Annotated in this window: 112 protein-coding genes, 2 tRNA genes, 1 other RNA gene and 2 pseudogenes (2 of these 117 cut by a window edge); 8 read left to right on the forward strand and 109 right to left on the reverse strand. The window is 25.7% G+C overall.

Translation table 4 applies throughout. The annotated features are described in order from the left end of the window. Positions 1-9: the beginning of a lysophospholipid acyltransferase family protein gene (locus AACL01_RS01910; protein WP_339022347.1), read on the reverse strand. 918 nt of this gene lie to the left of the window's left edge; 9 of the gene's 927 nt are visible here — the first part of the coding sequence; it begins with the start codon at positions 7-9; the stop codon falls past the left edge of the window. 82 nt (positions 10-91) lie between these two features. Beyond that, positions 92-409, reverse strand: coding sequence for a holo-ACP synthase (locus tag AACL01_RS01915; RefSeq protein ID WP_339022349.1), 318 nt, complete (start codon positions 407-409; stop codon positions 92-94). 66 nt (positions 410-475) lie between these two features. Here AACL01_RS01915 and rnhC point away from each other — a divergent pair, with 66 nt between their 5' ends. Both rnhC and AACL01_RS01925 read left to right on the forward strand, forming a co-directional pair. Further along, entirely contained in the window at positions 476-1,375 is a 900-nt protein-coding gene (gene rnhC / locus AACL01_RS01920) for a ribonuclease HIII (protein WP_339022351.1), read from the forward strand. Between the two features lie 147 nt (positions 1,376-1,522). Further along, the gene (locus AACL01_RS01925) at positions 1,523-1,837 is read left to right on the forward strand and encodes a hypothetical protein (protein WP_339022352.1); all 315 of its coding nucleotides are present in this window, start codon (positions 1,523-1,525) and stop codon (positions 1,835-1,837) included. A gap of 162 nt (positions 1,838-1,999) precedes the next feature. On the opposite strand, the gene AACL01_RS01930 is transcribed toward AACL01_RS01925, so the two are convergent. The 27 genes from AACL01_RS01930 to AACL01_RS02060 form a co-directional block, all read right to left on the reverse strand. After that, on the reverse strand, positions 2,000-2,410 hold the full coding sequence (locus AACL01_RS01930) for a hypothetical protein (protein ID WP_339022353.1): 411 nt from the start codon (positions 2,408-2,410) through the stop codon (positions 2,000-2,002). Positions 2,411-2,572: 162 nt separating this feature from the next. Then, positions 2,573-2,839 carry a hypothetical protein gene (locus tag AACL01_RS01935; RefSeq protein ID WP_339022355.1) on the reverse strand — a complete coding sequence of 89 codons (267 nt, stop codon included), beginning with the start codon at positions 2,837-2,839 and terminating at the stop codon, positions 2,573-2,575. Between the two features lie 72 nt (positions 2,840-2,911). After that, complete coding sequence (locus AACL01_RS01940; RefSeq protein WP_339022357.1) at positions 2,912-3,577, reverse strand: LemA family protein; 666 nt, start codon at positions 3,575-3,577, stop codon at positions 2,912-2,914. Between the two features lie 32 nt (positions 3,578-3,609). Then, the gene (locus AACL01_RS01945; RefSeq protein WP_339022358.1) at positions 3,610-5,412 is read right to left on the reverse strand and encodes an MAG1210 family protein; all 1,803 of its coding nucleotides are present in this window, start codon (positions 5,410-5,412) and stop codon (positions 3,610-3,612) included. A 103-nt stretch (positions 5,413-5,515) separates the two neighbouring features. Then, the gene (locus tag AACL01_RS01950) at positions 5,516-6,400 is read right to left on the reverse strand and encodes an ROK family protein (RefSeq protein WP_339022360.1); all 885 of its coding nucleotides are present in this window, start codon (positions 6,398-6,400) and stop codon (positions 5,516-5,518) included. Beyond that, positions 6,400-7,806, reverse strand: coding sequence for a glycoside hydrolase family 1 protein (locus tag AACL01_RS01955; RefSeq protein ID WP_339022362.1), 1,407 nt, complete (start codon positions 7,804-7,806; stop codon positions 6,400-6,402). Before AACL01_RS01955 ends, AACL01_RS01950 begins: the two co-directional genes overlap by 1 nt. 19 nt (positions 7,807-7,825) lie before the next feature. Next, positions 7,826-8,593, reverse strand: a complete 768-nt coding sequence (locus AACL01_RS01960) for a hypothetical protein (RefSeq protein ID WP_339022363.1) — start codon at positions 8,591-8,593, stop codon at positions 7,826-7,828. Between the two features lie 241 nt (positions 8,594-8,834). After that, positions 8,835-9,164, reverse strand: a complete 330-nt coding sequence (locus AACL01_RS01965) for a PTS sugar transporter subunit IIB (protein ID WP_339022365.1) — start codon at positions 9,162-9,164, stop codon at positions 8,835-8,837. A gap of 195 nt (positions 9,165-9,359) precedes the next feature. Next, positions 9,360-9,965, reverse strand: a complete 606-nt coding sequence (locus AACL01_RS01970) for a hypothetical protein (RefSeq protein WP_339022367.1) — start codon at positions 9,963-9,965, stop codon at positions 9,360-9,362. Between the two features lies 1 nt (position 9,966). Continuing rightward, positions 9,967-11,742 (reverse strand): PTS transporter subunit EIIC, encoded by a 1,776-nt coding sequence (locus AACL01_RS01975; RefSeq protein WP_339022368.1) that lies wholly within the window; start codon positions 11,740-11,742, stop codon positions 9,967-9,969. A 116-nt stretch (positions 11,743-11,858) separates the two neighbouring features. Beyond that, positions 11,859-13,094: a serine hydroxymethyltransferase gene (gene glyA, locus AACL01_RS01980; RefSeq protein ID WP_339022369.1), complete on the reverse strand. Its 1,236-nt coding sequence runs from the start codon at positions 13,092-13,094 to the stop codon at positions 11,859-11,861. Between the two features lie 10 nt (positions 13,095-13,104). Next, positions 13,105-13,602, reverse strand: a complete 498-nt coding sequence (locus AACL01_RS01985) for a dCMP deaminase family protein (RefSeq protein ID WP_339022371.1) — start codon at positions 13,600-13,602, stop codon at positions 13,105-13,107. A gap of 14 nt (positions 13,603-13,616) precedes the next feature. Next, positions 13,617-14,927 (reverse strand): hypothetical protein, encoded by a 1,311-nt coding sequence (locus AACL01_RS01990; protein WP_339022373.1) that lies wholly within the window; start codon positions 14,925-14,927, stop codon positions 13,617-13,619. 71 nt (positions 14,928-14,998) lie between these two features. After that, positions 14,999-15,475, reverse strand: a complete 477-nt coding sequence (locus AACL01_RS01995; protein WP_339022374.1) for an isochorismatase family protein — start codon at positions 15,473-15,475, stop codon at positions 14,999-15,001. After that, a complete protein-coding gene (gene pnuC, locus AACL01_RS02000; RefSeq protein ID WP_339022376.1) occupies positions 15,476-16,390 on the reverse strand; it encodes a nicotinamide riboside transporter PnuC in 915 nt (304 codons plus the stop codon). Beyond that, positions 16,378-17,307 carry an RluA family pseudouridine synthase gene (locus AACL01_RS02005; RefSeq protein ID WP_339022377.1) on the reverse strand — a complete coding sequence of 310 codons (930 nt, stop codon included), beginning with the start codon at positions 17,305-17,307 and terminating at the stop codon, positions 16,378-16,380. Before AACL01_RS02005 ends, pnuC begins: the two co-directional genes overlap by 13 nt. Next, positions 17,291-18,073: a signal peptidase II gene (locus tag AACL01_RS02010; protein WP_339022378.1), complete on the reverse strand. Its 783-nt coding sequence runs from the start codon at positions 18,071-18,073 to the stop codon at positions 17,291-17,293. The genes AACL01_RS02005 and AACL01_RS02010 overlap by 17 nt, the downstream gene beginning before the upstream one ends. Further along, entirely contained in the window at positions 18,066-20,771 is a 2,706-nt protein-coding gene (gene ileS, locus AACL01_RS02015; RefSeq protein ID WP_339022379.1) for an isoleucine--tRNA ligase, read from the reverse strand. Before ileS ends, AACL01_RS02010 begins: the two co-directional genes overlap by 8 nt. After that, positions 20,752-21,129 carry a hypothetical protein gene (locus tag AACL01_RS02020; RefSeq protein ID WP_339022380.1) on the reverse strand — a complete coding sequence of 126 codons (378 nt, stop codon included), beginning with the start codon at positions 21,127-21,129 and terminating at the stop codon, positions 20,752-20,754. Before AACL01_RS02020 ends, ileS begins: the two co-directional genes overlap by 20 nt. Before the next feature lie 433 nt (positions 21,130-21,562). Next, complete coding sequence (locus tag AACL01_RS02025; RefSeq protein ID WP_339022381.1) at positions 21,563-22,198, reverse strand: hypothetical protein; 636 nt, start codon at positions 22,196-22,198, stop codon at positions 21,563-21,565. Beyond that, positions 22,198-24,876 carry a magnesium-translocating P-type ATPase gene (gene mgtA / locus AACL01_RS02030; RefSeq protein ID WP_339022382.1) on the reverse strand — a complete coding sequence of 893 codons (2,679 nt, stop codon included), beginning with the start codon at positions 24,874-24,876 and terminating at the stop codon, positions 22,198-22,200. The genes AACL01_RS02025 and mgtA overlap by 1 nt, the downstream gene beginning before the upstream one ends. Positions 24,877-25,055: 179 nt before the next feature. Then, positions 25,056-27,488, reverse strand: coding sequence for a RelA/SpoT family protein (locus AACL01_RS02035; RefSeq protein ID WP_339022384.1), 2,433 nt, complete (start codon positions 27,486-27,488; stop codon positions 25,056-25,058). A gap of 21 nt (positions 27,489-27,509) precedes the next feature. Further along, on the reverse strand, positions 27,510-28,025 hold the full coding sequence (locus tag AACL01_RS02040) for an adenine phosphoribosyltransferase (protein ID WP_422397973.1): 516 nt from the start codon (positions 28,023-28,025) through the stop codon (positions 27,510-27,512). A gap of 4 nt (positions 28,026-28,029) precedes the next feature. Next, positions 28,030-31,896, reverse strand: coding sequence for a protein translocase SecDF, variant type (locus AACL01_RS02045; RefSeq protein WP_339022386.1), 3,867 nt, complete (start codon positions 31,894-31,896; stop codon positions 28,030-28,032). A gap of 57 nt (positions 31,897-31,953) precedes the next feature. Next, positions 31,954-32,511, reverse strand: a complete 558-nt coding sequence (locus tag AACL01_RS02050; RefSeq protein WP_339022387.1) for a hypothetical protein — start codon at positions 32,509-32,511, stop codon at positions 31,954-31,956. Positions 32,512-32,518: 7 nt separating this feature from the next. Then, positions 32,519-34,054: a cytoskeletal motor fibril protein Fib gene (gene fib, locus AACL01_RS02055; protein WP_339022388.1), complete on the reverse strand. Its 1,536-nt coding sequence runs from the start codon at positions 34,052-34,054 to the stop codon at positions 32,519-32,521. A 95-nt stretch (positions 34,055-34,149) separates the two neighbouring features. After that, positions 34,150-35,523: a DEAD/DEAH box helicase gene (locus AACL01_RS02060; protein WP_339022389.1), complete on the reverse strand. Its 1,374-nt coding sequence runs from the start codon at positions 35,521-35,523 to the stop codon at positions 34,150-34,152. A gap of 146 nt (positions 35,524-35,669) precedes the next feature. On the opposite strand from AACL01_RS02060, the gene AACL01_RS02065 reads away from it, so the two are divergent. After that, positions 35,670-36,560: an MIP/aquaporin family protein gene (locus tag AACL01_RS02065; protein WP_339022390.1), complete on the forward strand. Its 891-nt coding sequence runs from the start codon at positions 35,670-35,672 to the stop codon at positions 36,558-36,560. 38 nt (positions 36,561-36,598) lie between these two features. Here AACL01_RS02065 and AACL01_RS02070 read toward each other — a convergent pair whose 3' ends face one another. Continuing rightward, on the reverse strand, positions 36,599-37,114 hold the full coding sequence (locus tag AACL01_RS02070) for a tRNA (cytidine(34)-2'-O)-methyltransferase (RefSeq protein ID WP_339022392.1): 516 nt from the start codon (positions 37,112-37,114) through the stop codon (positions 36,599-36,601). A gap of 57 nt (positions 37,115-37,171) precedes the next feature. Between AACL01_RS02070 and AACL01_RS02075 the strand changes: the two genes are divergently transcribed. Further along, the gene (locus tag AACL01_RS02075; RefSeq protein ID WP_339022394.1) at positions 37,172-37,966 is read left to right on the forward strand and encodes a hypothetical protein; all 795 of its coding nucleotides are present in this window, start codon (positions 37,172-37,174) and stop codon (positions 37,964-37,966) included. Here the strand turns inward: AACL01_RS02075 and AACL01_RS02080 are convergent. From AACL01_RS02080 to AACL01_RS02260, 37 genes and pseudogenes are all read right to left on the reverse strand, one after another. Further along, entirely contained in the window at positions 37,963-38,697 is a 735-nt protein-coding gene (locus AACL01_RS02080; RefSeq protein ID WP_339022395.1) for a DxFTY motif-containing membrane protein, read from the reverse strand. The two genes, AACL01_RS02075 and AACL01_RS02080, sit on opposite strands and share 4 nt — an antisense overlap. Positions 38,698-38,759: 62 nt before the next feature. Then, a tRNA-Gly gene (locus tag AACL01_RS02085) sits at positions 38,760-38,833 on the reverse strand. Positions 38,834-38,899: 66 nt separating this feature from the next. Further along, on the reverse strand, positions 38,900-39,166 hold the full coding sequence (gene rpsO / locus AACL01_RS02090) for a 30S ribosomal protein S15 (RefSeq protein WP_339022396.1): 267 nt from the start codon (positions 39,164-39,166) through the stop codon (positions 38,900-38,902). Between the two features lie 114 nt (positions 39,167-39,280). Then, a complete protein-coding gene (gene lon, locus AACL01_RS02095) occupies positions 39,281-41,659 on the reverse strand; it encodes an endopeptidase La (protein ID WP_339022397.1) in 2,379 nt (792 codons plus the stop codon). A 113-nt stretch (positions 41,660-41,772) separates the two neighbouring features. Then, positions 41,773-43,068, reverse strand: a complete 1,296-nt coding sequence (gene tig / locus AACL01_RS02100) for a trigger factor (protein WP_339022398.1) — start codon at positions 43,066-43,068, stop codon at positions 41,773-41,775. A 39-nt stretch (positions 43,069-43,107) separates the two neighbouring features. Then, positions 43,108-44,631 (reverse strand): hypothetical protein, encoded by a 1,524-nt coding sequence (locus tag AACL01_RS02105; RefSeq protein WP_339022399.1) that lies wholly within the window; start codon positions 44,629-44,631, stop codon positions 43,108-43,110. A 58-nt stretch (positions 44,632-44,689) separates the two neighbouring features. Then, positions 44,690-44,992 carry a hypothetical protein gene (locus AACL01_RS02110; RefSeq protein WP_339022400.1) on the reverse strand — a complete coding sequence of 101 codons (303 nt, stop codon included), beginning with the start codon at positions 44,990-44,992 and terminating at the stop codon, positions 44,690-44,692. 13 nt (positions 44,993-45,005) lie between these two features. Next, positions 45,006-45,560 (reverse strand): elongation factor P, encoded by a 555-nt coding sequence (efp, locus tag AACL01_RS02115; RefSeq protein ID WP_339022401.1) that lies wholly within the window; start codon positions 45,558-45,560, stop codon positions 45,006-45,008. Positions 45,561-45,585: 25 nt separating this feature from the next. Then, positions 45,586-46,527, reverse strand: coding sequence for a methionyl-tRNA formyltransferase (gene fmt / locus AACL01_RS02120; RefSeq protein ID WP_339022402.1), 942 nt, complete (start codon positions 46,525-46,527; stop codon positions 45,586-45,588). Then, positions 46,520-48,568: a DUF2779 domain-containing protein gene (locus AACL01_RS02125; RefSeq protein WP_339022403.1), complete on the reverse strand. Its 2,049-nt coding sequence runs from the start codon at positions 48,566-48,568 to the stop codon at positions 46,520-46,522. Before AACL01_RS02125 ends, fmt begins: the two co-directional genes overlap by 8 nt. A gap of 32 nt (positions 48,569-48,600) precedes the next feature. Further along, positions 48,601-49,194 (reverse strand): hypothetical protein, encoded by a 594-nt coding sequence (locus AACL01_RS02130; RefSeq protein ID WP_339022405.1) that lies wholly within the window; start codon positions 49,192-49,194, stop codon positions 48,601-48,603. A 40-nt stretch (positions 49,195-49,234) separates the two neighbouring features. Further along, a complete protein-coding gene (gene mnmA, locus AACL01_RS02135) occupies positions 49,235-50,338 on the reverse strand; it encodes a tRNA 2-thiouridine(34) synthase MnmA (protein ID WP_339022407.1) in 1,104 nt (367 codons plus the stop codon). Positions 50,339-50,370: 32 nt separating this feature from the next. Then, positions 50,371-51,501, reverse strand: a complete 1,131-nt coding sequence (locus AACL01_RS02140) for a DnaJ domain-containing protein (RefSeq protein WP_339022409.1) — start codon at positions 51,499-51,501, stop codon at positions 50,371-50,373. A gap of 19 nt (positions 51,502-51,520) precedes the next feature. Further along, a complete protein-coding gene (gene dnaK, locus AACL01_RS02145) occupies positions 51,521-53,320 on the reverse strand; it encodes a molecular chaperone DnaK (protein ID WP_339022410.1) in 1,800 nt (599 codons plus the stop codon). An 11-nt stretch (positions 53,321-53,331) separates the two neighbouring features. Continuing rightward, the gene (locus tag AACL01_RS02150; RefSeq protein ID WP_339022411.1) at positions 53,332-53,952 is read right to left on the reverse strand and encodes a nucleotide exchange factor GrpE; all 621 of its coding nucleotides are present in this window, start codon (positions 53,950-53,952) and stop codon (positions 53,332-53,334) included. A gap of 1 nt (position 53,953) precedes the next feature. After that, positions 53,954-54,982, reverse strand: a complete 1,029-nt coding sequence (hrcA, locus tag AACL01_RS02155; RefSeq protein WP_339022413.1) for a heat-inducible transcriptional repressor HrcA — start codon at positions 54,980-54,982, stop codon at positions 53,954-53,956. A 49-nt stretch (positions 54,983-55,031) separates the two neighbouring features. After that, positions 55,032-57,176, reverse strand: a complete 2,145-nt coding sequence (locus AACL01_RS02160) for an ATP-dependent Clp protease ATP-binding subunit (protein ID WP_339022415.1) — start codon at positions 57,174-57,176, stop codon at positions 55,032-55,034. A 108-nt stretch (positions 57,177-57,284) separates the two neighbouring features. Further along, complete coding sequence (locus tag AACL01_RS02165; RefSeq protein WP_339022416.1) at positions 57,285-58,655, reverse strand: MSC_0882 family membrane protein; 1,371 nt, start codon at positions 58,653-58,655, stop codon at positions 57,285-57,287. A 33-nt stretch (positions 58,656-58,688) separates the two neighbouring features. Further along, positions 58,689-58,940 carry a TIGR04561 family membrane protein gene (locus AACL01_RS02170; RefSeq protein WP_339022417.1) on the reverse strand — a complete coding sequence of 84 codons (252 nt, stop codon included), beginning with the start codon at positions 58,938-58,940 and terminating at the stop codon, positions 58,689-58,691. 114 nt (positions 58,941-59,054) lie between these two features. Beyond that, entirely contained in the window at positions 59,055-59,552 is a 498-nt protein-coding gene (locus AACL01_RS02175) for a hypothetical protein (protein ID WP_339022419.1), read from the reverse strand. A 1-nt stretch (position 59,553) separates the two neighbouring features. Then, on the reverse strand, positions 59,554-60,291 hold the full coding sequence (gene nadE, locus AACL01_RS02180) for an NAD(+) synthase (protein ID WP_339022421.1): 738 nt from the start codon (positions 60,289-60,291) through the stop codon (positions 59,554-59,556). A 19-nt stretch (positions 60,292-60,310) separates the two neighbouring features. Beyond that, the gene (obgE, locus tag AACL01_RS02185) at positions 60,311-61,597 is read right to left on the reverse strand and encodes a GTPase ObgE (protein ID WP_339022423.1); all 1,287 of its coding nucleotides are present in this window, start codon (positions 61,595-61,597) and stop codon (positions 60,311-60,313) included. A gap of 1 nt (position 61,598) precedes the next feature. Then, positions 61,599-62,354, reverse strand: coding sequence for a DUF3196 family protein (locus tag AACL01_RS02190; RefSeq protein ID WP_339022425.1), 756 nt, complete (start codon positions 62,352-62,354; stop codon positions 61,599-61,601). A gap of 673 nt (positions 62,355-63,027) precedes the next feature. Then, positions 63,028-63,369: pseudogene (rplS, locus tag AACL01_RS02195) on the reverse strand (50S ribosomal protein L19); the annotation flags it as partial. Between the two features lies 1 nt (position 63,370). After that, entirely contained in the window at positions 63,371-64,096 is a 726-nt protein-coding gene (gene trmD / locus AACL01_RS02200; protein WP_339022426.1) for a tRNA (guanosine(37)-N1)-methyltransferase TrmD, read from the reverse strand. Next, entirely contained in the window at positions 64,096-64,590 is a 495-nt protein-coding gene (locus tag AACL01_RS02205) for a hypothetical protein (protein ID WP_339022427.1), read from the reverse strand. The genes trmD and AACL01_RS02205 overlap by 1 nt, the downstream gene beginning before the upstream one ends. Positions 64,591-64,595: 5 nt before the next feature. Continuing rightward, complete coding sequence (gene rpsP, locus AACL01_RS02210; RefSeq protein WP_339022428.1) at positions 64,596-65,021, reverse strand: 30S ribosomal protein S16; 426 nt, start codon at positions 65,019-65,021, stop codon at positions 64,596-64,598. Between the two features lie 146 nt (positions 65,022-65,167). Next, a tRNA-Arg gene (locus AACL01_RS02215) sits at positions 65,168-65,244 on the reverse strand. Positions 65,245-65,327: 83 nt separating this feature from the next. Then, positions 65,328-66,926: a hypothetical protein gene (locus AACL01_RS02220; protein WP_339022429.1), complete on the reverse strand. Its 1,599-nt coding sequence runs from the start codon at positions 66,924-66,926 to the stop codon at positions 65,328-65,330. A gap of 81 nt (positions 66,927-67,007) precedes the next feature. Continuing rightward, positions 67,008-67,829, reverse strand: coding sequence for an ABC transporter permease (locus AACL01_RS02225; RefSeq protein ID WP_339022431.1), 822 nt, complete (start codon positions 67,827-67,829; stop codon positions 67,008-67,010). Position 67,830: 1 nt separating this feature from the next. Further along, on the reverse strand, positions 67,831-68,535 hold the full coding sequence (locus AACL01_RS02230) for an ABC transporter ATP-binding protein (protein WP_339022433.1): 705 nt from the start codon (positions 68,533-68,535) through the stop codon (positions 67,831-67,833). A gap of 35 nt (positions 68,536-68,570) precedes the next feature. Then, a complete protein-coding gene (locus AACL01_RS02235) occupies positions 68,571-70,463 on the reverse strand; it encodes an ABC transporter ATP-binding protein (RefSeq protein WP_339022435.1) in 1,893 nt (630 codons plus the stop codon). Continuing rightward, the gene (locus tag AACL01_RS02240) at positions 70,456-70,932 is read right to left on the reverse strand and encodes a hypothetical protein (RefSeq protein ID WP_339022437.1); all 477 of its coding nucleotides are present in this window, start codon (positions 70,930-70,932) and stop codon (positions 70,456-70,458) included. The genes AACL01_RS02235 and AACL01_RS02240 overlap by 8 nt, the downstream gene beginning before the upstream one ends. A gap of 62 nt (positions 70,933-70,994) precedes the next feature. Beyond that, positions 70,995-75,608 (reverse strand): ABC transporter permease, encoded by a 4,614-nt coding sequence (locus tag AACL01_RS02245; RefSeq protein WP_339022439.1) that lies wholly within the window; start codon positions 75,606-75,608, stop codon positions 70,995-70,997. A gap of 9 nt (positions 75,609-75,617) precedes the next feature. Then, a complete protein-coding gene (locus AACL01_RS02250) occupies positions 75,618-77,903 on the reverse strand; it encodes a hypothetical protein (protein WP_339022441.1) in 2,286 nt (761 codons plus the stop codon). Positions 77,904-78,140: 237 nt separating this feature from the next. Further along, on the reverse strand, positions 78,141-78,695 hold the full coding sequence (locus tag AACL01_RS02255; RefSeq protein WP_339022443.1) for a DNA-processing protein DprA: 555 nt from the start codon (positions 78,693-78,695) through the stop codon (positions 78,141-78,143). Continuing rightward, complete coding sequence (locus AACL01_RS02260) at positions 78,695-79,003, reverse strand: single-stranded DNA-binding protein (RefSeq protein WP_339022445.1); 309 nt, start codon at positions 79,001-79,003, stop codon at positions 78,695-78,697. Before AACL01_RS02260 ends, AACL01_RS02255 begins: the two co-directional genes overlap by 1 nt. Before the next feature lie 87 nt (positions 79,004-79,090). Here AACL01_RS02260 and AACL01_RS02265 point away from each other — a divergent pair, with 87 nt between their 5' ends. Continuing rightward, positions 79,091-79,354: a hypothetical protein gene (locus AACL01_RS02265; RefSeq protein ID WP_339022446.1), complete on the forward strand. Its 264-nt coding sequence runs from the start codon at positions 79,091-79,093 to the stop codon at positions 79,352-79,354. Between the two features lie 36 nt (positions 79,355-79,390). Here the strand turns inward: AACL01_RS02265 and AACL01_RS02270 are convergent, their stop codons facing one another. The 4 genes from AACL01_RS02270 to ylqF all read right to left on the reverse strand — a co-directional run bounded on the left by AACL01_RS02270 (position 79,391) and on the right by ylqF (position 83,432). Further along, a complete protein-coding gene (locus AACL01_RS02270) occupies positions 79,391-80,023 on the reverse strand; it encodes a hypothetical protein (protein ID WP_339022447.1) in 633 nt (210 codons plus the stop codon). Between the two features lie 133 nt (positions 80,024-80,156). After that, positions 80,157-81,833, reverse strand: a complete 1,677-nt coding sequence (locus tag AACL01_RS02275) for a phospho-sugar mutase (protein WP_339022449.1) — start codon at positions 81,831-81,833, stop codon at positions 80,157-80,159. Then, on the reverse strand, positions 81,826-82,443 hold the full coding sequence (locus tag AACL01_RS02280) for a ribonuclease HII (RefSeq protein ID WP_339022451.1): 618 nt from the start codon (positions 82,441-82,443) through the stop codon (positions 81,826-81,828). Before AACL01_RS02280 ends, AACL01_RS02275 begins: the two co-directional genes overlap by 8 nt. Beyond that, complete coding sequence (gene ylqF, locus AACL01_RS02285) at positions 82,443-83,432, reverse strand: ribosome biogenesis GTPase YlqF (RefSeq protein ID WP_339022452.1); 990 nt, start codon at positions 83,430-83,432, stop codon at positions 82,443-82,445. The genes AACL01_RS02280 and ylqF overlap by 1 nt, the downstream gene beginning before the upstream one ends. A gap of 98 nt (positions 83,433-83,530) precedes the next feature. Here ylqF and AACL01_RS02290 point away from each other — a divergent pair, with 98 nt between their 5' ends. Then, entirely contained in the window at positions 83,531-83,965 is a 435-nt protein-coding gene (locus AACL01_RS02290; RefSeq protein WP_339022453.1) for a hypothetical protein, read from the forward strand. A gap of 13 nt (positions 83,966-83,978) precedes the next feature. Here AACL01_RS02290 and AACL01_RS02295 read toward each other — a convergent pair whose 3' ends face one another. From AACL01_RS02295 to AACL01_RS02325, 7 genes are all read right to left on the reverse strand, one after another. Beyond that, the gene (locus AACL01_RS02295; protein ID WP_339022455.1) at positions 83,979-84,668 is read right to left on the reverse strand and encodes a type 1 glutamine amidotransferase domain-containing protein; all 690 of its coding nucleotides are present in this window, start codon (positions 84,666-84,668) and stop codon (positions 83,979-83,981) included. Positions 84,669-84,683: 15 nt separating this feature from the next. Continuing rightward, complete coding sequence (ffh, locus tag AACL01_RS02300; protein ID WP_339022456.1) at positions 84,684-86,033, reverse strand: signal recognition particle protein; 1,350 nt, start codon at positions 86,031-86,033, stop codon at positions 84,684-84,686. A 45-nt stretch (positions 86,034-86,078) separates the two neighbouring features. Further along, the gene (locus tag AACL01_RS02305; protein ID WP_339022457.1) at positions 86,079-87,623 is read right to left on the reverse strand and encodes an HD domain-containing protein; all 1,545 of its coding nucleotides are present in this window, start codon (positions 87,621-87,623) and stop codon (positions 86,079-86,081) included. Between the two features lie 69 nt (positions 87,624-87,692). Then, positions 87,693-88,721 carry a recombinase RecA gene (recA, locus tag AACL01_RS02310; protein WP_339022458.1) on the reverse strand — a complete coding sequence of 343 codons (1,029 nt, stop codon included), beginning with the start codon at positions 88,719-88,721 and terminating at the stop codon, positions 87,693-87,695. A gap of 23 nt (positions 88,722-88,744) precedes the next feature. Then, positions 88,745-89,209 (reverse strand): nicotinamide-nucleotide amidohydrolase family protein, encoded by a 465-nt coding sequence (locus AACL01_RS02315; protein WP_339022459.1) that lies wholly within the window; start codon positions 89,207-89,209, stop codon positions 88,745-88,747. Positions 89,210-89,243: 34 nt separating this feature from the next. After that, positions 89,244-89,577, reverse strand: an RNA gene (gene rnpB, locus AACL01_RS02320) — RNase P RNA component class B. Positions 89,578-89,597: 20 nt separating this feature from the next. Further along, positions 89,598-89,939, reverse strand: coding sequence for a DivIVA domain-containing protein (locus AACL01_RS02325; RefSeq protein ID WP_339022460.1), 342 nt, complete (start codon positions 89,937-89,939; stop codon positions 89,598-89,600). An 80-nt stretch (positions 89,940-90,019) separates the two neighbouring features. Between AACL01_RS02325 and AACL01_RS02330 the strand changes: the two genes are divergently transcribed. Continuing rightward, positions 90,020-90,502, forward strand: coding sequence for a Holliday junction resolvase RecU (locus tag AACL01_RS02330; RefSeq protein ID WP_339022461.1), 483 nt, complete (start codon positions 90,020-90,022; stop codon positions 90,500-90,502). Here AACL01_RS02330 and AACL01_RS02335 read toward each other — a convergent pair. The 8 genes from AACL01_RS02335 to AACL01_RS02370 form a co-directional block, all read right to left on the reverse strand. Then, complete coding sequence (locus AACL01_RS02335; RefSeq protein ID WP_339022462.1) at positions 90,491-91,036, reverse strand: DnaD family protein; 546 nt, start codon at positions 91,034-91,036, stop codon at positions 90,491-90,493. The two genes, AACL01_RS02330 and AACL01_RS02335, sit on opposite strands and share 12 nt — an antisense overlap. A 68-nt stretch (positions 91,037-91,104) precedes the next feature. Beyond that, complete coding sequence (locus AACL01_RS02340) at positions 91,105-91,380, reverse strand: HU family DNA-binding protein (protein WP_339022463.1); 276 nt, start codon at positions 91,378-91,380, stop codon at positions 91,105-91,107. Between the two features lie 46 nt (positions 91,381-91,426). Further along, positions 91,427-92,413, reverse strand: a complete 987-nt coding sequence (locus AACL01_RS02345; RefSeq protein ID WP_339022465.1) for an NAD(P)H-dependent glycerol-3-phosphate dehydrogenase — start codon at positions 92,411-92,413, stop codon at positions 91,427-91,429. A 2-nt stretch (positions 92,414-92,415) separates the two neighbouring features. After that, positions 92,416-93,726 carry a ribosome biogenesis GTPase Der gene (der, locus tag AACL01_RS02350; RefSeq protein WP_339022467.1) on the reverse strand — a complete coding sequence of 437 codons (1,311 nt, stop codon included), beginning with the start codon at positions 93,724-93,726 and terminating at the stop codon, positions 92,416-92,418. A gap of 2 nt (positions 93,727-93,728) precedes the next feature. Beyond that, entirely contained in the window at positions 93,729-94,391 is a 663-nt protein-coding gene (gene cmk, locus AACL01_RS02355; RefSeq protein ID WP_339022469.1) for a (d)CMP kinase, read from the reverse strand. Positions 94,392-94,400: 9 nt separating this feature from the next. After that, complete coding sequence (locus AACL01_RS02360) at positions 94,401-95,072, reverse strand: hypothetical protein (RefSeq protein ID WP_339022470.1); 672 nt, start codon at positions 95,070-95,072, stop codon at positions 94,401-94,403. A gap of 57 nt (positions 95,073-95,129) precedes the next feature. Beyond that, complete coding sequence (locus tag AACL01_RS02365; protein WP_339022471.1) at positions 95,130-95,927, reverse strand: hypothetical protein; 798 nt, start codon at positions 95,925-95,927, stop codon at positions 95,130-95,132. Positions 95,928-95,996: 69 nt separating this feature from the next. Continuing rightward, positions 95,997-96,614, reverse strand: a complete 618-nt coding sequence (locus AACL01_RS02370) for a hypothetical protein (protein ID WP_339022472.1) — start codon at positions 96,612-96,614, stop codon at positions 95,997-95,999. Positions 96,615-96,672: 58 nt separating this feature from the next. Here AACL01_RS02370 and AACL01_RS02375 point away from each other — a divergent pair, with 58 nt between their 5' ends. Beyond that, positions 96,673-97,248, forward strand: coding sequence for an inorganic diphosphatase (locus AACL01_RS02375; RefSeq protein ID WP_339022473.1), 576 nt, complete (start codon positions 96,673-96,675; stop codon positions 97,246-97,248). 6 nt (positions 97,249-97,254) lie between these two features. Here AACL01_RS02375 and AACL01_RS02380 read toward each other — a convergent pair whose 3' ends face one another. The 23 genes and pseudogenes from AACL01_RS02380 to rplU all read right to left on the reverse strand — a co-directional run. Next, the gene (locus AACL01_RS02380; RefSeq protein ID WP_339022474.1) at positions 97,255-98,040 is read right to left on the reverse strand and encodes a hypothetical protein; all 786 of its coding nucleotides are present in this window, start codon (positions 98,038-98,040) and stop codon (positions 97,255-97,257) included. Positions 98,041-98,071: 31 nt separating this feature from the next. Then, positions 98,072-98,785 (reverse strand): YebC/PmpR family DNA-binding transcriptional regulator, encoded by a 714-nt coding sequence (locus AACL01_RS02385; RefSeq protein ID WP_339022476.1) that lies wholly within the window; start codon positions 98,783-98,785, stop codon positions 98,072-98,074. Between the two features lie 3 nt (positions 98,786-98,788). Further along, positions 98,789-99,391 carry a deoxynucleoside kinase gene (locus AACL01_RS02390; RefSeq protein ID WP_339022477.1) on the reverse strand — a complete coding sequence of 201 codons (603 nt, stop codon included), beginning with the start codon at positions 99,389-99,391 and terminating at the stop codon, positions 98,789-98,791. Then, entirely contained in the window at positions 99,392-99,997 is a 606-nt protein-coding gene (locus tag AACL01_RS02395) for a deoxynucleoside kinase (RefSeq protein WP_339022478.1), read from the reverse strand. It lies immediately after the preceding gene. Next, positions 99,988-100,749 carry a pseudouridine synthase gene (locus tag AACL01_RS02400; protein ID WP_422397974.1) on the reverse strand — a complete coding sequence of 254 codons (762 nt, stop codon included), beginning with the start codon at positions 100,747-100,749 and terminating at the stop codon, positions 99,988-99,990. The genes AACL01_RS02395 and AACL01_RS02400 overlap by 10 nt, the downstream gene beginning before the upstream one ends. Continuing rightward, on the reverse strand, positions 100,749-101,324 hold the full coding sequence (scpB, locus tag AACL01_RS02405; RefSeq protein WP_339022480.1) for an SMC-Scp complex subunit ScpB: 576 nt from the start codon (positions 101,322-101,324) through the stop codon (positions 100,749-100,751). Before scpB ends, AACL01_RS02400 begins: the two co-directional genes overlap by 1 nt. Before the next feature lie 15 nt (positions 101,325-101,339). Then, a complete protein-coding gene (locus AACL01_RS02410) occupies positions 101,340-102,077 on the reverse strand; it encodes a segregation and condensation protein A (protein ID WP_339022482.1) in 738 nt (245 codons plus the stop codon). A 2-nt stretch (positions 102,078-102,079) separates the two neighbouring features. Then, positions 102,080-102,910: a hypothetical protein gene (locus tag AACL01_RS02415; RefSeq protein ID WP_339022483.1), complete on the reverse strand. Its 831-nt coding sequence runs from the start codon at positions 102,908-102,910 to the stop codon at positions 102,080-102,082. Positions 102,911-102,916: 6 nt separating this feature from the next. Further along, entirely contained in the window at positions 102,917-103,759 is an 843-nt protein-coding gene (locus AACL01_RS02420; protein ID WP_339022485.1) for a hypothetical protein, read from the reverse strand. A gap of 12 nt (positions 103,760-103,771) precedes the next feature. Continuing rightward, positions 103,772-105,466, reverse strand: a complete 1,695-nt coding sequence (locus AACL01_RS02425; RefSeq protein ID WP_339022487.1) for a hypothetical protein — start codon at positions 105,464-105,466, stop codon at positions 103,772-103,774. 10 nt (positions 105,467-105,476) lie between these two features. Next, complete coding sequence (gene argS, locus AACL01_RS02430) at positions 105,477-107,135, reverse strand: arginine--tRNA ligase (protein ID WP_339022488.1); 1,659 nt, start codon at positions 107,133-107,135, stop codon at positions 105,477-105,479. A 76-nt stretch (positions 107,136-107,211) separates the two neighbouring features. After that, complete coding sequence (locus tag AACL01_RS02435) at positions 107,212-108,162, reverse strand: L-lactate dehydrogenase (protein ID WP_339022490.1); 951 nt, start codon at positions 108,160-108,162, stop codon at positions 107,212-107,214. A gap of 24 nt (positions 108,163-108,186) precedes the next feature. Beyond that, positions 108,187-108,738 carry a ribosome recycling factor gene (gene frr, locus AACL01_RS02440; protein WP_339022491.1) on the reverse strand — a complete coding sequence of 184 codons (552 nt, stop codon included), beginning with the start codon at positions 108,736-108,738 and terminating at the stop codon, positions 108,187-108,189. A 13-nt stretch (positions 108,739-108,751) separates the two neighbouring features. Then, complete coding sequence (gene pyrH, locus AACL01_RS02445) at positions 108,752-109,465, reverse strand: UMP kinase (RefSeq protein ID WP_339022493.1); 714 nt, start codon at positions 109,463-109,465, stop codon at positions 108,752-108,754. Between the two features lie 28 nt (positions 109,466-109,493). After that, entirely contained in the window at positions 109,494-110,024 is a 531-nt protein-coding gene (locus tag AACL01_RS02450) for a hypothetical protein (protein ID WP_339022495.1), read from the reverse strand. A gap of 184 nt (positions 110,025-110,208) precedes the next feature. Then, positions 110,209-110,790 carry a hypothetical protein gene (locus tag AACL01_RS02455; RefSeq protein ID WP_339022496.1) on the reverse strand — a complete coding sequence of 194 codons (582 nt, stop codon included), beginning with the start codon at positions 110,788-110,790 and terminating at the stop codon, positions 110,209-110,211. Between the two features lie 3 nt (positions 110,791-110,793). Continuing rightward, positions 110,794-111,675, reverse strand: coding sequence for a translation elongation factor Ts (gene tsf, locus AACL01_RS02460; RefSeq protein WP_339022498.1), 882 nt, complete (start codon positions 111,673-111,675; stop codon positions 110,794-110,796). Between the two features lies 1 nt (position 111,676). Continuing rightward, entirely contained in the window at positions 111,677-112,558 is an 882-nt protein-coding gene (rpsB, locus tag AACL01_RS02465; protein WP_339022499.1) for a 30S ribosomal protein S2, read from the reverse strand. 164 nt (positions 112,559-112,722) lie between these two features. Then, the gene (locus AACL01_RS02470) at positions 112,723-113,205 is read right to left on the reverse strand and encodes a dihydrofolate reductase (protein ID WP_339022500.1); all 483 of its coding nucleotides are present in this window, start codon (positions 113,203-113,205) and stop codon (positions 112,723-112,725) included. A 55-nt stretch (positions 113,206-113,260) separates the two neighbouring features. Further along, entirely contained in the window at positions 113,261-114,127 is an 867-nt protein-coding gene (gene thyA, locus AACL01_RS02475) for a thymidylate synthase (RefSeq protein WP_339022502.1), read from the reverse strand. 252 nt (positions 114,128-114,379) lie between these two features. Continuing rightward, positions 114,380-114,664, reverse strand: a complete 285-nt coding sequence (gene rpmA, locus AACL01_RS02480; RefSeq protein WP_339022503.1) for a 50S ribosomal protein L27 — start codon at positions 114,662-114,664, stop codon at positions 114,380-114,382. Beyond that, a complete protein-coding gene (locus AACL01_RS02485; protein WP_339022504.1) occupies positions 114,664-114,972 on the reverse strand; it encodes a ribosomal-processing cysteine protease Prp in 309 nt (102 codons plus the stop codon). The genes rpmA and AACL01_RS02485 overlap by 1 nt, the downstream gene beginning before the upstream one ends. 312 nt (positions 114,973-115,284) lie before the next feature. Further along, a pseudogene (gene rplU / locus AACL01_RS02490) lies at positions 115,285-115,343 on the reverse strand (50S ribosomal protein L21); its annotated part runs 235 nt beyond the window's last position; the annotation flags it as partial.

Here is a 115,343-nt window from a genome sequence, read left to right on the forward strand (position 1 = left end):
TTTTTCCATGGTTTATTCTCCGGATTAATAAAATTGTTATTTAAAATTTCTAATATTATATAACAAAAAATAGTGATTTTTCAGATGACTCCTATTTTTTTGCAAACGCAACTGCAACTGCATAATCAGTTTCATGAGATATAGAAATCAATATTTCATCATGTCCCAAAATAATTGGTTGACCTTGTTCATTGTATGTAATATTTATGTTAGAAAACTCAATTTTTCCAACCGCCTTAAAAATTGCCTCTTTGCACGCTCATCTGCCAGCAACAAATTGTTTTTTAGATTCTAATGTTGGTTTTTTATCCAACAACAGTAATTCATCTTTATGAAGAATTTTTTTAAGAAATTCTTCATTTAATTTAATTCTGTTTATTTGAACAATGTCTATCCCTACTTTATTCATTTTCTTATTTCTCCTTCATTATTTTAAAATAAAATATATATAATTGATATCATAAAGGAGAAATTTATGGAACTAGTTTATCGTTATAAAAATGTTAGTTCAGATATTATTGAAGCAATATTAGTAAAATATCAAGCCCATTTATCATCAGAACCAACTGAACATATTAAATTTTTTATAAAAATTGAAGATAAAGTAGCTATTTCTATTTTTAAAAATAAAACTGTTTTATTTCAAGGAACTGAAGCACACAAAATTGCTGGTGAATTCTTTGGTGAAGTTAGACTTCCAAAACCAGTTTTAGAACATGAACAAAAAGCTAAGACTTTGATTAACTTTGATGTTATTGGTTGTGATGAAGTTGGGGTTGGCGACTTTTTTGGCCCCCTAGTTACATGTTGTGCTTATATAAGTGAAGATTTTATAAAAGAAAATCAAGATATTTATTCAAGTATTCAAGATTCTAAAAAAATAACTGATGTTGAAATTGTTAATTTATATTCAAAATTAAAAGACCGTATTCAATATAAGGTTTATATTATGGATAATGCTGAATATAACACTTTATATACAAAGTATAGAAATACTCACAAACTTAAAGCAATAGCTCACAATAGAGCCTTAAATGAAGCTATGAATGATATTTCTTGACCAAAAAATAAAGAAGTTGTTATGGATCAATTTGTGAATGAAAAAAAATACTTTGAATACTTGGGCGATCAAGAAAATGTTGTTAAAAATATTTATTTTCAAACTAAAGCTGAAAGTATTTATCCTTCCGTTGCTGCAGCCAGCATCATTGCAAGATATAATTTCTTAACCCAAATTAACAAGTTAAAATCACAATACCAAATTGATTTACCACTAGGAGCATCTAATGATGTTAAAAAGCTTGTGAGAAAATATAAAGAAGAATTTAAAGACGAAACAAAAAACTTTATTAAATTGCATTTTAACGACAATTAATAAAGTTTTTTATTATTATTTTTATTTCTATAAAATCCTTTTTTAAAACTAAAATGTAGTCTTTGATGTCAAACTAATCAAGTATATTCAAATTTTCAATAACTAATTTTTTTTATAGTAATTGAATAGAAAATTATAGATATAAATATGTTAAAAATTGGTAAAAAAGAAAAGATAATTGTTATTATTAATGTTTTTCTTGACTGCTTTGTGTATTTATTTAAATCTTTATACAAATTTATGTTAAAAAACAAACATCTTACAACAGAAAATAAAAATGCAAATCACGGAATAGTTATTGCTAAAACACCATATAAAAAATTGCTTAAAATACCGTTGTTTATTCCATTTGTAAATAAAACATATAAAAAGCATAAAAACACAATAACAATATGAATTAAACTTACTAAACAAAACAAAAAAATTCTCGACTTATCAATTACTTGATTATTTACATCATAGTTTAATCATCTATACCTCGGGATTTTAAATAAATCTATAATTTCTATCAAATTTAAAATAACATTTAAAAACATATAATATCCCCTAAATACATAATACAAAAAAATATTAAATTAGTCGGAATAGGATCACTACTATTTGAAATTTTATTGTTAATGTGTTTTATTTTTTTAAGTTTTTAATTCCACTTAATAATAAATACAAAATAATGTTTATAAAACCTATTCATAACATGGGAATTGATAAAAAAATATTATGTCTAATTTTTTTTCATTCTATTACATAATTTTTATGATAATTTTTTAATATTTTGTGATTTAAATAAATTAAGTAAGGCGAAATAATTAAGCAAATTAATAAATACACTTGTATAAATCAAACTCAAAATTTGCTATTGGTAGTTTCATTCATTTCAATAAACAAATATTTATCAAAAGCAACTGATAAATAAATAATTCAAAAAATATCAAAAAATAAAATACATAATGTTAAATATAAAACAATGTCTATTATGTATAAAAATATAATTTTTTCTTTTTGAACATTATTATTTAAACTATTATTTTTTGTCATTTAAATTTACCTCATCCAAATAATAATTAGTATATTTTTATTAATCAATTTTATTTTATCACTATATTTTATTCAGTTTTTTTACAATCTATTAAAAAATAAAAAACTTTATTTGTTTCAAATTAATGACAACAAATAAAGTTTTTTTAACTAATTTTATGATTATTGTGACAATTTAGCGTAATCATTTTTTCTTAAATATAAGGCACTTAGTCTTTTAAAAACTTTTATTACAAAAATAAGTGGAACGAAAATTGTTCAACAACATATAACTGCTAAAACGCCTCAAAGAACTAAACGTTGGTCTCTTGTTCTTTCGATGTATTTTTTATCTGCTGAACAGACGCTAACAATTATTCCCTTTGGTTTTTTAGAATCTCTTACTTCATATTCGCCCATGCGTTCGTTACAAACATAACATTTTTTCATACTCTTTCTCCTTCTTAGATATTTTATAAAAAAAAAAAAAAAAGCAATAAATTGGCTAATTAATTGCTTTTTTTAAAAAAATGTTGAAGCTGCTTTAGTTTTTGTTTCCATTGAAGTGATGAAAGGAATTCTTGTTGTCATATTGTTTCTTGCTGCTACTATTTTTTTGGCTGGTCACATTTGAATATCTTGATTTCATCTTGAAACTAAATCATTGTAATTACTACGTGCTGCAGTTATTTCTCTTTGTGTGTAATCATTTTTTTGCATTGCTAATTGTAAATTATCTTGAGATTTTAAATTAGGATAATTTTCAAATGCTAAATTTAATTTTCCATAAATATTATCAACTTTTGATTGAATTTCATTTCGGTTGCTTTCTGAGATTTTATTTCCCGATCTTAGTTCGGCAACTTTTAACATTATGTCTTTATCTAAGTTCATTGATTTTTCAACAATTCCTACAACATTATTTAAAATTTGTACTCTTTGGTCTAAAAAGTTATCTACTTCACTAGCAGCCCCTTGTATTCTTTGCTCCAAACTATCTAAATAATTTTTCGCAGAAATTTTTTGAAATAAAAATATTAATCCTGGAATAATAAAACACATTCATAATAATATTTCAAAAATTAATGATCCCTTTCCAATTTCTACTGGTAATTTTTTATTAATAACATTTATATTTTGACCCTCAACATTTATTGGTCCTGTTTGTTCGTCTAATCTATTTGCCATAAAACTCCTTTTATTTCCATATTATTTTATCATTATTTAGATATTAAAATTTGAATATCTTCAACTAGTTGTTTTTGATTTAATGTTAATTCCCCATCATTTGTTAAAAAATTTATTAAATTATCGTATACAAAAACATTATCTTCATTAATTTTATTTTTTTGAAATAAGTTTTTAAACCTTGAATTATGCATTGCTATTTTTGTATTTTTTGTAGTTAATTTAACAACAACTAAAATATGTTTTTTTGTAACTGGGATATATTCAATTCAAGGAACTTCTACATCATGTCAATATCCATCACCACCACGAACTGGAATAATTGCAATTTGGGGAATCCCATTATATCCATGTACACTAATTGAAATTTTTTCTATATTACCTTCATTTATTAAATACTGACTTTTAATTATATTTTTAGTAACAGAATTTGGGTGTTTTATTGCATCTTCACTAAAGTGATTTGCGATTACTTCATGAAAGCGATCAGCATATTGCTGTTCTAAAGAATCATTATATATAATTTTTTCTCTCGGTGATTCTTGAAGCCCTGGAACAGACATTAAAGGTGTCATACCCAAATAAATTCCTCTAAATGTTTCATATTGTCTTTTTAAAAATTTTTCTTGAATTTTTTTAAAGTCATAATCATAATTTAATGCTGGATTAAATCCTAATTCAATTTCTGTTAAAAAGTCATTTGTTAATGTGTGAATTTTTTGGTTTTTATCTCAATAAAAATAATCATGACTTATATTGTCTGTTGTAGATTTAATCAACTTAGTTAATTGTCGTTGGGCAATTGGGGTAAACAATAAACGATATTGTGTTTCGTCGCTTCTATTTAAACAATTAAAATAAACCTCAAACTCTTTGTTATTTAATAAATTTATATTAGAATTTTTTTTAATTGCTTTTTCTGAAATTTTATCTAATTTTTTAATTCTTGATTTTAATTCTTTATCAGATATTTTTGCACTATTTGATGGTTCTCTTTGAAAACTTAATTTATCTGCAAAATCACTTCAAAGATTAGCCTCTCCAAAATAATGATACTCTGGAAATGGTTTAGAGATTGCCGCAACAAGTTCTTCTGATTTTGTTGAAGAACCCTCTTTTCATGTAATATATTTTGTACCTACATATTCTTTTAAACTAATAGTATTTTTTAAAACAATAGATATCATAAATGGATTTTCCATAAATGTTCCCCCAATTATTTGATATGTTGTTTCACTTTTTGGTCTATTTGAAAGTCCGCTATTTTTAAATATATTTTCAAATTGAGCAGATGGTTGATTAAAGATTTTGAACTGTGGTAAAGTTTTTTCAATTAATTTTTTATTATCTTTTCAATCAAATAATAAGTTTAAATCATAAACTTGTTCCCATGCAAGATTTGTATTATCATCAATTTGTTTTTCTAATTTGTTAACTAACGAGGTTAGATTATTAATTTTAAAATTATTTTTTTTAATAACTAAAATTAAAATTACTAGCATTATTAAAGGTATTAGGCAAAGTAAAATTGTAACAAGTAATACACTATTTGATTCATCTCTTTCTGCATAGTAGTAAAAGATTGGAATAAAAATTGCAATAACAAATAAAATAATGGTTACGAGTCTTCAAAATTTAAGTCTCTTTATTAAATTTGCTGTATCATTCAATCTAAACTTATCTTCTTTAATTTTAGTAACTGTTTTTTCATTTTCAAAAACATCTATTTTTGATTTTTTTACCAATTCATTAAAATAATTTTTACTGTTTTCACTGTGTTCTAATTTTATGGTTTTATATTGATCAATTGGATCATAAATAATATCTTTTGTCATTTTTTTAATTTCCTATTTAATAAAATTATTATATATAATTGTTAAATAAAAAAAGATATGTTTTTTAAAACATGTCTTTTAATGTAATTTTTAAAATAATAAACTATTTGTTAAGTATTGATAAACAACCATAACACCCAGCTTTATTTTTTAGACTACTGATTTTTATTCTTTTAGCAACTTCTGGATTTTCTAATTTATTTTCATATTGATTAATTTTAGTAACTAGTGCTTTGTAAAAGTCTTTGTTTTCACTTATTCCACCACCAAGAGTTAATAAATCAAAATCTAAAACATAGTCAATATTAATTATTAATTTAGCTAATGTTGTAGTCCACTCATCAAAAAGTCTTGTTGCTATTTCATCACCAGAATCAACTAAATTCATAAATTCAATTCCAGAAATTAATTTATCTAATTTTTTTGATCTTGAATATTTAACAATGTTGGCTCCCAATCCCGCAACTTGTGCTGCAATTGTTATTTCATTAGAATTTAAGTTAACAAATAGCTTGGAAAATTCAGCCGCTTTAAGTTGACTACCTTTAATTAACTTATCATTAATTATTATTCCGCCACCTAATCCGCTACCAATTGTCATATGAATATAAGTTTCTGGTTTGTTTTCTAAACCAAAATTATATTCGCCTAATGTTGCTGCTTTACCATCATTTTCAATTATTAATTTTTTCATATTTTTATGATTTATAATTTTAAAAATATCTTGATTAATGTTGGTAATTGCTGATTCAGATAATACTCTGTAATTCTTAGTATCAACATAACCTGGTATTGAAATTCCAACTTCAAAATCATTAGTTTCATTTTGATAAGTGTTTTTAATAATTTCTAGTACATCCAATAAATCAACTCTAAAAGCATCAACTCTTTTTGAATATTCAAACTTATCATTTGCGATCTCTTTGTTATCTTCAAACTTAATAAATTTTATTCCAAGTCCGCCAACATCGAATGTATATCTAATCACTAAAGTTCTTCTCCATTAGTTTTAATTACATTTTGATATCAGAAAAAGCTATCTTTTTTGTAACGTTTTAAATCTTTTAAATCTTTTTCATCACGATTAACATAAATAAATCCATATCTTTTTTCAATACCTTCATGTGTTGAAATTAAATCAATTGCACTTCAAGGTGAATAACCAAATACATCAATCTTGTCTTCTTCTTCTGCTAATTTTAATTGTTCAACATGCTGTTTTAAATAATCAATACGATAGTCGTCGTGAATTTTAAAATCATTTGTTAAAACATCTTTAGATCCAAGACCATTTTCAGTAATTATTAGCGGCAATTGATATCTATCTCACAATTGACGTAAAGTTGTTCTAAAACCAACTGCATCAATTTCCCAACCAAATTCTGTTTTTGGTAAATTTTTATTTGCAACACAATTAAACATTCCTGGAATGTTAAACATTTTTTGTTGATCTACTTGATGACTGTGAAGATTTTTTTCGCCTAATTTTTGGTTGTTAAATTTCACAGTTCCACTTCCATAGTAATTAAAGGCAATAAAGTCGGGTCTATTTGCTTTTAATAATTCCAGGTCACCTTCTTTAATTTCTGGTGCGCAATCATTTTTTTCAAAAAAGTTTCACACTATTCCATTATATTTACCTCTACATGATAAATCTAAATATAATCAGTTTCTATAAGCATTGAAATTTTCCATTGCAATAACATCTTCTGGTTTAGATGTTTCTGCATAAACTGTTGAAATGTTTGGTGCAGGTCCAATTTTTGCTTTAGTCATTTTTCGACAAAGTTCAATCACTTTAGCTTGAGCAATCATCATGTTATGATTTTGTTGTCATAATGATTTTTCATGATCATGACCTTGTTCATCTCTAATTCCAATAATGTGTCCTGCAATAACCATCACGTTTTGTTCATTAATTGTTAACCAATAATTGATATCTTTTCCAAATTCTGTAAATAAAACTTTTGCATAATTTACAAATGCTGGAACAATCATTTCTCTATTTGATCAACCGCCTTGTTTTTCTAAAGCTTCTGGTAAATCAAAATGATACATTGTGATTATTGGTTCAATATTATTTTTTTTCAATTCAGCAATTAAATCTTTATAAAATTTAACTCCTTTTTCATTTACTTTTCCTACTCCATCAGGAATAATTCTTGTTCAAGCAATTGATAACCTATAAGCCTTTAACCCTAATTCTGCAAATAATTTTACGTCTTCTTTTCATCTATTGTAGTGGTCTGCACAAACTTTGAAGTCACTAATTTCTGAATTAGTTTGCGAAGGTGTATTTTTATCTTGAACCGATCTTCCTTTGCCATCTTGATCTCAAGCTCCTTCAACTTGGTACGCACTAGTTGAGGCACCTCATAAAAAATTTTTTCTCATTTATTTCTCCTTTATTAAATTAAAATATATTTAACTCTTTCTTTATGTTTACTATTAACATATAAAACAATGATATTAAGGTGAATTTTTTTTTGATAGAACTAGATTGTCTATCTTCATTATCGTAGTCTAGCAAAATTTGATTATCTATTTTAAAATCCAATTTTATAGCGTGTTCTACTTCACTAATTAAAAATATATTTTTATCTTCTTTTTGTAAAATTACATTTAGTAAAACATCTATTAAAGTTTCGTTATCTCGTCCAGAAAGTATTATAAGAATATTTTGACAATCATTAATTGTGTGATATTTATAATAATCTTGAGCACTAATTAATTTTGTTTTAATATTTATTCTTTCTAAATAATTTTTTAAAAACTTAGATGCATCTAAGGAATTATAAGAACAAATTATATTTAATTCGAATTTTTTTGTAATTGCTTGTGATAATTTTGCATAAAACTCTTCTTTACTAGCAATTCACTCATATATTTGTTTTATATTTGGATCAGTATTTTTATTTTTTACTTGACTAGTAATTTGTTTTTTTGCAAATTCTAATTCATATTTAAGAAGAATTGCAAGTTCACGATAACCACTTAAATTAATTTTTTTGCAAAAATTTGTAATTGTTGCTTCTGAAACATATGATTTTTTTGCTAAATCTTTCTCAGCAAGAATTAAACCATTGGCGAACTCTTTATAAATATTTAGTGCAATTAATCTAAATGTTTCATTAGAATCGGATTTTGATACTAGTCTTATTTTTTCAATAATATTTTTCATTTTAGTCCTTCAAATCTATAACTTTAATATATCATTTATGAATATTTTATGTATCATAGGTATGACAACAATAATATTCCCAATATGCACAAACCAATAATTGAAAATACAAGTCTTCATTTGTGATTGATTTTAATATTTCTTACTATCGTTAAATACTGAACAATAAATATTGTTAGTACGCACGTAATTAAAAGTATAGTTATTAATATTTGAAAGATATTCATATTATTTGGTCCTTTTATTTTTTAAAGTTAACTAATGTTTTTTCGACAAGTTTAAATATTTTGTCCGCATCAGCAACAGCATAGTCTTGAAATGGTATGATTGCAATTGGCAAATCTAAACCTTGTTTTTGTGCCGCTTGTTTAAATTGTGTTTCTAAAAATCTTACTTGTGGTCCAAGAAGAATAATTTCTCACCCTTCATTTAATCTATCCATTGCATCAGATGCCGGAAGAGCTAATATTTCGCACTTTTCATTTCTTTGTTGTGCTAGTTTTTCCATTTTGTTGACAACCATTGAAGTTGACATACCAGCCGAACATGCTAATAAAATTTTTCTTTCCATTTATTTTTCTCCTTTTAAATTATTTAAAGATCATAAATATCAACAAATTCTTTAACAATTAAAAATAAGAGTTTATGTGCAAATAATTTTTGAATATAGACAATATTGAAAAATTTTATTGCGCTTGTTTTTAATTAATAATTCATATTTCATGTTTATTTGTTTTGGTATTTACAAAGCTTATTTAATAGTTGTTTATTTTAAATTATTAAAATCTATTTTAATAATTTCTTCTGTTGTTTTATTTAAGGATTCTTTAATACCATTGTTAATTTTATTAACTTGAATTTTTAAATCCTTTTTAAGTTGATTAACTATATCTCTTTTATAAGTTAATCCCTTAAGTGTGGATATTAGTAATGGTTTTTCAAATGTAACATGAACTTTATAAATTCATCTACCAAACATCCCTTTTGTAATTTCTGTTCTAATTATTTTATCTTTATCTAAAACTTTAATTTTAACTTTTTGATTTTCTACCATTTGTATTGACATTAAATTTTCAGTTTTTTTAATTGCAAAAAAATCATTTTTAATTTCTTGAGTTTTTTGTAAATAGTCAATTGTATAAAGATTTTTTAACATTATTAATTTAATAACAAAGAAAAAGTCATTTATATTCATTGATTTTTTATTAATTTTTTTTGCAACTATTAAGTCTTTTCTATAATTATCAGATTTTGAAGGAGTTAATGCTTGTTTTATTTTTTCAACTCTTTCATTAAAGTCCACAATTTTTTTATCATTTTTGTTTATATGTCATTTAGACACATAAATATTTGTTTTATTGTTTAATTCCATATTAATTTTTATCTTTTTTAAATAATCTCATTGTTTTATCTAATCATGATCTTTCAAATTGATCTTGATTTTTTTCTTTTCATTCTTTAGCAGTTATACCATCAGCCAATGCTAATGATTTAATTGCATATTCTTGCGAACTTTTTATGTAAAGTGAATATACTATGAATGAAACTATTGTTAAACCTATTGAAAAGATTGTTGTTCTTCAGTCAAATCCACTTGTGATGTAACTTCCAATAATTGTTGGGAAGAAAGGACTTCCTGTAGCTACTGTTGGTCTCATTCAGTGTCATAGTACAAAGTAGTGACCAACTAGTGCTCCCACTGAGTTTAATAATATAAATGGTATTGATAATTTAATGTTAAATATAATTGGTAATCCAAAAATAAGTGGCTCATTAATGTTGAATATTGCTGGAATTGCTTCAATTTTAGCAACTGTTCTGTGGGGTTTGAATCTTGCAAATGTTAGTAATCCATAAGTCAATCCTATTGTTACCCCACTTCCTCCAATATTTTCGCAAGAAGCTAATGGTGCCATTACAAGTCCTTTATGTCAGCTTCCTATTGCTGGAATAAATAGTCCTTTGTCTGGATCAATTACTTTACTTAACGCAGTTGCTTGATCTAATTTTGATTTGGCATCATCACCATACTGAGCAGTTCAATCTGCCATATTATCTTTGTGGTCTTTATAAAAATTTAATAATTTTACAATATCTTCTTTCATAAATTTTGTTATGTCATAATATGCATCTGTTATTGATGTTCCATATTGATGTTGTAGTAAATCTTGAATTTGTGGACTAGTGTAATATGCTCAAAAATAAACATTTATATAAATATATTGAATATAAACTGCGTATGCAATTGGTACCATAATGTTTGGTCCATGTAATCCAAAGATTCATAGAACAGCAACAACTACACCTAATGCAAAAGTACTTCATGGACTTTCAGCCATTGCTTTTAGTGGTGAAGTAATTATTTTTATAATTACAAAAATATTATCAGCTACAATTGCTTTATTATCTGGCATAGTTATATTTCTTCAATGTGCAATATATGCTCATGATCATGAAATTGTTGCAAAAATAAATAAAGTTAAAGTAATATGAAAAATACTTGATAGCACGTTCGCAATTGCTGGTGGAACTGATGCTGGTAATTTAATTGTTAAAAATTTTAAACTAGCTATTTTTAAATAAATTAGAGGGACACATATTCCTAATATAATCGCAATAATAATTCCGTCTGTTCCTAAATTTGATAATTTAAGATCTGCAAATTTTACACCATTATCTCACGGTAGTGTTCCTCCCTTATAATCAAATGCACCCAATCAGTCTAAACCGAATGGTGCTAATGTTAAAAATGTTCCAATTGTTACAAAAACAGTAATAATTGGAGATCCGCTTTTTTGAAAATTAGTAGCTATAAAAAATGACACACCTATTAGTGTCACTAATGACAACATAATTCCTGAAGCTTGTTGAATTTGCAAGAATCAAGGATAAATATTTTTGGTAATTCATATCATTCCTGATGAATCATGAATACCATGTATTTTTCCCATCATGGTTGCATTGTTTAAGAAAAATGTAGCTATAAGTGCTGGTAGAATCATCCCCAATCCAACTGCACCACTTACGGCCATACCATCCCTTAAAGAACATAATAGTCTGTTAGAACCAATTTTATAACCAAATGTTTCTAATCAAAGATTCATTTTTTCTTTAAAGGTCTTATTTTTTCTAAAATTATTTTCTTCCATTTTGTTTTTCCCTTTCCAAAATTGATTATCTTAAAAAAAGAAAAAAAAGATATCTATATATAGACATCTTTAAACTACTTTAATAAAATAAACTTTATTTTAATAAAATAACTATATTAATATTTTATATTATTATATATTGGGAATTTTTGACAAATTTGATTGACTCTGATTTTTAACTGATCAAGATTTTCTGAACTTTGATTTTTTAAAGCACTACCGATTATTTTAGCAACTTCAATAAAATCATCCTCTTTCATTCCCCTTGTTGTCATAGCGGGTGTTCCCACTCTAATTCCACTAGTAATCATTGGTTTTTCTTTATCATTTGGAATCATATTTTTGTTTGTTACAATGCCAATGCTTTCTAAAATAATTTCTGCTTGTTTACCAGTTAAATTTAAATTAGTTTTAACATCTAAATTAATCAAATGATTATCAGTTCCCCCAGCAATTGGTCTCAAACCTTCTTTTTGTAATTGTTCTGAAAATGCTTTAGCATTTTTTACTATTTGTTTAGCATAGATTTCAAACTCTTTGGTATCAACTTCACATAATGCTTGTACTTTACCAGCAATTTGATTTTCTAAAGGACCACCTTGTGTTCCTGGAAAAACTGCTGAATCAATTTTTTTAGCAAATTCTTTTTTGCAAAGAATCATCCCACCACGTGCACCTCTTAAAGTTTTGTGTGTTGTTGTTGTGACAATATCTGCATACTCAACTGGACTTGGGTGAACTCCTTTAGCAATTAAACCAGCAATATGTGCCATATCAACCATCAACAATGCCCCAACTTTATCAGCAATTTCTTTAAATTTTTTAAAATCGATTATTTTTGAATAAGAGCTTGCTCCCGCAACTATTAATTTTGGTTTAAATTCTAATACAATTCTTTCAACTTCTTCATAATCAATCATTTCAGTTATTGAATCAACTCCATAAAACTTAAAGTTATATGTATTTCCTGAAAAGTTGATTGGATAACCATGTGTTAAATGACCACCAGCGTCTAAACTCATTGAAACAATTTTGTCACCGCTTTGTAAAACTGCTCGATAAGCTGCTTCATTGGCTTGACTTCCTGAATGTGGTTGTAAATTTGCATGGTCAGCTTTAAAAATTTTTTTAGCTAATTCAATTCCAAAAGTTTCAATTTCATCAATATATAAACATCCTCCATAGTATCTTTTACCAGGATATCCTTCAGCATATTTATTAGTTAAAATGCTACCACTTAAAGCTAAAATTTCTTCTGAAACATAGTTTTCACTAGCAATTAATTCAATATGATTTTGTTGACGGTGCAATTCTTTTTTAAGAGAATCTAAAATCTTTTTGTTTATGTTCATGGTTAACCTCTTATTTTGTTTCAACAATAACTTTTACTGGATCTTTAAAAATCATTTTCACACCAGCATCTTTTAACATTCTTTTACTTGCAATTGTTAAAACTTCATTTTTGTATTTATTATCTGAATAAATAACTTCTTTAATTCCTGATTGAATGATTAATTTAGAGCATTCATTGCATGGAAATAATGAAGTGTATAATTTTGTACCTCTTATGTCACGACGTGCTGAAACAATGGCATTTGCTTCTGAGTGAACTACAAATGGATATTTTGTATTTTCAATTCCGTTTGATTGATCATTTGATCATGAGTAATCTTTATCAGAAACACCCCTTGCCATTCCGTTATAACCAGTCGAAATAACTTGATTTAAATCATCAACAATTACAGAACCAACTTTAGTATTTGGATCTTTAGAACGCATTGATATTAATTGAACAATGGCTAAAAAATAGGTATCTCAATCAATTGTTGAATGTTTTTCTTTTTCTTTTTTAGCAAACATTATCTACCTCACCTCTACTTTCTTAAATCATAGTGAACTTTAAATAAATCATAAATTCAAGATTCCGCCTTTAATTTAGAAGCTAATGAATATTTATACATTAATGCAATCGCATTTAAAATACTTTGATCTTTTGCGGGCACTGGAGTATAACAAAACGCCAAGACAAAAGGAGTTATTATAGAACCTGCGACTATTAATAATGCCAAATATAAAGAAATATCTTTTTGTTTTGCTTTTCAATCATAATTAACTAAATATAGCAATGCTGCTGATACACAAAATGCAAGTAAAATAATTGGTGTTTTAGTTGCAACACTATTTTCAATAATAGGAATTAAAATTAATACAACTATGGGAATAAAAATACGATTTTTAGTAAACATTTTTACAAACGCATTTGTTGAATTAGTTCATATTGTCAGACATAATGAACCTGTTGCAATTGCTAATGGGATTGTTTGACCAGATAAAGAACCATTTTGAATGAAAAATGCTGCAAAAAAACCAACTATTAAATATGTAGATAGCGACACAACTGCAAATTTAACAACGCCTATTAATGAAAAACAATATTTAAGAACACCAAATAAAACAATTCCACAAACAATTAATTCTAGAAAACCATTTAATCGATCACCAAAATCAGGAATTAGTGCATAAGTTAAAATTCTTCAATATTGTTGTAAATAAATAGTTAACTTAAAGTCAACAGCTCCAAAAAAGAAGTTGGCAGTTGAAGAGTCTTGTAAAAGACTTTCGTGTCGATATGAGACTAAATATAAAGATATAAAAGCAATTATTAATGGACAAAAAACAAATATAAATCCACAAATTCTTGCAACAATGTGTGGGTTTTGCATATTTTTAGCAATTTTTTGTAAATCCTTATTTTTAGATAATGCTGGATTTTTCATTTCGGCTATTAGTCTTTGAGGATCTTGTTCCATAATTTCTGCTTCTGAAATTTCTTCTTCCACAGCTTCTTTAACTTTTAAATTGATTTTAGGGAAAAATTGTTTTAATTTTGTATTAGCCTCTTCTAAAGAACCAATGACAATTATTGCTGAGTCTGAAACATCTTTTTTATAACTAATTAAAATATTAATAACTTCTAATTTTCCACCTGAATATTCATTATATTCTTTTAAGAATTGGTTCATTTCTTCAGAAATATCAAAATCATCTAGTGCAACTCTAAAAATTTTAGATTTGTTTTTATAATGTACAAAACAATTGGTATTTCCAATTGTTTTTTTATCAAACTTTTTGTTTTCAAAAAATAAATTTATTTCATTTTCTATAGTTTTCAAATCTATATTCATTTCTTCACCAATCTTTATAATTATACAATATAAATATTATAATTAGTTGTTTAATAATTACCAACGACTAACTATAAAGATTTTGAAGCTTCTTCATTAATAGTTACTTTAAATCCCAATTTAATTGCATCATCAAATGTTGCTTGTACACAAACATTTCTAGCTAAACCACAAATCTCTACTTCATCAACATTATTATTTTGTAAAAAATTTTTTAAACTTGATTCTACATTTTCTGCAATATAAAAAGCAGAATAGCTATCTTCGTTTTGCTTTATACCTTTTTTAATTAAAATGTCTGGTTGATTATTTAATAAAATTTCAGCGCCTTTTTGGTCCTGAACACAATGTTCTCCTCATTTTTTAAATGAAATATGATTTTGAGGATGTCAATCCATTGAATAAGCAACAAGTCAATTATTTTTTCTAAAAAATGTAATTCTGTCTTCAATTATATCCTTAATTGCTTCTCCACCCTTTACATACAAAGCGCCTTTGGGGTTAGCAAAATCATATTGATAATCTACAACTATTAAACACTTCATCATTTATTTTTTACTAAACTTTGCTTTTAAGGCAGAAAAGTCAATTTTGTCTTTTATATATCAATTGTAGATTCCTAAGAAAGTTGTACATAAGTAAATAAAACTTTGTAATGCAAGAACATATTGTGATCCACCGCCATCACTTGGAATCATATATTTAACAACTGAAAATATATTAACTAATAATCATGAAATATATTGTGCTTGTGATTTTAATGCTTGTAATGCAATACCAGCAATATAACAAGATGAAGTAAATGAATCATATCAAATAACTTGGTGATTAGTGCTATCTACATAATTGTCATGTGCAACATGTTTATGTAATCAATAAAGTTCAATTTTAAATAAATATGTAAATAGCGCAGTAATTGCTAATATAATTAATCCTAAAATGATTTTTTTTCATGGTGTATTTATTCTTTTTTTATCTTCAAATTCTAAATTTTGTGATTTCGCTCAGTTGAATCAACCAATTATTAATACTGGTAAAATAAAGAATAACATAATTTGAAAGTCACCTAACATTTTAATGTTAAAGGCATAAATTACAAAAGTAATTACATTTAATACTGATCAAAAGAATGAAGATATTGCTTTTTCGGCAACCATAATAACGGCAATAATTCCAGTTATTGAAGTAAAAATATTCATTGATTGAAAAATCACATTAATAACAGGTACATTGATATAAGTATTTTTATTGTGATATGCTTGATAAAATTTAAATATGTTATTTTTGTTTTCATCTAATAAATGATTTGAATCATTCATTCATAGTTGAATATCAAATATTCCCAGAAACAAAAATATTAGAGATGATACATATATTGCTATTTTAGTATATTTATTTAAGGCTTTAAATTCACTGATGACATTATAAAACCCTAAAAAATTTATTTTTCTTAGTTTTTTCATTTAATTCCTTTTTCATTTAGTAATATTGTAAATGATTTTGGCAAATTTGATGAAAAAATAATTTTTTTATTTTTAGTAGGATGCTGAAATTCTAAATAATAAGCGTGCAAATATTGTCCAAAACTATAATTTTTATCTTTTTCATATCCATAAACATGGTCCCCTATAATTGGATGATTAATATATTTAAAGTGGACTCTGATTTGATGTGTTCTTCCAGTTAGAATTTCACACTCAACCAAAGTACAATCTTCTCCCCTTCCAACTACTTCAAATAACGTAATTGCTTCTTTAGAATTTTTGGATGTAACTTCCATTTTTTTACGATCTGATGAACTTCTACCAATTGGTGCAACAATTCGTCCTTTATTTTCTTTAATTACGCCATTAACTAAAGCAAGATATTTCTTTTTAACTTCACGATTTTTGAATGCTTCTGATAATATTTTATGAGAATTATCATTTTTAGCAACAACCATTAAACCAGTTGTCATTTTATCTAGTCTGTGAACTATTCCTGGACGTTTTTCTCCACCAATTGAAGATAAGTCTTTAATTTTAAACAATAAACCATTAACTAATGTATTTTCATAATTTTCAGGAGCTGGATGAACTGTTAAATCATTTGGTTTATCAACAACGATAATATCTTTATCTTCATAAACTACTTCAAACTTAATATCTTTTGGCAAAATGCTACTATCAGTTGGTTCTTCAATGTTTATTTGAATTACATCATCTTGAGATAATTTATAATTTGCAGGTTTTAAAATACCATTTACTAATATTTGATTATTATCAATCATTTTTTGAATAATTGTTCTTGAAAAATCAAACTCACTTTTTAGAGTCTCCACTAAATATTTATCTAAACGCATAGGTTCACCTACAAATAATAAACTAATTTCTTGTGTCATCTAATCCTTTATAATCATTTTTAATATCATTTCTTTGTTTTAGATATTCTTTATAACTCATTTTTTTTAAAACTGGAATTGGATATCATTTTTGATTTTCATAATATTTTTTTACATCTAATAATTTTGTATTCATTTCTAAATGCTGTGCATATTTTTCTGGTGAATATTTTTTTGCAGAATATTCTTTAGCAGCTTCAATAAGAGATAATATAATCAAAATCATTAGAAAAATAACTCCAACATATACAAAAACATCCGCAAGATTAAATGAATAAAGTCGTAAATTTGGGAAGATATTCATAAAGGTTCCTCATGCAATAAAATCAATCACACTTCCACCGGCAAATGCTCTACCCAAAGTGTTTCCCATGCTTCCGCCAATCATTAAAGAAAAAGCAATTAGCATTGATGTTTGATTCACAAATATAAACGCAATTAAAATACAAATTGTGGTTATTACCGCAATTGTAATCGCCTTTGATGACTCATCCGCTCACATTCCTTTAGCTGATCCTGAATTTAATAAATAGTTTCAATTTATAAATCAGTTAATAAAGTTTTTTTCACCAGCATTTTGTAAACTATGTTTAGCCCATAGTTTTGTAATTATATCTATAAAAATTAAAATTATGATTAAGGGAAATAATACTCTTAATTTAAAATTAAATCTATAATAGTTTTTTTTAAGATAAAAAACAGAATTTTTAACAATGGGATTAATTTTATTTTTTATTTTTTCAAAATAATTTTTATTTTTATTCATTTAAATTTTTAACCACACTTTCACAACGCATACAAATAGAATCATTATTTAAAATGTCAAAAATTGCTCAGCATCTTTCACATTTCAAACCATTTTTTGGTTCTATTTCAATTTTTATTTCATTTTGATTATCTAAAAAAATGATTGAATTTACAATTAAAATTTGGTTTAAACTTTCGATATCTTTTATAAAATTAAATTCATCAGAAAGATTAACTTTTAATGATGCTTCAAATCCTTTTCTAATTATTTTATCTTGTCTAGCACTTTCTAACGCAACGTTGACTAAATCTCTAAATTTAAGAAATTTATTTCACTTTTCAACAAATTTATCTTTTTGTTTAAAATCTTGTTTTCTTAAATCTAATAAGTGAACTGATTTTTCTTTTTGAATAAATAAAATGTTTTTATAAACTTCTTCAGTTGTATGAGGAATAATTGGTTTTAAAACATCAATTAACATTCATAATTGTTCATACATAACTGTTTGTACTTGTCTTCTTCTTAAAGAGTCAGCATTTTCTACATATAAAATATCTTTTATAAAATCTAAATAGAATGATGATAAATCATTAATCACATAATTATTAATCAACTTATATGCATTATTAAATGAGTATGTCTCAAATGCATCAGCAATTTTTTCTTTAGTTAAAGTTAAATTATTTAAAGCAAATTCATCAACTTCTAATAATGTTTTTTGATAATGTTTATTTGGATCAAAATCAAATAAGTTAGATATTAAAAATCTCAATGTGTTTCTAATTTTTCTATATGATTCTCCAACTTGTTTTAAAATATTATCACCAATTCTTTGATCATCGGTGTAATCTGTTGAACATACTCATAATCTTAAAATGTCTGCCCCTTGTAAATCACAAATTTTTAATGGGTCAATTGTATTGCCAATTGATTTAGACATTTTTTTACCTTTTTCATCATTTGTCATTCCATGAGTAATTAAAAATTTATATGCAACTGTTTCATCATAAATAATTGAATTAATCATTGATGAGTTAAATCATCCACGGTATTGATCATTACCTTCTAAATACACATCAAAAGGCGCCTCATAACCATAAACTTCTCTCATCACAATATTTGAAGCACCAGAATCAAATCAAACATCTAAAATATCTGTTTCTTTTTTAAATTCTTGACCTTTAAATTTTGAAGGTAAAAAATTGTCACATGGTTCAACAAATCAAGCATTAGTCCCTTTTTGCTCAATGATAGATATTGCATAGTTAATAATTTCTGCATTCATAACTGGTTGATTGTTTTTATCGAAAAAAGCAACAATTGGCACTCCCCATAGTCTTTGACGAGAAATTGTTCAATCATTTCTTTCTTTAATAATGTTTCTTAATCTTTCTTTTGATCAAGCCGGTTTAGTTTCTACATTTTTAAGAATTTTTTTATCGATGATAGTCTTAATTTTTTCAATATTTACAAATCATTGATTTGTTGCACGATAAATAACTGGTTTTTTACTTCTTCAATCATGAGGATAAGAGTGTTTTAAAAATTCTAATTTTAATAAATTACCTTTTTCTTTTAAAGTTATACCCACAATTTTATTTGAATCTTCATAAAAAATACCTTCTAATTTAGAATCATTGATTTCTTTAGTAAATTTACCTTGATCATCAATTGGCACAAATGGTTTTATATTATTTTCTTTAACTATTTTAAAATCGTCTTCTCCAAAACCACCAGCAATATGAACCATTCCAGTTCCAGTTATATCAGTTACATGATGACCTAAAACAACTTTTCCCTTTTTATCAGTAAATCATGGATGAAAATATTCTTTTCCTAATAAATCATGATGCTTAATTTTTCCTTTAATATCATATTTTTCTCAACCAAATTTAACTGCTGCACTTTCTAATAAATTTTCAGCAATTACATAGTCTTCATTAGAATTTTGTGGTCTAACTTTGATATATTCAATTTTTTCTGAAATAGCAACTAGTTGATTTGAAGGAATTGTTCAAGGTGTTGTAGTTCAAATAATTAAATTTAAATTATCTTCTCCAATAACTTTTAAAGACACATAAATCGAAGCACTTCTAACATCTTGATATTCAATTTCAGCTTCTGCTAATGCTGATTCTAAAGTCGGTGATCAATATACTGGTTTAAAATCACGATATACTAAATTTTTTTCTACCATTTTGGCATATAGTTTTAATTGCGCAACTTCATAATTATGGTTTAATGTTAAATATTTTTTTTCATAATCTGTAAAAATTCCAAGTCTTTTAAATTGCTCAGTTTGAATATTTACTTGTTCTAAGGCATATTCTTTACACAATGTTCTAAATTCATCTGGTGATAAATCTTTTCTATTAATACCTTTTGTTTTGATTATTGCTGACTCTATTGGTAAACCATGAGTATCTCAACCCATAATATATTCTGAATTATATCCATTACTAAATTTTCATCTTACAATAAAGTCTTTTAAAATTTTATTTAACGCATGACCAACATGAATATTTCCATTAGCATATGGTGGACCATCATGCAAAATAAATTTTTTATTCTTTTTGTTTTTTGCTAATTTAGTTTTATAAATATCGTTTAATAATCACTCTTTTTGATAATCAACCTCTTTAGTTTTTAAATTAGCTTTCATTTCAAAATCTGTTTTACCAATTAATAGTGTGTCTTTATAAGATTTCTTTTCCATTTTGAACTCCTTTTTTAAATTTATGCAATTTTACAAAATAAACAATAAAACTCATTATTCAAATTACCAATCAAATAATAAGTGGTATTAAGATTACAAAATCAGTTAATTGAACATTTTGATCTTCATCCATACCAGTTGTAAATAATAAAGCAATTGAGACGACTAGTGAAAGCACACCCGTAACTCCAATAATTCATCAAATCATTGAATCCATTTTTTTAAAAAATTGATAACATTGTTGATGCATTTTTACTTTAGCTCTATTAAAAATTCCAGCAGATGGTTTTTTAGCTACTATTAATTCTTTTTCATTTAATATTTCTGTGTAGCATAATACACATTTAATTTTTTCCATTTTGTCCCTTCAAAATAAAAACGCCCCTATAATAAAGGAGCGTTAACAACGCGGTACCATCCTTATTTACAATAATTTATAATTGCCTTAATTAGAGTATTTACTTGTAAAAAAATAAGTGATAATTAATTATTTAGTTTACTAACTCACACCACCCGTTAGATCTCTGAAAAACTTTAATAATAATTGTGTCTTATTTATACAATATATATTATCAAATTTGCCATAATAGTTAAACACATTTTCATGTTTTATTAACTAAAATATTGTTATAAAATAATTTTAGAGAGGTGGATTTAAATGGAAGACAAAAAAACATGCGAATGCTGTTCAAAAGAAACATGCAAAGATCAAAAACAATGTTGTTCAGATTCAAATAAATGTAAAACAAAAGAATGTGACAAGTGTAACTGTTAGATAATAAAAACCTTGGTTAATTCAAGGTTTTTATTATCTCTGAAATTTTATTACTTGAAAATTCTTTAACTTCTAAAAATTGCTTCTCATTAGATTTAGAACCTAGAATATCACTAACTATTTTTATTGCATTAATTTCTTTTTTTAATCGGAATGCTGCTTGTGCAAAACCAGCTAGTTCCATATCAAATAATTCAATATTTGGTTCAATTGGTTTAACTATTGAATTATATTTATCAAAACCATTAATAAAAACATCACTTGAACAAATATTAGCTGTGTTATATTCGTTTTTAATACCTTTAAGGGTATAGAAAGCGGGCATTTGAGGAACTTGTCCCATTTTATAACCAAACCCTGTAGCATCAACATTACCAAGATAAACATTTTTAATGTTTAAAATATCTTTTATGTTTAAAACATTTGAATTACATCCAACCATTCCAAAGTTAATATATTCTGATATTTCATAATTAGAATCAACTCATGTTAATGCGCTTCCTGCATTAACTAACCCTATTTGAGAAATTAATAGAAAAAATTGATCATTTTCATACACTTCGTATGGTTGCTTTTGAATTAATTTAAATTGGTGTTCTTTAATTGTGTGTGCTGCTTCATCAAACATTGCAAATAACAAACATTTTTTCATTATAATCATTCCTTAAATATTTTGATATATGCCATTTTAACTACTTGTGCCAATAATACATACCCTATTCCAAAACCGATGGCAATTGGAATGAAATAATAAGATGGTCTTTCCATTTTGATGTATTTACTTACATTAGTGTATGGTAATAAAAATGCCATTAAAATAATAAATATTGAAGAAAGTAAAACTATCATTGCTGGTTTAGAATTAATAAATGGAATTTTTTGTGTTCTATAAACTTGCACAATTGCTGTTTGGGTTAATAAACCAACAATAAATCATGATGCATTAAATTGAGCAATATCAAAATCAGATGGTGCATTACCTTGACCAATTTTAAAGATAAATAACAAAGTAACAAAAGTTAAAACATCAAATATTGAACTCACTGAACCATTTATAGCTGCAAATTTAATCAAGTTATTTGATTTCAATTTTTGCGGTTTTTGTAAATATTCATAGTCAACTTTGTCAACAATTAAAGCAAATTGAGTAATGTCATATAATAAATTTTGAATTAATAAATGAATTGGTTGCATTGGATTAAAACTTAAAATAAATAGAGCAATTAAAATACTTAAAACATTACCAAAATTTGAAGCAATTGTTACTTTAATATATTTAAGCATATTAGCCAAACATGACCTTCCCTTAATAACACCATCTTCTAGTACCATTAAGTTATCTTCCATCAAAATAACATCTGCAGCATCTTGAGCAATATTAGAGGCATCTGCAAAAGAAATTGCGACATCTGATGCCCTTAATACAGGAGCATCATTAATTCCATCTCCCATAAATCCAACAACGTGACCTAAACCTTTTAATGTATTAATAATTCTCGCTTTATGCAATGGTGATAATTTAACAAAGACATTTGCACGCATAACAATTCTTTCTAAATCAAAATCATCCATTCGATCAATTTCAACACCAGTAACTAAACTTGTAATTTTAAAATCAACTTTATTACAAATAGCTTTTGTAATAATTTCATTGTCCCCTGTTAAAATTTTGGTTTCGACACCAAGAGTTGCTAATCTACGAATAATTTTTTTTGAAGTGGTTTTAGGTTCATCAAAAAATGAGCCAAAACCATAGAACACCATTTCTTCTTCAATATCATCATCATCAACAAGTTTATGTGCAATACCAATAACACGATAACCTTCTAAACTTTTTTTTATGTATGTGTCATGAATATCTTGTTTAACTTTATCATTTAATTCTTCAACAGTTTTACCATTAAAAAACTTTGTACATAATTTAAGTACTTCTTCAACGGCACCTTTTGTAACACATTGTTTTTGGTTATCTTTTTCATAAATAACTGATAAAATTTTTCTTTCAAAATTAAAAGGAATTTCTCATGATTTTTTATATTCTAATATTTTTGGTCTTGATATTGTTTCAGATGCTAATACTGCATTATCAATTGGATTTGTAAACCCTGTTTGAAAGTATGAATTAAAATATAATAATTCTTCAATATAAATATTTTTAACTCCTCTAATGTCACAAACATCACTTAAATTTATTTCACCACTAGTAATTGTTCCCGTTTTGTCTGAACATAAAATATCAATTGCTCCTAAATTTTGAACAGCATTTAAATTTTTAACAATTACATTTTTGTTTTTTATTTTTTTATAACAATATGAAAGATTAGCTGTCACAATCATTGGCAACATTTCGGGAGTAATTCCAACAGCAATCGCAATTGCATAAATTGTTGCATTAATTCATGGTTTGTCCTTATGGTTTATTAAATCCAATTTTAGTCCTTGAGCAATTAGCACAAATGGAATAACAACCAACATAAATAAAATGATAATTAATGTAATTTTTTTAATACCTTTTTCAAATGAAGAAGGTTCTCTTTTCTCTTTTGTTTTTGAAGAAATAGTTGCAAAATATGTATTTTGACCAGTTGAGACAACTATGGCAATTGCACTTCCTGAAGTTACAGTTGTTCCCATATAACAAACATCTTCAAATTCTAAATAATTTTCTTGCTTATTAGTTGATTTTTTACTTACAGGAAATGATTCTCCTGTTAAAGAAGCTTGGTCTACATATAAATTATTTGATCATAAAATTTTTACATCAGCTGGAATAATATCACCATTTGAAAGATATACAACATCACCAATAACTAAATCACTTTTATCAATTTTCTGGGATTCTCTTACAAAAATTACTGAGTTTGAATTTGTAATACTTGCTAATTTTGTTTCTGGATTTCTAATAACCTTTGTATATTGAATATTATCAAAAAACATTTTCTTCATAACAATATGGGATTTAACTTCTTGAAAAAAACCAATTGATCCAGACAAAACTATCATAGTAAGAATTATTAGTGCCCCCACTAAATCCACAATATCTCGTTCTTCGGGTGCTCCTTTAAAATATTCATAAAAACTATAAATATTAATAAATGTTAAAATTAAATTAAATGGCCCAAAAAAAGTTTTTAAAAATACCATAAAAAAATTAAATCTTTTTTCTTTAATTTCATTATCACCGTATTTTTCTTTTATGTCGAAGACTTGTTTTGAATTTAAACCAAAATTCTCAAGATTAAATTCTTTAAGAATTTGTGCTTGAGATAAGTTTGTGTATTTTATAGGACCTTCCGGAACAATTATTTTACGTTTGGTTTTTTTAAACATAATCTACTCCATTTGTTATAAATTATTATAACAAAGAAACATAACAATAATTTTTTAGACACCTCTTTTAAAGATGGTAATTAAATAATTTTTTAAATAAAAAAAACTAGCATTATCTAGTTTTTTTATTTTTATTTTCTAATGTAATTTCATATCGGAATATCTATGTTTGCTAATTTTTATTGATTATCAGCAATGGCCCCGTCCGTTCTTGAACATTCTTGAATGTTTGGATTTTTAGAAATTAATTCAATAATAACATTTAATTCTTCTATGTTATTTATAGATAAAGTAATCTCTCCACCAAATGTTTCTGCTTTTGAATATTTTTTTAAAGCTACTTTAACAATTTCTTCTCTTGGCATAATGATTTCATAAATTGAATCAATTACTGTTTTTTCATCTTTTGCTAAAATAAATATTTGTGTTAAATAAGATTTATTTTTAATATTTTTGGGATCTCATTTAGCATCAATAATTGCTTCTTCATCTTTGTTAATGGCATTTGATTTTTTAACTGCATCACATTTACGTTTATGAATATAAATTTTTTCATTATTATATACAATCGCAACAATATCTTCACTTGGAATTGGCATACAACAAGATGAGAAAACATAATCCATTCCCTTCATACCTTCAATAATGACATCATTTTTTGTGCTATTTATAACAAAATTATTTTTTTCCAATGCATCAATTTCAGATTTTTTAATGTTACTTCTTAAATTATTAAGTTCTTTGATTCCTGATTCTTTCAAATAAATTAAACGTGTGGCATTTTCAATTGTGAATGCTCCATAACCAACATCTAATAAGAATGCATGTACTGAAGGATAACCAATTTTTTGACATCTTGATAGCAACTCATCAACAGAACATAATTGATTTTGAAGTTTTTTAGCAGCAATATAATCATCAATATTCATTTTAACTTTTCTGATTAATTTCATATTTTCAACTTCTTGTTTTTCACGTTCTTTTTGTTCATCAACTGCAATATATGCTTCAATTTCTTTTTTAGCAATAACTGTTTTAACTGATTTTAGTCATTTTCTTGATGGTTTAGCATTAGGGTCTGTAATGATTTCTACAACATCTCCTGAATCAAGTGTTTTAGTAATTTGACTATATTGACCATTTATTTTAGCTTTAGCAATTTTATTACCAACATCATTTCCAATTTTGTAAGCTAGATCAATTGGTGTTGATTTTTTTGGCAATGTTCAAACCTTTTGATCTGGAGTAACAACAAAAATGGTTCCAGATAAATAATCACCAAGAACAATTTCTTCAATATCATTTTGTTGTGTCATACTCAAGTTTGAATTATTCATGTAATCTTCTTCTGAATGGAATACATCAAATTCATCAAAATTTGCTGTAGCATTAGTTGTTTTTTCTAACATTAATAATCTTGCAAACATGTCAATTTTTTCTTCTTCAGCATTTGAATTTCCAAGATTTTTGTTATCTTTTTTATCGCCCTCTTTATATTTTCAATGAGCAGCAATTCCAAATTCAGCCACTTCATTCATGTCAAAAGTTCTAATCTGAATTTCAAAAACATTTCCATCTTTATTCACAACGTTTGTATGAATTGATTGATACAAGTTATTTTTAGGATTTGCAATGTAATCTTTAAATCTATTAAAAATTGGTACAAACATTTCATGAACAATTCCCAATATTCTATAACAATCAAGTTTATTTTCTGTAATTATACGTACAGCCATTATGTCATAAATTTCATCAAATTCTTTATTTAAAAAATTTACCTTACGATAAATTGAGTTGATTGTTTTTGCTCTTCCAAAAACAATAGTATTACCTATTGATCTTTCATTTTCTATTCTTTTATTAATAGATTCAACAATGTCATTCATTTCTTTTTTAAAATCGGCTTTGTAAAAATCTAATTTTTCTTGAATTTTCGCATAACCTTCAGGATTAAGAATTTTAAAACAACTATCTTCTAAAAGATCTTTAGCAATTTTTAAACCCAATCTTGCTGCTAACGGAACAAAAATTTCAAGAGTTTCTTTAGCAATTTTAATTTGTTTTTCTGGTTTTTGAAATTCTAAAGTTAAAATATTATGCATTCTATCAGCAATTTTAACAATAATAACTCTTACATCTTGTGACATTGAAACAAATAATTTTTTCAAATATGAACCTTTTATTTTGTCTCGATTTTCTTTAGTAAAATATGAAACTTTAGTAACTGCTTCAACAATCATGGCAACTTCAGGTCCAAAAATCATATTAATTTCACTTTGAACTGTTTTGGTATCTTCAATTGTGTCATGTAATAAACCAGCAATAACTGCATCTGCTGACATTTTTCATTGAGCTAAATAATAAGCACAAGAAAGCGGATGAATTATAAATGGTTCACCGCTTTTTCGTTTTTGGTTAATATGTTTTTCTTCTGCAAAAAAGTATGCATCTTGAATTTTTTTAAGTTCAACTTTATCTTTAATGTATGTTTTGCATTCATCCATCAAATCTTCATAGTCGGTAATTTGGATATACTTAAAATCCTCAGATGGAGTAAGTCGTTTTAATTTTGAATTTGTTTTTGTAATAAATTGTTTTTTAAAATTAAACATAATTTACTCCTCTTTTAGTAATTAATTATACTTTAAAATACTTTCATAGTTTACACCATCAAAAACATCTTCTTCATGTAAGTTAACAAGATCAATTAAAAACACTGATCCCAAAATTTTACCTTTACATTTTTTGACTAACTCAATTTGAGCTTTTGCTGTTCCACCAGTTGCTAATAAGTCATCAACTAAAACAACAGTATCCCCTTCTTTAATGGCATCTTTATGAATTTCTAAACATTCATTGTTATATTCATAAAAATATTCTTGTGAATATGTTTCACGAGGTAATTTGTTCTTTTTTCTAACTGGTACAAATCTTTTATTTGTTGCATATGCAATTGCGCAAGCAAATATAAAACCTCTTGCCTCAGAACCAATAATCACATCTGGATTAAGTTTATTAACAATTTTTGTCATTTCATCAATTGCATATTTAAATGCATCTTTATCATTTAATAATGGTGTTATGTCTTTGAAAACAATTCCTTCTTTAGGAAAATTTTCAACATTTATAATATATTTATCTAATTCTATTTTTTTAGTCATTTATTCCTTCGATAATTTGTTCTTCACCAGAAACCTTAATACCATTAATAAAACGTTTAAACGCTAGACGTCTTCTAATTCGTGATTGCTCTATTTTTAGTAGTAATGGTATTCCAATAAAAGAAATTACAACTCAGCCTATTGCTGTTCCCAATATTAATATTAAACTAAATCCTCAAATTGGTGTTAGCAAAATTGCAAATAGCAAGAATAGGAATAGATATGCTGAGATTACAAATATAAATCTATTAACATTTTCTTTTAAAACATTTAAAGCAATTAATAATAAGTAATTATTGCTTCTTTCATTTTTTCTAATATTTTCTTGAATTTGTAGTTTTTCTGTTTTGTATTCTGATTTTGAAACTAATTTATATTCTTTTAATTCTTTTTTTAATGCAAGTTTTTTTGCTTTAATAATTTGTTTATATTCTTTTAAAATTGATTTTTTGTGTTCTTTATCTTTACTTATTTTGTTATTTCTTTCTAACTTAAGATCAAACACTTCTGAATTAAATTTATTTTTTTGGTTTTTAATATTTTGTTTATGACCATATTTAATTGATTTTAATTTAATAATTTCATTAATTTCATTTTTAAAGTGATTAATTAATGAACTCTCATCTTTAGCTAAAATTTGTGATTGGAATTTAGCAAAAGAAATAATAATTCCCGAAACAAAGAACAAGTACAAGAATCAGCCAGCCATAATAGTAAATAAACCAATTGGTAAATGTAATCCAAAAATAATTGCTGATGTGATTAAAATAAACAAAATTGTTGATAATGCAAGTGCAATAAAGTATGTTCATTTAAATCTTACTATAATATATACACCCAATATTAATACTGAAACAGAAATGGCAATTAATGAATTAACAATAATTTTAATTGAACTACTTGGTATGTGTTTTTTAGAAATAAATCCCCCATTAACTGGGTTATTATTATTTTCATCACTAGTATCAATATTTAGTAAAACAAAATATTTTTTTATTTTGTGAGAATCAGAAGCAGAAATATTTGGAATGTACATTTCAATTCATGATTGTTTGATTTTTGATTCATTGTTTGTATTTTGACCATTGTAATTAAAATCATCACCAGATTTAAATGAAACTTGGCTTTCAACATAACCAACTGAATCACCAATAATTGATTCAAGATAATTCTTGTTGAAATATGATAATTCTAATATGTGTTGTAAAGTTTCACGATCTAATTCATAGCGTTTTTCTTCAGTATTGACATCTGCTGAATCTTTTTTATATTGATCTTCAATGTTTTTTAATTCAGTGTTAAATTTAGCATTAAATTTTTCACTTTTTAAATTTCTAAATGAATCATTTAAAGCTTCATTAATTTTTGTATTTCCAAAAATAATATATGAAACCCCATTAGATAATGATGAATCAAAAACAAACCCTGTTAGTGGTATCACTATTCCCGCGAATATTCCTAAAATTAAAATTGCTAATGCAATTATTTTTGAAGTTAATGATGATTTACGTTTAAAGTTATTTAATTCATATATATTCAATTCTTCTACTTCTTTATTATAAGCACCATCATTAACTGCATTTGGGTTAATGGCGAATTCAACTACTTCAATTCTGTCATTTAACTTACTAATTTTTTTAAGATTTTTTTCTGTACTTACTTTTGATTTTAGAACTTGTAATTGATTTTGGAGTTTTTCATTAAATTTAATTTTTTTTCCGACAAGGGTTGCCTCTTTTTTGGCGACATTTTTTTCATAAATTTCATCAAGTTTTTTAATTTTTGAATCAATTTTTTCAACTTTAGCTAATTGTTTTTTTGATATAGATTTTTGTTTTTGATTAATTAAATTATCTTTTCTAATTGAAAATAAAATTTCAAATTGATTGTTACCTTTAATATTTTTAATAAATAACCAAGGCATTTTTTTAAACACATCAGTTGAAACAATCAATTTACTTAACAACATAAATAATAATTGTCCCATAACAGCAAGTAATACACCGACCATAATTACCATTGCAAATGTTTTTAGTGAACTTGATGACATTCAAAATAAAATTGCACTTGGTAAAAGAATACAAGCTAAAACATCCATAATTAAACCAGCATTTTCTTTAATAGCAATGTTTAAAGACGTTCTGTTTCCGCGCTTATCAATAAAGATATTTTTCTTCATAGAATTAATTATTAGCATTGAAAGCTCAGTATTTAAGGCAAACAAAATAATTGTAGCTAAAATTGTTTCTGGTCCAAAAAATAATGACAATCAACTTGCACCAATTGCTAAAGCGCCAAATGTAATTGCTAGTGCAACAACTAAAACAAATAATCCCAATAATCTATATGCAAATAATAAATACAATGCAATTATTAAGAAAACAAAAGCAACACATCCAATTAAAACTTTAAACTTAGTATTAGAAATTAATGGCGCATTGTTATATATTGAGTTAACACTAAATACATAACCCTTTCCTGAAGAATTAAAAATTGTTTCTCCAATTTTAGCAGTTGAATAAGATCCAACACCAGTAACTAATGAATTACCATTAACATACCCTGTTCCTTTTTTAATTGAAGTGGCTGAAGTTCCTGTTTTTTTAATATCTCCATCAAAAATAAAGTAGTTTTCGATTCTATTAACAAAAGAATCTTCTAAAGATGATTTACTTGTTGTAAATCAATTTCCCACCAATGTGTTAAGTAATGTATTAAAAATTTCTTCGACATAACCAATTTCTTTTTTGTCAGATGGTGCTGATAAATTATATCCCGAGAAAGCTTTTTTATATTTACCTTCATCTTTATTGAAATCATCGGCTGTAGAGTTTGTGTTGTAAATAAAATTTGTTGTTTCAATATCAAATTCTCATGAATCTGCTATTTTTTTAAATGCTTCTTGAAATGTTAATGAACTATCAACTGATTTGGGGAAATTTTTATCCATTAATGATGCACTTTTTCTTGGATTTTGTTTTGATGTATCGTTTTTATCAATATATGTTCCATGAAATAAGTTATAAAGTATATTTTTTTCTAAATCATCAGATGATGTTTCATAAATTGTAATTAATTTATCTATAACATTTGTATAATATTTTGAAATCGCTTTTGACTCACTAATATCATCAGAACGAATTAATAAAAAATAATTACGAATGTCATTAAAAAGTGAATCCGCATCAGATAAAATTGAAATTTTAGCAGAATTAGTATCCCCACCATCTGGGCCCGCTTTTAATTGACTAGGATCATTGGGTTTAGGTGCTGCAGGAAATAAAAAGTCTGCCCCACTTTTTAAATTATATGTAATAGCTGGAAGTTTTTGTGTACCTGATTTAATTGGTGATGAAGTAGCAGAAGAAATTTTGTCACTTAATGGACTTTTTTCGGCAGCGTTTTGTGAATCTTTTAGAGATCTTTTTTTAGTAAATAATAAATCACTATATTTATTTTGTGAATCTTTAGAATCTTTTGACAAAATGTAAACATTACCAGATTTTTCAATATCATTTTTAAATAAAGTTTTATTATTGTAATTTGAAGCTCTTGTTTTAACACGTAAATAATTTAAACCCTCACGTTCAATAGTGATGTCGTTTGTACCTAAGGGGCTTAATCTTTTGTATAAGATTTCTGCCGCTTCTTTGGAATCTCCATTTGGTTTATTATCTCCATCAGTTTTTTTAGAATTAATATTATTAACACTAACTAATGCTTCATAAGTTCCATTAAATGTGGAATCTAATTTTGCACTATTAAAAATTTCAGAAGCAGATATAAATACCCCTGAAACTAAGCATGCAAAAATGGCAATAGCTATAAATAGCCTAAATATTCAATTTCTTTTTTTCACTCTATCACGTTCTTGTTTAATTAACACTATTTATTATAATATAGTAATCAATAATATTTAACTATTTTTATTTTTTAAGTAATTGTTTTTTTTGTCTTTTACTTCATCAAAATAGTTATTAACATTAGTGCCTTGACGTTTTTTCTTTTGTCTTGCAATAATTAATTCACGTAAAATTTCTGCATCATATTTATTTTGCCCGCGTTCTTCGGCAATTCTTAAAATCAACTCTTCTTCTTCGCTTGTTGGTTTAGTAAAAGAATTTTCTTCTAAAATTTTGGCATTTTTTTTCGCAACATTAATAATTTCACCAAATGTTTTAGGACTGTTTGTATCAAGTTTTTCTAATTGTCTTGGTTGTTCAGTATTTGGTTTATTTTTTGATTTAGATATCAATTCTCTAAAACTATCTTTTGGAGCTTTATCTAAACTATCAATAACATCTTCTAATTTGTAGTTATTTTTAGTTACCATGTAGTGTTCTAAAAAATATTTGTTAGTTAAAAATTGTTGAAACAATTCAACAGTAACTTCTTCTTCTGTAATGCTAAACAATTCAAATAAAGCTTCACTGACAATTTGATTAACTAATTTTTCTTTTTCTTTACTTAACATAAATTCCTTATGACATATCTAGATTAATACTAATATCCCCAAATTTTGAAGTATCATTATCTGATCTTAAAATATCAACAATGTACATATCCTTATATTTTCTAGGTTTTTTAATTTCTTTAAATTTTATTCTTTGATTAATTTTATTACATGAATTAAATAAAAACAATTGTGCTAATTTTTGTTTTGCATAAGGTAATTTAATCAAAATTGTGATTTTTTTATATGGACTCTCAACACTTTTTAAATATTTATTAAATAAATTTGAAAGTTCAGTTTTAAATAATACTGAAGCTATTTTTTTATCTTGAATTAATCTTTTATTTTTAATATCTGCAATATAGTATGATGGTTTAATCTTTAAATTAACAATTAGGTTTCTATTAGCAATAACAACACCTTTATAACTAATTTTTTCTTTTTTAGCACATTCTTCTTGAATTTTTTTGCAAACAAATTGTGCATACTGTTCTATTGTAAATCTTTTTGTTTGAGGTTTATTTCTAGTTGATTTGTTAAATAATATGTCTTCTTTATCAATATTTATATATGCTAAATACTGGTTTCTCTCATTTCAAAAACCACTATCTGATCTATATTCTTGAAAATAATTATTTAAAAAATCATTATTAGTAACTTTATTATCAATATTAACTAATTCAATAGAACCCGCTACTAAGTTTTTCTTATTAAAAACAAATACTAATGGTGGTTTTTCAAAAACAATTTTGGCAGGTTTTTTTACATAATTTTTTAATCATTCATCTTGGAAGTAATAAGTTAAATCACTATAAATATCAACTTCAGCTTCAGTTGAACCCTTAAACTTAACTTTTAATTTTGTTGACATGAAAATCATTATTTTTAAAATAATAAATTTCATTTTGTTAATAGCTTCTTGAATTCTTAAACTTTTTAGTGGATCATTTTCTCATGATGAAAGTGCATTGTTAAAAACAACTTTTATTGAAGCAAAGTCAATATTAGATTTATTTGCAATTTGCGCAAAAACTCCAGCTTCAGTGTCAATAACATCAATGCTATACCCAAATTTATCAATTAGTTCTTTTAATTGTTTTGAATTATAAATTAAAGTATCTGCTGTTCCGATAACACCTGTTTTAAATCCCATTTTTAAATTTTTTAATTTGTTTGATAAATTTTTGTCATCAAAACTAAAAACATCTGGTTCATTTAAAATTTGTCCAAACTTAACATCTTCAAAAATTGTTAAATCTGAATCATGATAAATAAAGTTATTACCAAGAATAACATCTCCTGTTTTTAAATTAGAATTTGTTGATAATGCAATATCTACATTAATTATTGTTTTTACATTAGGAAATTTTTCTATTATGTATGTTAAAGCCATTGCAGCATTAGCTTTACCATAGCCACATGTCACAATTAAATAATTATTTGATTTAGTTTCTATTCTTTGTATTAAAACATTTTTTCATCAAAATTTTTCTTTAACAGTAAATTTTCCTTTAATGTTTTGTATATTATATTCAAAATATGTTGTCGAAATAATCGCTATCATTTATTTCCCTCACGTAAATATTAATAATATTATATATGTTATAATTATATTTACATATATATAATTAGATTTTTAAAAGTAAAACTTATTTTAACCTATTTATCATCATCAAAAAGTCTTTGTCTTCTTTGTTTATATTTTTCTTTTTTGATTTTCGCAATGTTTTCTTTAATGTGTTTTCTTCTAATATCTTTTTTAACTTTTTCAATTTGTAATTTACGTTTCTTTTTATAACCAGGTTTAACTTTTTTACCTTGAAAACTTTCAATAATTTTTTTAGATTTAATACTTAGTTCTGAATCTTCAATATAAACTTTTTTTGTTTTTTGCTTATTTGCATCTACAATGTCATCATTTACAATTTTTTTATTTTCAAAATCAATATTGATTAATTTTAATTTATTGATTAATTTTTCATTTTCATAATTAAAGAATACATAACTTTCGCCTTTATAATCTTTTCTTCCTGTTCTTCCACTTCTATGAATGTAATATTCAATATTTACTGGAAGATCTATAGAAATTACGTGACTAACTCCATCAATGTCAATACCTCTTGCGGCAATATCTGTTGCTACAATTCATTTAAATTCCATTGCTTGAATTCTTTTTTGCATAATTATTCTTTGTCTGGCATCTAGGTTAGAGTGAAGTTCTCCAACTTTTTGAATTCCTGAGTCTTTTATTCAACGAACAACATCAGAAACTTGCTCTTTTTTATTAACAAAAACCATGCATACATATGGATTAATTTTTTTTAATAAAAACTTAAATACTTTTTCATTATCTTTATTTCTGGTTCATAAAAGAATATGTTTTACATTTTTACTTGTAGGATTTTTTTCTTTAATATCAATAAATATTGTGTTCTTTAAATATTTTTTTAAAAATGGTTTTAAAGCATTAGGAATAGTTGCTGAAAATAATGAAATATTAGCAGTTTGTTTTGATTTGCTTAAAATAAAATCAACATCTTCTATAAACCCTAAGTCGAAAATCATGTCACATTCATCAATAACAAAATTATTTGTATTAGTTATTTGCAAAATTTTGTCTTCATATAATTTTTTTAATCGTGTTGGAGTACCAACTATTATTGTTGGTTGAACATTTTTTAAAAGTTCAACTTGTTTTTGATAGTCATCCCCGCCAACAAAAACACCAGCTTTAATATCTTCTTTATATTTAATAATTTCTTTTATATTTGCATATATTTGACGTGCAAGTTCCCTTGTAGGAGTAATAATTGTTAATTGAATTGTACTCAAATTATCAAAATCTGAATTATTAATTAGCGGTAATAAAAACGCATGTGTTTTTCCTGTTCCAGTTTGAGATTGTGCCACAATTGATCTTCTTTTCATCAATAATGGAATTACTTGTTTTTGAATATCAGTTGGTTTTTGAAACTTAATATTCTCCAATGCATCATAAATAAACTTCTTAAACCCAAAATCAATAAAATTCATAATTAACCCCTATTAATATAATTATATAAAATAATACAATATTTATTTTTATTTAAAATTTTTTTATAAAAAGTTGTATTATATTTAAGTAAAAAGCAATAGCTTTTTTAAATATTAAAAAATACAATTAGTGGAGGAAGAAAACAATGTTTTTGTTAGCAGACGCTAGTCACGCAACTATTTTTCAATTTTTACTAAGTGAAATGATAGGATCACTTTGCTTAGTATTTATTGGAAATGGAACTGTTGCTTGTTACGAGCTTAAAAAAACTAAAGGGGCAACTGTCACAGGTAGAAATGGAATGAACTGATTGGGAGTTGGAATAGGATATGGATTTGCAGTATTTGTCGGTGTATTATGTGCAGGTTCATCTGATCACCAAATCAACCCAGCAGCTACATTGAATGATATTGTTATTACAATAGCAAATAAATTAGGAATGTCTAGTAATCATGGCATAAAAACAATTTACAATGAAGTAGGAAATTTATGAGCACTTTGAGCAATTGGGGCAATAGTTTTCCAAATAATCGGAGCAATGCTTGCACAACTATTATTAGATGGAATATTTATTTTATCTTTCAGAGAAACTGAAGATAATGGAAAAATAATTGCCATGCATTCAACAACAAGACCAAAAACAGATAAGTCTTCAAAAAGTACAGCAATTAAAGTTGCTTTCTTTGAAGAATGCATTGGAACTTTCTTTTTATTATTTTCATTAAAAGTGGCATTCGGACAATTATTACCAACTACTTTAGCAGGAGAAAAAGATAGTACTATGGTATTATTCTGATTTGCAATTACAGCTGGAATAATTGTAATGTTATTAGTTATTTCTTCTGGTTCAGTTACAGGTCCAGCCTTAAATCCTTCTAGAGATTTAGGACCAAGAATAATATTTGCATTATTACCTTTACCAAATAAAGATAAAAACGATGCTGAATGAGAATACGCTTGAGTACCAGTTTTTGCGCCACTTACAGGTGGTTTAATGTGCGGTTTATTAACATTAGCAATTGCCGCAGTTCAATAAAAAATTAAAATAAAAAAATATGGTTTAGCCATATTTTTTTATTTTAATAAATAGTCTTCACCCTTTTCAACTTCAACTTTTGATAAATCCATATAATCTCATTGTCTTAGTACTTCATATATACAAATAGCAACAGTATTGGAAACATTTAAACTTCTACCCTCTTTTACCATTGGTAATCTAAAACAATTATCAATATTGGCTTTTAAAATATCTTTTGGAATACCTGTTGACTCTCTTCCAAACATAATAAATATTTCATCATTAACTTTTGTGAAATTATTATCTGATAAAGGTTTTTTGCCATATCTAGTTAAACAAAATAATTTAATTTGTTTATTTTTATTACAAAAATCATTTCAATCATCATATAAAACATATTCACATCCCTCAAAAGTATTTGCACTGCTTCTTGCAAAATTTCTTTTGTCAAATATAAAACCAAATGGTTCGATTAAATGAAGTCTTACATTTGTTAATGCGCATGTTCGCATAATAGAACCAACATTATTAACAATTTCTGGTTCATATAAAATAACATTAATTTTTCTCATGCTTACCTTTACCTTATTATTAGATATTATACTTTATAATTTTAGTAAGGTGATTAAATGAAATTTAATAGTTTATCAAATAATGTTTATTTAAAAAATAATCTAGTAGTTAAAGAATCTAAAAAAGAAACTAGAACTTTTTTAGATAAAAAAAATGAATACAACTTTTTAAATGAAATATTAAATTGTGATGAAAATATAATTTTAAAGCCTATTTATTTTAAAATAGAAAATGAAAAACTATTTTCTCATTTTAACTATCTAAAAACTTGAAACACAATAGATATTAAAAACTTAAATAAAGAAAAGTTATTATTAATATCTGAAGCTATTGTTAAATTTCATAATTTAAAAATAAATAAAAATAATATTAAAACGTTTAATCATGAACATTTTTTAAACTTGTTTTTAAAAAATGTTCATGATAATGAATTAATTTTTGATAAAGAAAAATTAAATGTTGTAATTAAAAAATTAGATAGTTTAAATGCTAATAACTTAGTTGTTAGTCATAATGACTTGATTAAAGATAATTTTTTAATAAAGGAAAATGAGATAAAAATAATTGACTATGATTTTGTTATGTTAAATAATAAATATTTTGATCTAGCGAGTTTTATTAGCGAGTCGCTTGTTAATGATAAAGATATTATGGTTTTTGTTAATGTTTTATTAGATATTAATTATATTAATAAACAAGAATTAATATATGTTAAAGAAGAAATTTATTATCAAGATATCTTGTGATATTATTGGGCAAATTATATGTGAGAAATAACTTCTAATAGTAATTATAAAGAAATAATGGAAATTAAAAAAAGATATGTTTTTTCTAGAAAGTTACCCTTCTAGAATTTAATATCTTTTTCTTTTTCTTTAGCTTTTTTTTCTTTTTCATCAAGTTTTTGATTTATTTTAGAAACTTTATCTAAATGCTTATTAAGTTTTTCATCCACTAATTTTAATTTTTGCTCATTTTTTAAAAGTTTTAATTCTTGTTCTGTATTTATTTTTTGAATTTTTAAATTTATTTTTTCAATTCTTTTTTTATCTTTTTGAGAAATTTCACTAGAGTTATTTAACAAAAGATTATATTTGTTTTCATATCATTCTTTAATTTTAAATTCTCTATTTAATAGAAATCAGTGAAAAACAGCACCACAAATAATTCCAACTATACCCATAAAAATTGCAACTATAAATCTAATAATTAATTCTATTGTTTCTTTGTGACTAGAATTAGAAAGCATATTATCAACTAATGGTTTTGAAAAAATAACTGTAATAATAATTAAAACAAAACCCGTATTAAACATAAACATTTCTGATTTGATCAATGCAAAGATATAAAACAAAATGCAGCTTAAATAAACTCAAAAAATATATCCGATTGTTACTAATGCTCTAGTTATATTTTTGTGTGTTAATGTAGTTAAATTAAAATCGTACCCAATTGTTAATCAAATAATTATTCCAGGAATTAGAGATGATATAAGTATTCAAAATGTCATTAAAAAAAAATCTGTTTTTTCATCAATGGATTCTTTTGTTTCAAAACAAATTCTCGTGATTCAAGTTCTCATGTTAACCTCTATATAAAATAATTATAAATAAAAAACTGACATAAAGTCAGTTTTGTTTCTTTTGGAGCGGGTGAAGGGAATCGAACCCTCACAGTCAGCTTGGAAGGCTGAAGTTCTACCATTAAACTACACCCGCATTACAATAAAATATTATATAATATTTATATTTTTTCAATAAAATTTATATAAAAATAATATTTTATTATTTTCTAATTTTTAGTTTTTCAATTATTGCTTTATAGCGTTTTACATCATTTCTTAATAAGAAATTTAATAATCTTCTTCTTTGAGCAACTTTTTTTAATAAACTTCTTTTTGAAGTAATGTCTTTTTTATGGATTTTTAAATGTTCTGAAAGATTAGCAATATGTAAAGTTAAAATTGAAATTTGAACTTCTGCACTTCCTGAATCTTTAGCACTATTTCCATATTTTTTAATAACACTTTCTTTTTGTGTTTTAGTTACCATTTTGGACCCCTTTTTGTGTTTGTAAATCATTGAAGCAAAGGTAAATTACAAAGGGATAATTTATCAATGCATCAAATACAAAAAAATTATATATTATTTTATAAAAAAAAACCACTAATTTGTGGCTTTTTTGTTTTGTTCACTTGGTATTAAATCAAACGTTGGAAGCTCAATTTTATACTCAGATATTTTTTTATTAAATATAATTTCATAAACTTCATCATAAGTTTTAGCAAAACTAATTTCTAACTTATCTTTAACTTCTTTCGGAATTGCGTCAAGATCTTTTTGGTTTTTAAAAGGAATAATTATTCTTGTTAATCCACTTCTGTGCGCAGAAATAGATTTTTCCTTTAATCCACCAATTGGAAATACCAACCCTCTTAATGTTATTTCACCAGTCATACCAATTTCTCTAGAAACAGGCGTTCCTGTTAATGAAGAGATAATTGCTGTAGTTATTGCAACACCAGCACTTGGACCATCTTTTGGAACTGCTCCTTCTGGTACGTGAATATGAACATCGTTTTGTGCAAATACTTCTTTCGGAATACCAAATCTTTTATAGTTTGACTTTACATAATCATATGCAATAGCAGCTGATTCTTTCATAACATCACCAAGTTTACCAGTTAAGACCAAACCACCTTTTCCAGGAAAATGAGTTACCTCAATTGGTAAAATATCTCCACCATATTGTGTATAAGCAAGACCAGTAACAACTCCCGCTTGTGATACTTCTTCTTTTAATGTATGTTCAAATATTCTTTTTTTAAGCATTTCTGTAATTACTTCTTTTGTAACAACTAGTGAAGTAATTTTGTCTTTAATTTTTTTAACGATATATTTTCTAGCAACAGATGAAATTAATCTTTCCAATTGTCTTACACCAGCTTCTCTTGTGTAATATTTAATCATTTCATCAATTGCTTCATCAGAAATTTTTAGTTCTTTTTTATCAATATTATATTCTTTAAGAATTTTTGGAACTAAATGTTTTTTAGCAATGGTTTTTTTCTCAATTTCTGTATAACTTGAAAGTTCTATCATATCCATACGGTCATATAATGCTTCTGGAATATCACCTGGATAGTTTGCTGTTGCAATGAAAACAACATTTGATAAGTCATACTCTTCTTCAATATAGTGATCTGAAAAGTGTGAGTTTTGCTCTGGATCAAGTACTTCTAACATTGCTGAAGCTGGATCACCCCTATGATCTTTTCCCATTTTGTCAATTTCGTCTAATAAGAAAACTGGATTAATTACTTTTGCTTTTTTCATTCCTTGAATAATTCTTCCAGGTGATGAACCAATATAAGTTTTTCGATGTCCTCTAATTTCAGCTTCATCTCTAACTCCACCTAGAGAAATTTTTACAAAATTTCTATTCATAGATTTGGCAATAGATTTGGCAAGTGAAGTTTTTCCTACTCCGGGGGGACCTACTAAAGTAATTATTTGACCTTTAATTTTATTTGTGTTTTGTTTAACTGCAAGGTATTCAATAATTCTTTCTTTAGGTTTTTCAAGTCCAAAATGATCTTCATCTAAAATTTTTTGTGCTTTTTCTAAGTTGATATTTTCTTCTGATTTTTCAAATCATGGAATTGACATAATTCAATCAATATAACTTCTTAAAACATTTGCTTCTGATGAACCTGGATGCATTGATTCTAGACGGTCAAGTTCTTGTGAAATTCTTTTTTTAATATAATCTGGATATGGATTATCTTCAATCATTTTACGATATTTTTTTAAATCATCATTTTCTGCATCTAATTCGCCAAGTTCTTCTTTAATAACTTTTAGTTTTTCTCTTAAAAAATATTCTCTTTGTTGATTATCAACTTTAGTTTTAATTTTTTTTGAAATTGATGATTCTATATCAGAAGATGCTTGTTTTTCTTCCATAATTTTAATTATTAATTCCATTCTTTTAATTGGATTAATTTCTTCTAATATTTCTTGTTTTTTAGCAATAGAAATAAATGGAATTAGTTGCGCTGCTGAATCAACCAAGAAATCAGTATCTTCTTTATAAGAAGGATTATTTAATATATCCTCAATTTCTGAAGGAATTTCAGCATTTTCTTTTGCCAAACCTTCAATTAAATAAATAATTTTTTTAGAATTTTCTTCTGAATTATTAATTGGTTCTATTTCGGTGTAAGTAGCAAAAAATGTATCATTTTCTTTCGAAAGCTTTAAGTCTTTTGCTCTTTTTAATGATTTCACATTTATTGATAATGTTCCATCTTTTCATTGTTTTTTAATTGTGAATGTTGCTAAAACTCCGAACTGAAAAATGTCTTCTGGTTTAACATCATCTTTTAAAGGATCTTTTTGTGAAACAAGAATTATTTCATTATTAAATTTCTCTTTTGACAAATTTAAAGCTTGAATAGTAACATCCCTTCCAATTTCTAGAATTTGTTCATGTTTGGGAAATACGAAGCTTCCCCTAGTAACTAGTGCTGGTATTTTTTTCATAATAACTCCTTTTACAATAAATATATTATCACACTTTTAGCACTTAAACAATGAAAGTGCTAAAAAATATACTTATTAATTTGTTTTTAAATATTTATAAAAAATAGAATTTTTTATCCATTGTTTTGGAATAAAAATTCTACGATTTTTTCTCTAATTACTTCTTCCGCAATTTGTTGTTCTGAAATTATTTTGTTTTTTAATAAATAATCTTCTTCAACACCAAATGATGTTGCTATAGCTTTTAATTTTTCTTTTGATTCTTCATCACTTACAACAAAATTTTCTGAATTTCTAACGTGATCAGTTACTAAATAACTTTGTAATCTTGCTGTGGCGTCATCAACAAGTTCTGCTTTTATTGCTTCATTTGTTAAACCAGTTTGTTCTTGGTAGATTTTCATTGTTAAACCTTGAGACATAACTTTTTGTTCAAACTCTTTATAAAGATTTTGTACTTCACCATCAATTGCTGATTTTGGAATTTCAATTTCTGATGCTTCCACAATTTTTCTAATTACATTGTTAACAAAAATATTTTTGTTATTTTCTTGTTTTTGTTTTTTAATATTTTCTGTAATATATTCTTCTAATTCTTTATAAGTTTTAACATTTTTAATATTTAAATCTAGTGCTAATTCATCATCTTTTTTAGGTAAAATTCTTTCTTTAATTTCTTTAATATCTAATTTAAAGATTGCTTTTTTATTAGAAAGATCTTTTACACCATAGTCTTTCGGAAATTTAACTTCAATTTCTGTTTTACCAAGTTTTTTTCCTATCATAGATGTTTCAAAACCAGGAATGAATTGATTAGAACCAATTGTTAATTTATAATCTTGCGCTTTTCCACCCTCAAAAGTTTTTCCATCAACAAAACCTTCAAAATCAAATACAACAACATCACCATCTTTAATTGCAGCAGTTTTTGCTCTTGTTTTTTCTAAAGCCATTTTATTTCTTTGATCTTCAATTGCTTTTTCTAGTTCTTCTTTAGTTACTTTTGCCTCTTCTTTAACTAAATCTTTTCCTTTATATCCTGTATAACTATTGATTTTGATAATTGGTTTTAAATCAAATTCAAATACTATTTCACACATTTCTTCATTTATTTTAGTAACCTTTGGTGCAGGTGAAGAAAATGGTTCAATTTTAGTTTCTTGAGATTTAGCAAAATCAAATGCTGGCATAATTGCGGATCTATATGCTTCTCTTAAATATTTATCTGGTGTTAAATATTTAACTATTTCTGATTCTGGGGCTTTACCCTTTCTAAAACCATCAATTTGAACATTTGCTCTAACCCTGTTTTTTCCTTTGACAACTAATTCTTTTCATTCTTTACCATCAATTGTAATAATTCATTGCCCTTGTCCAACCACTTTGGATTTTTGTTCTTTAAAATTCATTATTTACTCCTATTTAACTTTAATTAATTATAACAAAATCTATTTATTCTTTTTATGTAATTTTGATTCAATAAGTGCAATCTCTTTTTGAGAATCAATTATTTTTGAATCAATTTCATACATTTTTTGTTGTTCTTTTAGTGTTAACTCTTTATTTGCCAAGTCTTTAAAGCGCACTTCTTTTATATTTAACTTAGATTTATTAGCTAACATTTTGTCAAGTTTGTTTTCTTCTTTTTTTGAACCAATGTTGTCATATTTTTTTAATGTTTCTTTGTTTCATTTACGTCTTTTTTTAACTTCATCCATATGTTTTTTATCAGATTTTTTTAATGATTTGTTTAAAATTTTTTCATTCTTTTTATTAAGTTTAGCCATTGTTCTTTTATATTTAAGTTCTTTTTTTAAATCATCTAAAAGTTTTTCTTTTAAATCAATTAATCTTTCTTTTTCATTAGGATTAATTGATTTTGGTTTTTTAGAAATTACAGGTTTTTTACTAATATCATCATTTTTATCGAAAATATCAATTTCTCTTTCTGCAAAAAAATCTAAACTGTATTTTGACTTGTCGTTAAACTCATCAATAACATTCATTTTATAATCTTCCACAGATTTTTTTCTCTCTATATTAAACTTTTCAATATTTATTTTAGTTAAATTGTCATTAAGAATATTGTCATTAAATTGTTTTGCAAAGAAATCTGCATTTATGATTCCTTCAGATTCATTATTGTTTAAGTCTGCTAAATTAACATTACTTAATAAATTTTGGTTATCTAGTTTTTTAACTTGTTTTTGTATAACTACTTTTTGTTTTTGTTTAATTGCTTGTTTTTTTAATTTGGCTTTTTTCTTTGCTTTATTTTTTAATTTATGTTTTTCAATTCATGAAAGTTTAACTTTTTGTTTTTTAACTTTGGCAACTGATTTTTCAACTGATTTTTCAACTGATTTTTTTTCTTCTTTAGATTTTTTAACTTTAGTTTTTTTACCATCATTTATAAAATTTAATAATTCTGGATCTGGTGCTTGGTTTATAACAATCTCTTCTTCATCTTCAACTGGTAAGTTGTTGCTTTCAAAAACCTCCATATTATCGTGTTGGGTATTTGAAAATGCACTGTAACTCGAATTTGAATTATTATCAATCCCATTTCTATTCATAAGATTCATTCTAATATCAATCGGATTTACTAGTTGTTTTTTGATTCCTAATCTATCTCTTCAATTTTCAATAGAATTATCCTGAAATTTATCTTTATTTTCATCAATTTTATACAAATCATTTCAATATAACTTTAATAGGTTATTAAAGTGATGCTCTCAAAATTTTTTCAAATCTGACTTATAAAAATTATCATCTTCTAATAATTCAATTTTTGAAAATGCTTTAATTAGGTGCTTAAATTTTGGTTTGTTATCAAGATTAAACTTGTAAATAAGATCAAGGGCATCTTGACCATAATCTTGATTCACATACGGTCTATCTGGAATTAACCTTTTTTCTTTTGTGGTAAATGAAATTGTTTTATTTTTATATTTTGTAATTGCGTCAACCATGAGAAACCTTATTTATTAATATATATTTTATTACATTTAAAAAAATAAGCAATAATGCTTATTTTCTTAAATATGCAATGCAAATGTTTTGTGGAGATCTTCTTGTTAAATTTCTAAAAATATCTTCTAATAAATTTATAATCTTTTCTTCATTTATAATTATGCTTTTAGGATTTTCTGCATCATAAAAGTATTTAATAAAAACACGAATATCTTTATTTGATTCAATAAATACACCAACATCAAAGTTTTGATACACTTGTTTAAATTCTTTTACTAACTCTCTATCAATCATTTGTTTAATGACATTTTGAGAAATTTGAACATTTCCTTTATCATTTTCTAAATATTCTAAATACATCTAAACTCCTTAATTATGCTCTTCCAACATACTTGCCATCATTAGTACTTACAACAATTTTTTCACCATCTTTAATAAATAATGGCACGTTTAATTTATGACCTGTTTCTAGTACTGCTTTTTTTTGTGCTCCAGAAGTTGTATCTCCCTTAACAGCTGGTTCAGTTTCTGAAACAATTAATTCCACTTTATCAGGAATTGTTATTCCAAGCAATTCATTATTAAATTGTGACATTTTAACCATTGTTCCATCATTTATAAATTTCAATTCTCATTCTAATGTTTTTACAGGTATTTCAACTTGTTCATATGAATCAACATTCATTAAAATGCAATTTTCTCCATCATTATAAAGATATTGCATATCAACTTTTTCAATTAAAGCTTTTTGAACTTTTTCACCACCAGTAAAGGTTAATTCAACCCTAGCGCCAGTTCTTAAATTTTTTACTTTTGCAGATACTTTTCCTTGTTGTCTTCCGGTTTTAGAAAATGAACTTTCTAAAACTACAAACAAATTATTATCGTATATAAAAGTTACTCCTGGTTTTAAATCATTTGCAGACATATTTTCTCCTTAACAATTATTATAATTATACATTAAAAATTTTATTTAGAAATTGAGGGTTGTTTTTTAATGCTTTTGTTTCTGTAATATTTTTTGATTCTTTTTGAATTAATTTAATAATTATTGCACCATCAATAGTTTTTACAAACATTCCTAGTTTATTAATATCAAATATTGTACCTACTTTTAAATCAAGTTTTTTAAATGATTGTTGTTCACTTGGCAAATCTGAAGCTAAAATTTTAATTCTTGCATTATTTAAAATTGAAAATGCTCCGGGTTTAATTGCTAAAGATCTAATAAAATTATGAATTTCTAAACTTGTTTTATTTCAATCAATTTTTTCATCTTCATTTTTTAGATTATATGCAAATGTAACTTTGCTTTCATCTTGAGGTTTTCCCTTTAACTCTCCATTTAAAACTTGAATTAATTCCTTACCAACTATATCACAAGAAATTTTAGAAAGTTTTGCAAAAATATCTTGAGCATTATCATGCAATTCAATCAAAATAGATTTTTGGAAATACACTTCTCCTGCATCCATTTGTTTAATCATTTTCATAAGTGAAATTCCAGTTTCTTTTTCACCATTTGCAATCGCTTTTTGAACTGGACTACCACCACGATATTTTGGAAGTAAACTTGCATGAAAATTAATGCTGTTTTTAAAAATATTTAAAAATGATTCTGGCAAAATTTTTCCATAAGCACAAGTAATTAAAAAATCTGGTTTTAAATTTAGTACTTCGTCATAGATTTCTTTCATTTTTGTAGGCTGAAAACATTTGATATTATTTTCTATACAAAATTTTTTCACACTATTTTGACTAATTTTTTGACCCCTGCCTTGTTCTTTGTCGGTTTGAGTAATTACACCAAGTATGTTGTAATGTTTATTTTCAAATAAAGTTTTTAAAATGTCTCTTGATATATCAAGTGTTCCGCAAAAAATAATATTAAACATTATGTGTGTATCCTTCTTTCTCAAATTTTTCTAGTGATTTTAAAATGGCTTCTAAAAGCACAATCATCGCCATTGTATCTCTATTACAATATTTAAGCATATTATTATAAATTGATTCATCCCATTCTTCTTGTGAAGTAAATTCATCAATATACATTCTAAATGATTCACTTGCCTTTGTTCCTTTGTTAATATACAAATCATCATATGACAATTCTGGGTAAAGTGCTGGTTGAGTATATTTAATTGAATAAGATTTTTTAAAATTTGGATGATATATTCATGTTGATTCCTTAGATGTATTCATTAAATTTTTTGAAGCCATTGAAAAGAAATTCATTAAATCTATTGTGTTGTTATAAATGAAAGCTAATGGTTTTTCATATTTGGGATATGCTGCAATCAATGATTTAATAACACTTTTTTCGAATGAATAATTATATGCAACATAAATTCCTGGACCTTTTAAAAACATATCTTTAATCATTTGTTTAATTAACATTTCTCGAGGATCTTTTCGTTCTTTAGCTAAAAATTGTGTATGTACAATTTTAGAATCATGTGATCAATTCTTTTCACAAATTATATCAAGTGAATATTGAAATGGAATCTGTTGATAAGATTTTGATTTATTAAATTTAGGAATTGCTCATATTGAAGTTTCAAAATCATACATATAAATTGGATATTTTGAATATCATTTATAAATCATATTCTTAATATCAGAAATTGATTTAGGATTAAAAATAGAAAACGGTTTGTTTTCAAGCCATCTTTTAATTACTTGCATTTGAAATTTTGGTTTTTGTACATCAAATTTATTATCTTGTGCTATTAATTTGTCAATATCAAAATCATCTAAATAAATTTTTCCGTATTTAATTTTGATTTCAGCACTCAATGATTTATTTCTAAAACCTAAATCAAAAACATTAAGTTTTTTATCATCAAATCATTCTAAAACATGATGGCAATATTTTTCTTCTGACATTCCGACTCAAGTTTTTTTATCAATTTGTGAATTAATTGCAATTTTATTACATGTTTCACTATTTAGAATTGGGTTGTCTAAATATTGAGATATGTTTTCAACATAAGTTTCAAAGTCCATTAATGTGTCAATATTATTTAAAATTTCAATAATATTTTTAGAACTTTTACTTTTTTCATATGTTGAATAAATTACTAGTAATTTGTCAATGTCAATGTCATCGTCAATACCATTATATTCAAGTTCAGAATCAATTAATTCTTCTAATTCATTTTCAAAATCTTCATATTTATATTTTTCAATTTCAATATCATTATCAACTATTGCACCTTTTCAATACATTTTACTAATAATGCATAGAGAAACTTGATCAACAATAAATCCACACATTTCTAAAATTTTCTTTTGGTAATACAAATCTAAAAAGTGTTCTTGTTTAATAGATGTTGTTGCTTTAACTTCAACAATTTCAACATGATTATTTCCATTATTAACTAAGATGTCACATCTAGTTCTTAGATTGCCATTCATAGCAATGAATGCTGGTTCAAAAAGATATCGAACATTTTCATCATTTAAATATGCTTTTGTTTTTGCCATTGCATCATTCATATTTGATATAAGTTCTAAACTTTCGCATCTTTTTTCTTCATTGTTTTTTTGGTTTTGAATTAAGTTTTTTTTAATAAACAATTGTCTCGCAAGTTCACCCACAAGATTACCATCTTCAATTGAAGAACCAGCAAATTGATCATCTATTAAACCATCATCTGAAAAAATTGACATAAACTTTTTTTTGTTTTCAAATTCTTCTAAAGATAATTCATTCTTTTCTAATAAGTATAAATAATATTCAAGATTATTAAATGCTCTTGAATTATTAAAACTATCTTCTTCTTCTACATTTTTATCAATTTTAAAAATGTATTTTTTGTTTTTTTGTAACTCTGCAGCTTTTTTAAAATTTTGAATATTAGAAAGTGCTCAAGCAACCTTGGGACAATTTCCTAAATAATTTTTAAAAGTTTCTTTGCTTACATAATTTTTCATACAATTATTATAATCTTTAAATAAAAAAATTCCTATTTTCTAGGAACTCATTTGTCACCATCAGATTTTACTGATTTATCTATATAATTTGATTTTTTAAGCTCAAGCGATTTTTCTCTCTGTTGCGCATTTAAATTTTTTTCATCAATTTTTAATTTTTTTAAACGAGCTTTTTCTTCTATTTTTAAAGCTTTTCTTTCTGCTTTAGATAACTTAATTTTCTTCTCAGCAATAGCAACTCTTTTTTCAGTTTCTTCAGTATCTAATTGTTTATTAACAATTCATTTTGTAGTATAAGTTTTTTTATCTTGTTTGGTAGTAATACCTTCAATTTCAAGAGCAATTTTTTCTCTAAATAAATTTGTCTTAGCTTCATAAATAGAAACAATAACGTCAAACACATCACGATATTTATATTCAGCACCTTTTCGTGCATAAACAGTGTCATATTGAACAATAACATTTTTTAAATTTCTGTTGGAATTTAATCAAAATTTAATTTCTTCTCTAACAACTTTTTTTCTTTTTTCTTGTTCTTTTTTTTGAGCTCCTCTACCTGTTATTGAAGTAACAATAATAAATATTGCAACAACAACAACTAGTCCAAGGATAATAATTGTACTCATTCCCATGATAATTTACCTTCTCCTAAATATTATACTTTAATTATTTTATTTTTCCCCCACCAAGACAAATTTCATTTAAATAAAGTACACACTCTTGGCCGGGTGTAACTGCTCTAATTGGAGTATCCATAAATACTTTTAAGTTATTCTCATCAACCATTTCCACAGTTACTTTAATATCAGCTTGACGATATCTAAATTTGGCAGTACATTCAAATTTATTATTAGCATATTTTTTATGATCTACAATTCAATTAAAATCTTCAACTTCACATTTATCGCTATTTAAAAAACGACCATCAGATAAAGGGCAAACAAAAATAATTTTCTTTTCAATATCTTTTCCGCACACATAATAAGGTTCTTTTTGACCACCAAGATTTAAACCTTTTCTTTGTCCAATTGTATAATACATTGCCCCAATATGTTGGCCAATAACTTTGTTAGTTTTTATATCAACAATATCACCAGGTTGATTAGAAATATAATTTTGTAAAAATTCTGTAAATTGTCTTTCACCAATAAAACAAATTCCTGTCGAATCTTTTTTTTCAAAAATATGCAAAGAATTGTCTTTAGCTATTTTTCTTATTTCTGCTTTTTCATATTCATATAATGGAAATAAAGTTTTTGAAAGTTTTTCTTGATTTAGTTCAGATAAAAAATATGATTGATCTTTAGAATTATCTTTGCCTTTTAATAACTCAAAATTTTTTGTAATTTTATTAAACTTAACACCTGCATAATGCCCAGTTGCAATATAATCAGCATTTAATTCTTTAACCGCATAATTTAAAAACATATTAAATTTAATATATTTATTGCACAAAATATCTGGGTTAGGAGTTCTCCCTTTTTTATATTCATCAATAAAGTATTTAAAAACATAATCTCAATATTCTTTTATAAAATCAACTCTGTGTAACTTAATGCCTAGTTTTTCAGCAACTTCTTTTGCATCATTGTAATCAACTTCTTGAGGACATATTTCTGATTCATTTTTATTACCTAAAAAATCATTATTAATACCACTATCTCAATTACGCATAAAAAGAGCTTCTACTTGATAGCCCCGTTTTATTAATAAATGTGCGGCAACAGCAGAATCAACTCCACCACTAAGCCCAACAATAACTTTTTTCATTTTAATATCCTTTTAAATAACAAAAGATGTTTTTAAAAAACATCGTTTTTTGGTGAAAAATTACTTTCTTTATTTAATTCATCAATAAGTTTTTTTTCAGTTTTAGATAAATGTTTGGGAACCACAATGTTTACAACAATGTTTAAATTTGTTCTTTTTGAAAAACTACTTGTTCCTTTGTACAATCCTTGATTTTTTAAAACTATTACTTCACCGTTAACAACTCCTTGAGGAATTTTAACATTTAAATTTTGACCTAAAAAATTAAATGTTTTTTCACAACCAGTAATAGCTTCTAAATAACTAACATCAAATTGTAATTCAAGATCATAATTTCTTAATAATTTCACTTTAACTGGCAATTGAACATCAATATCTGCATAAATATTTCCTCTTCGACCATTTGCGGCATAATTACCAAGTTCTCTAAATTGAATTTGTTGTCCAGGAATAACTCCTTGAGGAATTTTTAAATCAATTTCTTGTTCTTGTTTATTAATTCCTTTACCAGAACATTTTTTACAAATGTGAATAAATACTTTTCCTTTACCAGAACATTTATGACAAACTTCTTGACTTCTAAATTGCATTGGTCCCATTTGTTGAGTAACATAAACAGTACCTGCACCATTACAATTAGAACATGTTTTCACATCATTAGGATTTGGCGCACCAACTCCTGAACAATCTTTACAAACAACATCAATTTTAGTTTTTAAAACTTTAGTGCACCCACTAATAAGTTCTTTTAAAGAAAGTGTTATTTTAATTAAAATGTCTTTGGCACCACTTGTTTCGCTTGCATTTCTTCTTGAATGGCCACCACCAAACATAGAACCGAATATATCAGAAAAGAAATCTCCGCCACCAGCAGCATTACTAAAGAAATCTTGAAATCCCCCAAAACCTTCAAACCCACCGGCTTGTTGATTTAAACCAGCATGTCCATATTGATCATACATAGCTTTTTTTTGTGGATCTAGCAATACTTCAGCAGCTTCTGAAACTTCTTTAAACTTTTCTTCAGCATCTGGAGCTTTGTTTATATCTGGGTGGTATTTTTTAGCCAAGCTTCTAAATGCTTTTTTGATTTCATCTTTATCAGCATTTTTTGAAATGCCTAATACCTCATAATAATCTCTTTTTTGTTTATTGTCAGACATTTTAATATTCCTTACTTACTTAATTTTTGTTGTCATTATCTGATGAGTTTTCATCAGTTTTATTTTCGTCAGTGGTATTATTTCCCGCTTGACTTGCTGCCATTTGAGAAGCCATTTTCATCATTTCTTCTAATTCATTCATTTTAGCTTCTAATGCACTATAGTTTTCTTTTTGAATTAAATCATTTATTTCATCTGATAATGCTTTAATTTGTGCTTTTTGTTCTTCGCTTGCATTCGCATTTGGATCATTGATTGCTGATTCAATAATGTTTAAATAGCTTTCAGCTTTATTTTTTGTTTCAATATTTTTTTTCTTAACAGCATCTTTTTCAGCATTTTCTTCTGCTTCTTTAATCATTTTTTCAATATCGGCATCAGATAAACTTCCTGAATTTGATATTGTAATTGATTTTTCTTCATTAGTTGCTTTATCTTTTGCAGAAACTGATACTATACCGTTTGCATCAATTTTAAATGTTACTTCAATTTGTGGAGTACCTTTAGGTGCTGGTTTAATTCCACTTAGTTGAAATTGCCCAAGTGATTTATTGTCAGCAGCCATTGGTCTTTCACCTTGTAAAATATTAATATCAACAGCAGGTTGATTATCAACAGCAGTTGAAAATATTTGTGATTTTTCTGTTGGAATAGTTGTGTTTCTTTTGATTAATGGTGTCATAATTCCACCCATTGTTTCAATTCCTAAAGTTAATGGTGTTACATCTAATAAAAGTACATCTGTTACATCACCAGCTAATACACCACCTTGAATAGCTGCACCCATAGCAACAACTTCATCTGGATTAATAGTTTTGTTTGGTTCTTTACCACATAGTGATTTAACTAAGTTTTGTACACTTGGAATTCTAGTTGAACCTCCAACTAATAAAACTTGATCAAGTTTATCAGCTGATAATTTTGCTTCTTTCAATGCATCAAGAACTGGTTTTTTTGTTCTTTCAACTAAATCTTTAGTCATTGCATCAAATTTTGTTCTAGTTAATTTTGTTGAAAAGTTAACAGGTCCATTTGCATTCATTGCAATAAATGGTAAATGAATTTCTGTTTCTAATTGTGATGATAAATTAATTTTTGCTTTTTCAGCTTCATCTTTGAATCTTTGTAATGCCATTTTATCATTTGATAAATCTAGCCCTGATTCTTTTTTAATTTCATCGATAATAAAGTCAATGATTTTTTGATCAAAATCATCTCCACCTAATTTGTTATCTCCTGATGTTGATAATACTTCAAAAGTTCCGTCTACTAATTCAAGTACAGAAACGTCAAATGTTCCTCCACCCAAGTCATAAACTAATACTTTTAATTCTTGATTTTTTTTATCAATTCCATAAGCTAATGCAGCTGCAGTTGGTTCATTAATAATTCTTTCAACTTCTAATCCAGCAATTTTACCAGCATCTCTTGTTGCTTTTCTTTGAGCATCGTTAAAGTATGCAGGAACTGTAATAACTGCTTTCTTAATTTTTGAACCAGTTTTTTCTTCAGCAAATTTTTTAACGTATCTTAAAATTTCAGCAGAAATTTGTTCTGGTGTGTAATCTTTGTTTTCTAATTTAACTTTTTTAGTAGTCCCCATTAATCTTTTTATTGAAATGGCTGTATTTAAATTAGTAACTGATTGTCTTTTTGCAGCACCACCAACAATTATATCTCCATTTTTAATTGCAACAACTGAAGCAGTTGTTCTTAATCCCTCTGGATTTTCTAAAACTAATGGTTGTCCACCTTCAATGATGGCAACACATGAATTTGTTGTACCTAAATCAATACCTAATATTTTTTCTTTTCCCATAATTTTTCTCCTTATCTTGCAACCTTAACCATTGCGTGTTTTATAACTTTATCATGTATTTTATATCCATTTGCTGTGATTTCCACAATTTGACCAGATTCCATTTTAGGACTTTCAACTTGTTCTACAGCTTCATGAAAGTTAGCATCGAATTTGTCTCCAACTTTAACGATAATTTGACTTATACCATTACGTTCTAGAGCATCTTCAATTTGCTTAACAATCATTTCAAAACCAATTAAATAATTTTTGATCTCTGGACTATCTGGTGATGATGCAATTACTTGCTTCAACATTCCAATTGCTGGCAATAAATCTCCAGCAAGGAAACGACCACCATACTTTTTACTGCTTTCAATTTCTTTTTTAAACATTTTCACTGAATTACTTTTATCTGCAATTTCAAGTAAAATTTTTTCATTTAATTCTTTAACTTCTTGTTCAAGTTTTTTAATAATATCTTTATCAGAAATCACTTTAGTTTCTTGTTCATTTTTAGAATCTACATTTTGTTCATTTTGATTATTAACTTTTTGTTGATTATCATTTGTTTGATGTTGTTCTTGCTTCTGATTTTCTTTTAATTCATCTTGCTTTTTTTCATCATTTATATTTTTATTATTTTTTGCCATGCTACACCCCATTATCAAATTCGTTATTTATTTTATTTTTTAATCACTCTAAAACTTCTAAAGCAACATTGTATTGAAGTCTTTTTGGTCCAACCAATATTAAATCTCCAACTTTACCCAATTTAGGAGAATTAATTTTTTTACCAACCATTGCAATATCGTCATATTTTAAGCCATCTTTTTGACCGATAAGAATATTTGATTTTTGATGTTGTTCTGAACCGGTTTTATCAAACCATTGAAATGGTGAAATATTTTCTAGAACTTCAAGCATTTGTTTAATTTTTTCAGGGTTATTAAATTCAGGGTTATCTAAAAGATATTTCAAGCCACTTGTATTTTTTTGTGTAAATGAATTAGTAAACAATCCATCAAAAATGTTTTTTAAAACTAAATCTACTTTTTTAATTTCATGATCTAACAAAGGTTTTAATAAAGAAATTTTTTGTTCAATTTCTTCAATTTTTGTATTCACTAAACGTTCATTAAAAATTTTGATTGCAGTTTTAAAATCTTCAATTGATACTTCATTTTCAATTTTAAATACTTTATTTTTTACTTGTCCATCTGATAGTATACAAATTATTGTTGAAGTTTCTTTATCTAAAGGAACAAGTTCAATTCTATTCAAATAGACATTTGAATTAGCATCACTTGAAACAAACACAGTTGCTAGGTTTGTCATTTCGCAAATTATTTTGCAACTTTGATCAATAATGGTTGAAACATTATTCCCTCGTTTATTAAAAATTTTCTCAATTTCTGTTTTAATACTATCAATATTTATGTTCCCCATTAAATTATCAACATAATATCGATAACCAATTGTAGATGGAACTCTCCCTGAAGAAGAATGTTGTTTTTCTAAAAACCCCTTTTCTTCTAAAATGACAGATTCATTTCTTATTGTTGCAGAAGATATTTGAAAATCTAATAATGTCATTATTCTTTTAGATCCAACTGGTGTTGCTGTTCTAATATAATCATCAACTATAACTTTTAATATTGAATTTTGTCTATCGGTTAACATTGAAGCACCTCCTTATTATATTATATTTAGCACTTTAAATTGTCAATTGCTAATTTAAACTTTTTGCTTTACCGATAACAAATTTTTCTTCATTTACATCTATTAAGTAAGTTCTGCTTTCTTCAATTTCATTTGAAACAATTGCGTGAGCTAAAACTGTTTCAATATTTTTTTCAATATATCTTTTAATTGGTCTTGCACCAAATTGTGAATCATATGCGCTTTTTAAAATTTTATCTACTACTTTGTTTGAAAATTTAAGAGTGATATCTAATTCTTTTTCCACACGTTTTGATAATTCTTCTAATAAATTTTCAATAATTTGTTTTACAACAGGTTTTGATAATGAATTAAAAGTAACAATATTATCAATTCTATTTAAAAATTCTGGTGTTAATGAACTCAATAAATTTTTTTGAATAATTTCATCATTAATCATTTCTGGAGGAGTAGAAATTAAATAATCTGAAGCTATGTTTGAAGTCATTATAATAATTGTGTTTTTAAAATCTATAGTTCTTCCCATAGAATCGGTAATCATTCCATCATCTAAAACTTGTAATAAAATATTTAGAACATCTCGATGTGCTTTTTCAATTTCATCAAAAAGAATAATTGAATATGGATTTCTTCTCACAGCCTCAGTTAAACGACCTCCGGAATTATAACCAACATATCCTGGAGGTGAACCGATTAATTTTGAAACTGAGTGTTTTTCCATAAACTCACTCATATCAATACGAATCATTTTTTTCTCACTATTAAACAATAATCTTGCTAATGTTTTGGCAACTTCTGTTTTACCAACACCAGTACTTCCTAAGAATAAAAAACTTCCAATTGGTTTTTTAGGATCTTTTATTCTACTTCTACTTCTTAAAATGGCGTTTGTGATTGCTTTTAAGGCCTCATCTTGACCTTTTATTGTTCTTTTCATATTAGATTCCAAATTTAAAAGTTTATTCTTCTCTGACTCTAATAAATTTTCTAAAGGAATTCCTGTTCATTTAGAAACAATCGCTGTTATCTCATGTTCATTAACTTGTTCAGAAATTAAATTTGTTTTATTTTTTTCTTCTAGTTGTGATAATTTTTTTTCAAGTGTTGGTAATAAAGAATATTGAATCTCTCCAGCTCTTGTATAATTACCTGATGTTTGGCATAAATCAAATTCTGTTTTTAAAGAATCAATTGTTGAACGTAGCTTGGTAATTTCATTGTGTAATTTTTTTTCAGCTTCCCATTGTTTACTTAATGTTTCTTGAGTAACTTTTAATTTTGTTAATTCTTTAATGTTTTCTTTTAATCGTTCTTTTGATTTTTCATCTTTTTCATTTTGCAATGCAGATTTTTCAATTTCTAATTGCATCACTTTACGATTAATTTTATCCAAATCACTTGGAACTGTAGATAATTCTGCCTTTATAGTCGCACTAGCTTCATCAATTAAATCAATTGCCTTATCTGGTAAGAAACGATCAGATATATATCTATCTGATAAGTTGGCAGCTAACACAATTGCATTATCAGTAATTTTAACTTTGTGAAAATTTTCATATCTTTCTTTAATACCACGAAGAATAGAAATAGTTTCTTCCACACTTGGTTCTTGCACTAAAACTCTTTGAAATCTTCTTTCTAATGCAGAATCTTTTTCAATGTATTCACGATATTCATTTAATGTTGTGGAACCAATAACTTTAATTTCACCTCTAGCTAATTGGGGTTTTAATAGATTAGAAACATCCATTCCCCCACCAGTACCTGTTTTACCAGCTCCAACAATTAGGTGAAGTTCATCAATAAATAAAATAATTTCACCATTTTGTTTTTCAATAGCATTTAAAATTCCTTTTAATCGACCTTCATATTCACCCAAAAAACTTGCTCCAGCCATTAAAAGACCCATATCAAGTTCTAAAATTATTTTATTTTTTAAAGAATCTGGGACATCACCTTTATTTATTCTTTGAGCAAGTCCTTCAACAACAGCAGTTTTACCAACTCCAGGTTCTCCAATAAGAACAGGATTATTTTTAGTTTTACGAGAAAGAATTCTAATTACTCTAGTAATTTCATCTTCTCTTCCAATAACGGGATCAAGTTTACCTTCTTTGGCAACCTTAGATAAATTTCTAGTATATTTTTCCAATATATTTGGATCATTCATTGTATCTGTTCTTGTAAAATCCATAATTATCTCCTTTTAGCAATCACGACTTGTAATTGCTAATTTAATAATAATAAAAAAATTAGCAATGTCAATACTCAACTGCTAATTTTTTTATTATTAAACTTTTAGTTAATTTCTTCCGATTGGATTAAATGGTAACCCTCTTTTTCTTCTTAATAATAATCAAGGAATTACAATTATAAACAATAACACTGCAATAATTATTAATCATGTAATTAAACAAATTCTGTTTGTTCTTTTTTTAATATATCTAATTTCTTCTGAAGGTAAAATTTCATAACCATAATAAGAAATAATATTATTTTTTCTCATTTTTGTTCATACAATATTTCCAACGTGTCCGACTAGTGTACCAATTAATATTGCAATATTAATTGCTATTTCAGTTGAAAATGATTTTAAGCTTCCTAATTTTCAAAAGAAAAAGTAAACATCACTTCCAGCTTCATATCTGCTTTGCATACCATATAAAATCATTAAAATTATTGATCCTATAAAATAAATAGAAAACGCCAATCATGTTACATAAACTTCTCTTTTAATGAAGGCACGATAATTTTTAGTAATGAAATAAGGAATTGTTTCATTTCCACTAAAGATTCCAATTTGATATTTTCTTACATTGGCAAATAAAAAGGAAAAGTCAAACAACGACATTAGAATAACTCCAATTGATATGATGGTTAAAGGAATTGTAAATACAGGATAAACTACATCTGCTTTTTTAAAGCCTAATCAAATTTCACCTTGTTGTCATGTTCGATAATAACCAACCAACATTAATGCACTAAAGATTAATCCAACTGATCCAACTACAAGTCATAAAAATAAGCGCATTTTTTCTGCTCGTATTTCTCGACCAATTTGTAAAGGAATTTCAATATTAATATAATCTTTTTTTTCAATTTTTTGGTATGCGCCATCAAATTCATTAAAATCTTGTGGTTCAATGTATTCTTGTTGTTGATTATAAAATTGTTGATTTTGTATTTGAATATTATTTACATTAAAACCATATTCATTTTGAGGATTTTGAGGTTTTGCATCAAAGCCTTTAAAATTACTAAAATTATTAAAGTTATTATATTCAGGGACATAATCATATTCTTCAAATAAAGATTTAGAAATATTTTTCACAGGCAATTCTTTTTCTATTAATTGTTTTGGTTGTTGCTCAATATAAAAATCTAAATCTTTTTGTTCATATCCAGCTTGAATTTTTTGTTCTCTTGATTTAGTGGTACGTTGGTTTCTTGGTTTATAATAATATTTATTTTTTTGTAAATTTTGAACTAAATTATTTTGGTATGCAAGTGAGTTAAAAACTGGTTGTTGTGCGATAGGTTGTTGTACAATTGGTTGTTGAATAACTTGTTGTTGATCAGTTGGCAGTAAACCTTGTTGATTAAAACTAAAAGAAGCAACATCACTTTGGGGTTGCTGATTTTTATCCCTTAAAATATTATTAAGTATTTTCATAAGCCCTCATCACGAAAGGCAAATTAAAATTTATTAGTTTGCAATAATTTTTTTAACTTTAGAAATTTCTTTTTCTAAATCATTTCTTTTATTATTGAATTCCTCTAATCTTTTAAAATCTTTAATGTTGATTTCTTGTTTATCAAACATAATTGATTTTTGTGTTTTAAATAAAAACACAAAATAAAAGATTAGTGCAGAAAAAGCTACTATCATGAAAATCAATAAAAACACTCATGTTGAAATTGTAAAATCCATAATAATGAAATTTTTTGCCAGTAACATATTGCCACCTATTTTTTTATTTGCCTGTTAATTATTTATATGCATATCGCCCAATATACATATTTATTATATCTTTTTTTAAAGTAAATATTACAAAAAATAAAAAAATTGAGTTTATTCCCAATTTCTAATTATAGTTTCAACAATTTCATTTTTTCATTCTTCAATATCAACTTCATTCATAAAGAAATCATAAAACTCATTTTTGAATGAAATAATCATTTCAATATTAAAATCATCCACTTCAATGTCGTTTTGTTTTAAAAATGATAATAATTTTTCAGGAAGTTCAATTTCATAAACTCCTGATTCAATACAACTAATAGCAAATGTTTCTGTTTTTTCTTCATCAGCAAATATTGTATCTAAATTTTCTTTAATGTCTTCTTTGTTAATTTTAATTGTATTTTTAGCTTTGCTTACAATTACATCTAAATCTGTTTTTGATTCTTTTCCTTCTGTAAAAATTGCATGAATTTCTAAACCAAACATTGTGGTTGCTAAATAAAGACAAATATTAGAAACTAGTTCCCCGAAAATTCCATCCATTTCTTCTAATGTTAATTCATTATCTAAATAATTACTTATTACTTCTGCTTGTTTTTCTGTCATTTTACTCCTTAAATCTTTTTGGTTTTGGTGCACCAATACGTTTGTGTTCTGAAACGTTATGTAATTGTTCAATTCTAATTTTAGCTTCTTTAACTACTTCTTTATTATCTAAATAATCATCAATAACATCATATGAAAAACCAATTTCAGATTCATCAGTTTGATTTTCTCATAAACCAGCCGTTGGTTTTCTTTCAATAATTGATTTTGGTACTCCTAAAATTTCTCCCGCTTTTTTAACTTCACGTTTTAGCAGTCCTGAAATCGGTAGCAAGTCTACACCACCATCACCAAATTTTGTGAAATAACCAATATGTCATTCATCGAGATTATCTGTACCTAAGACTAAATATTTTTTAGATTGGCCTAGTGCATACAAAGTTGTCATTCTTAGACGGGCTCTTGAATTAGCTAAAGCTAATTTATCCAAATTAACTTTTGTTTTTATCAAATTTAACTCTAACTCTTTATATGTTGTTCCTAGATCCACAGTGACATTAACTAATTGATTATTATTTATCAATTCTTCTACACAATCATAATCCATTTGTGATGAATTACATGGCATTCAAACTGTTAAATAGTTATTAGGAAATGCTTTTTTAGCAAGTAATGAAACAACTGCAGAATCAATTCCACCACTTATTCCAACAATAACACCATCTGCTTTTGCTTTGTGTACTTCTTCTTTAATTCATTCAACTAAATAGTCTAAGTATTTTTCTAAATTTTTTTCCATTTTTACTCCAATTATTATTCTAATCCATCCATTCTAATTCAGTATCAAATATCTTAACAATATCACCTTTTTTAGCACCTTTTTTTCTTAAAATTTCATATGCTCCTGTATTTTTTATTTTTTCATTAAATAATAATAAATTGTCATATGTTGAAATTGGGGTTTTATGAAAAATATTATAAATTGTTTCTCCCGAAATTTCTCATTTTCCATTACCAAGATTCATTACTTTGATATCATTTGCACTATCAAAAAATTTATATTCTTTATATTCTTCAATGGGATTTTTTTCTAATGAAATATTATTTTTGTAAACCTCTAATGCATCACCAATTGCAAGTAATAATTTATCAAGATTAATTTTTTTTAATCCCGAAGTTTCAATAATTTTTGTTTTCTTAAATTTAGATTTAAATATTTTTAAGTTTTCACTAGCATATTCACTATCAACTTTATTAGCAACAATAATTTCTGGTAAACGGGTTAGATCTAATTTATATGATTCTAATTCTTTACGAATAATTTCATAATTCTTAACAACATCTTCAGTGCCATAATTACCAGTCATATCAATAATATGACAAATGATTCTACATCTTTCTACATGACGTAAAAATTGAATACCCAAACCCTTTCCTTGACTAGCCCCTTCAATTAAACCCGGTAAATCAGCTACCACAAATGTTCTACCTTGATTATCAATTGAAACACCCAATTGAGGATTAATGGTTGTAAATGGATAATCAGCAATTACTGGTCTAGAATTAGAAATAGATCTTAGCATTGTTGATTTACCAGCATTTGGTAGCCCAACAAAACCAACATCTGCCACAACTTTTAGTTCTGCTTTAATGTCATATTTTTGACCTAAATCCCCATTTTCAAAAATAGTTGGTGCTTTGTTTCTTGAAGTGGCAAAACGAGCATTACCTCTACCGCCTTTACCACCTTTTGCAATAGTCTCTCTTTGACCGTCTTTTGTAAAGTCAGCTAAAACTTTATTAGTTTTTACATCATATAAAATTGTTCCAACAGGAATTTCGATTACTAAGTTTTTTCCAAAAGCTCCATGCATATTTTTATTAGCGCCATTTTCACCATGTTCGGCTTCATAGACTTTTCTTTCTTTTAAATCAAGCAATGATGTTTTTCCTTCGTTAGCGATAAAGATTATATCTCCGCCCTTACCACCATCACCACCATTGGGGCCACCATTTGGAACATACAATTCACGTCTAAAAGAAACGGCTCCATTTCCACCATTTCCTGCTTTTATCGTAAATTTAGCTATGTCTACAAATTTCATGTTAGTTTGTTATTCCCATTTCTTCAAATAATTTATCAAAATATCTTTGTTTATCTTCATTAACTTTTATATTCATATTATAAGTTAATAAATCAATATTCATCATTTTTGCACATTCTTTAATAACTTTAAATGCAATATTAGAAGCATCGGCTTCATCAATTTCTTCGGGAAATAAACAAAATGTAAATTGATTAAATAATTGCAGCGATAAACTAGCTAAAACTGGTTCTTTATGTTGCAATGCTTCTTCAATAAGTTTTTTAACTATTTTATTTTTTTCATTGTATTTATTAATGTCAATATTTTTAGGGTTTAATTTAAATGTGGTATTTGCTTTTTTAAATTCAAATACATGATCTAATTCTTGTTCTGCTAAAACTAAAAATAAAAATGTTTTTGCTTCATCTGGATTATTATAATTTTTTAAATAAGTTATTAAAGAATCTAAAATTTTTTTTGCATTAAAATCTCTTAACTTAGAAAAAGCAATTACATGCAAATCTACTTTTTTTTGATCATTAATTATTTTATTTACTTTTTCTAAACTTCAATTTGATTTCAATTCTTGAGAAATTTTTTCCTGTTTTAAAATTGCTACTTCTTTAAAAAGTTTCATCATTTTTACTTCAATGTCTTTTGGAATATAAGGCATTTTTAATTCAACATTTAAAAGATCTAAAGCTTCATCAAATTTTGCTTCACTAATTAATTCTTCAATTTCTTCTAATATTTCTTCATAATAATTTTTTGCCATAAGTTTACCTAATACAATTATTATAAATAAAAAAGGGCCTGCACCCTACTTTTTATTTTTTAGTTGCTTTTTTAGCTGCTGGTTTTGCAGTTTCTTTTTTAGCTACTGGTTTTTTAGCGGCTTCTTTTTTAGCTGCTGGTTTTGCAGTTTCTTTTTTTGCTGCTGGTTTTGCAGTTTCTTTTTTAGCTACTGGTTTTTTAGCGGCTTCTTTTTTAGCTGCTGGTTTTGCAGTTTCTTTTTTTGCTGCTGGTTTTGCAGTTTCTTTTTTAGCTACTGGTTTTTTAGCGGCTTCTTTTTTAGCTGCTGGTTTTGCAGTTTCTTTTTTAGCTACTGTTTTTTTAGCGGCTTCTTTTTTAGCTGCTGGTTTTGCAGTTTCTTTTTTAGCTACTGGTTTTGCAGTTTCTTTTTTAACAACTTTTTTTGTTACAGTTTTTTTAGTTGTTTTAGGTTTTTTAGCTTTTTTAGGTTTTGCTGAATCTAATCTAGCCTTTTCTTTTGCTTGGTTTACCAATTGTGCTTTTTTAACTTGCTCTTGAACTTTAGCAAAGTCTCTTGCTTTTTTTCTTTGGTGAGCAGCTAATTTTTTAGCAGCTGTTACTGATTTAACATTTTCATTGTTTTTTTCTTTTTTATTTTCTGAAGTATTTGTATTAATTCTGTGGTGATTTAATTTTTCTTTAATACGTGCAGATTTTCCTGAAAGACCTCTAATGTAATAAATTCTCGCTCTTCTTACTTTACCCCTCTTTACAACTTCGATTGAATCAATAATTGGTGAGTGTAATGGTAGTGTTCTTTCAACAAATACACCATTTGAGTTTTTTCTAACTACAACTGAAAATGTAATACCGCTACCTTGGGTTTTGATAACAACACCCTCAAATGTTTGAATACGGTATTTTTTGTCTTCTTTAATTTTTACGTTAACTTTTATTGTATCTCCGGCTGAAAATTGCGGAAGATCATTTCTTAATTGAAATTCTTTAACGTCTTTAATAATTTCTGAATAATTCATATTATTTTCCTTTCTGTTTTAATTCTTGAATAAATTCAAGATCTTCTTTTGATAAATTAGCTTTTTCTAATAAATCAACTCTTTTATTAAAAGTATTTTCCAATCGACTTTTTCTTCGAAAGTCTTCAATATTTTTATGATGTCCTGATAACAATACATCTGGCACTTTATAACCATTATATTCAATTGGTTTTGTAAAAGCATCATAATCTAATAGATCATCTTCAAATGAATCATTAATAACTGAACCTTTTCGAATAACACCATCAACAAAGCGAATTAATGTATCACTGATAATCAAACTAGCTAGTTCGCCACCAGTAATAACATAATCACCAATTGATATTTCTAAATCAATATAATGTTTAATTCTTGCATCAATACCTTCATAGTGACCACAAATAATAATAATGTGATTATATTTCTGACTTCATTCAAAGGCAATTTTATTGTTTCAAGTTTTACCTTGTGGTGATGTTAATACAACTAATGAATCTTTTGTTTTTACACTCTCAATTGCTTTAACAACTGGATCAATCATCATCAACATACCATCACCGCCACCAATTTGATATTCATCAACTTGATTGTGTTTTAGGTTTGTAAACTTTCTAATATCTATAATTTCAACTTCAATTTTTTTAGCTTCAATTGCTTTTTTAAAAATTGAATTTGAAGTGTAAGAATCTATGATGTTTGGAAATAGTGTAAGAATTGAAATTTTCATTATATTAATCCTTTAATGTCTTTAACATTGATAATTTTATTTTTATCATCAATACTTGAAACAAATTCATCAACACATGGAATTCATAAAACTCTTGAATCAAGGTTTGCCCTTAGTGTTATATATGCAGAATTCTTAATAAAATCATCTACATAACCGATTTCAGATTTGGTTTCATCATGTATTTTATAACCAATATAATTTATAAATTGTGATTTAATAACTTGATTTGCTTTTATAAAAACTTCTTTATTAATTAAATTTTGAACTTTACCAATTGAATCATTGTCTTTTAATACAACAATAAATTTAATTCCTTTTTGATAAGTTCTTTCAACAATATAATAATCAAATTTGTTTTCATTTTTTACAAATAAAACAAAATTATTTTCAATTACATTAATATATTGTTCATCAATTACAAAAACTAAGCCACCTTTAATTCCGTGGGTTCCTTTAAAAAAACCTATAGAAACTAAATCTAATTTATTCATACTTATTATTTTTTAGTAGCTGGTTTGGCAGCGGGTTTAGCAACTGGTGCTTTTTTAGTAGCAGTTGAACTTTTAGCTGCGGCTTTTTTGGGTTCAGCTTTTTTAGTAGCTGGTTTTTTAGTAGCTGGTTTTTTAGTAGCTGTAGATTTTTTAGCAACTGTACCTTTTTTAGCAGTTTGTTTTAAATCATGTAGTTCTTTCATAACTCCATTTTTTGAAAGCAATACACGCACAGTATCAGTTGGTTGTGCACCATTTTGTAATCATTTAAGAGCAATGTCTTTTTTGATTTCTGTGTCTCCATTAATAGGATTGTATGTACCAACTAATTCAATGTATTGTCCATCTCTTTGAACTCTTGAATCAGTAGCAACAATTCTAAAAAATGCAGCTTTCTTTTTACCAGATCTTCTTAATCTTAGTTTAACCATTAATTCCTCCGTTAATAATTAATATAAATTATTCATTTATACAAATATAGTTATATATTTATTTTTAATAGGTGTCAAGTAAAATTACTTAACTTTCCTAAATTAAAAAAAAAAAAAAAATGAGGCTAACCTCATTAGTTTCTAAATGGCGCCCACAAGAAGATTCGAACTTCTGACCCTACGCTTAGAAGGCGCATGCTCTATCCTACTGAGCTATGTGGGCATAAAACAAATTTATAATAACATAATTATAAATTTGTTTAAATAAAATAAATTAATCAGATTTTAAAAACTTATTTTTTATATCTACTTCTTTTTCCAATTTATTTTTTTAGATAAGTGCGTTGCTAATTCTAAATATTTCTCACAATTAATTATATATTCTTTATTTTTCTTTGCCATAACATACATGTCACAAATTTTTTTATAAACTTCTAAAACGCTTTGTACCTTTTCTTTTGTTTGCACTGTATAGTTTATTGGATGTGGTCCAAAAACAATTAAAACATACTTAATAAATTCATCTAAACTTTCAAACACTTCAGTAGACTTATGATTTAAACCAATTAAAATGTTTATTAAATAACTTATTTTTATAAAGGCCCTCGATTCTAAAACTTCATCTAATGAATTTGGTTTTAGAGAAATAAATTCATCTATTTCAGATTCTAAAATAATAAACTTTGTTTTGCTAACAGCAGTGTAATTAATACTTCTTGAAAATTTATTGTTTTTTTCTTTTTTAAATAACTCTAAATGCTTTGTTCAATAATCAATTTTAGGAATGATAAATCTTTCTTCAATATATTCAGGAAAAGTTTTATGAGTCAATAACATAATTTTTATTTTTGAAAATACTGCCAATGCTGATTGCGTTAAATAAGTAATTTTTCTTTCATCAACATCAATATGATATGAACCTTTAGAATCAATATATTTATTTAACATGATTGAATTAAAGTTCATATTATTATAAGGAGAAAGTACAAATGAAGTATCTTTATCTTTTGTAATTAAAGATTTTTCATTTCTTGTTTTGTCAGCATAAATAAACATTGGTAAATAATCTTCTAAAATATCAAAAGCATCTTGTCCATCTTTAAGCATTGTGATTGCTTTGATATCTTCTTTCATTCTAATTGCAATGAAAACTGATAGTTGAAATAATGCTTTACGTCTTTCATCTTGTTTATAATTTTTTCAACGATATTTTTCGAAGTTTGCTAAAAACAAATTGTACTCTTCTTTATTTTCTAAAATTTCTAAATAGTCTTTCAAATACTTAACTTCTTTTTCTGCTCATTCTCTTCCATAATAATAATCATGTAAAAGTTTTTTTTGATCTAGTGTTGCTAACACATTACCATATAAAGTTGAAAAAGATGAGTTATTAACTAAATTCATCGCATAAATCATTGGAAAAACTTCTGATATTTTTAACTCATCATCGAATGCATGATTAACATCTCATTGAGTTATCAATGCCATTTCAGCAACATAAGCTCTTGTAATATTTTTTCATATGTAAAATTGCGGGAAACAATTTTCATTAATGTATGGGAAAAAAATTCTAGTAATTATTAATTCTAATTTTTTTCTTTCTTCAGTATTAGCTCACTTAATTTTATGAGGTTTTTCTTCGCAATCTTTATAAAAGGCATTATATAAATCTTCATAATTATCTAAAATATAATTTGAATATTCGATATATTCATCATTTTGAATAATTGATATACAAATACCACGATACAACATATATTGAAATAAACCATAATGAACAATTGGATATAGCCTATAAAGTAATTCTTTTTCAGTACTTACAATATATTTTAATTCGGCATCATTTTTAACCATGTAGTGAAGACTAAATCAAAATAAACTAGAGTTTATATCTTCTTTTCTCATGTTTTACCCCTTTAATATAACTATTATAAATGTTTATTAATTAAAAAAAGTCATTTAAATAAAAAAAAGTTTTGCAACTTTTTATTTTTTAGCACTTCATTTAAAAGTGAATTTATTAATAATAAACAATGCCGCAATAATTGCTAATGCTCCAACAGCTGGTTGTCATAGTTCATTAAACTCTGTAAAAACATTACCATTGTTTGCATGAACTATAAAACTATCTTCATTAATTGCGTGATTATAAACCCCTGCTGCATATTTTAAAGGAATTAAATATGTCACGATATGCATAACTTTTGTTGTTTCCACAATATTTAAAGGTAACATAATTCCTGCTAAGAATAAATTAATAAAGTATATTAACATTACGATTCCTTGCATTGATCCTTCATTACTGCTAATTCCTCCTAGGAAAGAAGAAATTGCAATACACATTAAAACAACTAATACAATTCCCAAGATAAAGCTAAGCGCATTAATGTGCCCTAAGGCATCTATAAATGGTTTGCCCCCTAACATTAATGCAAAGGTTAATTGCACAGCAATTCCACTAAGACCGGCCAAAAAGTAAAATAAATATAATGTTAATAAAAATTTTGTTTTACTTAATCCAGCAGTTTCTAATCTTTTTAAAAAGATAGAATTTTTTCAATTAACAAGTGAAGGCGCAAGTGAGGTAACAATTGTTAATGCAGGAATTAAAGTGTAAGCAAATAATAAACTAACTTTAGCTTGTTTATCATAAGTACTTCCCATTGTGTAATAGAATAAAATCATAAAGAAGATTGGCATAAAGTATAAGAACAATGGTCCTCTCACTTCTCTAAAAAATGATTTACCTATTACTAAAAATAATTCTTTAAATTCAGGTCATCCACCTTTTATCTTAAATTCTTTCATATTATATTAACCCCTCTTCAAAATACTTATCCATTAATTTTCTAACTGAGCCATATTCTTTTTTAATATCTTCAACAGATTTATCTAATAATATTTTTTTATCACCAATAATAATTGCTCTTGTACATAGTTGTTCTACTTCTTCGGGATTATGAGAAACAATTAATAATGTTTGATTATCTTTAATAGTACTTTGTTTGAAAAAATTTAAAATTTTAAATTGTAGTCTCATATCTAAACCAGTTGTTAGCTCATCAAGAATTACAACTTTTGGTTTGTTTAAAACAGATAACATTGCATTAAATCTTTGTTTTTGACCACCAGACAATCTATTTAAATTTCTTTTAGCAAATGTTCCAATTTCAAAAACTTCTTCTAGTTCTTTTTCTCTTTCATCATTAAAGTTTGGAAAAACTGCTTTATAAAATTTAATTATGTCATATGCAGTAATACCTTTTGGTCAAATTCCTTCTTGAAATTGAATTCCAATTTCTTGTTTTAAATTACCATCTATATTAATTTTAATTTCACCACTTGTTGGTTTTGAAGTTTGTCCGATCATTTCCACAAATGTTGTTTTACCAGCCCCATTACCACCAAGAATAGCCACACGTTCTTTAAATTCAATATCAATGCTAATATTTTCTAAAATTTTTGATTGACCAAAACTTTTAGATAAGTTTTTAATTTCTATAACCTTTTCCATTGTTAACTCCCCTTACTTGTTAAACTATTTTTTTATTAGCTCATTAATCCAGCTTCATATAAATCTTTAAAGTGACCTGGTACTTCTTTTAATTCATTAAACGTTCCGATTTGAGCAATACCTTCATTTTTTGAAATTACAATTATTTGATCAACATTTTTAATAGTTGATAATCTATGAGCAATTGAAACAGATGTTCTACCTTTCATTAACTCATTAATATTTTTTTGAATTTCTTTTTCAACGATGTTATCAAGTGCAGATGTTGCTTCATCTAAGATTAATAATTGTGGATCTTTTAAAAACATTCTTGCAATAACTAATCTTTGTTTTTGTCCACCACTTAACATAAATCCACGTTCACCAAGAATAGTATTGTAACCTTCTGGTCAAGAATTAATTATTTCATGTAAGTTTGCTTTTTTAGCAGCTTCAATAGCTTCTTCATCAGTTTTTTCACCATTACCATATTTGATATTATCCAAAACTGTTCCAAATAAGATTTGTGGTTCTTGTTCTACATAACCAACATGTTTTAAATATGTTGATAATTTAACATCTTTTAAATCAATTCCACCATTGATTATTACACTACCAGCTGATGGGTCATAAAATCTTAATAATAATTTAGCAATTGTTGATTTACCACTACCTGTTTCTCCAACAAAAGCATATGATTTACCTTGCTCAAATGTAAAGTTAAATTTTGGTAAAATTAGTTGTTCTGGTTTTTCTGGATATCTAAATTCTAAGTCTTTTAAAATAATATCTCCTTCAATTTTATCAATGTAAATACCTTTACCTTCTTCATAAAATGGATTCATTCTTGATTTAGAACCAATTATTTCTTGAATACGTTCAGCACTAGTTGACGCTTGAATTATTCCAAATACTAAACGAGTTAATTGCATGATTGGCCCAATCATAGTTCCCTGACTACTTATAAATGCTGGTAAAACAATTGCAATTGTTTGAGGATCATTATTATAAAATAAAGCTGCAGAAATAACAATTAAAATTTGAATTGAAGTAATTCCCGCAATTAAAACAGTTATAATGATTGATTGTACTAAAATCATTGTTTGTGATTTTTTAAAATAAACTTTATGTTGATCTTTAAAACGTTCAACTTCTTGTTTTTCTGTACCACTTGATTTAATTAATCTAATAGTACTAATTCTATCAGTTACATCACCATTAATATTGGTAATTTCTTTTCTAACGGCCATTACTAGTTTTCTGGCAACTCCAAATGTTAAACCTAATGTAACTACTATTACTAGCATTGTTCCCAATACAACTCATGTTAATTTTGCATCAATTGTAAACATCATAATCAATGATCCAAAGAATGTTACAAATGCATTAATTGCTGTAACAGGAACTTGTTGAGTTTGTTCTCCAATAATTTGTGTATCAGAAATAATTTTTGTTAATATTTCCCCAATTTTTTTATCAGAATAATATGAGATATCTTGTTTTACTAATTTTTCTAACGCGTTGTTTCTTAATTCAATTTCAACACTTCTTCCAATTCTACCTGCAACAAAGTTTGATAAAAAAGTAAACACTGCCATTAATATCAATAATCCTAATTGTAAATAGATTCAAGTTTGTCAAAACATTTTCAATCCGAATAATTTTGTATAGTAGTTAATACCATCATCTGAAAAAATTGTCATTTTTTGAACTGGTACACCTTCTGGGGGTAATGGTGAATTATTTTTATTTGATGTGGGTGCTGTCAAAATTAACATAATATTTTGAATTATTTTTGGTGAAAATATTCCACATAGTGCAGATAAGATTACCAAAGTAAATAAAAATGTTGTTAATAATGGTCTTTTTGATAAATACGTAAAAATTATTTTAAAAAAAGATGATGCCTTTTTTTTACTCTTAAATTTAACTTGTTTTTCATTATTCATAATGTTTATCCTTTTCGTTATTTTCTTTTAATATTTCGTTTGTGACATTTGTCATTTTAGTGATAAATTTAATAAAATTTTCAATTTCGTCATCTTCAAAGTGATCTAAAATTGCAACTCAATTACTTAATAATTTAATAATTTTTTTCGATAAAACTTTTCCACGATTTGTTAGAATAATAAATTTAACATTATTTTCTTCTTTATATTCTAAAAGTTCTTTGCTTTCTAATGACTTAACTGTTCGCGACACTAAAGCTTTATCAAAATAAAACTGTGTTGTAAAACTTTTGGCTGGAACTTTAAAGTTATTTTCTGCAATATATTTTAGAATGAAAAAATCAGCTTTGTTTAAATTTATATCAATCTCACCCATTTTTTGTGTTCAATATTTATTTATTACACTTCTAAATTCATGCATTATATTATTAAGCATTTCAAATTTTTCTTCGTTTGTTTTTTCCTTCATATTAATCACTCTTTCAAATTGTAATAAAAAAATGTTGACAAGTCAACAATTTTTTTATTTTTTTAATTTCCCATAATTTCTTGTAATGGAACTTTTTTCAATGATCTAAATACCATAATAAAAGTTATTAAGAAAATTGCAAATGAGATTAATAATATTGCAGGAATAATTCACCAAGAAATTGTTAATGGCACTAAGAAACCAACTTTTAATAACACTGCTGGTAATGCATCGGTTATTAATAAAATAAGGATTATCATTGGGGTTATTGTAGCAACTATTGCTGTTGGTGCCAGAATTCCCAATACAACATAACTTACTTCTCTTTTTGTATAACCAAGAACTTGCATAAATCCAATAAAAGTTCTAAATTTATCGATAAATAATTTTGCAACATTATAGATTGTGATTAATGAAAGTATTATTGCTCCAAAAATAAAGATTATTCCAATAGAATATGCACTTTGTACTAAATTAATAAATGCTTGTTTTTCAATTTCAATGTAATTTGTTTTATTAATTAAAGGTTTTAAATTAGCATTAATATTTTCAGTGGCATTATTACCTAAAGTTGTTGTAAATAATTGTCTAGTTATTTGATCAACAATTTCTGTTTCATTACTTAATTTTGCATTAGATCAAATATTAATACCATTTGCATAAGTTTCATCTGGATTGGAGTAACCCAAGACTTTATTTGCATCTTCTTGTTTCATAATTAATCTTGATTTATCATAAATTTTTTCAAAATCTATAATTTTAAGTTTTTGCGGAGATTCTTTTACTGAAGTATCGGTAACAATCAAATTGTTTTGTAATGCTATGTTTCATCATGAATTAGTTCCTGATGCTAATGATAAAGATGATAATTTTGCAAAGTTTTTTGCAGTGTTATCATATTTTCTAATATCATATGCTCTAATTTTGTAACTATCAGAATTATCATCTGTTCCAATAAATACATTTTCAGCTTTTTTGTTGTCATCAAAAAGTGTTTTATAATCAACATTTTTAGAATCTTTTATATCATCTTTTTTGATAACCCCAAGATATTCTAAATACTCAACTCCAGTTTTATAAAAATTATTTGCAAAAGTTTTATCAGCCTCTAATAATTTTTTAGGAACAGTCAAGTATACATCTTGCATTTTAGTATATTCTGAATCTTCATTATCAATTTTATTAATGCCCCTTTCTAAATAAGTTGTTTTAGAAGGATTAAATTTATTTGAAAATAAATAATTTTTATCTTGTTCTTCTTTTCCTGAAGTTATATACTGTCAACTTCTTGAATCATTATTTAAAATTGTTGTTTCTAAACTAGACTTATCTGAATTAAATTTAACCAGATTATTAGGTACTTTAATTGTTATCTTGTCACCCTTTTTAAATCCTTTAGCTCTAAAATTTTCAGAAGCAAGCACAGGGATTTCATCACCAGTTGAACTTAAACTTGCAAAATGTTTTAAGTTAATACCATTTGTTGCCCCATTTTTTGGAAGACCAAATATTTGTGTATCAAGAGTTTTTTTGCCACTTGAAGCCATTCCAGATGAAGTTGTATAAATTGTATCTTTTTCATTTTGATTTACAGGCACATTAGAAAAAGAAAATAAGAAATTTTTAAATGAATCCCCATAGTTATCTTGTTCTCATTTTTCTTTAATTGTTGAGTTAATCAAGTTTCCTGAAATTAATGCAATTGCATATTCATATTTATTTTTAAATGGTTTTGGAATTGATTTAATTGATATTGAATCTTGTCCTAACAATTTTGGTAACATTGTAGTTGCAAAATTATCTAATTGATATGCTATTGAATTATTATCACTAGCAGACTTACCATCAACTTTAGCAAGATCATCCATTAAACCTACCGATAAATTAACACCTTTAAATGTTGTTAAATTGTTAAAAAATAATTCATTAAATTTATTCAATAAATCTGTTTTGTCTGTTGTGTTAAAAATATCTTTATTGTCCTTAAACAATTTATAACCAAATGTAGAATTTTCTTGAACATCATCTTTATTTTTGTAATCAAAATAACCAACTCTAGATAATGGCACATTTTCATAAACATTCTTGTAATTGTAATCATTTTTAAATTTAATATTTTCATAATATTCTTTTTTTACATTATTAACGGTTGTTGGAATAATAAATGAAATTGTAAAAATCGAAGATGCTACAAATAATATTGTGAAAAGAATTGATATTTCTTTTAGCGAACTTGTGAATAAAGAATTTCTTAATTTTGATAATGGTTTTTTTGTTCTTAAAAGGCTATTTAATTTAGATGAAATTGATGAAGTATTTTTTCCAACACTAGTTTCAAATAATTTTAATGCCGGTAAAGAAATTATTTGTCTAGATACCAAGAATGAAATTAAAATAATTATTACAAAGTAAAACAACATTTCTGATAAAAGTACTTTTATATTAAATATCGTTTCTACTTGAATATTAAAGTATGTTCCAAACGTGTTTAATATTGTTGTTTGTAAGAAAACACCGCCCAATCAACCTATCGGAACAATTAACAATGATGGAACTGTCATAAATAATAAGAAATTTGCATATAATACTTTGTTAGAAATTCCCAATGATTTTAAACAGCCAATTTGTCTTTTTTGACCCTCAAGAATTTTTTTAACAATATTAAGCATTACAAATAAAATAACAAATGTCATTATTAAAACAGTTACTATACTTATTAATAAATAAGCGCTAATTGATGAGCCAAATAAGTTTTGTCGTGCTGAAATAGTTTTTGTAGTTTTTTTGTCTTCTATTGAAACATTGTTTTTTATAGAATCTTTTAACAAATTGCCATCTATATTTTTAATATCAAATTTTTCATTATTAATAATCGAATTTATTTTATCTAATGAAATAAAATTATCAGCCAAATACAATTTATAAATATTAATATCATTAATTTGACTTTTTTTATTTCCAATGTGTTGCATAAACATTCTTGAAACATCTTGAAATTTTTCATTATCAACCAATTTTGCTTTACCACTAGTATTGTCTTTATAAATTGGATTAATTGAATTAGAAAATGCATTTTTAAAATCAACATTGTTTAAATAGAATATTGCTTGTCGATTTTGATCAGGAATTATATCATCATCATATATTGTTGGATATGAGTTAAATGAATCAACCCCCGTTGCATCAAATGTAACTTTATAATCTATATCTGGAAAAATATTATATTCATTACCAAAAGTTCATGGTTTTTTATGGTCATTAGAAATGTCGGGATAAGTTGCAGAAGAAACAAATGTATTAACACCATATTGAACTAAACCTTCAGGTTTTTTGCTTTTATATATATGTAAACCTACATTTTCATTAAACTTAATTGCTTGTTCTTCACCATTTCCTGAATATGCTGAAATGTATCGAAATTTCTCTCCCAAACTATTTCACATAACAGTTTGTTGAATATCTCTTAAATTAAAGTTTGATAAATCACCAACTAAATTGTAATATGATTCAAAAAAATCGCCATTTGTAATAAATTTTTTTCCAAAAGATCATGATGCATCAACTGAAGCTTTTGTCATAAAATTATAACTGGCATCAAAATCTCTAACTAAATAAACACCGTTTTTTTCAAGTGAATTGTAAATATCATTAAATTTCTTACTTTCTTCACCATTTCTTAAGCTGGCGAAATCCCCATTTTCTTTTGAACCCAACACATATGTGTCTTCATTATTTGATGAAACTATTTTTCCAAAAACATTGTTATTGTCATTAAAAAAATCATTAATTTCTGGTTTGTTTCAATCAATAGAATCAATAAATCTATTTTTAATAAGTGTTGTAATACTTGAATTATTTAAATAGAACATGTAATTAAAAATATGATCTATCACATTTTTTTGTAACATTGAAGCTGATTGATAGTCTTTTATGTTTCTTAAATCAAATTTATTATATAAAAAACCAATTAATGATTTTTGAAAATATTTAGAATCAAAATTAAAATTATATATTAAACCAAAGTTTCCATTTTTTACATAACTGAATTTAGTTTCATTTGATCAATTAATTATAAAATCACTATCTTGTAACTTTTGGTTATTGCTTTTTAATCTAGCATATAATTTATGACCAGAGTTTTCATCAAAATAACTATCGCCCTCTTCACTTCTATGTTGATAATCTATATAAACAATTGGATCACTATCTCCAAAACCGGTATTTAAAAAATAATCTTTATTTAAATATCCACCAACATTATAAATTGAACTATCAAAATATTCTTCATTAGTATTTTCATCTTTTAATCATTTAAAATTTTTTGTATCAAAATAAATAGCATTGTTGTTCGATTTAGCATCTTCCAAACCATTTGATATAGTTAATGTTTCTTTATTTGAGATATTTTTTGAGTCTGTTAATTTTGTATTAAATGCATATCAAGGTGATATGTTTTGCGTATCATTTGATGTATATGATGTGGTAGTCATTTTATAAGAATATTCAAAATTAAACTTACTTTCATTTAATTGATTTTTTTGTTGAATCAAATAACTTGAAGTAACAATTAAAATTGTTGTAAATACAGAAATTAACAAAAGCAAAAAAATATATACGATAAACTGTATATATTGTTTTATTAATTGTTTTAAATTATTTTTGAAAATTAGAAACATAGATTACCATTAGTAAATATTATAAAATCTTTGCCCTTTGTCATTAGTTGCATCACATTTTGTCATAATTCAATAAGGTCTTTCTGAAGTACCAATATTTTTTCATTGTACATTATATTTAAAGTTAACTTTTTTATAATCTTCAATATTTCCTAGTCCGTCATAATTTTTTAATTTTTCTTCAGGTGTTTTACCAAAAGAATCATCTAAATTTTTTAAACCCATAACCCCTGTTTTTCTATCAGAATCTAGAGCATCATTTTTAATATCTGGTTTTTCTGTTTGATATGGATTGAAATTATTTTTTGCTAATTCTTTTGAAGTAACTCCATCATTTTTAGTTACTTTTGAAGCCATTGATGTACTATCACCATTACCAGTGTAATTAATTTCAAATTCTAGTGTATTTCCTGAATCTTTTGAATTATTTTTTGTAAAATGAATTTTTGATTTAGTTCAATAATCATCTTCTGTAATGTATTGTAAAATATTTTCAAATGGTTCTTGCATTTGACTATTAACTTGATTTGTTAATGAATTTAATAATATTGAAATTGCATTGTCTTGTGATTTTTTCTCAATTCCAGACATATCTGAAAATCCATTATAAAGCTTTTCAATTAATGAATCCTTAGAAGGTTTTCCATTATTATAACCAAGAACTTCATTCATAAATTGCACTTTAGTTGTAGGATCTAGACTTGTAAATGAATTTTTATTTTGAGGATCTAATTTTTGAATTGTTTTTGATATTTCACTATCATTACCTTTTTCATATGCTGTTATAAAAAATTTTAAAATTCCTGATAATCCTGTTCAAAATTGATTTCATTTATCTTCATTTGCAAAAGCATTTGCAATTGATTCTTTAATATAGCCCTTAGCTTCTCCATTTATATTGTTAAATATTGAATTTTTTGTTTTATCAGTTTCTTTTAAAGAATTTAAAAATATTTCTTTATTTTTTGCATCTGATAAAACTTGTGAAACAACAGAAAATAATTCTTGTAGCCCTTTTACTCCACTTTTTTTATTATCTGCTGCAAAATATTCTTCCATTGTTGGGTGAACTATTCCTGCCAAACCAGATTTATAATCATTTTTTAAATCCTTTGTAATACCTTCAAACTCTTCTTGTTTAACTAATGTAGTTTCTAAAGCATCTAAAAATCAATATGATAATTTTGTAGTTATCATTCTTGCATTGGGCGCAAAAATGTTACCAATATTACCTTTAAAAATTGGAAATAAGTAGTCAAGAGTTGAAACTAGATTTTTTAATCCATCTTCACTATTATTTATAGAACTAAATAAACTAGTCAATTCTGTTCCATTAGAAATAACGTTTACACTACCAATTGTGTTAAACAATTTTGCACCTGCTGTATCAAATTTTTGTGCTTTTGTAAAGAAATCATCAGTTATTGTAGCTCCTATTTCTCCTGATTGATTTTTTTTATTTACATCTCCAATTTTGTCTAATGTAATACCTTTATTTTTTCAATAATCATCATTTCTTAATTTTTTTGAAATATCAGAACCAGATGCACCTTTATTCGCAATTATAGTATTGTAGTAAAGTCAACCACTACCATTTGTATAAGCCGGAGTTTTTGTTGCTGGTCCACCACTCGCTGATGTACTTTGAGCGCTATCTCCCATGTAACCTTTATTCAACAAATAATTTGTTAATGGTCCAGTATCTTGAATACCTCATGACATATCAGCTGTTGTTGGATCTAGTGTCATGTCTTTTGAATACCCAGCATAATAACCCTGTGCTTTTCCACCATTTATTTTATTGTCTGTTGCATCTTGATTAAAAGTATCTAAAAACCCATCTTTTCCATCAGGATTTGTATAAAATTTGTCATTATACATTTTCATAATGTAACTAGCATATGACCCACCATATCCATCTTGATCCATTTTATTAAAGATTGGTGCTAAATTTTGTGCATAGTTACTTACTTTAGCAAATGAAACAGTTTTTCCATCATGTTGAAATGTTTTTGGGAAAAATTCTGCAGTCATTTTAGGTGTTAATAAACTAGAAAGTGTTTCATTTAAATTTATATTTAAATTTTCATGTCTAGAAGTTAAAATAACTCTTGACATGAATTCTAGTGAATCATAAGTATTTTTTAAATTATCTGTTAGTTTGCTATATGAATCATCTGATGAATTATCTTTTTTACCATCATCTTTGGTTTTATCTTTACCGCATGAGATTGTAGTAATGATTGGAGTTGATATTAATGCTAATGCCATAAGGCTTGATAATAATTTTTTCATAATTTTAATTCTCCATTAAGTTTATATAATTGTAACTCAATTTTTAACATTTTCAAGAAAAATAAATTTGCTCATTTATTATGATTTTTGAAGTAAACTTTAAAGTTTATAAAGAAATTAATTGACTAAAGTAAAATGATCTTTGAATATTATTTTAGAATTATTTTAATAATAATTAATAAGATTATTTTGCAAAAAATAAAACACCACTAGCAGTGGTGTTGATAAGTTATTAATTTAAGAAATATTTATTAATTTGTTTTTTTCTAAAGCATATTCTCAAATACTTTTATTAAACATACTTGTGTCATTTTCTACAAATACTTTATCATTTAAACCAACAATTGTTCTTGTAATAAGATGTAGATAATTTTCATCTGTTAATTCACGCTTATTGTAAAATTCTGAAATAGCTACCTTATTGTTGATAATTGTTTCAGCTTTTAAATCATCACTAATTATTATTTGTTTATTAGAAATATTTTTTGTTTTGTTATACAAACAAACAACATCATCTGCTTTAACTTCTTTATCTTTCACTAAAGCAATTTTGTTATCTAATTTTAAAATGTTTTTATCACCTTTATAAAATAAAACAAATGGTGGTTTGTAAACTTCTTTAAATCCTTCTGGATAGTCATTATCTAAAATAGTAATAAATTGATATTTAACATCATTAATAACTCTATTTAAATCTTCTTTAGCGATTTGTTCTTTTTCTTTTAAAGCACTATAAATTTTATCTCAATCGCCATTATATTTAATGGCAAAATATAAAAGAATTTTATTCATTAATTATAATTAACCACTTTGTTGGCAAATACTTCATTAAGATATTTAGTTTTATCTTGGGAAGCAAAAGAAATTAATCTTCCCTCAATTGACACTAATGAGTCTTCATAATAATCATCAACATACCCTAAAGTATTTGATCATGCTTTAACATTAATATAATCACTTTCATAACTACCATTTTTTGATTTAAAAGGTCTTTGTACTTTTAATATTAATTTATATAGTTTTTTATTTTCATTTTTGTCATTTTCATAAATGATTTCTGGACTACCTATTAGTTGTCCCATTATTGTTACATTATTCATAAATCCCCCTAACATATATATCGTTAAGAAAATAAAACTATAGAAGCTTTTATATAAATAAAGTAAAATTAACTAATAGGAGAAAAAATGGAAACTGAATTTTTAAAACTATTAGAAAAATTAACAAAAAATAATCCTGAGTTTAAATTAAGAAATCCTAATGATCAAGAAAATCATTTTTTAAAACAGTTTGAACAAAACGACCATTTAAGAACTGGGTTTATTTATAAATTTGTGAATACTAAAGGCATGATGTATATGTCACTTCCTTTAGCCCAATTATTAGCAGAGATTAATCAATCAGGAGTAGATCAACAATTTTTGGTATACAAAGCATTGTTAATAAAATAAAAAAACTGCCAAATGCAGTTTTTTTTATTTTATTGTTTATTCAATAGTATTTGATGATGAATTTGAATTTTGATCATTTGTTGTGTTAGTTTCATTTAATGGGTGTTTTACAAAATAATTTATTGTAAATAGAGGAATGATAGCTCCAATTACAGATAATAAAATTACTATAACGCTATTTATTGTGATTCATGCTTGTTTAACAAAATCATCATATATCGCTTCTGCTTCTTTTGAAGAATAACCAAAAATATATTTATAGGTTTCTATTATATTTAATCTGGCATCTTGTTTTGTGGCATTGTTTTTAAAAAGAACCATATAATCTCTAGTAATTAAATTAAGTACTCCTATTAAAACAAATATTAATGAAACAATAGTTGTAGCAACTAAAATGAAATTAAATTTTTTTGTTTTATTAAAATAAGAACCAATTAAAGGTAATGGGATTGATAATCATGCAATTACAATTCCAAATACAATTAATAAATAAGATGTATTAAATGTGTCAATAATTTTACCTTCATCATTAATTCTGTCTAATACAAACGTATTTAAATTTGGTAAGTTTAATTTTAAACCAATTCCAAGAAATGCTATTAATAATAATATTGCAAAAGCTAAAGAACTTGCTGCAATAATCATTGATTGTTTTGATACTTTATTCATATAAACTCCTTTATATTAATTTATTTTACAAAAAAAATAAAATAAACAATAAATATTTCAAACATTTATAAGTGTATTTTATTTTTTAATTTATTTAATAGTTTTAAGCTTATATTTATTTACTTTTTTTATACTAAATTTCTTTTTTAAATTCTTTTACCATTTTTTCACATTTAAGTTCAGCATCTTGTTGTGAGTCACCAACACAAACAAAATAAACTTTAATTTTTGGTTCAGTTCCTGATGGTCTAATTGCAAATCAACTTTTATCTTTAAAATAAAATTTTAAAAGATTTTGACCTGGCATATTATAAAGTCCATTAATATAATCTTCTATCATATCAATTTCAAAGCCGGCAAATGAAGTTAAATTACCATTTCTAAATTTATTCATAATTGGATCAATTTTTGATTTTATTTCTTCTGGTTTAAAATTGAAGTTTAAAGTTTTAGTTACATAAAATCCATATTCTTTATATAAATCATTTAAAACATCGATTAATGTTTTGTTGTGATTAGTATGGAAGTATCATGCCATTTCACTTAACATAATTGCCGCTTGAATTCCATCTTTATCTAAAGTTGATTCATTCAACACATAACCATAACTTTCTTCATAAGCAAATACAAAATTTAAACCACGATCTTTTTCTTTTAAAATTTCAGAACCCATTCATTTAAAACCTGTTAATGTTTTAATAATATTAACTTTATAACCCTCTTTAGCAATTCGGTCTCCCAAATCACTTGTTACAAAACTAGAATATAATGCTGGATTTTTGGGCATGCGATTATTTAATTTTAGTTGTGATAATTTTCAATTAATTAACAATGGTCCTGTTTGATTACCGTCTAGTCTAATTCATTTACCTTTATGATTTATTGCTAAACCAATACGATCAGCATCAGGATCAGTCATAATAATAATTGCTGCGTCATTATATGCTTGACCATATTTTTCTAATGGTATTTTTCAAGCGGGATCAAATTCTGGGTTTGGATTAACAACATTTTTAAATGTTTCATCAGCAAAGGCATGTTCTTCAACTTCAATAACTTCATATCCTGATTTTTTTAAAATTGTAGGTACAAACTCTGTTCCTGTTCCATTAACAGCAGAATAAATTAATTTAAAGTTTTCCCGTTTTTGATTTGGAAAAAATTGTAATCCTTCAATCATCTTTAAATAATTATTGATAGTTGTTTGTGAAACAACTTCGATCAAGGCATCATTTTTTTTATATTTTCAATCTAAAATATTCATAATTTCATTCATAATTTCTGAAATTTCTTTAGTGTCTTCATCAATTAATTGACAACCAAATTCATCATAAATTTTATATCCATTATATTCGGCTGGATTATGTGATGCTGTAATCACAATCCCTCCGATTGCATTAAGGTCTTTAACTGCAAATGAAACTACAGGTGTTGGTTTCATTTCATTATTTTTAAATAAATACGCTTTGATTCCAAAACTAGTCAAAATTTCTGCTACTTCTTTTGCAAATCTTTCAGAGTTATGTCTATTATCGTGACCGACAACAACACCTCTTTCTAAATTGTTTGGATATTTTCTTTGTAAAAGTTTTGCATATGAAATTGTTACTTTTTTAATTGTGTAAATATTAAATCTTCCAGGACCCGCACCAAGAACTCCCCTAATACCTGCTGTTCCAAATTCAAGTTCAATATTAAAAGCAGCATTCAATTCTTCATCTGATGCTTTATTTAACATTGCTTTTACTTCTTCATCCAACATTTCATTATTTTTTCATTGTAAATAAACTGGATTTTTTTTATTAAACATTTTTCTCCTTAATTAACTTAATTGGTTTATAACTTAATCGATGAACTGGTAAAATACCAAGTTTTGTTGTTGCTTCAATATGAGATTTTGTACAATACCCTTTATGATTTTTAAAACCATAACCTGGTCATTTATGTTCATAATTAGTTAATATACGATCTCGATATACTTTTGCAATAATTGAAGCACAAGCAATTGAAAAACTTTTATAATCACCTTTAATAATGGAATTAATTTCATAACCATCAATAACAATTTTTTCAGCATCAACTAAACACATTTCTGGTTTAACCTTTAACTTCTTAATTGTATCTATCATTCCTAATTGACTAGCTCGCTTAGGATTTAATTTATCGACGTTTTGAGCATCATATTCACAAATACTATAACTAATACAATTTTCTATAATTAAGTCATATAGTGATTCTCTCATAGTCTCAGACAACAATTTTGAGTCTTTAATGCGTGTATCAAAAAAGTCTTCTTTCATTATAATGCTTGCAACAACAATTGGTCCTGCCATTGCTCCCCGACCAACTTCATCACTACCACTTAATATTTTAATATTATATTGATTACGAATTTGATTATCAAAGTCTCACAATTTCATTATCACTCAATACCATTTTCAAAATCTGATGTTGAATTAGGATCAATTTCTTCACCATCATTGATTAATGTTTCTTCAATAGCTGTTGGTTCACCAATATTAAGTGGTGATTCATAAGAAATTTTCTGCAATTTATTATTAATTAAATCATTTATAAATAAATCAATTGCTTTATTCACATTTGGCATATCATTAAAAACAAACATATTTTTACGTTTAGCAATTTCTTCAAATAATTTAAAGGCATCTTCATAGCTAATTGGTCTTGGTAATTGTTTTTTAATATCATATCTATTTTCTATAACGTTTGGGTACACTTCATAAATGTATCGCATCATTCTTGCTGCCAATCTTTCTTTTGGAACAACATTAATATTAATTGCATTAACAGCAGCACAATTAAAGGCAACTAGTTCGCTTTCAAATTTTGAAGGCAAAACACCTGGAGTATCGTATAGATTAATGCTATCTGTTAAAACAAATCTTTGTAATCCTTTTGTAATTCCTGGCATATTAGCAATTTTAATTTTCTTATTTTTAACAACTCTAGAAATAACAGTTGATTTTCCTACATTGGGAATTCCTAAAATCATGACATTTATTTCAGGATTATCAATTCCCCTTTTTTCTTGTTTTTTTCGACTTTTAGCAGTTAACTTTTCAATTAATTTAATAAACTCTTTAGTAATTGGTTTTTTATGATCTTTAATTACAAAACATTTATTACCCTGTTTTTCAAACACACTAATTCATTTTCTAGTAACGCTTTCATCTGCTAAATCATTTTTTGTAAATATCATTAATTTATTTTTATCACTTTGTTTGATAATTTTTTTAATCATTGGATTTTGAGTTGAATATGGTGCTCTTGCATCAACAACTTCAATAATCAAATCAACTCACTTTAACATTTGCTCAACTTTTTTTAAAGTTTTGTTCATGTGTCCAGGGAATCAATTAAAACTTTTTTTATCGCTAATTATTTCCATATTTAACACCTTCAATTATTTTTGTTTATTTATATTATAATTAATAATGTATTAATAGTTGTTAAAATATTTAACAAAATATTTAAGAAGGTTTATTTATGAAAAATGAAAAAAAGTATTTGTCGATTTTAGAATACAAGAATGTAACTAGGCCAGCAGTCATTGAAGATTTTGTAGAAGATATTAAAATAACATTTGAAGCTATTTCAACTAATCTAAATATAATGACTTATTTTAATATGATTTGTTTTGATTTATATGGTTTTGAATTTGACAAAATGAAAAAAACTCATGGTATACAATTACAAGATGAAGATGAAGATGAATTAAACTTAACTTATTTAGAAGTTTTGTATAACTTGATTGCCCAAATTCATATTAGAAAATTAAAATACACAGACCAAGTTGGTTATGATTTATACATATTGCCATTAAAAATAAAAAAATATTTAAACAGCAAAGGTTACAACTTAATAACTAGTGAAAATGCTAGAGGTGTTAAGTGTTTTAAATTAGAATTAATTGAAGAATAAAAAAATAATGACATTAGTCATTATTTTTTGTTAATTCATTTAATAATCATTCTGCAACAAGTTTTGCTGATTGCGGATTTTGACCTGTAATAATTCTGTCATCTTTAACAACAAATGGTTTAAATGGTGACTCAATAATAAATTTTGCTTCATTTTCTTTTCCAACTTTTTCATTTGAAAATGGTACTAGCATTTCTTTTTTGCTCAAAATTTCTTCTTGATCAGTAAATCCTGTAATTTCTTTATCTTTAATAAAGTAATTACCTTTTTTATCTTTCATTCATAAAAGTCCTGCTACACCATGACATACAGAAGTAATAAATCCATCATTTTTATAAATTTCTAATGCTAATTTATCTAATGCTTCATTTTTTGCAAAGTCTCACATCACACCATGACCACCAGTATAATAAATTGCAGCATAATCTTTTGGATTAACATCTGATGGTGTTAAAGAATTTTGAATTGCTCTTTCTTGAAAATCTTTAGAATTTAAAATTTCCAAATCTCTTTCTGTAGCAAAACTCATTCCCACTGGATCCAAAGGAACTCTTCCCCCTTTTGGACTAATATAGTCTATTAAAAAGTCTTCACCTTGCATAATATCTACAAAATCTGTTGCTTCACTTAATCAAAGTCCTGTTTTTACATCACTATTTCCATAGTGATCAATATTTGTTAATACTACTAATATTTTTTTCATATGTTTTATTTGGATTTAAAATTTAAATCCATTGCCTCCTCCAAAATTTGGCATTCTTCCTGATTTCATTTGTTTTGTCATTTCCAAAACTTGTTTTTTTGCTTTATCAAATTGATTTACTAAATCATTTAATTCTTTTTCTGTTCTTCCTGAACCTTTAATAATTCTTTTTTTACGGTTAAGAGCTTTCAATAATCTCGGTTCTCTTCGTTCCTTAATTGTCATTGAATTCATTAAAATATTTGCCACTCGAAATCTCTCTTGTGCTTTTTCAATTTGTGATTCATTTATTTTGCCGTTCATTCCTGGAATCATCTTCATTAATCCACCAAAAGAACCCATTTTTGTTAATTGTTCTAATTGATTTCTTAAATCTTCTAAGTCAAATTGACCAGTCATCATCCTTCTCATGGTTTTTTCCATGGTTCTTTTATCAACAACACTTGAGGCTTTCTCAAACAATGTTTCAACATCACCAAGACCCATAATACGGTCTGCCATACGTTTTGGATAAAACTCTGACAAGGCACTAATTTTTTCACCTTCACCAATAAATTTAATTGGTAATTTAGTTATATAAGAAATGGAAATTGCTGCTCCACCACGTGTGTCTCCATCAAGTTTAGTAACAATTACCCCTGTTAGTTTCAATAATTTATCAAACTCTTGAGTAACATTAATAATGTCTTGACCAGTCATTCCATCAACTGTTAAAAGTATTTCTGATGGTGAAGTTAATTTTCTTAATTCGTTTAACTCATTCATTAAATTTTTATCAATTTGTAAACGACCAGCAGTATCTAAAATAACAACATCATATTTATTAGTGTTAGCAAATTCCATTGCTTCTTTTGCTGTTTTAATTGGATCTTGTTTCCCTTTTTCAAAAACATCTAATCCATTTTTATTAGCTATTTCAACCAATTGATCAATTGCTCCAGGTCTATAAATATCTAGAGCTACAAGTAAAACTTTTTTGTTTTGTTTTTTAACAAAATGAGAAAGTTTGGCAGCTGTTGTTGTTTTCCCAGCCCCTTGTAAACCAACCATCATAAAAGTACTTGGTTTTGCAGACATATTTAGAGGTTTCTTTTGTTCTCCTAAAATATTTACTAACTCTGCATGAACAATTTTAACCATTTGTTGATCGGCTCTAACACCCTCTTCAATGGCTGTTCCAATTGCTTTAGATTCAATGTTTTTAATTAATTGTTTAACTACATCAATGTTAACGTCAGCTTCTAAAAGAGAAAGTCTAATTTCTCTTAATGTTTCTTTTATATTTTCTTCATTAAGAACAGATTTCTTTAAATTTTTTTCAATTGACTTTTGAACTCTTTTGGCTAAAAAATCTCCAAATCCCATAACTATATTTCTCCTTACATTATTAAAATTATAGCAATTTTAATGTTATATCTCTACTATTTCAATTTTTTCTCTAATAATAGTTACAACAATTTTTCCTGGTGTTTTATTAATTCTTTTAACAACATTTTTAATTTCTTCAGAAATAATTTTCATTTCTAAATCACTTACTTTTTTAGGATCAACTATTACTCTTATTTGTCTACCAGATTGTAATGCGAAGACTCTCATTACACCATTAACTTTTTTACACTCTTCTTCAACTTCTCGCATACGAGTAATAAAGTTACCAATGTCATTGTTTCTAGCACCAGTTCTAGCAGCTGATAATGTATCAGCAATAACTACTATTTCTGCATATGGACTTTGTTTTTCAACATCACCATGATGTGCTTCAACAGCATTTATGATAATGCTTAACTCATTAGCATTTTTTAATTCTTGAGCACCTATTTGCACGTGTGTCATTTCACTTTCAGAATCCACAGCCTTACCAATGTCGTGAAATAACCCTGCTTTTTTAGCAATTCGAGGATCAAGACCTAACTCTAATGCAATTTTTCCGCATAATTGTGCAACTTCAATAGAATGTACTAAAACATTTTGCCCATAACTGGTTCTAAAATGTAATCTACCTAATAAATAAGTTAAACGTTTACTTACGTTATCTAAGTCTAGTTTTGCAATTGTTTTTTCACCAATATCATAAATTTCTTCTTCAATAAATTTATTTTGAAGTTGAATTTCTTCTTCAATTAATACTGGTTGAAGTCTTCCTAATTTTAATAATTTTTTTAATGTTCTTAGAGCAACTTCTCTTCTTATTGGATTAAAAGAAGATATTCCAATTTTGGTTGTACTGTCATCGATAATAATATCAACTCCCCCATAATGTTGGAATGCCTTAATATTTCTTCCTTCTTTACCAATAATTCTTCCCTTAAGATCTTCTGAATCTATATCCATAAATGTTAAGTTGTATGTCTCTGTTGAATCAACTGCAACATCTTGCATAGCATCTAAAATTAAATTTCTTGCTTTATGATTTAATTCAGCTTTATTAGTATCTTCTAAAACTTTAATTTTTTCATTAAATTCTTCTTTATAAAGACTTAAGATATGTTTTTCTAGTTGTGCTTTTATTTCTGTTTTTGAAATGTTAGCTAAATTTTCTAAAGTTGATACTAAATTTTTCTTATCTTCATCTAATAAAATTTTTGCTGATTCAAGATTATTTCTAACCTCTGTTAAATCAGCATTAAGTTGTTTGTATCTATTTTTTTCATTTTCAACAATTAATTTATTTTCTTCAATTATTTTTTTATTATAACTTAATTCATTTAACAAAAAATTACGACGCTCTTCGGCTTCGTTTATAATATCTTTTGCTTTATTTTTAGCTGAATTGATGATATTTTTATAAATTTGTGTTGCTTGTTTTTTTGGTGGTTTTTTTAGTTTTATAAAGTGCAATATAAAAACTATAAGCACAAAAAAAACAATAATTGCAATTGCGAAAATTACAATAAATGAACTTAATAAAATTGTTTCTTTTGATATTAAATTAATTAATTTAATATTTGGTCTCATATTCGGTTACCTCTCTATATTCTAATAAAAAGGCTGTGTGTTAGTTTTACTAACACAATATATTTTATATTACTTTTCTAATTTTTGATAAATTTCGTCAATAAGTTCTTTATGGGATTCAAGATATTCTCTAACTGCTTCTTTTCCTTGACCAATTTTTATATCATTGTATGAAAATCAAGAACCCGATTTTACAATAATTCCTTCAAAGGTTGCAAGCTCGATAATTTCTAATAATTTATCAATCCCCTTATTATAAGTAATTAATATTTGACACATTTTAAATGGTGGCGAAACTTTGTTTTTAACAACTTTTACTTTAATTTTACTTGCAACAGCTTCTTTATCTTTTAAAATAGTTTCTGCCTTTCTTACTTCAATTCTTAAAGATGAATAAAATCGTAACGCCCTTCCACCAGGTGTAATTTCTGGGTTACCAAAAATAATTCCTACTTTTTCTCTTAATTGGTTAATGAAAATAACAACAGTATTAGTTTTAGAAATAATTCCATTAATTTTTCTTAACCCTTTAGACATTAATCTTGCTTGAGCTCCAATTTGTTGGTCACCCATTTCCCCATCAAGTTCTGCTTTTGGTACTAATGCTGCAACTGAATCCACAATTACAATATCTACTTTTTTAGATTTAACTAACATTTCTAAAATTTCTAATGCTTGTTCTCCAGAATCTGGTTGTGAAACAATTAAGTTTTCAATATCCACACCAATTTTTTTAGCATAACCCGGATCTAAAGAATGTTCTGCATCAATAAAAGCAGCTACTCCATGATTTTTTTGTGATTCTGCAATGGCATGTAATGCTAGTGTAGTTTTACCACTACTTTCTGGTCCATAAATTTCAGTAACTCTTCCTTTGGGATAGCCATTAACACCAATTGCTCTATTCAAAAGTAAACTTCCTGTAGAAATAGTTTCAATATTTGAATTAATCTTGTCACCAAGAGACATAATTGATCCCTTACCAAAAGACTTTTCAATTTCTTTAATGATTTCATTTAATTCAGGATCATCAAATATTGTTTTTGACATTGTAATTACCTCTTCAATTTTTTTTGATTTGTTTTTTTCTAAGTTCATAATTTCCTCCGTAATAAACAACGTTAGAAATTTAATATAATATGAACTTTTTTTAAAACCTTTTCTTTAACTTCTTTTTTAAAGTCTTCCCGTAAACTGTTAGTTTTGGTTGTAAATGAAAAAATGTTAATTTCATCTTTATATTTAATGCCATAAAAAACTAAACCAGATTTGGGGTTTGTTTCATCAAGTGGTGGCGCAAAACCTGTAAACCCCAAAACAAGATCTGTTTTTAAAAGTATTTGAGTGTTGTTTAACATTTCCGTTAAACATTCTTCACTAACTGAACTATATTTTTTAATTACTTTTTGTGGAACATTTAAAATATTAATTTTAAATTCGTCACTATAGCAAACAAAGCCACCTTTAAAAATTTTAGATGAATTACTTATGTTTGTTATTTCGTGTGCTAAAAAACCACCCGTAAACGATTCACACGTTGAAATAGTAATATTTTTTTCAATGCAAAAGTTTATGAATTGTTCCATGCAATAAATCCTTAAAAAATAAAGTGAGTTAAATTATCATAACCCGCGTTTTGTACATGTACATGTGCTAATCATTTATCTACCCGAAGGTTCAAAAGAAAGATTCATTTCTCCTTCTTCTAATTCCTCTACCAAAATTTGAGTTTCTTGCTTGTGAAGTTTACCCGTTCCATATCATGGTTTCCCACTACTCGTCTCTGTGGCACTTTATGTCATTATCATAGTTTCCCTTAGATAATTAAGACGTTGTTATTTAAAAATACCCAAGGTTACTTTATCCCTTGGCACAAACACTACTTTCATCGCAGAAAGTGCAAGCGCGGAGTTTCCTCTATATTATTTTTCAAATACAGCGATTAGCTCAAATTTAACTCACCTATATTATATATTAGTCTTCTTCAACTTTATTATTATTGTTTTGTTGTTTTTCTAATTTAGAAAGACGTCTATAAAGATTTGAATCTAGATTTTCAACACGTTCTTTGTTTAGTGATTCTAGTTCTTGTACACGTGCTTTTAATTTAATATTTTGATCTTCTAATTCAATATTTTTTTGTTTTAATTTATTAACTACTTTATCTCTGTCATTTTCAAGTTCGTTGAATCAAACATAGTCTTCTACAATTGTGTCCAAGAAACTATCAACTTCTTCAACTTTATATCCCTTATATTCAATTTCAAATTCTTTTTCAGATATTTCTTTAGATGTTAGTTTTGCAAATTTACCCATGTTAGCTCCTATTATTAACTTAATTATACTATTAAGTAAATGTTTTTTAAAAACTAATCGATGTATTTTATGAGGTGATTATGATAATAAAAAATAAAGGAATGTTTCTTGAAACATTAATTAATAACACAATTTATTTATTAAAAGAAGAAGGTTTTGCGTTTATTTATAAAATTAATCCATCAACAAAAATTATTTCAAAAAATAATCAACAAGTTTTTGGGGTTTTGGAAGCAAATGAATTTTGTGATTATGTTGGTTTGTACAATGGCTTGTATGTTGAATTTGAGGCAAAAGAAACAGAATTAAATTATTTTAATCTTTCTAATATTAAGAAACATCAAATAAATAAAATTAAACTTGTAAGCCAAAATCATGGAATTGGGTTTTTTATAATTTATTTTCACAAACAAAATAAATGTTTTTTATTAACTGTTAAACAAATTGAAGGATTAAAAACTAAAAAAGTTCCTTACAGTTTTTTTGAAACTGAATGTGAACTAATATATTTTGACAATATAGGTTTAAATATTAAAGATGTTTTAAAAAAATTAGTCTGCTAATCAATTAAATCAAGTTAATGATTTTTTTTCTTGATTTGTAATTGAGGCTAATTCTTTTATTAATTCATTTAGGTTTGTTAATTTTTTAGTAATTAATATTTCATTAATTTTTGATTTACTTATTCCAGCTTCTACAAAAGAATTCAATTGAACAATATCTTCAAATGATAATTTTTTTTCAATTTTATTAGCAACAAATTCAAAATTTTTATCATTTTTAAATGTTTCTGTTTCATTTTCAATCATTGCAAGAATTCTTTTTAACATTGGATCAAACGAAAGAACTTTATGTTTTACATCTAAAACCAATAATTTTTTAGTAAACAAATCATCCATTTCAGTATCAATTTGTTCTTTTGAAATATTCATAAACATTGCTAACTCGTTAGAAGTGCAAATTTTAGAATTCTTTTTAACCATACTCATTATTAATAATGTAATAACTAGTTGATTTTCATTCATGCCTAATTTTGAATAATAATTTAAAACTAGTTCTTTTTCATTTAATAAATTATTTTCTATTAATTTAATCATGTCCTACCTTGCTTTATTTTATTATTATAAAATAAAAAACCACTCGCGTGGTTTTAATATTTTAAAAATTATTTTGCAATAGCTTCTTTTAGTTGTTTAGAAGGTTTGAATTTTGTAACTTTTTTTGCAGGAATATTAATTTTTGCTCCTGTTGCAGGGTTAACTCCAACTTTTGCAGCTCTTTCAGCTGTTGCTAATTTTCCAAAACCAGCGATTGCTACTTCTTCACCTTTAACTAATGATTTGATGATTTCATCAAATACTACGTTAATAATTTCTTCAGATTGTGCTCTTGTTGTTCCACAATCAATTGCCAATCTTTCAGCCAATTCTTTTTTTGTCATATTTTTCCTTTGCCCTATATTTTTAATTTATATACATTACCAAGCCCTAAAAAAATTTATTAATCATTATGCTTGGACGTTTATAATTATACAAAATTTCATATAAATTTGCAAATAATTTAGATTTGATGCCACTTTTTTGTAAAATCTCATGAATTATTTTGCAAGTTAAAACCCCTTCAGCAGTCATTTTTGATTCTTCTAAAACTTTTTTTGGATTATCAGTTGTTGCTAGTGAAACTCCTAATGAATAATTTCTTGACTTAGGAGACATTGTTGTCAATATAAGATCTCCTATTGTTGAGTGATTCATATACTCAGTTTCGGATGCTCCAAAATATTTTGCTAACTCTAGAATTTCTAAGTTACCCAATGAAACTAATGATGAAACTGAGTTATCAGATTTCAACATTGCACTTGCCATTCCAGAAATAATTGCTAAACTGTTTTTTGCTGCTGCTGAAACTTCACACGCAATTATATTTGTTGTTGGTGTAACTTTAAAATACTCATTTGAAAATAGTTCTGCAATATGTTGTGCTGTTTCCATTTTTTTTGCACAACTCATTAAACAAGTTGGTTTTCTTTCAATACATTCGCTTGCAATTGATGGTCCATATATTGCCACGTAGTCTTTCAACATTTTTTCATTTTTTAATTCTTCAACAATCGCATTGCTTAAAAGACCATTTGTTTCTTCACAAAAACCTTTAGTTGTATTAATAATATATACTTTTCTATCTAACCTTTTAACGATTTCTCTTAATGTTGGAATAATTACTTTTGATGGTGTACATAATATTATATATTCTGCATTTTCAATAGCTGCATCTAAATTTGAAGTAGCTTTAATTTTTTCATTAATTGGTAAGTCTTGAAAAAATTTACTATTTCTATGATTTAACATAATGTCATCAACTTCTTCTTGAACTATTCCATACATAGTTACACTATGACCATTATCTGAAAGAACATTTGCTAACACTGTTCCATATGCTCCAGTTCCAATAACTGTAAAATTTTTAATATCCATTTTTAAGTCCTTTCCCTAACAATAATGTTTATTGGCACACCCTTAAAGGCAAATTGATTTCTAATCTGATTTTCAATATATCTTTTGTAAGAAAAATGCATATAGTTAACGTCATTTACAAATAAAACGAATGTCGGAATATATGCATCTACCTGCGATGAATAAAGAATTTTTAATCTTCCTCCATTGTGGTTTGGTGCAGGATTTAATAATTGTGCTTTATTTATTATCTCATTAAGAACGCTAGTTCTAACTCTTTTTTTCAAAGAAATTTTAATGCCTTCTACTAAATCGAAAATTTTGTGTACTCTTTGTTTTTCAATAGCACTTGTAAAAATTATTTCTGCATATTTTAAATATTTAAAATAAGCTCTAATTTCTTCTTCTTTTTTAAGAATTGTTGTTGAATTTTTATCTACTAAATCTCATTTATTTGCAATTATTAGAATTGGTTTTTTTTCTTCGAATGCAAACCCACCAATATTAGTGTCATGATCAGTTACTGGTTGTGAAATATCAATTACTAATAACACAACATCTGCTTTGTTAATTGTTGAGATTGATCTCAAATAACTATATTTTTCTAAGTTTTCAAAAATACGGCCTTTTTTACGCATCCCAGCAGTATCTACAAGTGTGTATTCATTGTTTTTGTATACAAAACTTGAATCCACTGAATCAGTTGTTGTTCCAGGAACATTAGAAACAATCATTCTTTTTTCATTTAAAATTGCATTAACTAAACTAGATTTACCAACATTTGGTTTACCAACAATAGCCACTCTAAAATCATTTTCTGATTCTGTTACTTCTGGTTTTTTTATAACTTCAATTGTTTTGTCTAATAAATCACCAACACCAATTCCATGTTCAGCAGAAATCATAATTGGCATTCCTAATCCTAAAGTCATAAAATTATATGCTTCGTCAATTTGAGTTTTATTATCATATTTATTAACAATTAAAATAATAGGTTTTTTAGTTTTGTAAAGAATTTTTGCAACTTGTTTGTCATCTTCTTCAATTCCACGTTTGTAATCAATTACAAAAATAATGGCATCAGCTTCTTCGATGGCAATTTCAGATTGCATGCGAATCTCTTTTGAAAAATCTGTTTCTTGTAAAGTAATACCACCAGTATCTACTAAAATAAATTCTCTATTCAATCATTCTGCCACTGCATAAAGTCTATCTCTAGTAACTCCTGGAGTATCATCCACAATTGCTTTTCTTTCTTTAATTATTCTGTTAAACAATGTTGACTTACCAACATTTGGTCTTCCAACAATTGCAACAATTGATTTCTTACTCATTGTTATTCACCTGATTTTTCTTTAATTATGTTAATGATTTCGTTAATGATTTCTTCTTTAGATTTAATTGATGTATCTACTAAAATTGCGTCACTAGTTTTAATTAATGGTCCTACTGTTCTATTTTTATCAGATTCATCTCTATCAAAAATTTGTTGTTCAATATTTTCTAAAATATTTGGTTCTATGTTATTTTTTTTATTTTGTTCATATCTTCTTTGAGCTCTTATTTTGTAATTAGTATCAAAATAAAATTTTAAATCTGCATTGGGTAGAACAACGCTTGTGATATCTCGACCAATCATAATTATTCCCTTAGTTGCTAATTTAGATAAAATATTTGTTAATTTTTCTCTAACTTGTGGAACAGGAGTAATTTTGTTTATATTTGAAATTACTTCATTGTCAAAAAGATATTCATTATAATTTTGGCCATTCACAAAAACAATATTGTTTTGAAAATAGCAATCAAATTTAGAAAGTGAATTTAAGATTGATAATTGGTCATTAAAGTTTGTATTTTGATCTACACAAAATTTTGTGAAAGCACGATATATTTTTCCTGAATCAATTATTTCATAATTAATTAATTTAGCTACGTGTTCCATAGTTGAACTTTTACCACTACCAGCTGTACCATCAACAGCAATTACAATCTTATTCATAAACTCCCCTTATTTTAAAAACATTATCATAAACAATAACATCATAACAATTAGTATTACACCAATTGTTATTATTAATATATTTATTTTTTTAGAAGCAAATTTTTTACTATCTTGTTTTAGTTTAGTATAAATTTTTTCATTTGCCTCATTTGTTACATCAATCATTTTGTTAATTGTTCGTTCATCATTTTGACGCATTGCCTCAATTTTATTTGGTTCTAGATCAGTTGTTGCAACAACCCTTTGACTAATTAAAATTGAATTTATACGTTCTTGAAATACTTTTTCAGTGTTTAAAATGTTTTTATAAAAATTTTCAAACTTTTCATCATCAATATTAAGATTGTTAGTTGATTCTTCTTCTATAAATAAATTTTCATTTTGATTATTTTTTTCAAAATTAATAAGTTCTTTGAAATATCTTCTTAATTCATATTTGATTTCTTCTGATATTAAATTAGAACTTTTATCTTTATCTAAATAAGGTCTTTCAATGTCATAATTTTTTATAAAAGCAGAGACTTTAGGATTAAAGTAATTTTTATCTACAGCAATTAATGTTTCATTAATATTATAGATTGCATTTTTTTGTTCTTCGTTCAAACGATGTTGTTCATTTTTCTTAGCAATTTCATTATGAAGTTCTTTGAAACGTTCCATCCTTGTTTGTTGCGACATAAAAAATTCCCCTAATGTAATATAACTAATACTATTATATATACATTTTAGAGGGAATTAGTAAGCAAAGTGGTGATTTATAATTCTTGTTTTTGGTTCAATAAAAAATATTGCAATTGAACAAATTGAAAACCTAATAAATTCAGCGACTAGCAATACCAATAAGTGTCAATTTTTACCATCAAGAAATTGATTTAATGAACCATCTTGTGCTTTGGAATCTTGAAATCCATTCATTGCCCACATAGAAATTACTGTTCCCAGTGTAAATAAAATTGTCCCAATAATAATTATAAAAAATTGTGGAAAAATTCTTTTTAAAAAATCAATGTGTTTGTTTGTTTCCTTATGATAGTTAGAATTTTTAAATACTACATAATAAAAGAATCATATTATAAAAATCATTACTGGATATACAAATGAATCAATCATTGTTTGAAATCAAAAGTGATCAGGATCTATTATCATTCCATGAATCCATGGTAATAAAAATGCAATAATGCAACCAAATAATGGCCCAATTACTGGTGAGGCAAGAACTAATACTAAAAAGTCTAGTATTCTAATTGGCACTTTTATTCCACCAAATAATGCCTCTAAAGAATCTTCTAGTAAACTATCAAGTCATGTAAAAATTAACGCTAGTGCTAAAAAAACACCAGAGGCAGCAATTTTAAAAATTAGCTCTCTTCTATTTCTAAACTGATATGCTCTTTTAATTGAAAAATCTTCATCAGTAACATCATCATGTGTTCCGCTTGCTGTAATATGGTGAATTCCATGATAGTGATCTTTTTTTTCTTCAGTTTCAGAATGACCTTCAATTATATGATTTATGTCTTTTTCTTCAATCATTTTAGTTTACCCTCTAATATTTTTATTATACACAAAAAAATCTAAATTATAAAAATTATAATTTAGATTTTAAAGATATTTAAGTGCTCGTTGAGTTGCTAAAAAAATTAGTAAGTTAACATAGTATTTACAAATAATAAATCCAGTTAAGATTCAAAAAAAATGAGATGAGTGTTTTAAACCCGAAACACCATAAATATCTAAAAATATAAAGTAATTAAACATACACATTATGCTTGCACAAATTGCTGAAGGTACTACAAATAAAATAAAAAACATAATCTTTGCTCTTAATTTTAAAAAGGCAAATTTTTTTTCTTTATTATCTTTACTTTTTAAAATTATATAAAACAGCATATCTACTAAAATTATTTCAACAAAATCTGCTAACCATAAAACACAAACTCCAATTGGTTCTGATCCTGGAAAATACGCTAATCGTAACCATGAGGCCGCTGTAACTCCAATCAAAGTATAAAATAAGTTTGTTCTTAATATTAAATAAATATATATAAATCAATTTATTTCAATAACTAAAAAACCTTCAAACGGGATTAATTTAGTTATTAAGCTAAATAACGAAAATAAAATAGACAAAGCTACGCAAAGTCCTGTGTCTGAAATTTTAGAAACTGTAGGTTTAAAATAATTTACTGCTTTTTCTATTTTAAGACGAAAAAAAATCATTGTTCCACTTCCACATTTAAATATATTATATAATATAAGAAATGTGTTAAGGAGAAACATGGCAAAAAATAATGAAGAATTAATTGTGGAAATGATTGTAGAAATTCCTAAAGGGAGTTCAAATAAATATGAATATGATGAAGTAAGTAAGTCAATTTCATTAGATAGAGTGTTGTATGGAGCAAACTTTTATCCAGGAGAATATGGTTTTATACCTGAAACACTTGACTGAGATGGTGATGCATTGGATGTTATTTCTTTAATTACCTACCCTACTTTTCCTGGTGTAAAAGTTAGAGTTCGTGTTTTAGGAACTATTAAAATGATTGATGCTGGTGAGATTGATACAAAACTATTTGGTGTTTTAGCAGATGATCCAAGATTTAAAGATTTTAATGAACTAGGTGATGTTCCCCAACATTTAAAAGATGAAGTAGAAAATTTCTTCTTACAATATAAACAATTACAAAAAAAATCAGTTGTTATAAATGGTTGAGGCGATAAAAAACATGCTATTCAAGAAATTGCAGAATGCAAAGAAAGATACCAAACTTATAAAGATAGATTGCAAGTTCCTGGTGGAAAAGAAGCCATCTTAAAAGAATGAGAACAAAAAGGATTAGGTAAAGCCTAATCTTTTTTATATCATTGCAAAAGGACCAAAATACTTTACATTTTCTGTTTTTACATTTAATCTAATAATTTGAAAATCAACTTTTGGAATATTAACTGAATAAGTTCTTGCAGCAACAATATCTTCAACATAGCCACGTAATTCAGTTTTAAAGAATGCTGCCATGTCTTTTTCATACATACTTTCAATAATTGTTTTTTTGTTGTTGGCATAAAGTATGCAAAATAAATAAATAAAAAACATTATAAAAAAGATAAACAATAAAAATAATAAAATTATTTCAATTAATATATGGTGTTTTGCTAAAAACATTTTGTTTGAATAATGATCTAATAAATATAAAGAAGCAATAAAGACTGCACTAATTAAAAATAAATTTCTGCAAAATGAAGGAATTGTTGTTGTGACTAATTTTCAAAATCTGATTGCTTTATTTTTTTTAAATAACATAGCATTAAATCAAATTGAAGCCAATACATAATCTAACTCATAACCTGCAGAAACTTGTTTTCATTGCGGAACAATAATTTTTTTTTGTTTTTTATTTAAATGATTATAAATTGATGAATAATAATATTCATTAGAATATTCAAAGGTTAAATCAGAATTTAAATACTTAATTGCTGCATCACCAGTTTCTTGAATAATTTTATCACTCACTGTTAGTGAACCATTATTAATACTAGGAACTTGTGCTCTACCATAAATAAATGTAATACTTATTTTTAAACTTAAATAAAACAAGAAAATTGCAATATCAATAAAAAATATAATCTCAATAAGTATTCCCATAATATCACCTTACTTTGATTATATATCTTTATTATTCTTTTACATTGTGATATAAATTTTGCACATCTTCTAGTTCATTTAATTTATCACATAATTTTTCAAATTTAATTTTATTTTCACCATCTAATATAACTTCTTCATTAGCTAACATTGTAGTTTCTGCAATTTTGTAATTTTTAATTTTTTTATCTAAAGCTTTTTTTACATCATTAAATGCAGTAAATGGTGCATAAACTATTGTCATTTCATCTTCTTCAACAACATCATTAATTTCAACTTCTGCTTCAAATAAATATTCAAATGTTTGTTCTACATTCATTTCATCAAATCCAAAAACACTACAATCATGGAATGCATAACTAACAGCTCCTGCTGTTGCTAATTTTCCGCCATTTTTATTAAACACATCTCTAATTTCTGAGATTGCTCTATTCACGTTTGATGTTAATGAATCAACAATAATCATTGACCCACTAGGTCCATAACCTTCGTATCTATTTGACACATAGTTTTCATGATCATTTCCTTGAGCTCTTTTAAGTGCTCTTTGAATTGTATCATTCGGAACTTGTTTAGTTTTTGCTTTATCAATAGCTGCACGCAAAGCTAAATTCGCATTGGGGTCAACTGATCCACCCTGTTTGGCAGCTAAATAAATTTCTTTTGCTGCCCTTCCATTAATAGCTGATTTCACTGCCCCAGTTTTGGCCATTGATTGTTTTCTAACTTCAAATGCTCTTCCCATAATTTATTCCTTTAATTGTGAAATTATAGAATTTACTTTTAATTCTATATCATCTTCGTTTGCATCAATAACAATAAATTTATATTTATCTTTTAATGATTCATAACATTCTTCATATTTTTTATTTAATGTTTCTCAATATAATCTTTCAACATTTTGTTCTTCTGGACGATTTCTTTGCTTGACACGTTCAATTGCTTTATCTGTTGTTACTTTTAAATAAACTATATAATCAACATCTAATTTATGAGTTAATTTTAATGCAAACTTAATAACGTCATTAAAAAAACTTTTATAAGTTTCATGATCTCTTTTACTAATTAATCCCAGTTCTCTTTGAACTTCAACAAAAATTGGATCTTCTAAAATTATTCTGTCAAAAATTATGTTATTTGTATTTTTTGATTGAATTAGAAACTTAGACTTGTTCATTAAGATATAAGTTTGCATATGAAATGTTCACTTTTTAATATCTTTATAATAATCCTTTCAATAAGGATTTTCGTCATATGGTTCTAAAAAAAGTTGATAACCTAATTTTTTAGACAAAGAATGTGAAATAGTAGTTTTACCTGAACCAACCGTACCAAATACCGCTATCTTCATTTACTTAGTCAATTTTTTTAAGTGTTCAATCACTTCACTTGCCTTTTTTTCTAAATTATCATTTTCTGCATCAATTACTAAAAAATTAAACTTGTTTTTGTTTTTTTGGTAAAAATCTTCATATCTTTTATTTAACAATTCTCAATATGAATGATCAGCGGCCACTTCTTGTGGACGACCTCTTTCAACAATTCTTTCAATTGATTTTTCTGCAGATAATCTTAAATATACAACTACATCAAAATTTGCTCTTTCTTGTAGTGAAGGTAAAACTACTTCATTATAAAAATTATTATATGTTTGAAAATCAATATCATTCATTCTTTTTAAATCATGATTAACTTGCACAAAAATTGGATCTTCTAAAATTGTTCTATCAAAAATTACATTTTTAATGTCCATTGCGTGAATTAATTGACGACTTCTTGCTGTCAACATTCATATTTGCATTTTAAATATAAAATTTGGCATATCTCTATAATAATCATCAAAGTATGGATTATTATCTACTGGTTCTGGAAATATTTCAGCATTTAACTTTTTTGAAAGTATTTCAGACATTGTTGATTTTCCGGCACCAACTGTACCAAAAAGCGCTATTCTCATTTTTGTTTTTCTCCTATGTTTTGTATCTTTATTTTACCAAACAATTTGCTTAATTCTTCCTTTGTTATACTTCTAAATTCACCAGGTTTTAAATTTCCTAAATCAAGTATGTCAATATTAGTACGTTTTAATTTTATAAGTTCAATAAAGGCAGACTTTAACATATTTTTAACATGATGTTTGTGTCCTTCGTTAATTGTTAAACTGATAAGTGATTGGTTTAATTTTGAATCATAACTGATGATTTTTGCTGCATTTGCTTTAGCTTTATAATTATCTTCAATAATTACACCACTTAATAAATTAGTGATTTGTTGCTTACTAACTTCTCCATCGCACAAAGCTTGATAAGTCTTATTAAAATTATATCTTGGATGAGAGATATAATTTGCAAAATCACCATCATTTGTCATAATTAATAATCCTGAAACATCATAGTCTAAACGCCCCACTGGAAACAAACGAATTTTTTCTTTTTTAAAAAAATCTGCAACAGTTTTTCTTTTTTTTGGATCAAACATTGTTGTTACCACACATCTTGGTTTGTAAAAAATATAATATTTTTTAATTGTAGTTTCTAATAGTATTTTTCCATTAATTTCTATTTTGCAATCTGTTGAAAATTTAGATCCTAGTTCAGTAATTGTTTTGCCATCAACTTTAACTCTTCCTTCAAGCATAAATTGCTCTGCCCTTCTACGGGAGCAATAACCTCTTGAGGCAATAATTTTTTGTAATCTATCTTCCATTATTATTTATCTCGATTCGCTGCGAAAATATCTTTATCTTCATTATCTACTTCTTTTATTTCTTTTAGTGCTGGTAATTCATCTAAACTATTTATATTAAAATATTTCATAAACTCATCTGTTACACCAAATAAAATTGGTCTACCAGGACCTTCACTTCTACCAATTTCATGAATTAAATTTCTAAGTCTTAATTTATAAATAACACCATCGCAATTTACACCACGAATATCTTCTATTTGGGCTTTAGAAATTGGTGATTTATAAGCAATAATAGAAAGCACCTCTAAAGATGCTGGAGATAATTTAGCTTCTAATTTTACATTTTCTAATTTTAAATAATAATTATAATTTTCTTTTTTGACAATCATACGGTATTTATCACCAGCAAAATTTTGTATATCTAATCCTGAAAATTTATCATTTTGATATTTTTTTATTAAACTGTTTATTATTTTTGTGACTTCAGAACTAGACTTCATTCCTAATAATGTTTTTATATCAGAAACACTAGCTCCAGCATCTCCACTTAAAAATAATAAACCTTCAGTTAAAGCAATTTTTTTATTTATATCCATACAAGTATCCTTTTATTATTTTATATTTTTTACAAATATATTTTCATTTTCTTGAATAATATTTATATGACCATTTCTTGCTAAATCCAAAATTGCCAAAAACGTTGCCACCAACATTTGCAATGTAAAGTTTTGTGCAAAAATAAGATCTTCTAAAGCCACAAGTTCATTATTTTTTGTCTCAAGATATTCCCTAATAGAATGCGCAATTTCTTCGGGCGATACTTCAACTGTTGTCAATGTTTTAATTTCTGGTTGTTTTAGTTTTTGTTTATCTAACAGTTTTAAAAATATTTTTGCAAATCTATCAATATTGAAATCTATTTTTGCTAGTGGTAAATCTAAATCATCTATTTTTTCAATTTCAATTGAAGTTTTAGTTTTTGAAATTAATTTAGTTGTTTCTTCTTGAGTTTCTTTAAAATATTTAATAGACTCTTTAATTTTGTGATACTCAATTAATTTTTGTAATAATTCATTGTGATTTTCTTCATAATTATCTTCAATATCTACAACTTGTTTAGGAATTAATAATTTAGATTTTAATTCAATCAAATATGCTGCCATAACAAGATATTCACTTGCAATCTCAATATTTAAATTAATTGTTGATTTGATGAAGTCTAAATATTGATTTGATATTTCTATTAAATCAACACTCATAATGTCCATGTTTTTTTCTTTTATTAAATGTAATAAAAGATCTAACGGACCTGTAAAATTATTTAATTTGACTTCATTTCATTTATTCATAATTATTTTTTCTCTTTTAATTTATTTAATGTTAATTTAATTTCTTCTTCTGACATCAATGTTTCTTTTAATAAGATAATTATTCGTAAAACATAAATCATTAATAAATCAATTGCAAAAGCAATATTATGTTCTGCAAGCGGATTAATAAAATCGTGTTCTATGTGATTTCTTAATTTTCTAATTAAATGTCAACCACTTGAAAAACAAATACTATCAATATTATTTTTCAATTTATTATATGCATCTTTATCTTTTGTTAAAAAATTAATATCATGAGAAAAATTTTGATAAAACTTAAGCATTTCTTTTTGATTATCATCATTTGATTTTATTAAATATTTTCGATATAAATGATCAGCTATATATGATAATTTGTCAAATACAGAAAATAAATATTTAAATGTTTCATTTTGTTGATGATATTCTTTTGAAGATATTTTATGTTGTATTTCAAAATCTAAAATTTCTTCCGATCATTTGATTTTTCTATATGTATACTTTGTAATTTCGAAAACTTCTTTAAAAATATAAAAATTAAAATAATCTTGATTTTTAAAAATTATTCTTGCCATAGTTTTTTTAATATTTGTTAGATAATTATAAATCTGTAATTTCGTTAAACTAACATTTTGCGTTTTATTAAAACTTAAATTTATTTGAAATGATTGTTCATTTAAAAATTCGCAAATATTTTTTGTAATAATATCATTTTGAAAAATTAAACTATCAACATATTGCATTATTTCAACTAATTGGTTATCAAAATTAGGGTTTGTTTCTAATAAATTACTTTTGTCATAATTAATTTTTATTAAATCATTTAACGTCATAAGAACCTACTTTGCCTTGAAGTTAATATTCAATGATGTAACTTTTGATTTATTTATTGCAAGCGATTGAATGTGAGGTTTTTCAGAAATTTCTTTTATTTCTTGTTCTACTTTGTCGGGGAAACCCTTTCAAGGTTCAAAACATAGTCATTTATTATCACTGTCTTTTGATCAAAAACAAAAAACATCAAACTCTTTTGTGTTAATGCTGAATTCTTTTTGAGCATCTTGATAACTAACCATTTCTGTTTGAAAAGTATTTGAAGCCAAACATAAATCACTATTTCATTTAATATCACTAACTTTAAAATCTTTTAATTTTATATATTCTTGTTCAACAGCCTTTAATCCTTCTTCAAAATTATGGAAAAATTCCTCTTCTTCATTTAAAGATATTTGGCCGTCTTTGGTAACTATAAAGGCTGGGTGAAAACCAATTGAATAATAAATTTCTTGTGTATCTTCATTAATTATTTTTAAACTAATTTGTATTTCATTTTCTGTTAGTAATTCAAATTTAGCAACAATACTAAATTTGAAAGGATATTTTATTATGGTTTCTTTATTTCAAGAAGTCTCAAATTCTACACTATCATCTTTTTTTGAAACAATTTTTCAATGATTAAAATTTCTTAAAAATCCGTGTTTTTCTAAATTGTAAATTTTATTATCATAAATAAATTTATCATCTTTTAATCTTCCACAAATTGGAAATAATATTGGTGATGTTTGTGGTCAACCACCATCTCTTTGATAAAGAAATTCAGTACCATTATTTTTTAAACTCACAATTTCAATTGTTTCTTCGCTTATTAATGCTTCAGAATTGCCATTAAATATTTTTATCATGCTGTCTCCCTTTTAGAATTCATCACTGTCTAGTGCAAATTCATCTATTTCATCTATTTCATTTTTATTTTTTTTATGAGGTTCAACAACTTCATCTATTAAAACATCATAACTTAAAAAGTTACTGTTTTTGACCTTTGGATCGTTTTCTAAATTTTCATTTAACAAAATATCACTTTCAAAATCATAATTAGATTTATTCAAAGTTAAAGGGATTTTTGATTTTTCAATTATTGATAATTGCACAAGTTTTTTTGATAACTGTCTGCTTTTTGAAAAGTTATCTATTTCAGAAATAATTTCAGATTTTGCAAAGTGAAAAATTATTAATCACACCATCATTATTATTGCTGCCACTAATAACATAATTGTTCCGATCAAATCCATTTTTGAATATTTATCTGAATCCATACCATTTGTTTCATAGTAAGCAAAGAATTTGTGTGTGTTATAAAAAACTGTATTTGAACTAATATCTAATATTGCAATAAGAATATTTATTACATAAACACCAATTATTGAAGAACTTATAATAATACTTGATAAAGCAAAAAACTTAGTACGATACTGTCAAGATAACGCTAGTGAAAATAACATATACATTAATTGAGAAAAAACAAAATTTGAAATAAATAGTAAACCTAGCATTACCATGCCATCTCTAACAAAAATCATTCCAATATAATCGATAATAATAATTCCGATAAAAGAAGCAATTGTATAACTTAAAAGAATTTTTTTAATAATGAAATGATATATTGGATAACTTAATATTGCTGCTAAAGCAAAATAACTAATAAAAAATGCTCTAGAAACCATATTATAATTTGCGCTTGTTAAATGATCGCTTTGTGCCAAAAAAGACAATATAAGATTTTCAACAATAGCTGAATTGTTAATTCCAAAAATGAAACCTAATAAAATTGCCATTAAAATAAGTAAAAACCCAATGCGTTTTTTATATGGTCTTAAGTTTGTTAAGAATACTTCATCATATATTCCAGATAATTTGGGATCTTCTTTAATTTTTTTTGTAGCATAAACAACAAAGAAAACGATTAATAACATAAAGATATGTATATATATATTTGTGGCCTTTGACATGTAAAGCGGTGCATTAGGACCCAAATCTTTTTGTGTTAAACAAAATATATAAAGTCCAATAAAATTTCCCAAAAAAGATGATGTAACAATTATTCAAGTAATTGCTTGCGCTGAAATTTTATAGAAAAACTGTTCATTAAAAAAAAGAAACTCTGTTGTAGAAACAGATATACATCCTCCATAGCAAATGCTGGCAAGGACAATTAAAAGTGTGTGACTACTTTCAAGATTTTTGTTTAAGAATAGTAATAAAATCATAAACACTTGAAATAAGTAAACTAAATAAAATAATTTTTTTTGTTTTTTAAAAATTTTAAAAACCAAAAAGCTATAAATTGGTCTTAAAACAATTGATAAAAATACAGTTCCAAAAATTGACATGACCATAAATAATGAATTATTAAATGCGCCTGATGGTACTATGTTAGATTGTTTTAAAATTTCAAATCCCGAAAACCCCGTTACTATTCAAAAAAAGATTGTTTTAAAACAAAATAACAATCTATCACCTTTTAATTTTTCTTTTTGAATAACAAAAAAAAAGGAAACAAATCCTAATATTATAAAAATTGGATACAAAATATATAAATCAAAATTTGCCATTGGTTTTCCTTTACATTTTATTAACTACATCTAATCCTAATAAGTTAAATACATTTCTAACAAGTTTATATGTTGCATAAACTAAATTTAATCTTTGTGCTGAAAGCTCTAAATTATTAGTATCAATGATTTTGTTGCTATTATAATTTGAATGAAATAATTTACATATGTTTTGTACATAATCACAAACTAAGTTGGGTGATTTATTAACAGCAGCATCTCTAACTATTTTTTGGAAATTATCTATTTGTAAAATTAATTCAATTTCTTTTTTATCAGTTAGTAAATTAACATTTTTTGAAGGTTTAATATTATTTTCTTCAGCCTTCATTATAATTTGATTTGCACGTGCTGTTGCATATTGTAAGTAAAAAATTGGATTGTTTAAAGATTTTTGTGTAATTAAATCAATGTCAAAATTCATATGTGTATTTGAATTTTTAGATGCCATCATATATCTAATTCCATCTTTACCAACCATTTCATAAAGATCGATTAATCAAACTGCAGTTCCTGCTCTTTTAGACATTTTAAATTCTTTTCCAGCTTTAGTTAATGAAACCATTTGAATAATTTCAAACACAAACTTAGAACCATCTTCACCTAATAATTGCAATCCCGCCTTCATTCTTGGAACATAACCATGATGGTCTGCACCCCAAACAAAAATATATTCATCTGCATTTTCTCTTTTAAATCTTTGTCATTGTGAAGCAAGATCTGGCAAAATATATGCAAAAGAACCATCTGATTTTACTAATACTCTATCTTTGTCATCCCCAAAAGTTGTTGATTTCAATCATATAGCACCATCTTTTTCATAAGAAGCATTATTTTTACTTAAAAAATCTAGAGTTTTTTGAATTGCTCCTGAATCATACATAGATTTTTCACTTATAAATTTTTCAATATTTATATCCATTAATTTTAAATGTTCTTTAATTATTTTTAAAAAGAAATTAATTGATTTGCTTTTAAAAAATTCATGCACTTCTGGATTAACAATTTTATTATCTTTAATTATGTTATTGGCATATTTATCACCAATTTCTTTTTTTAATTCTTCCCCCGCTTTAATGTATATATCGCCTTCATACATTTCTTCAGGTTTTGCAATTTCTTGGTTTAATGCTTTTTTATAAAAATAAAACAATGTTGCTGCTGAAATATTTATTTGATTACCAAAATCATTTGTATAATATTCTGTTTCAACATCATATCCAGCAAAACGCATTATTCTTGCAATAACATCGCCAATAACACCATTTCTTGCATGACCAATGTGTAAATATCCGGTTGGATTAGCGCTAACTAATTCAATGCTTATTTTTTTATTATTACTTTTACTTGAACCATATTTTAAATCTTGTGACTCAATTTCTGAGAAAACTTTTTTAAAAATATATTCTTCTTTTAAAAATAAATTAATAAAACCTTGACCAGCAATTTCTACTTTACTAAATATTGTTTCTTTTTTTAAAAGATCAATTAAAGTGTTTGCTAATTCTATCGGTTTTAGTTGATTAACCTTTGCATTAATTAATGCAAAATTTGTTGAAAAATGTCCATTTTGAAAACTTTTTGTTTTTTCAACAATTACTTTTCCTTTTAATTTGTTTTTTGTAACAATATTATTTATTAAATTTTCTAATTCATAAATTAATGCCATTTAAATCACCATATATTTATTATATATAAATAATCAACAAAAAAACCCTTTAAAAAGGGTCTTGTTTAAAAAATAATTAAATTGCTTTTTCAGCTTCTTTGTAAACTTCTTGAAGTTGTGCAAATGATTTATTAAATAATTCTTGTTCTTCATTAGATAATTTTCATTCAATGATTTTTTCTCAACCATTAGCTCCAATGATTGCAGGAACTCCAGTATATAAACCTTTGCATCCGAATTCACCATTTAATAATGCTCCAACCATTAAAGTTGCTTTTTCATTTTTAAGTACAGCTTTTAAAATTCTTGCCAAACATACACCAATTCCATAAAATGTTGCACGTTTTTTTTCGATAATTTTGTATGCCATATTAACTGCATCAACTTTGATTTTTTCTAAATCATCTTTTGATACAACTTTTTCATCAATATATTCTTGTAATGGTTTACCCATAACTGTTGCATTTGATCAAGCAGCAACTGCTGAATCACCATGTTCTCCTAATAAATATGCATTTACTGAAGATGGGTGAACATTAATTTTTTCACCTAATAATCTTCTCAATCTAGCTGAGTCAAGAGTTGTACCTGAACCAATAATAGTTTTTGGATCAAATTTTGTAATTGTTTCATATACTTTTGTTAATACATCAACTGGATTTGAAGCAATAATTGTAATTCCTTTAAATCCTGATTTTTTAACTTCTGTAGCAATGTCTTTCATAATTTTTGCATTGTCACAAACCATAGCTAATCTTGTTTCACCTGGTTTTTGTGGTCTTCCTGCTGTAATTACAACAACATCTGCATCTTTACAATCTTGGTATTCACCAGCTTTAATTTTTGTAAATGGACTTGGTAAAACAGCCATTGTGTCTGCTAAATCCATTTCGTTACCGATTGCTGCATCTTTAAAAACGTCAATTAAAACATATTCTGATGCCAATCCTTGGTTGATTGATGCATATAAGAAACTTGTTCCTACAGCTCCACAACCTATTAATACTACTTTATGTCCTTTTTGCATAACTATCCCCCAATTCTCATTATACTATAATGAAAGTATTTCTTTTTCTTTTGCTTTAAAAATTTTATCGATTTCATTAATAAATTTTTTTGTTAATTTATCAACTTCTTCTTCTAAACTAATTTTTGTTCCTTCTGGCAAGTTGTCAATTTTTTTTATTTGATCAAAAAAATGTCTTCTTTTATTTCTAACTTGAACTCTGTATCCTTCAGTATCTTTATTTAATTCTTTAGCAATAGTTTTTCTTGTGTCTTCAGTCAAAGGTGGCACTTTAACCCTAACTCCGTTTCCTTCTACAGATAAATTTAAACCCGAATTGTAATGTGCTATTGCACTTGCAACTTCTTTTACTAAACTATGATCATATGGTTTTACAAATAGTTGTTGCGGATCTGGATAACTAATTTGACTCATATGAGTTAATTGTGTTGGTGCACCATAAAGATTAACCATAACTTTTTCTAATAATGAAGCATTTGCTCTACCTGTTCTAAATTTTGTAATATGGTTTTCGTAATTTTCAATTACTTCACCCATTTCTAACTCACAATTTTCAATTATTTCTTCGTAATTCATTTTAATACCTACCTTATTCTATTAATGTTGACTCAATTTTATTATTGATTAATTTAATTATATTCCCTTTTGGAACAACATCGAAAACAACAATTTTGATGTTTCCATCACGACAAACAGTGATCGCTGTGGGGTCCATAATTTGTAGACCTTTAACTAAAACATCTTGAAAACTAAGATGTTTAAAAAAGACAGCATTGTTATTAATTTTTGGATCGCTGTCATAAACACCTTTAACACCATTTTTTCCAAGCAATAAAACATCTGCTCCAATTTCAATAGCTCTTAAACTGGCTGCGGTGTCTGTTGTAAAATTTGAATATCCGGTTCCACCAGCAAATATTACAACATAACCATTATCTAAATATTCTCTAGCATCACGATAATTATATGGTGATGTTACATTTTTAATTTCTAATGCAGAATAAAGTTTAACCTTATTAAAACCAACTGATTTAAATACGCCTTCTAAAGCAAGTCCATTCATAATTGTTGCCATCATCCCCATATAGTCAGCATCAATTTTGTTTAAGCGCAATGTCCCAGCTAATTTACCTCTTCAAATGTTACCGGCACCAATTACAATACCTGGTTGAATTCCTTGTTTTTTTAATTCAATAATTTGTTCAACAACTTCAACCATTTTTTCTTGGCTATAAATTTCGTGATCTGAATCAGATTTTAATGATTCCCCAGAAATTTTTAACAATACTCTTTTATAATTCATTTTAAAATCCACCTTAAATAATTTTATATTATTTTATAGGTTTTTTTTCTAATCTATAGTAATTTCTAAATTTATAAATTAATGGTCTAATATTTTTATCAATAATATAACCTTCTTCATCCAAACAATCTTGTTTGACAAAAACGTTTTTAATTTTAAAACGCACAAAATGAACACTTTCTGCATCAACACTAGAAATATTTTCTGCATATAAATCCATTGAAATTGGACACTCTTCATATCTAGATAAATTTGCAAATTGACTTTCAGAAACGGTTAATCAACTATTGATTGGTTCTTTTGTTTTATAACTTTTGTCAACTCTTCTATAATTATTTTCATCTAAAATATTTAAAACTGCATTTTCACTACTTAATATATTTTTATAGGCGCTTGAATTTTTTTGTAATGCCACCACAATAAAATTCTTGAAGTTCATTAAAGAAGTTACAATAGTAACCTCCTCAATTTGTTTTTCATTATTATAAGTATTTAATAAAGCGATTGGAAAACCTCATTGAATACTTTGTGATTTAATTTTTATAAACTTTTTTTGCATATTTATCTCCACTAATTGATAACATTGTTTATGCATATATTTTATCACATAATGGTACTATTATTCAAAATAAGCACTCATTTCGAACTTTTTTTTTTTTTTTTAGTAAGTTGTCACAAGAAGTTAAAAATAGTGCTTAAATGGGTTTATTTTGAATAATTTATAAAAAAAATAAGTTTGAAACTTATTTTTCTAGTTTTAAATTAAATTCGTATTCTTTAACTCATTGTTTTTGATTTGTCTCAATGGGTTCTAAATCAATTCATGATTTATTATCAATAATAGTTTTTGCAAAATCTGAATTAAGCTTTAAAGAAATACTTTTAATATTTGATGAAGCACAATAATTTATAAATATTTTTTTGACTTCATTATCTATTATTATTGATTTAATTTCTGAAAATTTAATACTTGATCCAAAAAACACAAGTTTTTTACTATTATTATTAATGCTTAAAGCAACTTTTTCTAAAAATGTTCAAATCATTGAAAATAAAATGATAGTTAAAATGATAGTTAAATAAATTAAAATTTTACCCTTTTGAGAATCACTATTATTCTTAATTGTAATAAGTGTTAATAATGAAAAAATAAAATAAACACTTACTATTATTAAATTAATTGAAAGCATTAAAACATTAATTTTATACACGTTACCTTTTTGTTTTCAAAATTGAAATAAAGTACCAAAATTTGCTATTAATGCAACAACTGAAATTATCATTAAAATAACCGCGATTACTAATGTGGGATTGTTGTTTGTCATTTACTAACCTTTTAATTGCGCAGCAACTTCAGCTGCAAAATCAGTAACAACTTTTTCTATTCCTTCACCAACTTCAAATCTTTTCATAGAAATTAAGTTTGTTTTTTTAGATTCTAAAAATTGTTTAATTTTTAATTTTTCATCCATTACAAATGCTTGTTCTAGTAAAACAATTTCTGAAATTTTTTTGTTTAATTTTCCATTTAAAATATTTTTGGCAATATTTTCTGGTTTTCCTGTAACATCAGTTGTTTCTTTAATTATATGCATTTCAGAATCTTTGAATGATTGTGGTACATCATTTACAGATAAGTATTTAGGTGACATTGCAGCAATATGCATTGCAATATTATAAGCATCATCTTTTGAAATTGATCCTTCAAATTCAACTAATACTGAAATTCTTTTGTTAGAGTGATTATATGTTGAAATTATTTGTTTTTTTGCTAAGTCAACAAATTCAACTCTTCTAAATTCAATTTTTTCACCTATTGTAGCAGTTGCAGCAATACAAGCTTCTTCAATTGTTTGTTTACTTTTTAATTGAATTTTTAAAGCTTCTTCACGATTTTTAAAATCATTTTTTAATAAAGCGTCTGCAATTTCATCAATTAAATCTAAAAAGTTTTGATTTTTTGAAACAAAATCTGTTTCTGAATTAACTTCAAATATAATTGCTTTTTTAGAATTTGATTTAGCACAAGTAACTCCTTCAGCAGCTACTCTGTCAGCTTTTTTTGCAGCTTTAACTAAACCATTTTCTCTTAATCAAACAACTGCTTCATCAATGTTTCCATTTGTTGCATCTAATGCTTTTTTACAATCCATCATTCCAGCGCTAGTGATTTCTCTTAATTTTTTAATTAATTGTGGTGTTGCTCCCATATTATTTATCTCCTAGTTTTTCTTCTGTACTTTTTTTATCAGAAGTTTTTGTATCAACAGTTTTTGCTTCTGTACGTTTATATTCTGTACGTTTGTTATCTGTAAATTGTCTACGTTCTGAATTGTATTTGTTTTCGTATTTATTTTCAGTTTCTTCTTTTTTAGGTGTTATTGTTCTTAATTGAGATGGTGATAATTTCATATCTGCACCAACTGCATAACATTCAGCTAAATAATTAACAATAATGTTGATTGATTCTGAAACATCATCATTTGCAGGAATTACAAAGTCCACCAAGTCTGGGTTTACGTTTGTATCACAAATTGCAATAACTGGAATTTTTAAAACTCTAGCTTCTTTAACGGCAATTTCATCATGAATTGGATCTGCTACAAAAATTGCTGCTGGCAATTTGTGCATATATCTAATTCCACCAATAATTCTTTCTAATTTTTCTTTTTCTTTTCTAATTAAAATTTGTTCTTTTTTAGGTCTTAAATTAATTTTTCCTGTTTTTTCTTCATTTTCAATATTTCATAAAGCTTTGAATCTTAATGAAATAGTTCTCATGTTTGTAAGTGATCCACCCAATCAACGAACATCAACAAAAAAGTTTTGTGTTCTTTGAGCTGCTTCCTTAACTGCTGCTTGAGCTGCTTTTTTTGTTCCTACAAAAATAATTTTTTCTTTTGACTTACCAATTTCAGTCATGAATTTTCCAACTTCTTCTAATATAGAAACTGTTTTTTGTAAATCGATAATATGTACTTTGTTTTTTGTTCCATAAATGTATGGTTTCATTTTTGGATTTCAATTTCTTGTGTTGTGACCATACTGAGCACTTGCTTCATATAGATCATCTCTTGTTAGTGATTTTGGCATATTTAATTTCCCTTTCGTTATGCTTCCATTAAGTTCTAAATGAGACCACCATTTGATTATTCAAATAGCACTGGGTATCAAAATTCCTTAATGTGTTTACTATTGATATAAACTACATAAGTTATTATATATAGATATGAAAAAAATGACAAAAAAAACTAGAATTAATCTAGTTTATTTTTTCTTAAATATGTTTTGACACAAAATCCATCATATTGTTTTTCTTCTAATAAAATAAATTTTTCAAAATCAACTTTAGGTGCAAACACATCACCCTCATATTCTTGATTAATTTCACTAATAATTAATTTATCGGCTAAATCAAGTGTGCTTTGATAAACACTTAAACCACCAATTATAAATAATTCTTGATTACTGTTTTTAAAATCAATAATTTCATCTAGATTATTAATAATTTTTAGATTTTGAAAAGCTTGATTATTTTTCATTGTTTTAGACAAAACAATGTTTTCACGATTTGGTAAAGGTTTAATTTTTAAAGACTCTCAAGTTTTTCTTCCCATTAACACAGTTTTATTTTTTGTTACATTTTGAAAATGTTCCATTTCAGCCTTAATATTTCATGGTAAAAAATTATCCCTACCAATAACTTTGTTTTTAGATTCTGCCCATATTAAAATAATCATTCTTTACCTACCTTAATTATTATTTCATAATTATAAAAAATTTATTTGTTTATTATTAAACAGCAATTGGTGCCACAATTTTGCTATGATGTTTGTAGTTTTTTAATATTATATCTTCGTGATCAATTTCAAAAATATTTTTGTTTGAAGTTATTTCTATATTTGATAATTTATATGGTTTTCTTTGAATTTGACATTTTACTTGCTCTATGTGATTTTTGTAAATATGTGCATCTCCAATTGTGTGAATAAAATATCTTGGGATTAAATTAACCTCTCTTGCAATTAGTATCAAAAGCAAAGAATAACTGGCAATGTTAAATGGCGCTCCCAAAAACATATCAGCACTTCTTTGATACATTTGAAGGTCTAAATACTTATCTTCAGCAACATATAATTGAAATAAAGTGTGACATGGGGGTAACAACATTTTATCCACTTCATTTGGATTTCATGCAGAAACTATATGCCTTCTTGAATTAGGATCTTTTTTTAAGTTTTCAATTAATTTTTTAAATTGATCTACACCATTAAAATCTCTTCATTGTTTACCATACACTGGCCCTAAATCTCCATATTTTTTTGCAAAACTTACATCATTTTTAATTTTTTCAACAAACTCAGCAAGTGTTTCATTTTTGTAATCTTTTGATTTTGTAAAATTTTGATATGGTCATTCGTTTCATATATTTACATTATTATCAACAAGGTATTTAATGTTTGTGTTTCCTCTTATAAACCATAATAATTCAACCAAAATAGCCTTAAAATATACTTTTTTTGTTGTTAATAATGGGAAACCCTTTCTTAAATCATATCTTTGTTGCACACCAAATTTTGAGATAGTTCCAACCTTAGTTCTATCTTCTTTATTATTATTTTCTTTTAAAATTTCTTTTAAAATGTTTAAATATTGTTTCATTATTTTCCTTTAATTATTTTTTGTCTAAATTAATATTTTAAAATTAAGTAATCTTAATTTTATATTGCATAATTTTTTAGTTTAAAAATGCTTTTAAAACGAGAATTTAAATTTATCTATTAAAAATAAAAAAACCATTTAAATAAACTGATTTTTTTGCTCTTAAATTAGCTATATCTTTTTTATTCCTTACCCTTATTTTAAATCAAATGATATAACTTTTATCATAAAAAATAAAAAATAGTCATTTGACTATTTTTGTTCAATAACTGTTACTCTTGTTTTATCTTTTCCAAATCTTTGGTATTTAACAACCCCTGATTTTAATGCGAATAAAGTGTCATCTCCACCTCTTCCAACATTAATTCCTGGATGAATTTTTGTTCCTCTTTGTCTAAAAATGATTGAACCTGCATTTGCAAATTCTCCATCAGCTTTTTTAGCACCTAATCTTTTTGATTCTGAGTCTCTACCATTTCTTGTAGAACCAGTTCCTTTTTTAGAGGCAAAATATTGTAACCCTAATAAAAATTTCATTATATCTCCTTTAATTCAAAATATGTTGGATATTGTTCAAAAATTGTTTTCAATTGTATTTTGACAAATTCCAGTGTTTTTTGCAATTCATTTGAATCACTTTTAACAATAATTTGAATTTCATTTTCTAAAACATTTAATGTTGCTTGATCATTATACAAAATATCAATTGCATTTAATGCTCCAACCATTATTGCAGTAACCCCTGCACAAACAATATCTTTACCACTATTGGCATAATTTGCATGTCCATTTACCACAATACTTTTAATTTTATTATTATCACTTTTAATAAGTGCTTTTATCATAAAATCTAACCCTTATTTTTTAGCTGCTGGTTTTTTAGTTGCAGTTGTTTTTGTTGCTGCTGGCTTAGCTGCTGCTGGTTTTTTAACTGCAGTTGCTTTTGCTGCTGCTGGTTTTTTAGTTGCAGTTGTTTTTGTTGCTGCTGGCTTAGCTGCTGCTGGTTTTTTAATTGCAGTTGCTTTTTTTGCTGCTGCTGGTTTTTTAACTGCAGTTGCTTTTGCTGCTGCTGGTTTTTTAACTGCAGTTGCTTTTTTTGCTGCTGGTTTAGAAACTTTTTTTAACACTTCTGGTATTTTAATTCCAGCTCCATCAATTGATATTTGATCAATTTCAACTTTTGTATAAGGTTGTCTATGACCATAAGTTTTATTTA

The sequence above is a fragment of the Spiroplasma endosymbiont of Crioceris asparagi genome, assembly GCF_964020035.1.
In the GTDB taxonomy this organism is placed as follows: domain Bacteria; phylum Bacillota_I; class Bacilli_A; order Mycoplasmatales; family Mycoplasmataceae; genus TIUS-1.